We start from the raw sequence: 115343 nt of genomic DNA on the forward strand, positions 1-115343 counted from the left end.
GTCGAAGACGTCGCGCAGCAGCGCCTCGGTGACGACCTCGGCGGGGGCGCCCTCGGCGACGATGCGGCCGTCGCGCATCGCGACGAGGTGTGTCGCGAAGCGCGCCGCCATGCCGAGCTCGTGCAGCACGGCGACGACCGTGCGGCCGCCCTCGCGGAGCCGCGTCGCGAGTTCGAGCACCTCGACCTGGTGGGCGACGTCGAGGAACGTGGTCGGCTCGTCGAGCAGCAGCACGTCCGTCTCCTGCGCGAGCGCCAGCGCGATCCACGCGCGCTGCCGCTGCCCGCCCGACAACTCGTCGACGCGACGTCCACGCAACGCGCCCATGCCGGCGTTTTCGATCGCGCGCGTCACCGCCCGCTCGTCCTCGCGCGACCACTGACTGAGGACGGTCTGGTGCGCGAAGCGCCCCCGCGAGACGAGCTCGTCGACCGTGATCGCCTCGGGCGTCACCGGCGACTGCGGGAGGAGCCCCACGCGCCGTGCGAGCGCACGCGCGGAGAAGCCCCGCAGATCGTCCTCGCCGAGCAGCACACGCCCGGCGCGGGGCGACAGCAGCCGCGCGAACGAGCGCAGCAGCGTCGACTTACCGCACGCGTTCGGGCCGATCACGGCGGTGAACGAGCCCGCCGGGATCGCGATGTCGAGTCCGTCGAGCACGGGCGAACCGCCGTAGCCGACGACGAGCCCCTCGGCCGTGAGCGCCGCGGCCGTGTTCGTGATGGTCATCGTCGTGCACTCTCCCTGAACAGCAACCAGACGAGGTAACCGCCGCCGATGATCGCGGTGACGGCACCGACGGGGAGCTTCATCCCCGGAACGAGATACTGGGCGGCGAGATCGGCCGTCGCGAGCAGCACGGCGCCGACGAGCGCCGACCCCGCGAGCCCGATACCCGTCCGACCGCCCGTGAGCCGACGCGCGAGCTGCGGCGCCGCGAGCGCGATGAACCCGATCGGCCCGCTCACGGCCGTCACGATCGCCGTGAACCACACGCCGACGACCACGAGCAGCACCTTCGTCGGCTCGACCCGCAGCCCGAGCGACGATGCGGCTTCGTCGCCGAGCGCGAACTGCGGCAGCACGAGGCCCACCGTCGGCAGGGCGAGCGCGCCTACGAGCGCCGCGATCGCGACCGCGCCGAGCAGTCCCCACTGCACACCCGTGAGCGTGCCCGCACCCCAGATCGCGGCCTGCATCGCCACGTCGAGCTCGGCCTTGACGCTGAACCAGATCGTGAGCGCGGAGAGCATCGCCGAGACGGCGATCCCGATGATGATGAACCGGAACCCCTGCACGCCGCGCCGATACGCGAGCAGGTAGATGATGACGACCGCGGCGAAGCCGCCGGCGATCGAGCCGAACGCGAGCGCCGCGAACCCGCTGCCGCCGAGCATGAGCACCGCGACGACACCCGCGAACGAGCCCGCGCCGAGCCCCACCACATCGGGACTGCCGAGCGGGTTGCGCGTGAGCGTCTGGAACACGGCCCCGCCCATGCCCAGACACGCGCCGAACAGGACGGCCGCGAGCGCACGAGCCGCGCGCCACTCGAACACGAGCCGGATCGTGTCGGACGCCTCCGGGCGCATCGCGTACAGGATCGAACCGAGGGGCAGGCCGCCCCGCCCGATCGTGAGCGCCACGACGATCGTCGCGACGGCGAGGAGCGCGAGCACGATGTGCACGAGCGTCGCCCGAAGCCCGAAGCGTCTGCTGAGCGGACCGAGCCGCAGGACGAGCACGCGTTCGCTCACGACGACCTGCCCGCCGAGCCGCGCACCATCGCGATGAGCACGGGCGCGCCGACGAGAGCCGTGACGACGCCGAGCTGCAGCTCGGCCGGCCACACGACGAGCCGCCCGACGACGTCGCTCAACAGGACGAGCGCAGGGGCGAGCACGAGCGCGTACGGCAGGATCCAGCGCTGATCCGGCCCTGTCAGGTGTCGGACCGCGTGCAGCACCATGAGCCCGACGAATCCGATGGGCCCGGCGGCCGCCGTCGCCGCGCCGCACAGCAACACGATCGCGACGAGCCCCGCAGCCCGCGTGACGCCGACGCGCACCCCCACCGAGCGCGCCACGTCCTCACCGAGCGCGAGCGCATTGAGTGCGCGCCCCTGCGGGAGCGCGATGACGAGCCCCGCGACGACGAACGGCAGCACCGCCTGGATCGTCCCGGCCGGACGGTCCGTGATCGAGCCGACGCCCCAGAAGCGCATGCGGTCGAACGTCTGCGGATCGAGGAGTGTGAGCGTCATCGAGAGCCCGACGAACACCGCGCTGAGCGCCATGCCGACGAGCGTGAGGCGCACGGGCGTGAGCCCGCCGACGCCGCGCGACGCGACGAGGTACACGAGCACCGAGGCACCGATCGCGCCCGCGAAGGCCCACCAGATGTAGCCGCCGATGTCGACGAGACCGAACACGGCGACGCCGAGCGACACCGCGAACGCCGCGCCGGCGTTGACACCGAGGATGCCGGGCTCGGCGAGCGGATTGCGTGTGAGGCCCTGCATGAGGGCGCCCGCGACGCCGAGCGCGGCACCGACGAGCAGGCCGAGCACCGTCCGTGGCACGCGCACCTCGGTGACCGTGATCTGGTCGAGTGAGCCGTCGGGAGCGGTGAACGCGCGCAGCACGGTCTCGGGCGGCAGCAGCGCCGAGCCGACGGCGACGCTCAACAGGATCGACACGGCGAGGACGACGATCCCGATCGCGAGCCCCGCGGGACGTGCCGCACCCGGTGCCCGCCGCGTGCGTTCTTTCGCGTCCGTCACCGCTCGGGAGTCGGGGACGGACCGAACACGATCGCCTCGATGCCCCAGCCCAGTTCGTGCGTGGCGAGGCGGGCGAAGCCGACCTCGCGCGCGAGCTGGGCCAGGCGGTCCGCCGAGCGGGGGCCCGTGCCGGACACGGCGACGCGGGCGAGCGCGTCCTCGGCCGCCTCGGGATCGAGTTCGTCGGCGCGCGCGCGTTCGATGACGACCACGAGCGGTGCCGTCGCGACGCGGGCGAGTTCGTCGAGGGATTCGGCGTCGGTGCGGTGTTCCAGGGTGCGGGCGAGCACCACGACGTCGGCCGATGCGACGTCGGCCGGTTCGACGTCGGCTCCGAGGGCGAACACCGCCGCGCCCTCGACGTCGCCGAGGGCGTCGATCACGGGCGCCGCACCTGGGCCGCCGACCCCGACGCGGGCGCCCGTCCATAGCGGGAGCGCGACGAGCGCAGGCGTCAGGTAGGCGAGCCCGGCCGTCTCCTCCGCGAGCGCGGCCGCGACGGCGGGATCGCTCGCCGCCTGCGTCGCGAGCGTCTCGCCGTGGCGGAGCTGCCACGCCGGGACGCCCTGCCTGAATGCGCCGTCGAGCTCGGCGAGGGCGAGCGCGGCCTCCGCCTCGTGCCCCTCGAAGTGCTCGCGACCGTGCTCGTCGTCGACGAGTTCGGCGCCCGCCGATGTGAGCCCGAAGCCGTCGGGCCCGGGCGCGACGAGCCCCGCGTCGGCGAGCACGCGAAGCAGCGGCGCGATCGCGCGGGCGGGCACCCCATGGGCGCGCGCGAGTGCGTCGAGATCGGCGGCGCGCTCGTCGAGGGCGTCGAGGATCCCGAGCCGGAGCGCCGCGCGGATCGCGAACCAGCGCACCGGCGAGTCCGGGAGCGCGACGTGCGGGGCGGGCTGGGCCTGCTCGGCATCACCGCTCGCGGTGTCGTCGGCGGGGGCGGCCGTGCGGTGCCAGTAGCCCGTGAGGTCGGTGTGCGACTTCGGGACGCCGACGGTGCGAGCGAGGTGGCGCCGGATCGGCAGGAGCGCACGCGCCTCGGCGCCGCCCCACGCGAAGACGCTGCCCGCGGTCGCCTCGTCGTCGAGGGCGAGCACGGCATCGGCGAGCGCCGCGGGGTCGCCCGGTGCGGCGAGCACCCAGTCGACACGGTCGGACGCAGCCGTCGCGAGCGGCTGCCGCGCGGCGTCGTCGGCGATCGCGATGATCGCGTGCACGGGCGCGTCGGTCGGTCGTTCGTCGAAGAACCGTCCGATCGCCGGCAGCGCGGTCTCGTCGCCGACGAGGAGCACCCGGTCGACGTCGTCCGGCAGCAGCGTCGAGGACTTCGGGCCGACGACGTGCAGCACGTCGCCGGGACGTGCCGCGCGGGCCCAGCGCTCGGCCGGCCCCTCCGCCTCGCCGCCGCTCGCGTGCAGCACGAAGTCGAGATCGAGTTCCGTCGCCGTGACGCGCCGCGGCGTGTAGTCGCGCGTGATGAGTGCGGGCGAGGACACCCACTCGATGCCGGCCGCGAGCTGTGTGGGCAGCACGGCCTCGATCGGGCCCTCGCCCGCGAGGACGAGCTTCACGTGGTCGTCGAACCCCGGGCTCGTGAACGCCGCGAGCGGGTGACCGGCGCGCTCGAACGCGCCGAGCTCGGGCCCACCGAGCGTGATGCGTCGCATGCGGGGCGTCACGTCGCTCGTCCGCATGACGGTGAGCGCGCGGAGTGCGAGCGGGTGAGCGGTGAAACGGCGGTGGCCCATGCGGTTCCGTTCGATCGTCGGTGGGACGGCGTGAGCCGGTGCGGCGCCGACGGCACCGCACCGGCCGGTGCGTTCGAGGCTACTTCGCGAACTGCTGCTCGACGAGGTCGAGCACCGCCATCGACTCGTCGTAGTCACCGCGCAGTGCCCAGTACGGCAGGTCGTGCGCCTGCCCCTTCTGGAACGCGGGGAGTGCGGCGTAGACGGGGTTCGCCTCGAGCGACGCGACGTCGGCGAACGGCCCGTTGAAGCCCATCTCGAACACGGTGTCCTGCGTGATGACCTGGCCGACCTGCTCGGTCGACAGCTCGAACATGTCACCACCCGTCGTGTACGGCTCGAACTGGCCGCTCGCGAACAGCGGCGCGGGCGTGAACCCGAGGTCGGCGAACATCTGCGGGAGCCCCGGTCCTCGACGAGCACGAACGGCGATTGATCGGCCGTGAAGGTCATGAACACGGACTCGCCACCGGGTACCGTGATCTTCCCCTTGACCTCGGCGATGCGCGCCTCGTACGCGGCGAGCGCGTCGTCGAACACCTGCGGCTTCGCGAACACGTCCTTCGCGAGGAACTCGTACTGCGCCTGCCACTCGGTCTTGTCGCCCGACACGATGACGGTCGGGGCGATCGCGGTGAGCTGGTCGTAGGCCTTCGTCGCCTGCATGAGCGGGAAGCCGATGCCGCCCGCGACGATGAGGTCGGGCTGGAGCGCGAGGATCGCCTCCATGTCGAAGCCGTCGGTGCTCCACGGGAGGAACTGCGTGCCCTGCGCATCGGCGTCGGCGGCCCAGAAGTCCGAGAACACGCCCTCGGCGTCGGCGTCCTCGGGGATCATCGCGGCGACGGGGACGTCGAGGTCGTACAGGTACCCGGCGAGTGCGTAGTTGAGCAGCACGACCTTCTGCGGCTCGGCGGGGATCGTCACGTCGCCCTGCTCGGTCGTGACGACGCGGGTCGTCGCGGCGTCACCCGCGGCCTGTTCGCCGCTCGCCTCGTTGTCGGGCGCGGCACAACCGGTGAGCGCGAGGCCGCCGCACAGCGCGACGGCGAGGAGGGAGGTCGACAGGGTGGAACGGGATGGCATGGGCACCTCGGAAGAAAGGGCGGCACGAACCGCCGGGCACGAATGAGGGAAGCCTAAACTTCCTTCCGAGACCGTTCGGGCCGGATGCGCCACGACCCGGCGACGAACGCGACATGACGTCGGGCAGGAATCGGAGGTGACCTCGATGGCATCGGCGACCACACGCCTTCGGCACCTCGTGCCCGAGAACACGGTGCGGTTCCTCGGCCACGACACCCACACGCACGACGTGCCGCACCTCATCCACGTCTCGCAGGGCACGGCGCACCTCTCGATCGACGGCGACGAGGTGACGCTGCACCGCCACGAGACGGTGTGGCTCGCGGCGGGGATCCCCCATGCCGCGCGCTACGAACCCGACAGCCTCGTGCTCGGGCCCATGCTCTCGCCCGAGTCGTCGCCGCCCGTGCCCGTGCAGCGGCTCGGCGCGGTGCCGTCGATCACGGCGATCATGACGATGATCCTTGGGGGTCGCGCCGCGCACCGAGGCGCAGATCGGCGAGCTCCGGCACGCGCTCGATGCGGCGCTGCGCGAGCTCGGGACGGCGCACTTCGTGGTGCCCGTCCCCGCACATCCCGTCGTCGCGCGCGTCGTGCGGGACGCCGCCCGCTCGTCGCGGACGCCCACCGAGCTCGCGGCCCGGCACGGGACGAGTGCGCGGCACGTGCAGCGCGTCGTGCTGCAGGAGACGGGCCTGCCGTTCGGCCGCTGGCGCGCCCGGGCACGACTCAACCCCGCGATCGCGCGGCTCCGTGCGGGCGAGTCGTTCGAACAGGTCGCCCGCGCCGTCGGCTACAGCTCACGCTCGGGCCTCGCGAAGGCGCTCGCGCGCGAGGTCGACGACGCGACGCTCGCCGCGTTGCGCGGCACCGAGCGCTCGGACTGAGTCCGGCGGCAGCACCCGTCCACAGCACCCGATTGCAGCACCCGTCGCGCCCGACGGTCGACCCTGGCGGCCGACGCCGAGGCGCGGTCGCCTACCATCGGAGCATGGCACGAGTCGCGACGTCACGGGCGGGCCGCGAATGAACCGTTTCGTGCGCGCGTTCCTGCAGCTGTTCGCCGCCCCGAGGCTGAACATGCTCGAGGACTACCCGAAGGTGCGCCAGTTCCAGCGCACCCTCGCGGCTCGGCCCGCGAGCACGTTCCGCTACCTCGACCGCGAGGTGGTCTCCGCCGACGGCGACCACCCCATCGCCGTGCGGCTCTTCGAACCTCGCGAGCGCACGCGCGACGAGGTGCTGCTGTTCTTCCACGGCGGCGGCTGGGTGACGGGCGACATCGAGAGCTACACGCCCGCGTGCGCGACGATGGCCGATCTCACGGGCTGCCTCGTCGCGTCGGTCGACTACCGGCTCGCGCCCGAGCACCCGTTCCCCGCGGGCCTCGAGGACTGCGAGCGCGTCACGCGCCTGTTCCTCGACGAACCCGCCCGGCTGGGGGCCTCGGACGCCGACCGGATCGTGCTCGTGGGCGACTCGGCGGGTGGAAATCTCGCGGCCGTCGTCTCGCTGCGGCTGCACGCGGCCGGGCATCGCGGCGTGCGCCGCCAGATCCTGCTCTACCCCGTCACCCAGTGCGACCACGATCCGCGCACCTCGCCGTTCCCGTCGGTCCGGAACCTCGGCGACGACTACCGGCTCACGAACACCGAGGTGCAGGACTACGTCGAGCTGTACGTGCCCGACGGCGTCGAGCGGAGCGATCCGGACGTCGCGCCGCTGCTGGCACCGGATCTCGCGGGGCAACCCGAGACGCTCGTCATCACGGCCGAGCTCGATCTGCTGCGCGACGAGGGCGAGGCGTACGGCGAGGCGCTCGCGGCGGCCGGTGTCGATGCGCGCGTCCACCGCGTCGACGGTGCGCTGCACGGCTTCATCTCGCTGCCGCGGTTCTCGCGGTCGCTGCGCGAGGCCTACGAGGTGATCAACGCGTTCCTCGACGAGCCCGTCACCACCCGACCGTCGACGGTGGAGGCGGCGGAGTGAGTCGGGCGCGCGGACGGCGACCTCGCAGCGCCCGGACGCGCCGCGCATGGGTGCGGCTCGACAACGCGTCGAACATCTTCCTCGCCGCCCGCACCGACGCCGATCCGAAGGTGTTCCGCATCGGCGCCGAACTCGACGAGGACGTCGATCCGGCCACGCTGCAGGCGGCCGTCGACGAGACGTACGCGCGGTATCCGCTGTACCACGCCGTGCTCCGGCAGGGCATCTTCTGGTACTACCTGCAGGACAGCGATCTGCGGCCCGTCGCGCAGGCGGAGCGGCTGTCGACGTGTGCCGCGATCTATCACCCCGATCACCGCACGCTCCTGTTCCGCGTGCTCCACCACCGGCGTCGCATCTCGCTCGAGATCTTCCACGCGCTGTCCGACGGCACCGGGGCGCTGTGGTTCCTGAGTGACCTCGTGCACGCGTATGCGCGCCGTCGGGCCGCGCAGCGTCCGGCCGGGGATGCCGAGGGCGTCTCCGACGCCGACGACGTGGGGGAGCGCGAGCCGGCCGACCCGGGCGACGAGCTCGCGTCCCGCGGCGGCGTGCACATGGCGCCCGACAGCTTCGCGCACTACTTCCGCCGCCGCTCGGCGCGCACGGACGAGCAGGCGGACGACGATCCGGATGCCGCGTTCACGCAGGCCGCGACACCAGCGCTGCTGACCGTGCAGGCCGGGCCGTCCGTCCCCGCGGACGCCGAGCCCGCGCGGACCCGCGCGGTGCCGTCCCGGCGCCCACCCGTGCACCGCGTGCGCGGCACGCGCACGCCCGACAACCGACCGCGCACGATCGAGCTCACCACCGACGCGCAGGCCGTGCTCGCGCTCGCGCGCGCCGCGGACGCGTCGATGACGATGTATCTCACGGCGCTGTTCTTCGAGTCGATCCGACGATCGTCGGGCGGGCTCGGCCGGGCGCGGACGCTCGCGGCCTCGGTGCCGGTCAACCTGCGACAGTTCTTCCCCTCGGACTCCGCGCGGAACTTCTTCGCGACGATCCGCGTCGCGCACACCTACGGCGAGGGCCCCGACGACGTGGCGAGTGTCGCGCGGGAGCTCGAGCGGCGGTTCCGACCGAAGGCGACGCCGCAGGCCCTGGAACGCAAGCTGCGGCGCTTCATCGGATTCGAGCGGAATCCGGTGCTGCGGGTCGTGCCGCGCCCGCTCAAGGATCTGCTGCTCGGTGCCGTCAACCACGTGAACAACCGCGGGCTCACGGTGGCCGTCTCGAACCTCGGCCGGGTCGTGCTGCCGGAGCCGGCCGAGTCGCGCGTCGCGCGGATGATGTTCCACGTCACGGCCGTGCGTCCGCAGTTCTGTGCGCTGTCCCACGCGGGGCGGCTCACGATCAGCTTCACGTCGCCGTTCACGGAGACCGATCACGTGCGGGAGTACGTGCGCATGCTCACGGAGCAGGGCGTGGACGTTTCGGTCGCGGCGACGCGCGTCACCGAGGCGGAGCTGGTGGACGCATGACGCGCTGTGATGCCTGTCGGGCGGAGGTCGAGGGGGAGTGGCGCTCGTGTCCGCTGTGCGGGGGTGTGCTGCACGGGACGGCGGTCGCGGATCCGTTCCCCGCCGTGCCGCTCGCGTTCTCGCGGCGGCGTGTGCTGTCGGTGCTGCTGCTCGTGTCGGTCGTGGCGGTGGCCGCGTCGTTCGCTGTGCAGTGGTTGTTCGGGGGTGGGCCGGATGCGATCGGTTGGTGGCGGTTCGTGTGGCTCGGGGTCGCGTCGATGTGGATCATCGTGTTGCTCGCGGTGCGCAAGCGGCGTGATCCGGCGAAGGGCACGGCGTATCTCGTCGTCGTGGTGGGGCTCGTGTGTGCGTACTGGGATCTGTTGACGGGGTGGCACCGCTGGTCGACGACGTACGCGATCCCGATCGTGTGCGGTGCCGCGATCATCGCGTTGCTCATCGTCGTGCGGGTCATGCGCACGGAGGTTGGCGACTACATCGTCTACAGCGGGTTGACGGTGTTGCTCGGGCTCGTGCCGGCCGTGTTCCTCCTGTTCAGGTGGACGACGAATCCGTGGGCGTCGGTCGTGTGCGTGTTGTTCAGCGTGTTCGTGCTCGTGCTCATGCGCGTGTTCCGGGGGCGCGAGGTGCGGCACGAGCTCGCGAAGCGGTTCCACGTCTGAGAGGTCGCGCTGCTCGGGCGCGCTACCCGGTCGTGATCCCACGGCACATCGTCCCGGAAGCTGTCGGGGCTGGTCGCCGCGACGGCCGTGATCGAGGAGGGACGGACATCTCGACAGGTGCTGGACCGTGCAGCGAAGCGGAGCCGTTCGACACGTCCGTGCCGGTTCATGGCTCGCTGCTGCGGGGCCGTCCGGTGCCGGCGATCCATCACCGTGCCCGAGCGACCTGGACCGTGCGGCAGCGTTGCCGCTGAGCTGCAACGACGGAGTGCTCGGAGTGACTTTTGGGTGGCTTTGTGGTGGTTTCGACGTACCCTTGAATCCAGAGACGAGGGAGGTCTTCAGGACATGAGCACCATCAAGGCCACCTACCAGGCCGTCGTTCGCCTCGACGTCCGGGAGGTCACTCGGCGCCTCAACGCCGCCCTCGGCCCAACGCTCGTGGCGGCGCTGGCCGGCGCGCGCGACCCGAAGTCCCCTCACAAGTGGGCCAAGGAGGGTGGCCCTGAGCCCCGACACCAAGCAGTGAAGCGGCTCATGTTCGCATACGAGCAGTGGCAGGCCGTCGCCGACGCCGAGGGTGAGCACGTTGCCCGCGTCTGGTTCATCGGGGCGAATCCGTGGTTGGAGTACGACACTCCGGTCAATGCCATCCGACAGGGCCACTTCAAGCAGGTCGCCAATGCGGCGCAGGCGCTCGTCGACGACTCGTTCAGTGGCTGAAGTGGTCAGGGGCCGCAAACGCTGTCGTCGGACCGGTCTCGCGCTCACACCCGGCCCGAGCCGTGCGGTCAGGGTCGCGCGCCAGTCCTATGGCCCATTGGATCCGATCGAACGTCGTCCCGACTCGCCCGTCGAGGGGTGGTCGCGCTACGACACGCTCGGACGCACCGTCTACGCATGCGCCGCTCGGCAGACCGCCTACATGGAACTGCTCGCCCCGTACCGATCCGACGTCAACCGTGAGCGTCAGGCACTGCAACCCGTCGCCGACCACATGCGAATACCGCTGGAAACGCTCTGGGCCGAGATCGTCGACGACTGGGAACGGGCGGGCACTGCCAAGGCCAACTGGCTCCCGACTGTCTTCCGGGAGGGGCGTGCGCTGTACACCCTCGAGTTCCCGGAGGGCTGGTGGGTGGATATCGCAGCCACCGAGACCCTGACCGCACTCGACGACCTCTTCGCCGACTCCTGGGGCACATCGGTCGGACTCGTGACGAGTCAACTCACTCTCCAGCACATCACCTCGGATGACCGCTCGATCACGACCGCTATCGCCACGCTGCTGCGCGAGTACGTCACCCTCGAGGACGAGACAGCTCCACTCGGAATCGAATTCCCCTCCAAGCACGGTCATCCAGCTGATGGAACCGGTGCATGTTGGGCCTACTGGATGCGGGGCCGCGATGCCGGACTGACCGAGGGGGCATCCGTCGTGCGCATCGACCCCATCGAAGCAACCGACCCCGCCTACCGAGCGGTCCTCGATTTCTGCAAGATCAGGTCACGGTAGCCCGCACCTGTGTATCCCGACCGGGGCGTGGCCTCGCCACACGCTCCTGCCAACTCGCCGGCGCCAACCGTGCTGAACTGCAGCGGGAACGTCGAGCGCCACATCCGCGCCCGTGCCGCGGAACTCTTCCCCGCTCGGACTCGGCGTTCGGGCTCGGACCTCGCGGGCGGCATCGTGCTGCGGGGTCCCCGTGGCAATGCCCACCGGCTGCATGAGGCACAAGGTGATCGATCACCGGCGCCGGTGGCGCGCTGTGCGGTCGACAACGTCCTGGCCCCGGATGGACGGTGACCGGATCGGTATAACCGGATGCAGGCAGGACGGTGCATAGACGGAAACCGCGCGCTCAGATCACGCCCGTTCGATGCAGCGCGACGCCGTCGCATCCCTGGGTGGTCCAGTCGGCCGGGTCCTGCGAGTCCGGTGCGCCGTAGAGGGCCGAGTAGTAGTCGTCACCGTAGGTGAAGACGGGCGGGTCGCCGGGGTCGTCAGGGTGCAGTTCCCACCACAGCTTGAACTTGTAGTCGTGGCCGAGCGCATCCATGCATTCTGCGGTGATGAACTGCTGGTCCGTCCAGCGACGTTCGTCGTCGCCCTCGTCAGTGCCCTCGGGGTCGGGGTAGGTGACCTCCGAGCGATCCGAGTGAGCGTCCCAGTAGCGGACACCGAAGCGGTCGGTCTCGAACGGCGTGATCGTCTCGGTCGGGGTGGGCGTCGATGTCGTCGCGGCCTCCGGGACGGCGGACCCCGAGGGGATCGGCGGGGAATCGCCGCTCGCGCACGCGCTGAGCAGTGTCGCCATGAGGGCGACCGTCGCGAGTGGTATGAAGATTCGTGGCACGGCGATCTCCCGGATCGTGGAGCGAATGCCGAGTCTCGCACACGCATACGTCCGGGTGCCGCAACGTCTCGTGATCCCCACCGTCGATTCGTTCCGCGCCGGTGACCGTGGCATCGAACGCTCGCCCGGTCGGGCGCTCCCGTGAGCGTCGTCCGATGCCGCCGAGCGGCCCGAACGACGCTCCCCGGGCCCGCGTCCGGTCGTCCTACTCGGCCGGTGTGGCCGGTTCGATGTCGTAGGCCTTCTGCACGAGCGGTGCGCGTTCGCGGCCCTCGTTCTGGTGCCGCGCCCACACCTCGTCCATCTGCTTCCACGTCGCGTCGACGGTGTCGATCGGAAGGACGTGCCGGTAGGCCGTGTCCTCGCCCGTCACGACGGCGACCGTCGTCTCGAAGACCGGCTCTGGGTCGAACTGTTCGTGCGGGAAAGCGAGCTCCTCGTAGTCGAACACGCGGGTGGACGGGTCGTCGCGCCACTCCTTCCACGTCTCGAACATCGTGTCGTTGAAGCCCGTGAGGAACGGGCCGGGGTTGATGGTCGCGACCTGGATCCCGAACTCCGCGAGCTCCTGGTGCAGGGCGTCGGCGAACGCCTCGACCGCGTGCTTCGAGGCCGAGTAGGCGCCCGTGAACGGGTCGGTCGTGAGCCCCGCGACCGACGACATGAACACGATCTTGCCGCTCCCGCGCCGCACCATGCGGCGCCCGACGATCTGCGTCAGCAGCACCGGCCCGAGCACGTTCACGTCGAACTGACGCTCGAGCCGTGCCGCGGGGATGTCGAGCGTCGAGCCGCCCTCCGAGACGCCCGCGTTGTTGACGAGCACGTCGATGTCACGATCGGCGAACTGTGCGCGATCGCCCGCGTCGGTGACGTCGAGCTTCACGACCTCCAGTTCGACCCCGCGTTCCGCAGCCGCCTCGCGCAGTGCGGTGACCTGCGCGATGATCTCGACGCCGGCGACGACCTCGTGCCCCTGGGCCGCGAGTCGCAGCGCGATCTCCTTGCCGAACCCCGTGCCGGCACCCGTGATGAGGATGGTTGACATGATCTGACTCCCTTCCGCGATCGATCGGGCGGCCCTCCGCGGCACCCCGAGCCGAGCAGCCGGGGGAGTCGCGGACGGCCCGCGGCTCGGACCGCGGGCGACCGCCCGAGCCGAACACGGTAGCGCCGTCGCCTCCACGTGCCGTCAGTGCGGTGGGCCCGGATCGGGCGTGGGGGTGGGGCGCGCTAGCGTCCGAGGCATGACGGAACTCCGAGGACAGCGTTGGGCCGTGACGGGTGCGGCCGGGAACATCGGCCGCGCCCTGCGCGCACACCTCGCCGACCAGGGGGTCGCGCTCGTGTCGATCGATCTGCGGGAACCGGCGGCGGTCTCGACAGACGACCACGTACTGCAGACGGACATCGGCGATCCGGCGGCCCTCGACGTCGCCTTCGACGGCTGCGACGGTGTCGTGCATCTCGCGGGCATCGCCGACGAGGCCGACTTCCACGACCTCGCCGAGGTCAACATCGTCGGTACCTACCATGTGCTCGAGGCAGCCCGGCGCGCAGGCGTCGGTCGCGTCGTGAGTGCCGGGAGCAATCGGGTGACGGGCGCCTACGACGTCGACACGATCGTCGACGAGTCGATGCCGCCCCGGCCGGACGGCTTCTACGGCGTCTCGAAGGTCGCGGTCGAGGCCCTGAGCCGCCTCTACGCGGACAAGTTCGGACTCCGCACGGTCGTGATCCGCATCGGGAGCTACGAAGCTGCCCCCTCGACGGCGCGCGAGATGCGCACCTGGCTGAGCCCGGCCGACGCACTTCGCGCGTTCGACGCCGCGATGACCACCGAGCTCCCACACGCGGTGTTCTACGCGGTGTCCGCGAACCGTGGCCGATGGTGGAGTGCCGAGGCGGGGGAGGCCGTCGGGTTCCGGCCCGTCGACGACGCGGCCCGGCACGGTCCGGTCGACGCGATCGCACCCGGCACACCGCAGGGCGGCACCTATGCGACCGCCGCGTACTCGCTCGAGCGCATGCGCGCGCGCTGAACGAGCCCGCCACCACCCGACGTCAGACCGACGGCAGCACCTCGCGGACTCCGGCCCCGGCCCAGCGCGCCACCCACCTCGCCGGCCCGACCATCCGCGGGGAGCTGCGGGGACCTCGCGGTCGGCCGAACCACCCGACGCATGCCACTCCGCCGGAGTCCGAACCGGAACCCGTCACCCGACCGCCTGAGCGGTCTCGAGGTCAGTGATGGAAGGTCTCGCGGTGCCCGGCATCGGGCAACGGTGACTGCAGGCGGTCGAGGTAGTCGACCTCGGCCCGGATGTCGGCGAGGAGTCGGTCGGCGAGGTCCATGCTGAGCCCCTGGCGCACGACGATCCGCTGCACGGTGAGATCGGCGAGGTCGTCGGGCATCGGGTAAGCGGGAACGAGCCACCCGCGCATCCGCAGTCGGTCCTGCAGGTCGTACAGGGTCCAGTTCCGCTCGCCGGGGCGCAGCCGCCACGCGAACACGGGGATGTCGCTGCCGTCGTTCCAGAGCTCGAACGGGCCGATCGCCGCGATCTCACGGGCGAGGTACCGGGCGACCTCCCGCGATCCGCTCTGCACCGTGGTGAACCCTTCGCGCCCCAGCCGCAGGAACACGTAGTACTGCAGCAGCACCTGCGCGCCCGGACGCGAGAAATTGAGCCCGAACGTCGGCATCTCACCGCCCAGGTAGCTCACCTTGAAGATCAGATCGTCCGGAAGCAGTGAGGCATCGCGCCAGACGACCCATCCCAGGCCGGGATACACGAGACCGTACTTGTGGCCCGAGGTGTTGATCGAATGCACACGGGGCAGCCGGAAGTCCCACACGAGGTCGCGCTGCAGGAACGGAGCGATCATCGCGCCCGAGGCACCGTCGACGTGGATGGGAACATCCAGGCCCGTGGCCTCCTGGAACCGGTCGAGTGCTGCGGCGATCTGCGCGACGGGTTCGTACATGCCGGTGTAGGTCACGCCCATGATCGCGACGACACCGATCGTGTTCTCGTCGACGTACCGCTCCAGCTCATGACCGTCGAGGGTCTTGTGCGCCTCGCTGATGGGGACGAAGCGGAGCTCCACATCGAAGTAGTTGCAGAACTTCTCCCAGCACACCTGCACCGCGCTCGACATCACGAGGTTCGGGTTGCCGGCGTCACGCCCCGCGGCCTGTCGGGCCTGTCGCCATCTGCGCTTCCGCGCGAGGCCGCCGAGCATGCACGCCTCCGACGAGCCGATGGTGGAGGTGCCGATCGAACGCGCGGGATCCGGGGCGTTCCACAGATCCGCGAGCATGTGCCAGCAGATCTCCTCCACGTGCGCCGTGGCCGGATACTCGTCCTTGTCGACGAGGTTCTTGTCGGCGCCCTCCAGGTACAGCCTGGCGGCCTCGTCCTCCATCCACGTGGAGACGAACGTGGCGAGATTGAGCCGCGCATTGCCATCGAGCATCGCCTCGTCGCGAACCAGTTGATAGGCGGTGCTCGGCAACGACTCCCCGTCCGGGAGTGTGCCCGAGCGGTGCGCGATGCGGCGCTCGAGCGGTTGATCGAACGTCGGTGTGAGTGCGCTTCGAGGTGCTGACATGACGTCTTCTCCTTCGACTCGTTCGTACACGGGGACGGGCACGAACCGACCGCCTGAACCGGCACGAGGGCCTCGGCGCGTCTCACCCTACGTCGGGGCGTCCCGGTGCGGGCTCCGCGAATGCTCCGTCTTCGACGCCGGTCACGGCGCGCGCCGTCGCCTCACGCCTCGGCCCGGCGCTCCACCTCGATCGCCTGCCCGATCGTGAGCGAGTAGATGCGCGACAGCTCGGGGTCGGCCGGGTCGCCCGACACGTATGCGACCGAGTCGACGTGCTCCTCGAACGCGTTCACCTTGTCGCGCGGTGCACCAACGACGAGCTGGAAGCCGAGCCCGCGCAGCGCGGCGAGCGAGCGGCCCGTGTACTCGTTGTCGGCCTTCACGAAGCCCTCGTCGAGCACGATCGGTGCGTAGCTCGGCACCCGGTCCGTGCCGTCGCCCAGCCGGTAGCGCAGCGCCGCACCGAGCACGAACGCGATGAGCTCCTGTCCCTCACCACCCGACTTGCCCGCGACGCCCTCGTGCACGAGCTGCGTCCCGTCGGCACGCGTCTCGATCGCGCGGAACTGGAAGTGCTCGCGCGCGTCGAGCACCCGCCGCCGCCACGCATCGCCCGTCTTCGAGCGTTCCTCGAGCTTCGCGAGATCCCGCCGCAGCGAGAGGAACTCGCGCTCGATCGCCGCCGGATCCTGCTCCGCCGCGCGCACCTGCGCCGCCGTGTGCGTCCGCAGCACACGCTTGAACTCCGCGAGATCGCTGTTCGAGACGGGCTTCGGGTCGATGTCGAGCGTCGAACCCTGCCGGAACTCGATGCCCCGCAGCGCCTGCGAGATCGGGCGCACGCCGCGACGGATCGCGTGCCCGTCCTCCTCGATCTGCGTGAGCAGGGCCCGCAGGCTGTCGCCCATGCTCGTGCCCACCTTCGCGAGCCAATCGGCCTTCGCGTGCGGCAGATCGTCCTCCACGAGCGTCCGATGGATCGCGAGCACCGCCGGCAGGCTGTCGATCGTCGCGTCGATGCCAGCGTTGCGGTCGAGCTCCAGATACCGCTCGAACGTGAGCACGAGCAGCCGCTCGTGCTGCTCCCGCTGCCGGTCGTGCGCGTCGATCTGCTCCCGCAATCGCGCGGCCGCATCGCGGTACGAGCGCTCGACATCGGCGGCCTCCCGCGGCGACTGGAACGGCAGCGGCGCGAGCAGCGCGAGCTCGTCGGGCGTGAGCGGCTCCGCGTCGGCGAGCGCGTCGCCGAACGCGTCCTCGATGTCCACGAGCGCCGCGTGCGTCGCCTCGAGCTCGTCCACGCGTCGCTGGATCTCCGCGGCACGACGCACGGCCACGAGCCGCGCCTCGTCGTGCTCTGCCGCGAGACGGCGCAGCTCGTCGAGCTCCGGCCGCTCGACCGAGACCCGGTCGATGCGCTCCTGCAGCTCGGCCACGCGAGCGGCCGAGGGGCGCGTGTCGATGTCCGCCCAGTCGAGGTCCGCGGCGCGCTCGAGCGCCTCGGCCCGCTTCCGGCGCCGCGCGGCGCGCACCTCGATCTCGTCCCACTCGACGCGCGCGGCGTCCAGCTCGGCCTGCAGCTCGCGGATCTGCGTCTCCAGCTCGTCCACGCGGCCCGCGTTGTCGAGTCCGATCCACGAGGCGAGGCGCCGGTCGTCCTTCACGACCCGATCGCGCGCCCCCGTGCGCAGACCGTTGCGAGTCACCGCGCCCTTCACGCCCGCGGGCAGCGGCGCACCGAGTTCGTCCGAGGTCTCGACGCACAGCACCGAGCGGTCGGCGACGAGCTCGTCGCGCAGCCACCCGACGAACGGGCTGCGCTCGTCGAGCCGCAGCATCGACGGGACGGTGCCCGCGATCGGCGTGCGGCTCGCGGCGCGGCCGCGCGCCGCGGGCACGAGCGTGAGCCGACCGCGCAGATCGTGCTCGTCGACGTAACGGCGCACGGCCGGGAAGTCGTCGGTGTCGACGAGCAGCTGCATCGCGAGATCGCCCACGACGCGCTCGATCGCGCGCGTCCAGTCGCGGTGCTCCGGATCGACCTCGAACAGTTCGCCCGCGTACGGCAGCTCCGCGACCGGGATGCCCGTGCCCTCCGCGATGCGCCGACGTCGCTCGATCGCCTCGTCGGGCACGTTGCTGCGGCGGTGCCGGAACGAGTCGCGCTGCCGCTCCCGCTCCGCGAGCGCGAGCTTCGCGAGCTGGATGCGGCCGGCGAGCTCGCGCCGCGCCTCCTCGTCGGCGGTGGGGACGTCGGCGGTGCCCGACTCGCTTCGGCCGTCGGCCTCGGCGAGCTCCCGCAGCTCCTCCTCGGAGCCCGGCAACGGCAGACCCGCGTCGATGAACACGCGCTCGAGCCGCTGCCGCTCGCGGTCGACCTGCCCGTACTGCAGGCGCGCGAGGCGCAACTGCTCACGCAGCGATTGCGTCGGGTCGCCACCCTGGTCGGCGATCTCCGCGAGCGTGAGGTCGTGGGCCCGGCGGGCGTCGAGCTCGTCCGCGGCGGCGGCCTTCGCCTCGTCGACGAGCTCGCGCTTCGCGGCGCGCACGCGTTCCGTCTCGGCGTGCACCCAGTCACCGACACGTCCCGCGAGCCACACGCGCAATCGGCTCTCGCCCTCCCCGTCCGGGCCCGAACCCGCGAGGAGCCGACGCTTGCCCGTCGCGTCCTCGCTCGCCGCGCGGTACTGCTCGGCCTGGCCGGGCACCGACTCGAGGATCTCGAGCTTGCGCCGCGTCGTCTCGAACACGTCGTAGAGCGCCGACGCCTCGCGGTACGTGCCGAGCGTCGTCTCCCAGCGGGAGAGGGCGCGCGGCTCGGTGAGCACGAACTGCTTGAACAGCTCGTCGATCGAGAAGACGCCCTTCGACGCCTGGGCACGCCGCAGGAGGGTGAGCGCCTTGAGCTGCGACTCGTCACTGCCGCCGATGCCGAGCTCCCGGCACAGGCGTACGCGCAGCTCCGGCTGCGAGGTCGTCACGAGGTCGGTCGCCGGGTCGACGAGTCGCGAGAGGGAGCCGCGCGTGAGCGGCGACGACGCGCCCGCGTCGGCGCGCAGCTCGGACAGGCGCGACAGGTCGAACTCGCCGCGCGCGAGCAGATACACGGTGGAGCTCGTGACCTCGTCCTGCCCCGACGTCTCGGCGCCGATCCACACGAGGCGGGCCGCCGTGAGCGTCTCGCCGAGTTCGGTGCGCCACGTGATCGCCGCGCCGCTCGCGAACTCACGCCCGAGGGGCCGCAGGAACCTCGTCGTCACGCGATCCGAGTTCGCGTCCTTCACCTCGTCGGTCTTGCCGCGCGCGTAGGTGTAGACGGTGCGCTCCGCGCGCTGGCGGGCGTCATCGCGCGCGGCGCGGTTGAACTCCTGCGGGTTCGGCATGATGACCGCGGCCATCGCGTCGAGGATCGTCGACTTGCCGCGGCCCGTCGGGCCGAGGATCGCGATGCCGCCGCGCCCGACGGGCATGCGGTGCAGGCCGCCGTAGCTGCCCCAGTTGAGCAGCTGCACGAGCTCGATACGGAACTGGCCCGAGTGGAGCATGCCCGTGTCGCGCTCGAGGCCGTCCTGCTCGGCGAGGATCTCGTCGAGCAGGAACTCGTCCGGTTCGCCCGGGGCGCTCGCGTCGCTCGGCTGGCCCGGCTCGCTCGGCTCGTCGGGCTCGCTCGGCTCGCCCCGCTCGTCCGTCGACGGTGTCGCGGGGGTGGCCGTGGCCGGGGGCGCGTCGGCTGTCGGGGTGACGGTCACGGGCGCTGCTGCCTCGGCCGCCTCGCCCGTCGTCGCCTCGGCGGACTCCCGCGCCGCTGCGTGCTGCTCGTCGCTCATGCGCGTCCCTCCGTGCCGTCCTCGTCGTCGCCGGGTGCCGCACCGCCACCGGGCCCGCCGTCGAGCACTCCGCTCGTGTTCTCGTCGTCCCTCGCGCCCGCGAGATAGACCTGCTCGAACCTGGCGAGTTCGGTCGTCGTGATGACGGGCACGATCGCCGGCGAGACGACGAACAGCTCGGGGTCGTCCGGCTCCGCGTCGAGCAGCCCGAGCCGCTCGACCGCCGCGATCGCCGCCGCCACCCGCCGGTGCGAGCGGACCTCGTCGTGCGATTCGTCCGTGTCGAAGCGGCTCAGGAACTCGGCGATCTCGTCGCGCGACACGACGACCGCGTCGTCCGCCGCGTCGGCGAACGCGTGCTCGCGGCGCAAGTGGATGAGGAGGAACGTCGCGTCCCGCGAGAGCGGTTTCTCGTTGCGCAGGAGCACGGGCACGTCGTCCTCGCCGTTCTGCCGCTTGAACGCGACCTCGTGGTCGCGGTCGATCACGAGCTCGAGGAACAGCTCGTCGAGTCGGGCGCGGATGTCCGGCTCCGAGTCGAGCAGCGCCTTCCACGCGTCGGGCTGCTTGGCCCGCGTGATGAAGCGGTGCGTGAGCAGGATCACGAGTGCCTTGCGCGCCGGGCGGGGGAGCTCGTCGGTCACACGGTCGCCGAACGCGTCGGCGTCACCGAATGACTCGGTCTCGCCGAACGGGCGGGAGTCGCCGGACCGCCCGGATTCGCCCTGCGCGCCGGCGGCACCGCTCGCGCCGTCGGCCACGACCTCGTTCTCGTCCGGCGCGTGGGCCGTGTTCACATCGCGTGCGCCCGTCGTGTCGCCGGTCATGCGGGGTCCTCCTGCGTGCGCGGCCCGTGGCGCGCGTCGTCGTCGGTCGTGGGCGTGTCACTCGTGGCGCGCCCGGTCGTCGCGGTGGCGCCGTCACCGGGGGACGGCTGCCCGTCCGGCTCCGCCGGTGCGTCCGGCTCCTCGCGCGCGAACACGACGAGGGGCAGCGTCACCTCGCGACCCGTCCCGGCCGTTCCGTCGACGCGGACGCGGTCCCGTCCCTCCTCGTGGACGGCGTCGCGTTCGATCGCGAGATCGAGCACGCTGAGCACGAGGCCGAGGCGGCGGAACTCGGGGTCGGTCGCGGCGTACACATCGGCGCCCGTCACGGTCTCGCGCGTCGCGAGCAGGTGTTCGACGGTCGCCTCCGCCGCGGCCGCGCTCGTGCCGGCCGCGAGGCGCAGCGCGAGCCGGTCCTCGTTGGGCAGCGTCGTCGCGTCGGTCGCCGCGACGACGTCGACGCTCGGGCGCCCCCGGTCGCGCCACGGCTGCATCTGCGAGACGTCGCGCACATCGGCGCCGCCGAGCCCGAGTACGTCGACGGGCACGGTCACGCGGCCGGGGCGATGCGCGACCCACGCGTCGCCCGCCTCGAGCGCGCGCTCGGTGAGCGTGAGCAGGCGGTGGTGCTTCTCGGCACCCGAGCGGGTGAGGAAGCGTCGCAGCGACGACGTCCAGCGGCTGTAGCTCTCCTGCACCTCCTGCTCCTCGGCGAGCAGCGAGGAGATGAGTGATTCGAGGCGCGTGCGCTGCGACTCCGTGAGCTCGGCGGCGAACGGTCCCTCGAGGATCTGCCCGATGTCCTCCCGCATCGCGTCGATCCCGCGGGACGAGAGCATCGCCGCGAAGCCGCGGTACGCGCGTCCCTCGGGGGTCTGCTCGAGCAGATCGTTCTCCTGCAGGTAGCGGTCGACGAGCGCGCCCTTCCCGATGCGCTCGAACGACGCCTTGCGGGCGACCTCGCGGTGCCGCTGCTCGACCATGCCGCTGAGCTGGCGGAAGCTCTCGGGCAGTGACGACGTGAGCCGGACGACCTCGTCGAGCTGGCGCGCGGCCGCCTCGGGCGCGACGCGCTCGGGCCCCTGCGTCTCGATCGCGGCGCGACGCGCCCGGAGCGCCTCGATCTCCTCGTCGATTCGTGCGAGCTGCGCCTCCGCGCTCGGGTTCGCGAGATCCGCGAGGCGGCGGACGGCGTGCGTGATGCTCCCGAGTCGCGCCTCCGAGACGGCGCTCTCGTGGGCGCCCAGCTCGCGCACGATGCGCAGCGCGCGCAGCGCGTGCTGGGAGAGGCGGTAGTGCGCGCGTCCCTCGGGGCCGCCCGCGCGGGTGCGCACGAGCCAGCGCCGCTCGACCCACGCGCGGCAGTAGGCGGCGGGATCGGGGCGGGGATCGTCGCCCGCGCGACGATCGCCGTCGGCGGCCTCGTCACGCAGGCCTGGGGCCTCTGCTTCGTCGTCCGCGTCGTCGTCCGCAGCCTCGTCGTCGTGCGCAGCCCGCTCGTCGTCCGCAGCTCCGAGGTCCGTCGCGTCGTCGTCCGCCGCACGGTCGTCCGTCGGGTCGTCGGCGACATCCGCCGCGCCACCGCGCGTCGCGAGGTCTTCGCCGTCGTCCCCCTCGCGGCGCACCTCGACGGCCCGGTCGGTCGCGAGTTGTGCGAGCACCTCGGCCACGCGCTGGTGGAACCAATCGGCCGAGACGGGTGCGACGGCACGCTCGAGGCACCGCGAGAAGAGCGGGATGATCCACCGGCCGTTGTGGCTGCGCAACAGCGCCCACGTCGGGTCGCTCTCCCACACCGCCGCCACGTCCGCGTCGCGGAGGGCGCCGTCGGGCGGCGAGGCAGGATCCGGCACGCGTGCTCCAGGGATCGGGGTGGGGAGGAATGGCGGCTCCCGCGACGGAGGTCCGCGACGGCAGCGCGTACGAGGGTAGCCGAGAGCCGACACATGCCGTCCGCGGGCGACGGGTCGCGACCGCCCTACCGCGACCGGATGGCGGATCTGCACACTCGCCGGGCGCACGATTGGACGAATCCGCGCGATCGTCGCGTCGCCTCGTGTCTAGCCTGACACCACACCGGCCTGACACCGCACCGGCACGGGCCGAACGATCCGGACGAACTCCCGGCGAACAGTCCCGGCGAACGACAAAGGGGAACGCGATGACCGATACCACCGAGACCACGACGAGCGAGCTGCCCGTCGTCCCGCACTGGATCGGTGGCGCCGAGCGCGCCTCGACGAGCGGCCGTACGGCGCCCGTCCACGACCCGGCGCTCGGTGTCGTCACGAAGAACGTCGGTCTCGCGGACCGCGCCGAGATCGACGAGGCGATCGCCTCGGCGGCGGCCGCGTTCCCCGCGTGGAGCCAGCTCTCGCTCGCGCGCCGGCAGGCCGTGCTGTTCAAGTTCCGCGAACTCCTCGACGCGCGGAAGGGTGAGCTCGCCGAGATCATCACGAGCGAGCACGGCAAGGTCGTCTCGGACGCCCTCGGCGAGATCTCGCGCGGCCAGGAGGTCGTCGAGTTCGCGACCGGTCTCGCCCACCACCTCAAGGGCGAGTTCAGCGACCAGGTGTCGACGGGCGTCGACGTCTACTCGATCCGTGAGCCGCTCGGCGTCGTCGGCATCGTCTCGCCGTTCAACTTCCCCGCCATGGTGCCCGCCTGGTTCTTCCCCATCGCGATCGCGGCGGGCAACACGGTCGTCCTGAAGCCCTCCGAGAAGGACCCGAGCGCGGCGCTCTGGCTCGCGCGCCTCTGGAAGGAGGCGGGGCTCCCGGACGGCGTGTTCAACGTGCTCAACGGCGACAAGGAGGCCGTCGACGGCCTGCTGACCCACCCCGACGTCGCCGCGATCAGCTTCGTCGGCTCGACCCCCATCGCGAAGTACGTGTACGAGACGGGCACGGCGCACGGCAAGCGCGTGCAGGCGCTCGGCGGTGCCAAGAACCACATGCTCGTCCTGCCCGACGCCGACCTCGACCTCGTCGCCGACTCGGCGATCAACGCGGGCTTCGGCTCGGCGGGTGAGCGCTGCATGGCGATCTCGGTCGTCGTCGCGGTCGAACCCGTCGCCGACGAGCTCGTCGCGAAGATCGCCGAGCGCGCGAAGGGACTCCGCACGGGCGACGGCCGCCGCGAGTGCGACATGGGCCCGCTCGTCACGCGCGAGCACCGCGACCGCGTCGCGAGCTACATCGACATCGCCGAGCAGGACGGCGCCGAGGTCGTCGTCGACGGCCGCGGCATCGAGGTCGACGGCGAGGCGGGCGGTTTCTGGCTCGGCCCGACGCTCATCGACCGTGTGCCGACGTCGAGCCGCGTTTACACGGACGAGATCTTCGGGCCCGTCCTCGCGATCGTCCGCGTCCCCAGCTTCGACGAGGGCGTCGCACTCATCAACTCGGGCGCTTACGGCAACGGCACCGCGATCTTCACGAACGACGGCGGCGCGGTGCGCCGGTTCCAGCGCGAGGTGAAGGTCGGCATGATCGGCATCAACGTGCCCATTCCCGTCCCCGTCGCGACGTTCAGTTTCGGCGGCTGGCGCGAGTCGCTCTTCGGCGACACGAAGGCGCACGGCGCCGAGGGCGTGCGGTTCTACACGCAGCAGAAGGCCATCACGAGCCGCTGGCTCGACCCGAGCCACGGCGGCATCAACCTCGGCTTCCCCGAGAACGCCTGAGACCGGGGCGCGCGTGGGCCGGGGGGCCGCGCGCGTCCCCCTCGGCCGGGCAGATCGGGCCGGCCAAGAACCCGGCACCCGCCGCGCCACCCGGCGTGCGTCGCGTGCCACCCGTCGGACGGTTCGTGACGGCCGTCAGGCGGCATCCCCGTGCCGGGTCGAGCATCGTGCTCGACCTCGCCTCGTCCGCCGCCCGACCGGGCCGCCCCCACCGGTCGGGCGGCGCGCGGGATCACAGCGGTGCCGGGTCACGCGCGGACGGTCGCGCTCCCGATCGCGTCTGGTCCTCGCCGACCCTCGAGCAGTCGCAGAGCGGTCCACAGTTCCGCGCGATCCGCGAATCGGGCGAGGTCGACCTGCAGCAGCTCCTCGACCGTCCGGAGCCGGTTTCGGAGTGTGTGCCGGTGCACCTCGAGTTCGCGCGCCGCGGGGTCCCACGCGCCGTTGTGGCGGAGCCAGACCTCGAGTGAGCGCAACAGCACCGCGCGCTCCGGCCGCCCCGGCTCGAGCAGGGGTGCGAGCATCCGCCGGGCGAGCGGCGTCGCCCCCGCGGCCTCCAGGAACCCGATGATGCCTTCGTCCGCGAGGTCGGCGAACGCGACGACGGGCCGCTCCGGCGTGGCCCGCTCGAGCGCCCTTCGCGCCTCGGTGAGTGCACGATCGAGCTCGCCCCAATCGGCCTCGGTCGAGACCCCGGCGTGCAGTCCGTGCCGCTCGGCGAGCGCGACGATCCCGTCGAACGCCCCTCCTGCGGTCAGCACGACGACGTCCCCCTCGTGCTGCGCGTGGAACACCTCACCCCCGGCGCCGTCGGCCCGCACCTCCAGCTCGCTCAGCGCCGCCCGTTCGGGGCCGGGCTCGCCTCGCACGACGACCGCACGGAACGGGACGGCGGGCAGCCCGTCCCACAACCGGTCGGCCGTCTCGCGCGCCACATCGAACACTCCCGCGAGCAGGAGTTCGAAGACGCCCGCACGAACCCGCAAGCGCGCGGTCTCGAGCGTGCTGCTCTGCTCGAGCGCGATGCTCGCGAGGCCGATGACGCTCGAGATCAGGTCGTGCTCGGCGGCGTCGGGCGGTGCCGGTGAGCCGACCACGAGCACACCGCGGAGCCGACCGCGCTGGCCGAGCGTCTGGAAGGTGGCACCAGCGTCGCCCCGCTGCACCCGGCCGCCCGAGGTCGCGCCACGCTGCAGCGCGAGTCGTACCGCCTCGTCGATGTCCGCCGCGAGTGCGGGCGGGACGTCGGCGCCGCCCTCGGCGAGCATGCGCCGGCCGGCGGCGTCGAACAGCACCGCCCACGTGCGCAATTGCTGTTCGAGCGCGCGCAGGACGGCGCGCAGTCCGTCGGGCCGCATCGCGGCCCGCGCGACGACCCGCTGGGCCTGCCGCGACCACTCGAGCTGCTCGTGCCGATCGGCCGCGATCACGTCGGCGACGTGGCGGATGATCGCGATGAACGGCGTCCGCTCCGCGACCTCGACGAGCGGGAACCCCGATGCGCGGCACGCACGGACGAGACCCTCCGGGACGGCGTCGTGGGCGACGGCGGTCGCGAAACCGAGCGCGAGCACGCCGCGCGACCGGAGCCGCTCGACGTAGTCGTCGGCGGCGACCGGGGCGTCACCGAGGAACTGCATGCCGTCCGTGAGGAGGAGCTGATCCGGTTCGAGCCACGGTGTTGGGTCGGCGAGATCCGAACTGTGCACCCATGAGATCGCCCGATCCATGACGTCCTGATCATCGAACCCCGTGACCGTGCGCAGCGCGAACTCGTCGTGCGCCAGCAGGGAACGCAGCGTCGTGGGCATGTGGGCCTCGATTCCGGGGCGGAACGGGGAGGCGCACATCGGCGGATGCCGCGTGACCGCCACGCGGCGGCGTGACAATCCGTACAGTCGATGTGCGTCAGTATGGACAGAAGCGTAGGTCACTGCCGGATGATCCGGGGGAAGATGGTCGTCCGCACGATCCCAGGAGGAACCATGAGCTTCGAACCAGGCCTCACCGACGGCCCCACGAGCGACGAGGTCGTGGCCGCCGACCTCGCGCACGTCTTCCACTCCTGGTCGGCGCAGGGATCCCTCGCCCCGATCGCGATCCGCGGCGGCGAGGGCAGCCGTGTGTGGGACCACGACGGCAACCGCTACCTCGACTTCTCGAGCCAGCTCGTCAACGTCACGATCGGTTACCAGCACCCGCGCGTCGTCGAAGCCGTTCGCGAGCAGGCCGAACGGCTCGTGACGATCGGCCCCGCCGCCGCGAACGAGACCCGCGCCGAGGCCGCCCGGCTCATCGCCTCGCACGCGCCCGAAGGCTTCGAGAAGGTGTTCTTCACGAACGGCGGCGCCGACGCGAACGAGAACGCGATCCGCATGGCGCGCCTGTACACCGGGCGCGACAAGATCATCTCGCGCTACCGCTCGTACCACGGCAACACGGGCGCGGCGATCGTCGCGACCGGCGACTGGCGCCGCATCCCCAACGAGTACGCGCGCGGCCACGTCCACACGTTCGGGCCGTACCTCTACCGCTCCGAGTTCTGGGCCGACAGCCCCGAGCAGGAGACCGAGCGCGCGCTCCACCACCTCCGCCGCGTCGTGCAGGCGGAGGGGCCCGAGTCGGTCGCCGCGATCCTGCTAGAGTCGATCCCCGGCACCGCGGGCGTGCTCGTCCCGCCGCCCGGTTACCTGCGCGGCGTGCGCGAGATCGCCGACGAGTACGGCATCGTGCTCATCCTCGACGAGGTCATGGCCGGCTTCGCACGCGCCGGTCGCTGGTTCGCGTTCGAGGACCACGACGTGACCCCCGACCTCATCACCTTCGCGAAGGGCGTCAACTCGGGCTACGTGCCCGTCGGTGGCGTCATCATCTCCGACCCGATCGCGCACCACTTCGACGACCGCGTCTTCCCCGGCGGCCTCACCTACTCGGGCCACCCGCTCGCCGCGGCGAGCATCGTCGCGTCGATCCGCGCGTTCGAGGACGAGGGCATCGTCGAGCACGCCCGCATGATCGGCGACGAGCACATCGGGCCGGCACTGCGCGCGCTCGCGGAGCGTCACGACGTCATCGGCGAGGTGCGCGGCGTCGGCGTCTTCTGGGCGCTCGAACTCGTGGCCGACCGAACGACGCGCGCGCCGCTGCCCGCGGCCGACGTGGCACGCATCAAGTCGGGCCTCGTCGCTGCGGGCCTCCTGCCGTTCGTCGCCGACAACCGCATCCACGTCGTCCCGCCGGCCGTCGTGACGGCAGCCGAGGTCGCGGAGGGCGTCGGCATCATCGACGACGTGCTCTCGCGGGTCTAGGCGGTCGGCCGCCGACGGCGGGGTCGCGGGTCGGGCGGATGCTCGGCGATCGCGACCCCGGCCGTTCGGCGACGAGCGAGATCACGGGCGTCCCAGGCGTCCCAGGCGTCCTCTGTCGGCCGCCCCGAGTGTGCGGCCCACGTGGTCCACGCGGTGTACGTCGGCGAGCGGCGGCTGCTCCTGGGCGCCTGCGCTCCTGCGCTTCTGTGCGGCTGCGGGGCGTGCGGCCGCGCCTGTGGGCCCGTGTGTCTGCGGGCCGTGCGGCCGTGCGGCCGTGCGGCCGTGCGGCCGTTGAGCGTGTGCGCTACCGCGTGCTCGTCGCCTGCGCGCGCCGCCGCAGCGCCAGCTCGCGGAGGGCCAGGAAGAGCGGGAACGTGAACGCGACGGCGATCGCGAACGAGAGGACGACGAGGATCCAGGCCCACCGACTCCACCCGAGCCGGTGTCCCTCGACGAGCATGAAGATGCTGACGACGATCGCCACGACGATGATGTCGACGGCTGCCGATGAGCTCGCGGGGTTCGCGAACCACCCATCGAGATAGCCGATGTCCGGCATCGACGAGATGAACGCGATGTTGTAGGCCCAGGTGCCGATCGCACCCACGATCGCCAGGACGGCGTAGACGATCGCGAGGACCGGTGGGCGACTCGGGGTCGATGCGCGCGTCATGATCTCTCCTCCGTGGGATCGGTGACCGATGTCGGCATTGATAGTAACAGTATCGAGAGTCATACTGTCAGGATGCGTATCTCCGAACTCGCCGACGTCACGGATGTCCCGGTCGCGTCGATCAAGTACTACGTCCGCGAGGGATTGCTCTGGCCGGGCGAGCGGGTCGGGCACAACCAGACCGCCTACACCGACGCACACGCCGACCGGCTCCGCCTCGTTCGAGCGCTCCTCGAGGTGGGCCGATTGAGCATCGCGAGCGCGAAGCAGGTCATCGCCGCGATCGACGAGCCCGAGCTGGAACTGCTCGAGGTCCTCGGGATCGCGCAGCAATCTCTGCCCGCGGCTCCCTCGCGGCCGACACCCGAGTCCCTCGGCCGAGTCGAGGCCCTCGCGACCGAGCGCGGCTGGACGTCGTTCTGCACGCCGACGCCGAACCCCGGCCTCGCGCTCGCGGCGGCCGCCCTCGACGGCATGCACGCATCGGGCCTCGAGAACGTGCAGCCGCTGCTCGGAAGCTTCGCCGAGGCGGCGGAGACCGCCGCGAGAGCCGACGTCGACTTCGTCCTCTCCACCACGAACCGCGACGACCAGATCCGAACGGTCGCCGTCGGGATTCCGCTCGGTGACGCCCTGTTCGCGGGGCTCCGACGAATGGCCCAGGAGTCCGAGTCCGCGCGCAGGCTCGAAACCGCCCCGACGACCCAGGAGTCCGAGCTCGCGCGCGGGCTCGGAGCCGGCCCGACGACCCCAGGGAGCACGCCGTGACCACGACCGAATCACCCAGGACACTCGTGACGTCGACGTTGGATCCACGCTCGACGGGAGCGTGGCACAGGCCCCTGTTGTGGTTCGGTGCCGTGTGCGGCGTGCTCGCACTCGTGCTCGTCGTGGCCGCGATCGTCGACCCGCAGCAGATCCTCGGCCAGAACCGGTGGTTCAAACCGCTGAAGTTCGCGATCTCGATCGGCATCTACGTGGTGACGTTCGCGTGGCTGCTGCAGCAGTTGACCCGGTGGCGTCGGCTCGGGAACGTGCTCGGCACGCTCACCGTGATCGCGCTCGGCATCGAGATCGTCATCATCGTCTACTCGGCCGCGACCGACACCACGAGCCACTTCAACTTCCAGACCCCGCTGTCCTCGACCGTCTTCACGACGATGGGCGTCTCCATCGTCGTCGTGTGGCTCGCCTGCCTCCTCGTCGCCATCGCGATCGTGTTCAATCCGGGCCCCGATCGCGCGCGAACCCTCGCCGTGCGGGCCGGCGTGATCCTCGGCCTGATCGGCATGGCGCTCGCCTTCCTCATGCTCACGCCGACCGAGGAGCAGTTGCGTGACTTCCAGGGCATCGCGGGGGCCCACGCCGTCGGCGTGCCCGACGGCGGGCCGGGAATCCCGTTCTTCGGTTGGAGCACAGAGGGAGGTGATCTCCGCGTGCCGCACTTCATCGGCATGCACGCACTGCAGATCTTCCCTTTGGGCGTGTTGGTGCTCGAACTGCTCGCGCGACGCGTGCCCGCGCTGCGTCACCCGGGCGTGCGATGGGCGCTCGTCGTCGTCGGGACGGTCGCCTTCGCCGCGCTCCTCGCCGTCCTGACCGTGCAGGCCGTGGTCGGCGAGTCGGTCGCGCATCCCTCGGCACTCACCGCGGTGGCCACGGTCATCGTGGCGGTGGGCAGTGTGATCGCCGCCCTGATCGTCCTGATCGTCGGTCCGCGTACCGGTGCCGGCGAGGTGCGGACCGTCCGGGAGGCGACGGAGGCGGGGGAGGCCCCGTGACTGCGCAGCGGGCAGCTCGACGCCTCGGCCCGCGCCGCTCGACCGGCGCCCGGCCTGCGACGATACGCTCCTGAACGGGGCCCCGGAGCGGGGTCCGACGCCTGAGGAGGCTGTGGATGTCGAAGTACCGGGTGCAGAACCCCGCCACCGGGGAGATCCTGGAGTCGTTCGAGAACGCGACCGATGCGCAGATCGAGGAGGTGCTCGCGTCGGCCGATTCGGTCTATCGCGAGTGGCGTGAGCGGAGCGTGCGGGAGCGCGCCGCCGTCGTGAAGCGGGTCGCCGAGCTGTTCGAGGAACGCAAGGACGAACTCGCGCGACTCATCGCGCTCGAGATGGGCAAGTCGATCACCGAGTCCGTCGAGGAGGTCGAGTTCGCCGCATCGATCATCGACTACTACGCGGTCTACGGGCCCGGCCTCATCACGGACGTCGAGATCCCCTCGACCGTTCCCGGTAAGGCGTTCGTGCAGCAGCTTCCCGTCGGGGCGCTCCTCGGCGTCATGCCGTGGAACTTCCCCTACTACCAGGTGGCCCGGTTCGCGGCGCCGAACCTGCTGCTCGGCAACACGATCATCCTCAAGCACGCCGAGATCTGCGCGCGCTCCGCGCTCACGATCCAGTCGATCATGGAGGAGGCGGGCGTCCCCGTCGGCGGCTACCAGAACGTGTTCGCCTCGCACGAGCAGATCGCGACGATCATCGCCGACCCGCGTGTGCAGGGCGTCTCGCTCACGGGCTCGGAGCGTGCCGGCGCGATCATCGGCGCGCAGGCGGGCACGCACCTGAAGAAGTGCGTGCTCGAGCTCGGCGGTATCGACCCGATGGTCGTGCTCGATGCGGCCGACGTCGCCGCCGTCGCGAAGCAGGCGTGGGACTTCCGCGTCTACAACGTCGGGCAGGTGTGCAACTCGAACAAGCGGCTCATCGTCATGGACGAGCTCTACGACGAGTTCGTCGCCGAGCTCACGCGACTCGCGACGGGACTCGAGCCGGGCGACCAGCTCGAGCTGCAGGAGGGCCAGTACGTGCCGCTCTCGACGCGCCAGGCGGCCGAGACGGTCGACGCGCAGGTGCGGAAGGCCGTCGAGGCCGGGGCGACGCTCGTCGCGGGCGGCGTGCTGTCGGAGGGCCCCGGGGCGTACTACTCGCCGGCCGTCTTGACGGGCGTGCCGCGCGACTCCGAGTCGTACGGCGAGGAGATCTTCGGGCCGGTCGCGACGGTGTACCGCGTGCACAGCGACGAGGAGGCGCTCGAACTCGCGAACGACTGCGCGCTCGGTCTCGGCGGCTCGGTGTTCTCGACCGACGAGGCGCGCGCGGCGCGCGTCGCCTCACGGCTCGAGGTCGGCATGGCCCACGTGAACACGATCGCGGCCGAGGCCGCGGAACTGCCGTTCGGTGGCGTCAAGCGCTCGGGCTTCGGCCGTGAGATGGGCCCGCTCGGTATCGGCGAGTTCGCGAACAAGCGCCTCTACTTCGTGAGCGCCTGACCGCGCCGCCCGCGCCGACCGCGCCACCCGGCGCGGTCACCCCACCGGTGAATACCGGGCGGTTTTCGGGGTTCCGGGGCACCCGGAACCCCGAAAACCGCCCGGTATTCGTTCGTTGGGCACGTACGATCTCCGTGTGGGGGACGCGCACGTGGACAGTGAAGTTCGGTTCGAGGTTCAGGGGCGGCTCGGGGTGATCGTGCTCGACCGCCCGCGCGTCATCAATGCGCTCTCGCACGAGATGGTGAACCGTATCCACGCGCAGCTCGTGGCGTGGGCCGACGACGACGCGATCGAGCGCGTCGCGCTCACGGGGGCCGGCGAGCGCGGCCTCTGCGCGGGCGGCGATGTCGTCGTGCTCTACGAGGACGCGACGAGCGGCGACGGGAGCGAGACCGCCTCGTTCCTCGCCGACGAGTACCGACTCGACGCCTACATCGCGCGCTACCCGAAGCCCTACGTGTCGCTCATGGACGGCATCGTGCTCGGCGGCGGCGTCGGCCTGTCGGCACACGCCGCGCACCGCCTCGTCACCGAGCGCTCGCGCGTCGGCATGCCCGAGACGCAGATCGGCTTCGTGACCGACGTGGGCGGCACCTGGCTGCTCGGTCGTGCACCGGGCGAGCTGGGCGTCCACGCGGGACTCACCGGCACGCTGCTCGGCCCGGGCGAGGCGATCGCGCTCGGCTTCGCCGACGTCCTCGTGCCGTCCCAGCGGCTTCCCGAACTCCTCGAACGCCTGGAGACGGAGGACGTCGCGTCGGTGCTCGGGGCGCTCGCGGAAGCCGCACCCGATGCCCCGCTCCTCGACGAGCGGCCGTGGATCGACGCGGTGTACGACGCGGACGACATCGCCGTGATCCTCGAACGCCTCGACGAACTCGACTCGGACGCGGCGCGCGATGCGGCGACCGCGCTGCGCGGCCGGTCGCCGTCGGCGCTCGCGGTCACGCTGCGCGCGATCCGGATCGCACGCGGCTTCGAGCGTCTCGAGGACGCCCTCGCGCAGGAGTACCGCGTCTGTCGCCGACTGCACGCGGCGCCCGACTTCGCCGAGGGCGTCCGGGCGCAGGTCGTCGACAAGGACAAGACGCCGCGCTGGCACCCCGCGACCGTGGCCGAACTCGACCCGGCGTGGCTCGACGGGGTGTTCGAAGTGGGTGACGACGAGCTGCGGTTCGACATCGGTCCCGGCACGTCTGGCATCATCACCGGGGAGCACGACGACGGCGACGAGGGAGCCCGCGAATGACGCAGTACGAGCACGTCCTGACCGAGACGCGGGGCCGCGTCGGCATCATCACGCTGCACCGGCCGAAGGCGCTCAACGCGCTCGACGAGGCCCTCATGAACGACGTCGTCGACGCGGCACGCGCGTTCGATGTCGACGCGGGCATCGGGGCGATCGTGCTCACGGGCTCGGAGCGCGCCTTCGCCGCGGGCGCCGACATCCGCGAGATGGCGGGCAAGTCGTTCGTCGACCTCACGACGCAGGGCATCTTCGGCCGCTGGGACGAGTTCACGGCGGTGCGCACGCCGATCGTCGCCGCCGTCGCGGGCTACGCGCTCGGTGGCGGGTGCGAGCTCGCGATGATGTGCGACTTCATCATCGCGGCCGACACGGCGACGTTCGGGCAGCCCGAGATCACGCTAGGCGTCATCCCCGGCATGGGCGGTTCCCAGCGACTCACGCGCGCGATCGGGAAGTCGAAGGCGATGGACCTCGTGCTCACGGGTCGTTCGATCGATGCCGAGGAGGCCGATCGGATCGGTCTCGTCGCGCGCGTCGTGCCCGCCGACGCGCTCCTCGACGAGGCGGTCGGCGCGGCCGAACGGATCGCCTCGATGTCGCTCCCCGTCGCGATCGCGGCGAAGGACGCCGTGAACACCGCCTTCGAGACGACCCTCGACGAGGGCCTGCGCACCGAGCGCCGCCTGTTCGCGGGCTGCTTCGCGCTCGACGACCGCGCCGAGGGCATGGCCGCCTTCAGCGAGAAGCGTCGGGCGAACTTCACGCACCGCTAGGCGAGGGCGTCACAGCTGACGGGCACGGGGTCCTCGACCTCCGAGGCGGGTTACGGGCGGAAGTCGTGGCGAAGCTCGCCGAGACACGCACGAAGAGCGCTTGAGTTTTGAGAATTGTCCCCGGGGCACATCGCTCCCCATCATCTCCAAACGCCCGATACACCCTGGCCATGTCCGATAGACGGCAAAGTCGGCTAATTGGCATTAGGCTCGGCTATATCCTCGACCGAAAAGTTGACTTCGGTCGAGCGGCGCTTGGCGATCACAATCTGAAGCTGCAAGTTCTCGATTTTTCTGCTGACGGCAGAGCTGGCGGTCGAGAATTGATCGGATACCTTCGCCTGGTTCTCGCGAACCGCTTTGTCCCACTCTGCGGGGGTTGGTGCAACTTGCGAGAGTAGATCTACCACCGCTCTGCGGACGGCCAGACATGCCACACTAATCTCAACGTCACCAAACTCTGACGCGATCAACTCCGTTTCTTTTATGTCCCGCACGAGCAGACGGGAAATGTTGGCGAGTCGGGTGGAGGGGGAAAAGCTGTCTATCTGCATGTCGCCGTCCGTGCGGCCAGTCAAGTATGGGAGCACGATTGGCCAAGCGTGCTCATGGTCTATGAGTCGCTTCGTTAGGGGGTCGAAGCGCGCTGCCTTGGCCTCGGCGTCACGCCGCCGGGCGGCGACCGCCTCACGCTCAGCTGCACGTTCCTCACGGGCAGTCTGCTCGGTCAGTGTTCTCCTAGTGACCAACATGGAGATTAGCCCCCCGATGAGCGCTCCGATCACCGTGCCCATCACTGGTAGGAAAGGCTGGAAGATCCCAACGATCGCGTCGAAGACATTGACCCAAGGAGGTAGGGTGGCGGCGAATCTGTTCACAGTGAGAACAATTCCACATCCGGCGCCAGGAAGTAGGAGGAGCGCACAAATGTCCGACCTGGCCTCAAGACGTCAGTCGGCGAAGTTGGTGACGATCTGACGCACAGCGACCGACGCGGCCGAGCGGAGTGGATCGCTTTTGGTGACGGGCTGGCCCGGGCGTCGCCGCTAGGGCGCGTTGCTAAAGGTGTGGGTGAGCCAGTGGAGGGTCGCGGCGAGGCAGAGGCCGGCGTGGTAGTGGCGGGCGGTCTTGTCTGAGCGCATCGCGATCCCGGCCCACTGCTTGAGCTTGTTGAAGCACCGCTCGACGACGTTGCGGCCTCTGTGGTGGACCCGCTGCTGGTCACCGAAGTCGATCGGCCGACCGCGGCGCTTGCGTCGGTGAGCGATCTGATCGTGAGGTTCAGGGATCGTCGTGGCGATCCCGCGCTCGCGCAGCCAGGCCCGGTTCGCTCTGGACGGGTAGCCCTTGTCCGCAAGCACCCGATCCGGCCGGGTCCGTGGCCTCCCTCTCGTGCCCGGGACGCGGATCTCGCTCAGCGTCGCGGTCAGCATGCTGGTGTCCGCCGCCTGCCCGGCGTGAGAATGAACGCGAGAGCACGTCCCTTTCCGTTGCAGACGAGGTGGTTCTTCGTTGTCAGCCCGCCGCGGGAGCGGCCGATCGCGTGATCGGGCGGCTCAGCGCCGAACTTCTTGTAGTTCGATAGAGCCCCCTGTGGTGCGGGGAAGTGTCGCGCCGTGCTGGTGCACACGCACGATCGTGGAGTCGATCGACGCGACCCAGTCCAGGTCCCCGGACTGCTGCGCGAGCGACTGGACCTTCTCCAGCACCCGCGCCCACACGCCCTGCTCGGGCCACCGGTTGAAGTTCTTGTAGATCGTGTTCCAGTTCCCGAACCGCTCCGGAACGTCCCGCCACGGAGCACCGGTGCGGAACCGCCACGCCGTCGCTTCGACCACAGTGCGCCGATCCACCGGCGGCCGTCCCGTCGACTTCGCCGTCGGGAACAGCGGACCGATCACAGCCTATGCTTCATCCGAGATCACATCACGCGACACGCGTACAAGACTCGCCCACGAAGCACCCGAAGGTGTTTAGCAACACGGCCTAGGGCGCTGTCCCGTCGCGCTCGGCGACGGTGGACGGGGCCTCGGCCGCGCGGCGGCGTTCGAGTTCGTCGAGCAGCAGCTCGACGCCCCAGCCGTACTCGTCGCCGAACGCGTAACCCGGCCGGAGCGCGACGCCCGTCACGAACTCGGCGAAGTGCGGGAACTCGGCGAGCGGCACGTTCGCGTCGATGTCGGCGGCGAGCGGGTCGAGGGCTTCGCCGTCCTCGAACGGCAGGCGCAACTCCTGCGCGACGAAGCCGAAGTGGTGGGCGTCGAGCAGCGCGAACGCGTGGGCCGTGAGAGCCAGCGAGCAGCCCGCGTTCCGGAGGCAGCCGATGACGGCGTCGTGGTGGGCGAGCGTCGCACGGCCGGGTGAGCGGCGGCTGTCGACGAGTTCGAGGCCCCACCGGTGCCGGAGCAGGGTGGTACGGATCGAATCCGCTCGTGCGTGCAGCTCCACCCGCCAGTCCCCGTCCGTGGACGGCAGGTGGAACCCTTCGAACACGCGATCGGTCATCGCATCGAGGATCGCCGCCTTGTTCGGCACGTGGTGGTAGATCGACATCGCCTCGACACCGAGCTGCGCCGCGAGGCGCCGCATCGAGACCGCCCGGAGTCCCTCCTCGTCGGCGAGCGCGACCGCTGCGTCGACGATGCGTGGGCGGGTGAGCGCGCTCGCGCCGTTCCGTGGGGCCATGCGTTGCCCTCCTTGGTGGGGGATGTGCGGACGTCCAAAATACCTTACGGTGTAAGCGAGCAGCGACTTACGCGGTAAGGCAAGCGGAACGGAGCGTGCGATGAGCGAGTACGTGGGCAGGGTGGGCGACGAGGCGGGCGTGGAGCGGGCACCGGGGTCCGTGGTTCCCGTAACGATGCGAGCCGTCGTTCGTCACGAGTACGGCACAGCGGACGTGCTCGTCGTGGACGAGGTTCCCGTGCCCCGACCGGGCCGCGGAGAGGTGCTCGTGCGGGTCGACGCCGCGGGGCTCGATCGCGGCGCGTGGCACCTCATGGCGGGCGACCCGCCCGCGGTCCGGCTCGCGCTCGGGTTGCGGCGGCCGCGCGATCCCGGCGTCGGTTCCGAGCTCGCGGGCGTCGTGGTCGCGATCGGTCCGGGTGACCGCTCCGGGCTCCGGATCGGTGACGTCGTTCTCGGCGCCGGGCTGGCCACGTTCGCCGAGTACGCGATCGCGAAGACGACCGCGCTGTGCCGACGCCCGAGCGACCTCGACGCCGTGGCGGCCGCGGCGCTCCCCGTCTCGGCCGTCACCGCGCATCAGGCGGTCGTCGACATCGCGCGCGTGACGGACGGGCAGCGCGTGCTCGTGATCGGGGCCGCCGGTGGCGTCGGCGCCTACGCCGTGCAGTTCGCGGCATCGTGCGGAGCGGTGGTCACCGCTGTGAGCAGGCGGGACAAGCACGCCGCCGTGCGCGACCTCGGCGCGAGCGCCGTCGTGGATCGTGAGCGGGTCGATCCGCGGGACTGGGGTGTGCACGACGTCGTGATCGACATCGGCGGGCGGCGTCCGCTCGCGCAACTCGGTCGGCTCGTGGCCCGCGCCGGCGCGCTCGTGCTCGTCGGCGGTGAGGGTGGCCGCGGGCCGCTCGGCGGGACCTCGCGTCAGGTCGGCGCGGCGCTCCGCTCGCCGTTCCTGCCGTTCCGTGCGCGCATGTTCGTCTCGACCGTGACGACGCGTGCGCTCGCGCCGGTCGTCGAGGCGGTGGCGGACGGTCGGGTGCGTCCGGTCGTGGATCGCGTCGTCGGGCTCGGCGATGTCGCGAGCGGTGTAAGTGCGCTCGAAGCTGGTTCGCTCGTCGGGAAGGTCGTCGTCGTGCCGGACGCGCCGACGGAAACTGCATGACGCGCCGCTCACAGGAAATCGTTCGAGGTTCGTGAACTTCGCGTGAGGTCGCGGCCCGTTCGGGCGTCGCCAGCTGGCGCCGCGCGAAGAACGGGCCGATGAGCCCGAATTTCTCGACCGATCGGTCGGGATATCCCGCTGGTCTCGTTCGCTGCGCGTGCAGGAATCCCGCGCTCATCGGCACCATCGTGCGACGGGTCGCCCTTTCAGAGGCGGTCGGGACTGCACTAGTGTGACCGAGTCGAACGCCGTCGTTCGATCCGATCAGACAAGGGAGTCCTGTTCGATGTCATCCAAGCAACACACGGGCACGGTGCACAGCACCCCGCGCGAACGCCGCAAGGTCGTCGCGGCGACCGTCATCGGTACCACGGTCGAGTGGTACGACTTCTTCATCTACGCGAACGCGGCGGCGCTCGTGTTCAACGAACTCTTCTTCAAGCCGCTGGGGCCAGACTCCGCGACCCTCGTGTCGTACCTCTCGATCGGCCTCTCGTTCCTGTTCCGTCCGCTCGGCGCGTTCCTCGCCGGTCACTTCGGCGACAAGATCGGCCGCAAGCCGATGCTCGTCATCACCCTGCTGCTCATGGGCGCCGCGACGACGCTCATCGGTGTCCTGCCCACGTTCGAGTCCGCGGGCGTCCTCGCGCCGATCCTCCTCATCTGCCTTCGCGTGCTCCAGGGCATCTCGGCCGGCGGCGAGTGGGGCGGCGCCGTGCTCATGGCCGTCGAGCACGCGCCGAAGGGTCGCCGCGGCGTGTACGGCATGTACCCGCAGCTCGGCGTGCCCCTCGGCATGATCCTCGCCGCGTCGATGCTCGCGATCATGTCGGCCGTCTCGGGTGACCAGTGGCTCGTGTGGGGCTGGCGCGTGCCGTTCCTGTTCTCGATCGTGCTCGTCGTCATCGGGTTCATCGTGCGTGCGAGCGTCGACGAGTCGCCCGTGTTCAAGGAGATCGCGAAGGCCGCCGAGACCGAGTCGGCGCCCATCGTCAAGGTCTTCGCTCGCCACTGGAAGCTCGTCATCCTCTGCGCGTTCCTGTTCGCCGCGAACAACGCCGCGGGCTACATGACGACCGGTGGGTTCCTCCAGGGCTACGCGACGAAGCCGCTCGAAGACGGCGGTGCGCTCGGCATGGATCGCACGCTCGTGCTCTGGCTCGTCGTCGGATCCGCGGCGGTGTGGTTCATCACGACGCTCATCTCGGGCTACCTGTGCGACGCGATCGGACGCAAGAAGACCTTCGTCATCGGGTGGCTCATGCAGCTCGTGGCCGTGTGGGTGCTCTTCCCGCTCGTGAACATGGGCGCCGAGAACCCCGTCATGTTCCTGCTCGGGGTCTCGATCCTCGCGATCCCGCTCGGCATCTGTTACGGGCCGATCTCGGTCTGGTACGCCGAGACGTTCCCCGCGTCGGTCCGCTTCTCGGGCGTCTCGATCTCGTACGCGATCGGTGCGATCGTCGGTGGCGCGTTCGCGCCCTTCATCGCCCAGTGGCTGCTGCAGTCGTTCGGCACGTGGGTCGCGGTCGCCGTGTACCTCATGGTCGTGACGCTGCTGAGCCTCACGGCGACGCTCCTGCTGCGGGATCGGACGAACATCCCGCTCGACCACACGTTCGAGGACTCCGGCCAGTGGGCCTCGTGGGAGGCGGGCGACGACGTCAGGGAGTCGTCCGAGATCGCCGCGCCCGCGCGGTGATCGGGCGTGCGCTGACGGGCCCGCGCTGATCGGCCGGTGCTGATCCGCCCGCGCTGATCGGCCCGCACCGACGACGAGAGGCCTCGGTTCCCACCGAGGCCTCTCGTCGTCGGGTCATGCGCGCCGCCGCACGTGCACCTCAGTCGTCGCCGGCCCAGGGCATCGCGCCGTCGGGGCCCGTCGGTGCGAGCGGGATGACGACGATGGGGCGGTTCTGGCGGTGGGAGAGGCGCATCGCGACGGAGCCGTTGACGAACTCGCGCAGCGTCTCGCGGACGCCGGGCTCGCGCGTGCCGACGATGACCATCGACGCGTCGAGCCGCTCCGCGAGCGCGTCGAGCTCGATCGCGGGATCGCCCGCGAGCGCGCGCGTCGTCCACGTCACGCCGCTCGAATCGAGCACCTCGTGGCAGAGCGTGAGCTGATCGGGATCGAAGACGACCTCGTCGACGTCGACGAACGTCGTGTCGCTCACGACGCCGAGCACGGTCCCGTCGGGGCGCTCCTCGACGGTGCGCCTGTGCGGGTCGACCGATGCGATGACGAGATCCGCGTCGAAGCGGCGCGCGAAGACGATCGCGGCGGCGACCACGCGCTTGGTGCTCGCAGGTACGACGCCGACGACGATGTGGTGACGATCGGTGGACATCTCGACTCCTTCGGGGTGTGTCGAATCCCTCGTTCTCATCCTGGCCCTGTGCGCTGTGAAACGCGACGGGCCGCGCGTGTCGGCCGGAGGGGCGTCCGCTCGGCTCGCTCAGCGCCGCACGGTGTGGAGCAGGATGCGCGCCCACGCCCAGGCGACGAACGCCGCTCCGACCCCGCGGACGATGCTGCCGAACACCACGAGACCGAGCGTCGGCGCGCCGATGTGCGGGATGTCGCCGTTCGCCGCGGACGGCATCGGTTCCCCCGGAGTGGCCTCGGGTCCGGTCCAGGTCCATCCGAAGGCTCCGGGGACGCCCCACGAGAACTCGAAGCCGCTCGACGCTGCCGTGCCGACGAGGACCGTGGCCGTCCCCAGCGCGAGGAGGATCGCATCGGTCGTCGAGCGCGTGATGACGCCGGCGGTCGCGGCGCGGATGATCGTCGCGTCGTCGGTCTCGGTCCCGTGTGCGCCGAGTGCACGTCGCAGCGCGATCAGCATCGCGAGGAAGACGACGAGTGCGCCGCCGAGCGTGGCAGCGCTCACGACGGCGACGTGCGAGACGACCGGTGTCGTCACGCTGACGCAGGGCCCGTCCGTCCGGCACGGCCCGCCGAGGGTGATCGCGACGACGACGAGCGAGACGACCCACAGCACGAACGTGAGCACGACCGCCCAGAACGTCGGGGTGATCTGTCCCGAGGCCGCGGCCGCCCGCCACGAGGCGCGATCGGCGGCGGGCGTGGTGGGCAGTGCGGTGGTCTGTGTCGCGAGCGCCCCGAGCTGCAGGACGAGCGGTGCGAGCGGGACGGCGAGGAGCAGGGCGTCGATACCGCGCACGGCGAGTTCCGTGGTCCGCACATCGGGCGAGGTGAGCACGATGCCCGTGCCGATCAGGCGCGCGGCGAGGCACACGAACCAGACGAGGACGAGGAGCACGACGACGAAGCGCTGGCGCCGGAGGACACGACTGTACGACGTCGCGCGATCGGGGGCCGGGCCGACGCCGATGCGTCGTCGTCGGCGGACGACGAGCCACGTGCCGATGAGGAGTCCGACGAGCGTTGCGACGAGGAGATCCAGTCGATCGATCCAGGTCGGCCACACGCTGATGCTCAACATGCCCCACGAGGCGCCATGGCCGCTCCTTCCCCGCCCACATCGTAGTGGCCGCGCGGAACGTCGCCGGGGTGTCGCGATCGCCACTCCGGCGCGTCGGCGGGCGCCGACCGGCGAGCACGAACCGTGTGCGTGACCTGCGGACGATCGGTGGGATCGGGTGGCGTCCGTCGGCACGCGCGGCGGCCGGGCGCGGCGTTCAGGCGTCGGTGTTCGACGCCCGATCCACCGCGAGTCCGCGTACGAACGTGTCCACGAGCCACGCCCGGTGGTCGGGCAGGATCGTCGTGATGTGCTCGGGGAGCGGGCGGCTGAGTGATGCGATCGCGACGACGAGCGACGCGGCATCCACGTCGGGGGAGAGGAGGTCGGCCGCCCGCGCTCGCTCGAGCACGGGGGCGAGCCGCGTCTCACGCCCGAGTTGCCTGAGCGTCGCGGCGGCAGTGACCGTCTCCGAGGCCGCGAACGGGGCGATCTGTTCCGCGAGGGCACCGATCTCGAGGGCGGCGACCTCCTGGATCGTCGAACGCCAGGCGCTCGCGGGGTCGTCCGCCCATTCCGCCTCGTGGCGGTCGACGACCTCGTCGATGCGCGCCCACGCCTCGTCGACGACGCCGAGCACGAGGTCGTCGCGCGTGGGGAAGTGGCGGTACAGCGTGGCGATCCCGACGCCCGCGTCCTGCGCGACCGTCCGGAGCGAGAACGCGGTCCCGCGTTCGGCGATGGCTCGGCGCCCCGCCTCGATCAGCTCCTGCCTGTTCGCTCGAGCGTCCGCGCGCATGTCCGCCGTCCCTCCGTGGCCTCGTCCGTGTCGTGTGTTCTTGCACCAGTGTAACCGGAGCAGTATGCTCCCTTTGGTTTCGGCGCACTTCGCTCCGTTTGTATCGGATCGGGAGTCCCCATGACCGCCACGCCGTCCGGCGCGAACAGTTCGCGCCGCCGCATCGTCCTCCTGCTGATCGGCATCCCGATCGGCCTCGCGCTCCTCGTGCCCGCGATGGTCTTCGCATTCATCGCGCCGGCCATCGGATCCGGCCCGTCGAACCTGCCGATCGCCGTCAGCGGCCCCGCGCCCGTCGTCGAACAGCTCACCGCGACGCTCGACACCGCCCAGCCCGACGCGTTCGAGTTCCGCACCCTCGACTCCGCCGACGCCGTTCGGGAATCCGTGTTCGACCGCGAGACGGTCGGCGGCATCAGCTTCGGCGCCGACGGTGCGGTCACCGTGACCGTCGCGAGCGCCGCCGGCACCCCGTACGCGACCCTGCTCAACGGGGTGGCCGCCTCGCTTCGACAGACGGGCGCGACCGTGACGGTCGACGACGTCGCACCCCTCGGGGTCGACGACCCGGCCGGCGCCGGGCTCGCGGCGCTCGGCCTGCCGCTCGCGTTCGGCGGCATCATCTCGGCCGTGCTCCTCGCGACGCAATTGCGCGGCCGCCCGTGGCTCAAGCTGCTCGGTTCCCTCGCCGCCTCGCTCACGGTCGGCTTCGCCGTCACCGCGGTGCTGCAGTTCGGGTTCGGCACGCTCGACGGGAACTACGGGCTCACCGCGCTCTCGCTCTCGCTCGGTGTCGCCGCGATCTCGCTGTTCGTACTCGGCCTCGAATCGGTGCTCGGGTTCGCGGGGCTCGGCATCGGTGCCGTCACGATGATGTTCCTCGGCAACCCGCTCGCGGGCATGGCGACGGGGTGGCAGTGGCTCCCGGCGCCGTGGGGTGCCATCGGTCAGGCGCTGCCCATCGGCGCGTCAGGCACACTCGTGCGATCGACGGCGTTCTTCGACGGGCACGGAGCAGGGACGCCCGTCCTCGTCCTGCTCGCGTGGGTCGCGGCGGGCATCGTGCTCGTCGGCGTCGCGGCACTCCGCGACCGTCGACGCCGCGACGCCCTGCGCGCACCGACGACCCGGGACGTTCCCGTCACCGCTTGAGGTCGGGGAAGTCCTCCTCGCGCCACTCCGTCGCGATCCGCTCGCCCGCGCCCGCCGCGTCGACCTCGCGCTGCCGGAGTTCGACGCGGCGGATCTTGCCCGAGGCCGTCTTCGGCAGCTCGAAGAACTCGATGCGCCGCACGCGCATGTACGGCGGGAGCGCGGTGCGTGCGTGCCGGAGCACGGCCTCGGCCGTCGCCGCGTCGGCCTCGACGCCGGCCGCGAGTGCGACGTACGCCTTCGTGATGTTGAGTCGCGTCTCGTCGGGCGCGCCCACCACGGCGGCCTCCGCGACGAACGCGTGCTCGACGAGTGCGCTCTCGACCTCGAACGGCGACACCTTGAAGTCGGACGACTTGAAGATGTCGTCGGTGCGGCCGACGAACGTGAGGCACCCGTCCTCGTCGACCGTCGCGACATCGCCCGTGTGGAAGTAGCCGTCGCGGAACGCACGTGCCGTCGAGGCGGGGTTCTTCACGTAGCCGGTCATGAGGTTGAGCGGCCACGACGTGCGCAGGTCGAGGCAGATCTCGCCCTCGGCCGCCGGCTCGCCCGTGAGCGGGTCGACGATCACGACGTCCACGCCCGGCAGCGGGCGGCCCATCGCGCCGGGCGTGACGGCGTCCCCGGGCGCGTTCGCGATGAGTGCGGTCGTCTCGGTCTGCCCGTAGCCGTCGCGGATCTCGAGGCCCCACCACTCGCGGATGCGCGCGATGACCTCGGGGTTGAGCGGCTCGCCTGCCGAGATCACCTCGCGCAGCGCCGAGGGGCGCTCGGTCAGGTGGTGCTGGATGAGCATGCGCCACACGGTCGGCGGTGCGCAGAACGACGCGACCTGCGCACGTTCGAGCTCGTGCACGAGGCGGTCCGCGTCGAACTTCGCGTAGTTCAGCACGAACACGGTCGCGCCGACGTGCCACGGTGCGAAGAACGCGCTCCACGCGTGCTTGCCCCAGCCGGGGGAGGAGATGACGAGGTGCGTGTCGCCCGGCCGTACCCCGATCCAGTACATCGTCGTGAGGTGCCCGACGGGGTACGAGGCGTTGCTGTGTTCGACGATCTTGGGCTTCGACGTCGTGCCGGACGTGAAGTAGATGAGCGCCGGGTCGCTCGTTCGCACGTCCGCCTCGACGGGCGTGTCGGGCTCCACCTCGGCGTCGACGACGGAGGTCCAGCCCGCGGGCGACTCGGTGATCGCGGCGTTCGTCGTCGCGGGAACCGTGAGGCCGATATAGCGGCCCGTCACGTCGGCGAACTTCGCGGCGTCGACGGGCTCGGCGATGACGCAGCGCACGTCCGCGCGGTCCACGCGGTCCTGCAGCTCGCCGTCACCGAGCACGACCGAGGTCGGGAGGACGACGGCCCCGAGCTTCATGACCGCGAGCATCGCGACCCACAGCTCGACGCGGTTCGGCAGCATGAGCATGACGACGTCGCCGCGCGTGACGCCGAGGGCGCGCAGGCGGTGGGCGAGCCGGTTCGAGCGTCGGCGCAGGTCGTCGAAGGTGTACTTCGCCTCGGACCCGTCGTCCTCGACGATCCAGAGCGCGACCTCGTGATTGCCGTCGGCGATGCCGTCGAACCAGTCGCGCGCCCACACGAAGTGGTCGCCGACGTCGGGCCACTCGAAGTCGGATCGGGCGGCCGCCGAGTCGGCGCCGTTCTCGAGCAGGAAGTCGCGTGCCCGTCGGAAGGCTTCGGCGCCGTGCGTCAACGTCATGGAGGCATTCTGCCCTGTTCGGCCCGATGAGCCGAACGGCGCGCGCTCATCGGCCCGGCCGATCGGGTGTCCGGAGACACCTGATGGAGCACGCCGCCTGCGCGACCGAGACTGACAGGACAACGCCGCCCGACGACATGGAGGTCTCATGGCAAAGATCGTTCTCGTCCTCTACCCGGACCCGAAGACGGGCTACCCGCCCGTCGCGGCCCGCGACTCGCTTCCCGTGATCGAGCAGTATCCCAACGGGCAGAGCCTGCCGACGCCCGAGGCGATCGATTTCAAGCCGGGCGAACTGCTCGGCTCGGTCTCGGACGAGCTCGGCCTCCGCGCGTTCCTCGAGGCGGCAGGGCACGAACTCGTCGTGACGAGCGACAAGGACGGCCCCGACTCGGCGTTCGAGCGCGAGCTCGCCGATGCGGACGTCGTCATCTCGCAGCCCTTCTGGCCGGCGTACCTGACATGCGAGCGCATCGCGAAGGCACCGAACCTCAAGCTCGCCGTGACGGCCGGGATCGGCAGCGACCACGTCGACCTCGACGCAGCGATCGAGCGGGACATCACGGTCGCCGAGGTGACCTACAGCAACAGCATCGGCGTCGCGGAGCACACCGTGCTGCAGGTGCTCGCGCTCGTCCGCGACTTCGTCCCCCAGCACCGCATCGTGCTCGAGGGCGGCTGGGACATCGCCGACGCGGTCTCGCGCTCCTACGATCTCGAGGGCATGGACGTGGGCGTCTTCGCGGCCGGACGCATCGGTCGCGCGGTCATCGAACGTCTCGCACCCTTCGGCGTGCACCTGCACTACACCGATCGCCATCGTCTGCCCGCCGAGTACGAGGAGAAGTACGGGCTGACCTTCCACGAGGACATCCGCTCGCTCGTGACGGAGATCGACGTCCTGACGGTGCACGCACCGCTCACGGCCGAGACGACGGGGCTCATCGACGACGAGCTGTTGGCGACGATGCGACGCGGCGCGTACATCGTCAACCCGGCCCGGGCGGCGATCGCCGACCGCGACGCGATCGTCCGCGCGCTCGAGAGCGGCCAGCTCGCCGGGTACGCGGGTGACGTCTGGTTCCCGCAGCCCGCCCCCGCGGACCACCCCTGGCGCACGATGCCCCACCACGCCATGACGCCGCACACGTCTGGCACCTCGCTCCCCTCGCAGGCCCGATACGCGGCGGGGACGCGCGAGATCCTTGAGGACTTCTTCGCGGGGCGCCCGATCCGTCCGGAGTACCTCATCGTCCTCGAGCTCGGGGTGCCGCTCGTCCGGCGCGGCCGGAGCTTCGAGGGGCTGACGCCCGAGGGGGAGGCCGTGCTCGCGCGGGCCCGCCGCATGCTCGACGAGCACCGGTCGCTGCGGGACGAGGTCGATCGCGCTCGCGACCGGCTCGCGACGACCGTCCGCATCGGTGTCATCCCCGCCGGACTCGTCCCGGCGGCGGATCTCGTCTCCAGGCTCGCGCTGCGTCATCCGCTCGTGCGGGTCGGCCTCCGCACGGGCATGACGAGCGAGGAGATCGTCGTCCGGCTCCACCGGTACGAACTCGACGCGGGGCTCATCCACCCCTCGGCGGCCGATCACGATGATCTGCACGTGGTGCCCGTCCACGAGGACCGCATCGTCGCCGTCGCGGGAGCCCACTCGACGAGCGAGGTCCCGCTCGACGGCGGGAGCGTGACGCCGTCGCAGCTTCGCGAGCTGGGCCTCGCGATGCTCGACCCCGGCATGCGTGCTCGTCAGGTGATCGACGACGCACTCCGCGCCGCGGGGGAATCGCTCACCCCGCGGTTCGAGGCCGATTCCATCGAGGGGCTGCTCGCCCTCGTCCGACAGGGCCCGTGGGTGGCGCTCGTGCCGGAATCGACGGCGCGGTCGTCGGCGGGGTTGCGCACCGCGGCCCTCATCGAGCCCGACGTCGCGATCCCGGTCGTGCTCGCCCGGCTCGCGGACGAACCGCGTTCCCCGGTCGCCTCGGCCATCGACGAGGCGGCCGCCCACGACGACCCCGGCCGCGCACGCCGCCGGGAGTGAAAGGAGGGGGCATGGTCCCCGTCGACCTGCTCCGCAGGACGCAGCCACCGCTGCCCTGGTCCACGATCGTCGCCGCCGGCATCGGTGCCGCGGTCACGATCGCCGTCCTCGGTGCCCTCACCGATCTGACGAGCGTGCCGCTGCTCGCGGCGGCCTTCGGCTCGTCGTGCGTCCTCGTGTTCGCGTTCCCCGACGCACCCTTCTCGCGGCCGCTCAACGTCGTCGGCGGTCACGTCGTCTCGGCGGCGAGCGGACTCGCGGTCGGATCGTTCCTCCCGCCGGGCTGGTGGAGCATGGGACTCGCCGTCGGGCTCGCGGTCGTCGCGATGACCGCGCTCCGCGTCACCCACCCACCGGCCGGTGGGGTGCCGATCGTGATCCTCACGGCGCACGCCACGTGGTCGTACCTCGTGACGCCGGTGCTCGCCGGTGCGGTGCTCGTCGTCGCGCTCGGGCTCGTCCACGCGGCCGTGATGCGTCGCGTGCGCCGCGCCGGGCGAGGCGCGGACGCGGGCGACACGGCGGCGTCGAGCCGGTCCGCGAGGCCGACCCGGGGCGTGCGCGAGCGTTCGTGACCGTGACCGTGACCAGGGTCGCTCGCGAGGCGCCGGTCGGACCGGTTTCGACGTCCGTCGTGCGCCGCGCCGTCGCCGCTCAGGACGCGGCGGCGTCGAGGCGCTCGCCGAGGACGACCCCGAATCTGCCCGAGAGATCGTGCCCGATGCCGACGGGGAAGCTCGTGCCCGTCGGGAACCCCGCGCCCGTGTACCAGACACTGCCGGCCTCGGCCTCGACGAGGCCGCTGTACGGGTCGCCGTCCGGGGAGCCGAGATCGTCCTGACCGGCGTACCAGAACATGGGGAACTCGGCGCGCATCGGCTCGGGGAAGTCGACGGTGTCGTCCGTGGGCGGCCCGCCGCCGCCGAAGAGCACCGCGCCGCCGCCGCCGATGTCGTCCGCGACCTCGGGGAGGAGGTTCTGCGTGACGAACTGCGCGCCACCCGAGTAGCCGACGAGCCAGATGTCGTCCGTGTCGATCGGGTAGCTCGCCTCGAGCTCGCCGAGGAACTCGTGGACGAACAGCGCGTTCTCTGCGCCTCGATCACCCCACCACACGTCGGAGTCGTGATCGGGCGTGCTGACGGCCACCACGAGGTAGCCGCGCGCGGTGCCCTGCGCGACGATCCCGGTCCCGCCGGCCAGGAAGCCCGGGTCGTCGTCGGGGTCGAGCTCGCTCGCGCCGTCGCCGTGGAAGACGAGCACGACACCCGTGGGGTGCTCGGGACTCGCTCCGGGCGGCTCGGCGACGAGGTAGCCCGCGGTGTCGCCGTCGCTCGCGGTGAAGTCCGCTCGCGTGATCGGTGCGCGCGCCGCGATGCCTGGGACGTCCTCGGCCGTTCCGTCGTCGACGGTCACCGAGGACGGCTCCACCCCGTGGAGGGAGCAGGCCGTGAGCCCGAGCGTCGTCGCGAGCACGCAGCTCGCGAGGGCGAGAGCGAGGGTACCACGCGACGGCGCCCGACCGGGACGGCGGCGCTCAGGCACTCGTGCCGCCCATCGATCCCGGACGCTCGCGAAGGCGGACCATGACCGAGTCGACCGTCGCGACGACCCGTCCGGCCGGAGCGTCGTCGCCGGTCCCGGCGTCTTCCCGCACCTCGTCCGCCGCGCCGCGCGCGCGGACGACCGTCTCGAACACGCGCCGTCGCGCGCTCGGTGCCTCCACGAGCGTGCAGCTCGCCTCGAGGACGTCGTCGATGTGTGCCGGGCCGCGGAAGTGGATCTCGCTCGTGACCGTCACCCAGGCCGACTCCTCGTCGAGCGTGTTCGCGCCGATACCGGTGGCACTGTCGGCGAGCGTGAACGTCACGCCGCCGTGGCAGATGCCGAGCCCGTTGACGTCGTCGGGCCCGACGCGCTGCTCGACGACGATGCGCTCCTCGTCGAGCGTCGTGACCGACATGCCGAGCGAGACGGTGCGGTGGTCCTCCGTGAGGATGCGTTCGAGGCGCTGACGTCGGAACGCGGCCGGACGGCGTGCCGCGTGGACGGCCGCGGTGTGGACGGGATGCTCCTGGGCGACGGGATCGGTCACGCCGGGCCTCGTGTTCGGCATCGCGTCGTTCCTCTCGTTCGCGCCGCCGGGGTGCGCGTGCAGCGGGTCGCCCCCGGGGTCCGTCGCTCGCGGGGCGATCGACGCACTCGCCGATTGTAGGCTCGTGTCGCGCCCGGCCGGGCGCCGGTGTCGGCGAGGAAGGTGACCATGCCACGTCCCCAGCGTCCGAGACGGACCGTCCTCGCCGTGCCGGGGTCGAGTCGTCGCATGCTCGAGAAGGCTCCCGGGCTCGACGTCGACGCCGTCTTCCTCGACCTCGAGGACGCGGTCGCACCCGACGCGAAGGCCGGTGCACGTGACCTCGTCGTCGCGGCGCTGCACGAGGGCGACTGGTCGGGGAAGGCCGTCACGGTGCGCGTCAACGACGCGACACGGCCGGGTGCGCACCGCGACGTCGTGGAGATCGTGTCGCGGGCGGGGGACCGCATCGACGCGATCATGCTGCCGAAGGTCGAGCACATCGCCCACGTGCACTGGATCGACGTGCTGCTCGGGCAGCTCGAACGCGAACACGATCTCGAGCCCGGTCGGATCGGCCTCGAACTCATCATCGAGGGGCCTCGGGGGCTCGCCGACGTGCAGCGCATCGCGGCGGCGTCCCCGCGGCTCGACACGCTCGTGTACGGTCCGGGCGATTTCACGTCGGCCATGCGCATCCCGACCCTCACGGTCGGCGACACGTCGATCGGTGGCCACGACCCGATCGACCCCGTGTTCTCGCAGCTCGCCGTCGCGGCGCGGGCGAACGACGCGCAGGTGATCGACGGACCGTACGCGGGGATCCACGACTTCGACGGCCTGCGTCGCGCGGCCGAGCACACGCGGGCGTTCGGCTTCGACGGCAAGTGGGTGTTGCACCCCGCCCAGATCGAGGTCGTGAACGAGGTGTTCACGCCCGACCCGGCGGCGGTCGAGCGGGCCGAGCGCATCCTGGCGGCGTACGCCCACCACACGTCCGCCGCCGGTGGCACGCGGGGCGCGGTGCTGTTCGAGGGCGAGATGATCGACGAGGCGACGCATCGGATGGCGCGCACGATCGCGGCGGCGGGGCACCGCGCCGGTCTCGGCCGCGGTCGTGACGACGACGGTGACGGCGCGGGAGCCTGACTCGCGCGTCAGGCGGCGGGCGATGCCGCCTCGTCGTCCGCGAGGTCGGTGCGGCGACCGTGCGCCTGGGCGGCGAATCGGCCCGGGGTCGTACCGAAGCGCTCGGCGAAGGCGGCCACGAAGCTCGACGTCCGCAGGTAGCCGACGCGCTGCGCGACGAGCGCGACGCGTTCACCCCGGACGAGGAGGTCGGCGGCCGCGTGCAGGCGAGCGCGCGCCCGCCAGCGTCGGAACGTCGTCCCCGTCTCGCGCGCGAAGAGCCGTTCGAGGGTCTTCGTGCTCACGGACTGCAGCGCCGCCCAATCGCCGAGTTCGCGCGTGTCGGCCGGGTCGTCGAGGAGCGCCCGCGCGATCACGGCGATGCGCGGGTCGTTCGGGACGGCCGACACGAACGGACGATCGACCGCGCCGTCGAGCAGGTGCACGAGCAGGCCGTGACCGAGCCGGATGCGTTCGAGCTCGCGCGGCCCCTCCGCGAGGTGGCTCATGATCGCCGTGAGCAGGGGCTCCGTCTCGACGGCGCGCGGGGCGCCCCAGCGTCGGGCCGCGGGACGCAGGGCGGTCGGCAGGTAGACGGAGACGAGCACCGAACGCGTCGGGAAGGTCATGTCGTGGAGGGTTCCCGCGGGGATCCACACGATGCAGTCACGATCGAGCAGCCATGTCTCGTCGCGCACCCCGAGCCGACCCGAACCGCTCGACACCCACGCGAGCTGATCGTGTTCGTGGAAGTGGGTCGCGAAGAACGAGCCGGCGGGCATGGACGACAGGTCGCTGAGCACATCGTCGAATGTCTGTTCGTCGACAGTGCGAGGGTCCACATCGACCGAGTCGAGCAGGCGACCCTGTTCAACCGACATCGCGGTGTCTTTCCCTCAACATCCGTGTCGCCTCACGATGATAGCGAACGAGGTAAGGCGAGGCTAAGTTCATGGTCCCACGATGACTCGGGCCACGTCGAGTCGCGCGCGCGGTTCCGTGCGCACGACCGGCCCGTCACCGAACCACGGAGAACCTCGCATGCCCTTCGCCATCACGCACGGACCGTCGGGGGTGCTCGTTCGACTCGCGGCCGCCGGCGCGGCCATCGCGCTCGCGGTCGCCGGCCTGACCGCCTGCAGCACCGACGCCGCCGTCCAGGACAACCCGAACGACACGACCGAGCCGAGCGACGCGTTCCCGATCACGATCGACAACGCCTTCGGGCAGGCCGTCATCGAGTCGGAGCCGCAGCGCATCGTCGTCGTCGGGCTCACGGAACAGGACGTGCTGCTCGAGCTCGGCGTCGTGCCGATCGCGACGACGGAGTGGTACGGCGAGCAGCCGTACGCCGTGTGGCCGTGGGCCACCGAGCTGCTGCGCGGTGCCGAACCCGTCGTGCTCGATCAGACCGAGGGCCCGCAGTTCGAGAAGATCGCCTCGCTCGAGCCCGACCTCACCGTCGGCACGAACGCCGGCCTCGACCAGGAGACGTACGACAAGCTGAGCGAGATCGCGCCCACCGTCTCGACGGTCGACGGGGAGGAACGCTACTTCTCCGACTGGCGTGCGCGGACGCGCCAGATCGCGAAGGCCGTCGGCCGCAGCGCCGAGGGTGAGCAGCTCATCGCCGGTGTCGACGAGGCGTATGCCGCGGCCGCCGCCGCACACCCCGAGTTCGCGGGAAAGACCGCGAGCTTCTCCCAGGGCTCGCCGTGGGAGGGGGCCCTCTACGTCTACCCGGACGGCGTCAACACCGACTTCCTCACCGACCTCGGGTTCACGATGACGCAGGGGCTCGAGTCCTACGCCGACATGCCCGGTGAACAGGCCGATCTGTCGGCCGAGAACGTCGGGCTCATCGACGCCGACGTCATCGTCTTCGCGACCGAGAAAGAGGAGGACATCCAGTCCCTCATGGACTTCGGGACCCTCTCGCAGCTCGACGCCGTGACGAACGGCCGCGCCGTCTACACGGACGGTACGCTCGCGGGTGCCGTCTACTTCATGACGCCGCTCAGCCAGAAGTACGTGCTCGAGCACCTCGTGCCCCGGCTCGTCGACGCGGTCGACGGGAAGGCGCCGCAGACGACCGAGGTCTGAGCCTCGGCGAGCACCACGGCGGCCACCCGACGTGGGCGCACGAGGAGACGGGTGCGCGCCCGGGAAAGGAACCGGGCACCATGACGCTGGAGGACACGGCGCGTGGGCCCGCGTTCCTGCACGCGCCCGGGACACCGATCGAGCTGCGATCGCTGCGCGTCGAGCCGGGCACGACCCCGCGACGATTCGCGCTGCGGGCCATGTTCGCGGCCCGTCGGTACACGATCCCGGCCGCGGTGCTCGTCATCTGTCACCAGCTGGGCGAGGCGCTCGTGCCCGTCATCATGGGGCTCGCGATCGACCGGGCGATCGCGACGGGCGATCCGGTGCAGCTCGTGCTCTGGATCGCCCTGCTCGCACTCGACTTCGCCGTGCTCTCGTACAGCTATCGACTCGGCTCACGACTCGAGACGATCGGTGCGGAGGCCGTCGGGCACGGGCTCCGCTCGCTGCTCAGCGCCCGGCTGCTCGACCGTGGCGGCGTCCAGGGCGCGGCCGCGCGGCCGGGTGTCGGGCTCTCGCTCGCGACGTCCGATGCCTCACGGCTCGCGAGCGTCGTCATCGTCGGCGTCTACCCACTCGGCGACCTCGCGGCGATCGCGTTCGGCGGGATCGTGCTGCTCACGCTCTCCTGGCCGCTCGGACTCGCAGTGCTCGTCGGCGCGCCCGTCGTGCTGTGGCTCGCCGACCGGGTCGGCGAGCGCTTGCGCGCGCGAAGCGTGACCGAGCAGGCCGCCGGTGCCGACGCCGCGGCGCAGGCCGCCGACGTGCTCGCGGGCTATCGCGTCGTGCGCGGGCTCGGCGCCGAGCGGGAGGCCGTCCGGCGCTACCGCCGCGCGAGTCGAACCGCACTCGCGGGCACGCTCGATGCGCGACGCGCGGAGGGGGCGTTCGTCGGCGTCATGGGCTTCGCGACGGGCCTGCTCATCGTCGCCGTCGCGATCGGGGCGGGGCTCGTGGCACTCCGCGGCGGCCTGCAACTCGGTGAGTTCATCACGGTCATCGGCCTCACGCAGTTCCTCCTGTCGCCGATGCGCCAGGTGGCGACCTTCACGGGGCCCATCTGGGCGGCGGGACGTGCCTCGGCCGCGCGCCTGCTCGACGTGCTCGACCCCGGGACGGACGCGGCCGTCCGGGAGGAGGACGACACCTCGTCCGGAGCCGCACACGCCCACGACGCCGCCGCAGCGGCAGTGCTCGCCGTTGCCACGCCGGGCATGATCGTCGCGGCCGAACTCGACGGTGCGGATGCGCGGGCGCTCGTGCACGCGCTCACGCGCCGTGCGGCGGCGAACGCCGCCGGGGACGGTGCGCGCTCCCCGTTGCTCGTCGCACCGCACCGCGCACATCTGTTCTCGGGCACGGTGCGCGAGAACGTCGCACTCGACGGCACCGATGCGGCGGCCGTCGAGCGGGCCCTCGCGGACGCGGGCTGCGGCGATCTGCGCGATGTGCTCGCCGACGGCTACGACTCGCAGGTCGGGGAGGGCGGCGGTGCGCTGTCGGGCGGGCAGTGGCAGCGCGTCGCGCTCGCCCGGGCGCTCGCGGTCGCGCCCGACGTGCTCGTGCTCCACGACCCGACGACGGCCGTCGACGCGGTCACCGAGGCGGGGATCGCGACCCCGCTCCGAGCCGCCCGGAGCGAGGGGGCGACGATCGTCGTGACGCGATCGCCCGCCCTGCTCGCGGTCGCCGACCGCGTGGTGGATGCCGCCGCGATCGGTCTCGCGGGCGCCGACACCGAGGCGCGGTCCGACACGGAGGACGACACGCACACCCACGAGGACGGGACGGGGATCGGGGCATGAGCGCAACACACGAACGGCTACCGGTCGCCGACGGGCGGACGGTGTGGCGTGAGGTGCGCCGTTCGCTCGGCGGCCGCACCTGGATGCTCGTCGGTCTCGTCGGTCTCGTCGCCGTCGTCCTCGTCGCGGCCGGTGCCGGCGTCGTCGTCCCGCTCGCACTCGGCTCGATGGTCGACGTGATCGCCGCGGGCGGCGACGACGCGACACCGATCCTCGTGCTCGCCGCGTTCATGGCGGGCGCGGGGCTCCTGGGTGCCACGGCCGACGGGCTCGCGGTGGTCCTCGGCGCACGCATGTTCGAGACGGTGCTCGCCGATCTGCGCGAGCGCGTCGTGGCAGGCGTGTTCGCACTCCCGCAATCGCGCGTCGAGCGCGCCGGGCAGGGCGATGTCGTCTCGCGTGCGACCGACGACGTCTCGCAGATCGGCGATGCCGTCCCCGAGGTCGTGCCCGCGCTCACGGGGTCCCTCTTCAGCATCGTCGTCACGGCCGTCGGCATGGCGGTCGTCGACCCGCGGTACCTGCTCGTCCTCGTGCTCATCGTCCCCGTGCACGTGCTCGCGGTGCGCTGGTACGGCCGCACCGCCCCGCCCGTGTACCTCGCCGAGCGAGCGGCGTTCGCCGACCGCGCCGCCGCGCTGCTCGACGCCCTGCACGGCGTCGAGACGGTGCACGCGTTCGGGCTCGGCGGTCGTCACCTGCGACGCATCGCGGCGGCGTCGTGGGTCGTCGCCCGCTGGGGCGTCCGCGCGCAGATCGTCCGCAACACGTTCTTCGCCCGACTCAACGTCGCCGAGTTCCTCGGGATGGGGGGCCTGCTCGTGATCGGGTTCTGGCTCGTCACGACGGGACAGGGCACGATCGGTGGCGTCACGGCCACGATGCTCCTCTTCCTGCGCCTGTTCGGGCCCATCAACCTCCTGCTCTTCGTGCTCGACCAGGTGCAGTCGGCGCTCGCCTCGCTCGCGAGGATCGTCGGCGTGATCGACGCCGCCCCGGACACGAATGCATCTACGTCAGGGCCCGCCGAATCGACCGCGCCCGTCGAGCCGTCCCCGACCGTCGAGCGCGCAGCGCAGCCCTCCCCGCTCGGCTTCGATGCCGTCCGGTACGCGTACGTGCCCGGCCGGTACGCCGTCGACGGGATCGATCTGCACGTGCACGAGGGCGAGACCGTCGCCGTCGTCGGGGCCTCCGGTGCGGGCAAGAGCACCCTCGCCGCGCTCGCGGCGGGTGTGCACGAGAGCGACGAGGGAACGGTCGTGCGGCCGGCGCGGGGCGGCGACCTCGTCCTCGTGACGCAGGAGGTGCACGTCTTCGACGGGACGCTCCGCGACAACCTGCGGTTCGGGAGCCCGGACGCGAGCGACGACGAGATCCGCGCCGCCCTCGCCCGCATCGGCGGGACCGGCGCGGAGGAGGCGTTCGACGACGGCCTCGACGCGCGGCTCGGCGCCGCAGGACGGACGCCCGGGGCCGCGCTCGCGCAACTCATCGCGCTCGCGCGGGTCGAGCTCGCGGATCCGCGCATCGTCGTGCTCGACGAGGCGACGGCCGAGGCGGGCTCCGACGACGCGATCCGGCTCGACGAGGCCGCGCGGCTGCTCGTCCGCGAGCGGACGGCGCTCGTCGTCGCCCACAGGCTCAGCCAGGCGGCGAGCGCCGACCGCGTCGCCGTGCTCGAGCACGGCCGGATCGTCGAGCTCGGGAGCCACGACGAGCTGCTCGGCCGCGGCGGGGTGTACGCCACGCTCTGGGCGGCCTGGCGCGAGGGCCGCGAGCACTGATCGCACCCGCGCGGGTGGCGGTGGGACACGATCGGACGGCGCAGGAGTAGCTTCGTCGTCGGACGGTGAACGGGCACCGCGCAGCGGCACGACGTCGAGGAGCGGCGCAGGATGACGACGACACGATTCGCACTCAGGACGATGCGTCCGCGGGACCCGGCCCAGCCGCACCGCGCGTCCAGCCCGCTCGAGGCGTTCTTCGACCTCGTGTTCGTCGTCGCGGTGTCGCTCGCCTCGGGGCAGCTCCACCACCACGAGACGTCGGGCGACCTCCTCGGCGGCGTCATCGCCTATCTCATGGTGTTCTTCGCCATCTGGTGGGCCTGGATGAACTTCACGTGGTTCGCGACCTCGTTCGACGTCGACGACTGGCTCTATCGGCTCATGACGATCGTGCAGATGGGCGGGGCGCTCGTCATGGCGGCGGGTGCACCGGCGGCCATGAACGAGGGCGATTTCCGTCTGCTCGTCGTCGGCTACCTCATCATGCGGCTCGCGCTCGTGCCGCAGTGGCTCCGCGCCGCGGCGCAATCGGCGGACTATCGACGGACCGCGCTCAGCTATGCCGTCGGCATCGTCGTCGTGCAGGCGCTGTGGGTCGCGTGGCTCTGGCTGCCGGGCGAGCTGCGTCCCTGGGTGTTCCTGCCGCTCGTCGTACTGGAGCTGCTCGTGCCCGTGGTCGCGGAGCGGCGGCAGCGTCGCACGCCGTGGCACCCGGAGCACATCGCGGAGCGCTCCGGCCTGTTCACCCTCATCGTGCTCGGCGAGTCGGTGCTCGCGTCGACCAACGCGGTCGTCGACGCGGTCGATCACGTCGAGCACCTCGGCACGCTCGTGGGAATCGCCGCGTGCGGGCTCGTCCTCGCCGCCTGGCTGCAGGCCACCCTCCCGACGGCCGCCGTGCTCATGGTCGCGGTCGTCGTGACGCTCGAGATCTCGCGCCGATCGGATCGCGCCGTCGAGGGTTGAGCGCCGCGGGGGCGTCCAGCCGGATCCGGCAGACTGTCTGAATGCGCAGTGCTGAGCCGGCGATCACGCTCGACGACCCACCGACGCTCCGCTGGGGCATCCTCCCCGCCGTCCTCGTGTCCGGCTCGGCCGTGCTCCTGTTCGCGATGGAATCGTCGTGGGGCTACGTGCCGCTCGTCGTCGGCGTCGTGCTCGCGTTCGTCGTCGATCGCCCGATCGCGAGGGACCTGCTGCTGATCGCGGTCGGCATGGGCATCGTCAGCATCCACTCGATGCGCGCCGACCTCGGCTGGATCAACATGCTCGTCATCGGCACCGTGCTGTCGGCGGCCGTGTTCGCGCCGTACGCGATCAGCAGGTGGGGCTATCGGGAGCGCGCGATCCGCTTCGAGCTGCGCGGCGGACGGTCGTGGTCGACGCTCGAACGCGGCTGGTTGCTCGCCGTGCTCGTGCTGGGCTGGCTGTTGCTGCCCTGGTACTTCATCACCTCGGGTGCCTACCTCAACTGGCCCGCGGTCGAGACGCCGAGCGAGATCGCGCGGTTGTTCGTCGGGGTCGGGTTCGTGGGGATCTGGGACGAGCTGTTCTTCGTCTGCACGGTGTTCGTGCTCTACCGGCGGCACTTCCCGATGTGGATCGCGAACCTCCTTCAGGCGACCGTGTTCGTGTCGTTCCTGTGGGAGCTCGGGTACCGCGAGTGGGGACCGCTGCTGACGATCCCGTTCGCGCTCGTGCAGGCGTGGTTGTTCACGAAGACCGGGTCACTCCTCTACGTGATCTGCGTGCACCTGCTGTTCGACGTCGTCGTCTTCCTCACGCTGTTGCACGCCCATCACCCGGGCTGGTTGCCGATCTTCCTCGTCTGACCGTCCGTGCGTCCGGCGCTTCCGGACGGACCGGCCTCCCGCCCGCGCGGCACGGGAACGCGGCGTTCAGGCGTGTGTCGTGACGAGCCGTTCGATCTCGTCCTCGGTCAGGTCGAGCGCCCGGATGGGCGTCAGATCGAACGGGGCGAGGATGCGGGTGAGGCCCGCGAGCATGGCCTGGTCGGTGGGCGTGAGCGGCCAGCGCAGCCGGCGCGCGTGCTGCTTCGCCGCGTCGACGTAGAGCGGCACCATCTCGCGCTCGCGCGCGACGTCTCGCCACACGAGGTCGTTGAGGACGTCGAGGAGCGCGACGAGGTGCTCGGGGTTGCGGTCCTCGAACGCCGTCGCGACGACGCCCGTGAAGTCGGTGGGGCGGTAGACGCGACGCAGCAGCCGGATCGCTTCGAGTCGCGTGCCGTCGTTGCGGTGTCGCGCGTACCCTTCGAGGCGGCGGGCGAGTGACGCGCTCGAGTCCTTGAGCGCGAACTCCGCGGCGACGACCGCTCGCGTCCCCTCGGCGGCCGTCTCGAAGCGCGACCCCATGAGCTGCTCGACGATGAGGTCCGCGAACTCGTCGATGTAGCTCGCGGGGCACCCGGACAGCGCCGAGCACACGGCCGTGAGGTCGACGAGCAGCCAGTCCAGCAGGAGGGGGGCCGCGCGGCGCTTGTCGTGCTGCACGAGGGTCGCGAGGAGCGACGGTGCCTGCTCCTCGTGCGTGTGCAACGAGCGGGCGAGCGTCGCGAGGGTCGTGGGCGAGAGCTCGTCGAGGTCGCGCAGTGCGAGCAGGTGGGCCTCGGCCTGGCGTGCGTCGGGGGCGTCGAGGAACCCGGCGAGCAGTTCCTCCTCGCTGCCGCGGGGCCGGAACCACGCGGTGCTGCGCAGGTGCTCACCGCCGAGGCGCGCGTAGTCCCCGTCGAGGATCTCGTCGAGCCAGCGCTCGTACTGGTCGAGGAACGTCGCCTCCCACAGGAACACCGGCTGACGAAGACCACCCGGGTGGCAGGCGGCGAGCCGGCCCCGGTACGGGCCGTTGAGCACGAGCCCGATGAAGTTGCCGCCCGACCAGCGGAACCCGTTCGCGGCGATCGGGAGGATGCCGTCGTTCGTCGCGTCGGCATCGCCCGTGCCGTACTCGTCGTCGTCCGGCGTCGCGGTGCACTCGGCCTTCAGGTGGCCGATGAGCGCGTCGTCGACGGGGAGCGGCGGATCGAGGTCGAGCTCGGCGTCCCCTGCGCGCACGTCGGGCAGTACGGCGAGCCTGCCGGTCGGGAACGCACCGCCGTCGCCGATCTCCGTCACGAAGCGTCGGTAGTCGGCGGGGAGCGAGACGCCGAGACACTTCTCGAGTGCCGCGACCTTGGGTTCGGTCGCGACGGGGCCGAGGGCGAACTCGTGCTCGTCGGCACCGTCGATCCGGGAGCGTCGCGGATACTCCCGCGCAAGCTCGAGCTTGGCGCGGATCCGTTCCAGCTGCGCGTCCTCCGACATACGATCACCGTACGTTCCCCGGGTTGCCGACGTCGATGGGGAGCGGTGCGCATGGGACCGGCGGTGCGGATGTGCGCGATGTGGCAGAATCCACGTCCCGCGGGGTCATGCGCGCGGCGCCCTCAGTGGATGGTGATGCCGAAGTCGCTCGCGGCCTTCAGGAGTTCGGGGGTGTTGCGCTCGATCGAATGTGATCGTTGGTGACGGACCTCGGTTCCGCCGAAGATCGCCCAACATTCGCCGCTCTCGAACTTCGAGCAGAAGCGAATGCCCGAGTACCGTGGCGCACCGGTTTCGTCGGTTGCGGCGTCCGCCCACGCGGCGATCGATCGCGTCAGGAGTCGATTGCCGCTGCGAAACGCGGAGGCGTCGAGGTTCGGGAGGTCGTGTCGAGCGAGGTCGTCGGCGAGTTCGCCGCGAGGACCGTCAGCGTCGCATCGCGCTCCACATCGAGGAACGGCAGTGCGTCCACGGTGCGAAACTCGACCAGGACGCGAGCATCGCGCCAGGATGCCGGAATGCTCCCGACGTTCAGGTAGCCCTCCTCCGCGAACCGTCGAGCCCCGGGTGCCGGGCGCAGGCGTTGGATGACCTCCTTGTACGCGCACGTCGCTTCCGATGCCGCGTAGAGGACGCCCGCCCCGACCACGTCGAAACGACTCCCCGCCCGCGGACGGGCGGCCTCGAGCGGATCGATCGCCGCGAATCGGAGTGGGTACTCTTTCCTTCCGACGTGGAAGAGGCGCTCGGGAGGTGCTGCGACCCGAACGTCAGGCGTGCTCTGCATACGCTCTCGCAGCGGAGAGCACATCGCGTTCGTGTCCGGCGCGGAACTCGTCGACGGGCGTTTCATCGTCCAGGTTCGGATTCATGCCGATGAACCAGGCCCTGGCGACGTGCCCGTCGTCGACCCCCGCGATGGTGGAGTAGCAGAGGAACAGGCTTCGGAGTGCCCGCTCGGGCCCGTCGGCGAGACGGAATTCGGCCTTCTCGATCCACCGTCGGATGGTGCGCTCGTCGACATTGAGTGCATGAGCGACGACCTTGCGTCCGAGGTTCTGCGTCAGCGTCAGGAGGATGTCGCCCGCCGGGTGGCGGACCGATGCGTCGTGGGCGGTGCGAGCAGGCGGGGTGGTCGCGTTGCGCTGAAGGCTCTCCATTGGTTCGTGTCCTTGGTGTGTTCGTGAGGAGTCAACCGGTGTGTGTGACGTTGACCGAATTGTGTCACGAATATGTCCGGACGGCGTATGGGTTCCCCGGTTCACGGGGCGCGTTCACGGTTGTCTCGGGCACGTGCGACGCCGGTACTCGTCCGGAACCGGGCACCGACGACGGTGCGGAACGTTCGGTCACGCGCGTGGCGGCCTCACGCCGCTCGGTCGAGCGCGACGAGGAACTCGATCGAGCCGGTCGGTTCGACCTGCACGAAACCGAGGTTCGGTGCCTCGACGCCGTAGTCCGCGAACGTGATCGGCACCGAGCCCGCGATCTGCACCTGCTCGCCGTTCAGGGCGGCCTCGACCTCGGCCGTGACGGGCACGGTCTGCCCGTGCAGCGTGAGCTCGCCGGTCACCGTCGCCGTCACCGTCCCGCCGTCCGCGAGCGACTCGATGCCCGTGATCGGTTCGGTCAGCGTGAACGTCGCCTCGGGGTAGGTGTCGGTCTGCAGCGCGGTCTCGCGGAAGTAGTCGTCGCGATTGCCGTTGTCGGTCGCGACGGTCGTGAGATCGACGACGATCGTGGCGGCCGTGATCGTCGTCCCGTCGGACGAGACGGTGCCCGTCACGTCCTCCGTGCGGCCCGTGACGGTCACGTCGCCGCCATTGAGCACCTCGTCGACGCGATAGCCCGCATAGCTCCCGCTCGCGACCGTCCACTCGCCGGCGAGATCGACATCGCTCGCGTCGGTCGCGGTCGCAGCGGCGACGGTCGGTGCCGGGCTCTCGGCATCCGCCGCGGAGCTCCGGTACACGTTCACGCCGATGAGGACACCGACCGCGCCGAGCACGAGGACGGCCGCGGCGATGATGCCGATGATGACGAGGGGCTTCTTCCGCATGGGACTCCTGACGACGGTGCGTGCAGCACTTCGAGTTTCACTTGCGGGTACAAGTGTTCCGGATGGTCCTATGCGTGGGCTATGTCGCGTGCCAGGAGTGCCCGTGACGTCCGTGATGTCCCGGGCTGTCGCCGGGCCGGTTCGGTGACATGGCCTGTGCGGTCGCCGGGTCCGGCGCCGGTGCCTCGACGCTCGAATGGTGCCGTCAGCCGCCCATGCCGACGAACACGAAGCCGACGAGGACGAGCGCACCGACGAGGAGCGCGCCGACGACGAGCAGGACGATGAGGGCGATGGGGTTGGTGCGCATGATTCTCCGTGATCGTCGATGGGCGCCGGAAGGCGCGCGTCGCGGGCCGCCGACGGATGCGGTGGTGGACCCACCGGCCACGCGCATCGACCGGTTCGTCGCGTGACCGACGCGACGCCCGTTCTCCCGCGTGGCGTCAGTAGCTTGCCCGCGCCGGCCCGTCGTCCGCGTCGGTCGCCGGGATGAAGCGTGTCGCGAGCGCCTCACCGGCGCGCGCGACGACGGCGACGTCGGCGCCCACGAGCGCGAAATCGGCGCCCGCGAGGAGGTAGCGGTCGGCGACCTCGGGGTTGAACGCATTGACGCCGACGGGGACTCCGAGCGTGTTCGCGGCCCGGATCGTCCGTTCGACCGATGCGACGACGTCGGGGTGCTCCTGCTGACCGAGCAGACCCATCGAGGCGGCGAGGTCGCTCGGGCCGATGAAGATCCCGGCGAGTCCCTCGGTGCGGGCGATGTCCTCGGCGTTCGCGACGGCCTCGGCGGTCTCGATCTGCACGGTCACGGACACGAGGTCGTGGGCGCGCGCGAGATAGTCCTCGACGCGGTTCCAGCGGGCACCGCGCGCGAGTGCCGAGCCGACACCGCGCACGCCGCGCGGTGGGTAGCGCGACGCGGCGACGGCCGCGGCGGCCTCCTCGGCCGTGTTCACCATCGGGACGAGCAGGTTCTGTGCGCCGAGGTCGAGGTACTGCTTGATGAGGACGGCGTCACCGACGGGTACGCGCACGACGGGCGTGATCGGGTAGGCGGCGACGGCCTGCAGCTGCAACTGGATCGACTCGAGCCCGAGCGGTGCGTGCTCTGCGTCGATGAGCAACCAGTCGAGGCCCGATCCGGCGCAGATCTCGGCGACGAGCGGGCTGCCCGAGCACACCCACATGCCGATGAGCGGTCGGTCGGCGTCGTCCAGCCGATCGGCGAACGTGGGCGGCAGGTCTACACGAAACGGCACGAGATCGTCCCCATCCGTCCGTAGTCGCACACGACGCTGTCGCCCTTCGAGACCCACATGGGCCGCGTGAAGGAACCCGCGAGGATGATCTCGCCCGCTTCGAGTCGGGCGCCGTGCTGGTGGAACTTGTTCGCGAGCCACGCGACGCCGGTCGCGGGGTGGTTGAGGACGCCCGCAGCGACACCCGTCTCCTCGATCGTCTCGTTGCGGTAGAGGAGGGCCGAGACCCAGCGCAGGTCGATCTCGTCGGGTCGCATCGGGTTGCCGCCGAGCACCATGCCGCCGTAGGCCGCGTTGTCCGAGATCGTGTCGACGATCGTGCGGCCCTCGAGCTCGATGTGCGAGTTGAGGACCTCGAGTGCCGGCGTGACGTACTCCGTCGCGCGCAGCACGTCGAAGAGTGAGCAGGCCGGCCCCTCGAGCGGGGTCTTGAGCACGAACGCGAGCTCGACCTCGATGCGGACGTTCGAGAAGTCGTCGTGGGGGATGACCGAACCGTTCTGGTAGACGGTGTCGTCGAACATGACGCCGTAGTCGGGCTCGGAGATGCCCGTCGCCTGCTGCATCGCCTTCGAGGTGAGCCCGATCTTGCGGCCCACGAGCGTCCGCCCGGAGGCGAGCATCTGATCGCGCCAGAGGCCCTGGATCGCGTACGAGTCCTCGACGGTCGCGTCCGGGTAGCGCGCGGTGATGCGGGGGATGACGGTCTTCGTGCGATCGGCCTCGGCGAGCTCGCTCGCGATGGCTTCGATGACGTGCGGTTCGAGCATGTGGGCATTGTCCCGCATCGTCCGTGCCGCTCGCATTGCACGAGCGGCCGGATGTGCATCGGTGTCTCGCCGGTCGGGTCGTTTCGTTCCGGCCGGGTCAGGCCGTGCCGGGCCGGGCGCGGCCGAGCAGTCCGGCGCGCACGAGCAGCAGGTACAGCTCACAGCCGAGGCAGAAGCCGATCGAGGCGTTGAGGAAGGCAGCGGCGAACGCGGCACCGGCGGCGATCGGGAGGGCGAGCGGGACGCCGAGGAGGTGCAGCAGGAGGCCGACACCGACGACGAGCAGCCCCACGAGCTGCGCGAAGCGCGGCGGACGTGGGTCCTCCAACTCGGTCGGCGGTGCGAGTCGTGGTGCGACCGCGGTTCGGAACAGGGCGCTCCACGGCTGGGTCCGCGGGGACACGAGCGACCAGGCGAACAGGAGCGCGACGACGAGGAGCACCAGGAATCCCGGATCGAGCGCGCGTTCGAGCAGCGGGGTCGACGGGAGCGCGAAGCGGCCGGCGTCGGTCCGCGTGGCGACCCCGGTGAGTGCGAGCACGATGCCGACGACGAGGAGCGCGGAGGTGATCCAGGCGGCGAAGCGTGGGCCGCGCGGGTCGATTCCGCGGGGTGTGGACGTCGGTGCGGTGGAGCTCATGTCGTGTTCCGTTCTGGCGCGTGGTGCGGGTCAGTGACGAGGTGTGGGCGGGCCCGACGAGGAGAGGGGTTGGGCTTCGAGTGCCGGAGCGGGTCAGGCGTCGAGGAGCGACAGCTCGCGTTCGACGTCGGCCGGTTGCGGCGGTCCGTCGAACCGGCTGCGGGGTGTGCCGTCCGCGTCGAGCACGAGCACGGTCGGCGAGGCGCGCAGCGTGAAGCGGCGCGCCAGGTCGGGACGGTGGGTGACGTCGACGTCGAGGACGGTGACGCCGTCACGGGTGTCCGCGACGCGGTGCAGCAGACGTCGCGTGCCCGGGCAGCGGCTGCACACCTCGGTGCTGAACTGCACGAGTGTCGCTCGCGTGCCCCAGGCGTCGGCGTCGAGGTCGCCGGGGGCGATTCGTTCCGTGATGCCCTCGCCGTCTCCCGCGGTGCGCGCGCGTGCGACGACGCGACAGGACGAGTGCGACGACGAGCACGAGCGCGACGAAGATCCCGGTCACGAGGAGGGCGATGGTGGGGGACACGCCGTCAGGATAGGTCGCGCACCGTCCGCCGTCGTGCGTCGTGTCGTCACATGACGCGCCGCGCGGATCCCTGCGTCATGGCGCCGCTCGGTCCGGGCGCGCGGGCTGCGTCAGCGGTCCCAGGCCACGCCGAGTCGGTCGCCGGCGGGCGTGTACGTCACGGTCATCGCCTCGTCCCCCTCGTCGGGGTCGATCATGTACTCGATCACGGCGGTCGCGTCCGGGCCGGGGCGGAGGTCGATGCCCGTCGGTTCCATGGCGGCGACGAACGTGTCGACGTCGATCTCTCGCGCATCCGGGTCGAGGGTCGCGGGCCGTGGGTCGACGCCCTGGACGTGGTGGTCGAGGTAGGCGGCATCGGCCGTGAGTGCATCGCGAAGGGCCTCACGGGATCGCTCGTCGATCGTGCCGAGGTCGTCCAGGAGGCGAGTGAACGCGTCGAGCGTGGGGGTGTCGGCCGCGACGCCGGGTCGCGACCAGAGTGCCACCGCGAGGTTCTCGCCGTTCAGTTCGAGGTAGCGCTCCCAGACGACCTCGACGCGATCGGACGGCTCGGCGTCGACGCCGACGAAGTAGGGGTGTTCGAGTGATGTCACGGGAACTCCTTCGTGGAAGCGATGCGCGCGTCCCATGCGGACGCGCGGTCCAAGTGAACACCACGGACGGCGGCGTGGACACCCCGGCCGCGTGCCGGGGTGTCCACGAGCGGTCCGCACGCAGGCGTGTGTCGGCGCCGGCGTGTGTGCGGGATCAGCGGGTGCGGGCCTCGCCCGAGCGCACCTTGCGGCCGTCGAACGGGCCACCGACGAGGACGGCGAGCGGACACACGTTCGCCGTGCCGACGACGGCGAGGACCGCGCCGACGGCGATGAGCGCGATCGGGGCGAGGACGGGAGCCTTCGCCAGGGCGAGGACGACGCCGAAGGTCACGAGCGCGAGTCCGAGGACGATGCGCAGGCCGCGGCCGAAGGGTGTTGCCATGAATCGTGCGAGTGCCATGAGTGGTTCCGTTCGTGCGGTGTGGTGACGGGCGACCGCGACGCGTATCACGGTCGGGTCAGTCGGGTCACTCAAAGCATAGGGTGAAGAATTAACAATCGCGAATAATTCACGAATCTTTCGGAGGGTACTCGGCTGCCGGCGTAGCGGGGGACGTCGCGGCCGTGCGGCAGACGGCGCACGTGCCGCGAACGACGAGTCCGTCGCTCGCGAGGTGGGTTCCGAGCTGTGCCTGGATCGCGTCGAGCGCCGATGGGGGGATCGTGATGTCGACGATGCCGCCGCATTTCGTGCACACGAAGTGGTCGTGTGGCTCGGGTCTCGTGTCGAGGATCGCGCCGCGACCGTCGCTCGGGACCGAGCCGATCTGGCCCCGCTCGAGCAGGCGCGCGGTGATGCGGTGCACCGACTGGAGGGAGAGGTCGGGGAGTTGGTCGACGAGTGCGTCGTGGAGTTCGAGATTGCTCGCGTGCCCGAGCCGTGCGAGGGTCGCGAGCACCGTTCGCGTCTGCAGTGTGGGCATGCGTCGATTCTGGAACCGTTGTGGGCCGAACTCAAGTCGGTCGTGCCCACGAGTCGGCGTGAGTCGCATGGAAGCGGGGGAGGATGGGGGATCGCTGACCGTCCGGGGAAGCGACCTGACGTGGGGGAGGCGGCATGAAACTCACCATCAGTCTGCAGATCACGCTCGACGGTGTCGCGCAGGCGAACGGCGCGAACAACGAGGAGATGGATGCGGGGTTCACACGCGGCGGGTGGGCGCGGGGGCGCGGTGACGCGGAGGCGGCCCGGTACATCCTCGACACGTGGCGGCGGCCGGACGCGTTCCTGCTCGGCAGGCGCACGTTCCGCGTGTTCGAGTCCTACTGGGGGTCGCGTCGTGACGACGGAGGCTTCGGGACGGCGATCAGCTCGAAACCGAAGTACCTCGTCTCGACGACCGTGAGCGATCCGGCATGGGAGCGTACGACGGTCATCGCCGGCGACGTCGCCGAGCGAGTGCGTGACCTCGAGGCCCGGCCGGGCGGGAAGCTGCTCGTGGTGGGGTCGGTCTCGCTCGTGCAGTGGTTGCTGGTGCACGAACTCGTCGACGAGCTGAACCTGGTCCAGTTCCCCGTCGTCGTCGTCGGGGAAGGGCGGCGCGTGTTCCCCGAGCGAGGTCCGGACTTCGGGCTCGAGCTCCTCGAGGCCCAGGAGTTCCCGACCGGTGTCCTGGGCCTCACCTACGGCGTTCGGGGGCGTCCGGCGCACGCCTGAATGGCGTCGGTGCCGAGCCGGTGTGGTGCGGTGCCGGCGTGGCGCGGCGTGGCCCGGCGCATTGTGGCACGGGCATGCCGAAGCATCGGATCGGCACGGGCTCGGTTCGGCGCGGGTTGGGTTCGGCGCGTGTGCTGCGTGTCGATGTCGCCCGCGGAGCGAGACGGGCGTGACAGCGGGGCGGCCCTCGCCGGGGCCGCCCCGCGGGTCACTCGTCGATGACGAAGCGGATGTACTCCTGGCCGTCCTCGATGATCGGTTCGTTGCGGGCGCGCTTCCCGACGAGGGCCGCGGCTTTGCGGACGCCGTCGAGGTCGCCACCGAACTCGATCACGAAGCGCTTCCCGGCATCGCTCTCGGTCGGGAAGTCCGTGACGTCCTCGGTGACGTGGATGAGGTACTCGTCAAGGAGGTCTTCGAGGGGGTACTGCCCTTCCCCCTCTTCGGAGGTGAAGGACAGGGCGACCCGGTGCTCCTGGCCCGGCAGGGCGCGGTAGACGCCGTCGCCGAGCGATTCGAAGCGTGTCGTGTCCGCGTGCTTGGCCAGTTGCTCGATCGCGAAGTCCTTCATGGTCCCTCCCCGGGGATCGGTGCGTGCGATTGTGTCGATGCTAACCGAGCCGAGTACGGCCTTTCCGAGGAGTGCTCGGTCGGATCGTGGGCTCGTCGGTCCGCTCATTCCTGTCCGCCGCCGCGCGTCGCGCGAGACCGTCGAGCAGCAGGTCCAGTCCGAACGTGAATTCGAACTCCTCGTCGCAGTCCGAGTCGAGCCGGGTGTCGTCGCCGGAGGTCGCGGCCCCCGCGATCGCGGCGATGCCGGGGTACGAGGCCGTGAGCCGCGCGACCTCGGCGGTACGTTCGTCGAGATCGGTGGGGAGTGGGAGCGCGTCGGGGCCGTCGAAGGCCTCGGGGTTGAAGCCCCAGATGCGGTGACCGAGCGCGTGCATGCCGTGGTGTGCGAGCTCGGGGGAGAGACCCCCCGCGAGCATCGCGGACACGAGCGACTCCATGTGTCGGAGGACGGCTTCGGTGCGGGTTGTGCGCGTCTCGATCACGCGCCGGAGCCACGGATGACGGAGGATGAGCGCCCTCGCATCGAGGATGCGCGCGCGGACGTCGTGTCGCCAGCCCGCCCGATCCATCCCCTGCTGCGTCGGGAGGTTTGTGCCCGATGTGGCGTGTGAAGGGTCGGCCAGAGCACCGGGTGCGGACGCGGATGCGGACGCGGATGCGGATGCGGATGCGGATGACGGTTCTGGTTCGGGTCCGGATTCGAGCTCTGAGTCGGCGTCAGAAGGGGATGTGAATCCGGATCCGGATTCCGCTTCGAGGCCCGAGCGCGAACCGAGCTCGTCGAGCAGGCTGTCGACCATGCCCGAGAGGAGGTCCTCCTTATTGGCCACGTGTTTGTAGAGCGCCATCGGTACGACACCGAGTTCGGTGGCGAGTGAGCGCATGCTCACGGCCTCGATGCCCGCGGCATCGGCGAGGCGGATCGCCGTGCGGAGGGCGAGCGCACGAGTGACGCGTTGGCGATGCCGGCCGTCGGAGTTCGTCATGTCGCTCCCATGATGCCCGGAATGCGTCGCGCCGAATCGGTCCCACACGGGGCAAACGTGAGTGTACGATGTACACGTGCTTGAGTGTACGGTGTACACCTTTGATGTCTGGAGGACTCGATGTCCAGAACACCGACGGCTCCTCGACGGCGGTTCGCCGCTCTCGCGGGAGCGTTGTACCTGTTGACCTTCGCCACCTCGATCCCTGCGCTCCTGCTGAAGCAGCCGCTGCTCGACGACCCCGGGCGCGTGGTGTCGACGGACGGTGCGATCGCACTCGCGGTCGCGTGCGTGCTCGAACTCGTCCTCGCGGCAGCGTGTGTCGGCACTGCGGTCGCCCTGTTCCCGATCGTCGGTCGCGTCAGTCCGATGGCAGCGGTTGCGTTCGTGGCCGCGAGGACCGTCGAAGCGACACTCATCGTGGTCGGCGTCGCGGCGCTGCGTGTGCTTGCGGTGGACGGGACGGCACCGATCGTGGTCGCGCTCCACGACGAGCTGTTCCTGCTGGGGCCCGGGCTCGTGCCGGCGATCAATGCGCTCTGCCTCGCGCCGGTGTTGCTCCGTGGGCGGCTCGTGCCGCGCGGAATCCCCGTGATCGGATTGGTCGGGGCGCCGCTCCTCATGGCCTCCGTGACGCTTACGCTCGTCGGCGTGATCGACCAGGTCGGGGCGCTCGCGGGTCTCCTCGCGCTCCCCATCGCGGTGTGGGAGTTCTCGCTCGGCGCATGGCTCCTCGTGCGAGGAGTCCGGGACGGTGACGGGGGCAGAGAGACGTTCCGACACGGCGGGTAGGTCATCGGGAAGGACCGGTGCGGCGTGTAGGTGTTCGGGATGGACCGGTGCGCAGGGTGGGAGATCACGATGTTTCGGCGCTCGGGGCAGGTACTGGAGATGGTTCGGCGCGCAGTGCCTCCGGGCGTGGTGGGTGGGCCCCGGCGCGGTTCGGCGCGGTGGGTGGAAGCCGGGCGCTGCTCGGCACGGTGGGCGGGCCGCGGCGGGGTTCGGTGCGGCCGGTAGGTGCTGGATGTGGTGCGGCAGACCGTCGGTGCGCCGGGAACCTCTCCCGCTACGCGTCGGGTCACGCGCTACGTTGGACGCATGACGGGGCGGATGAGCGAACGTGCGGCACAACTTGCGCGCGTGGCCCACGAAGGGCAGGTCGACAAGGTCGGGCAGGCCTACATCGAGCACCCTGCACGGGTCGCGGCTCGAGTGCGTGGCGACGACGTCCTCGAGACGGTCGCGTGGTTGCACGATGTCGTGGAGGACACCGGGGTCGGGCTCGATGAGTTGCGCGAAGCGTTCCCTGCGGTCGTGGTCGACGCGGTGGATGCGCTCACGAAGCGCCCGGACGAGTCGCGCGACGCGTACTATGCCCGCGCGCGGCGCGACCCGATCGCGCTGCGTGTGAAACTCGCGGACATCGACGACAACAGCGATCCGGAACGTGTCGCTCAGCTCGACGAGGCGACCCGTGTCCGCCTGGCCGCGAAGTATGCGGCGGCGAGAGCGGCACTCGGCACGTAGCGCGTGACTCGACGACGGTGTGCCTCCCGTGCCGCGCATGTGGCAGCCGACACCCCGATGAGGTGTGGCCGGCCGAGCACCTGGTCCGGGCGGGAAGCCGAGAATCCATCCGATGCATATCAAGCCAGGGCGCGGGTGACGGAACGCTGAGGAGCTGGGGCAGCCTCGATCCAGGCTGTGTTTGCTCCGGAGGGCTTCGGAACCAGGCTCCGGAAGGCTTCGGAACCAGAATGCCTCGGAACCGGGGCACCTGGCACCGGGACGCCGCTGGGCCACAACGCCCGGAGTCACAATGCCCGGAGTCACGACGCCCGGAGTCACGACGCCCGAAGCCACGACGCCACGACGCCACGACTCACGCGAGTCGCCGGAGCACCCCGCGCTGTTCATCTCGGAGCTAATCGTTTCAGAACGGTGGTGGCTCGTTCCAGGCGTCGGCTTCGGCCCACGCGTCGCCGTCATCATCAGCCTCGGTCCCGGTCTGGCCTGGCCGGATTCCTCGGTGTTGGGCGCTCCATGGCCTGGGTGGGAGCGTCGCGGTGAACGTACGCGAGTTGGGATCGACGTCGAACTCGTCCTCCACGCCCGTCGGCGGAGGATCGTTCGCGGGTCGGATGGTCGGTGAGACCGCGTATTCGGAGGTATCGAGCGCACGGACCAGCCCCGCCGGGACGGGTTGGGTGTCGCCTGTTCCGGGTGGACTGTCGTGCTCGTCATCGTCGTGGTAGGCCCAGGAGGGGCGGAACCGTGGCCCGATGGGAACGGGTCGGTCGCTGTACCGGTCGCCGTTCGGCGCGAACCAGATCAACCGTCCCGGCTCCCACTGTTCCACTCGCCAGCGGGTGGCGTGTTTGAAGGTGTGGTGTCGGCGGCACAGGTGCGCCATGTTCCCGAGCGAGGACGATCCGCCGTCGGTGACCGCGATGGTGTGGTCGATATCGCACCGCCTGGCGGGGCGGGTGCAGCCAGGGAAGCGGCAGTGCCCGTCGCGCACGCGCAGGAACTCGCGCTGCGCCGCCGTCGGGAAGCGCGTGTCGCTCTCGCGAGCGACGCCCGTGATCGGATCGGTCAGCACCCGCAGGAACGACGGTGCACGCGAGGCGAGTTCCCGCGCCTGTTCCACCGGCACCGGCACGACCCCGTCGAGCAGCGCGGGATCGTCGCCACCATCGAGGAGCGACAGCACGGGCACCGTGATCGCGACGCGCGCGTTGATGCCGCCGGCCGCGCCGTGCGGTGACCCGCACCCGTCGGCGGGGTCGCTGGTGAGGACGAGTTCGCACAGCAGGTCCGCGCGGATCTGATCGTGCGTGCGAGGTTCGTCCGGCCCGGTGAGGGCTTTGGCCTGTTCGGTGAGGCGGTCGAGCATTGCCGCGCCGAGGAGGGTGGGGACGTGTGCTTCGAGTCGGCTCATGCCGTCGTCCTCGTGCACGACCCGCACGCCGCGCTGCTCGCGAGCGATCTTGTGGCGCTCGTCGAGACTCTCCCGCATGAGCGTCTGCGCGGCTCGCCGCGCGCGAGCCCGCAGCCGGGCGGGCGTCTCCCGCGAGGCCCCGTCCACCACCGCTCGTTCGTACGCTTTGCGCGCCTCGTCGTCGGGCAGTCGCCTGCCTTCGGCGAGGATCACGCGAACGTGCGCGAGGGAGAGGTGCCCATCGCGGAGCATTCCTTCCGTGGTGGGGAACGCGTCGCGAAGCATGAGGCTCTCGCCGAGTTCACGCGACACGACCGGCTCGGACCGGCTGGTCGCGAGCGCGAGCTGGGCGGTGCGTTCACGCATCGCCGTCACCACAGCGTCATCACTCCCGGGATGCTCTTCCCGAGCACTGGCGAGGGTCGCTTCGTGGATGAATGCGAGCAGCTCGGCGCGGCGGGCTTCGGCTTTCGCGATGAGCTTGTCCTCGGCGCGGATCGCGTCGAGCGCCAGGTCGAAGGCTTCGTCGTGGGCACCGATGCCGTCGAGGTGTTGCAGGTGCATCATGAACGCAACGTGCGGCGAGAGCGTCGCCTGGCCACGCGGCCGAGAGCGCGAGTGACCACCAGCCGACGGGCGCGCGTCACCGCCGGCCGTCGGATGCGAGGTCGCGTCCGGGGCCGGTGCGGCGGCGGTGCCGTCGGGCTCGTGTTCGTTCATACCCACACTCCATCACCACCCTCGGACAATCCGACCCGGCCACGGAGCGGCATAGGGATTGGGAACGTGAGCGCGAACGGAATCGGGACCGGGGATATCGAACGGCGACTCCCTCGACGACGAACCGCGCGAAGGCACGCTTCGCGACCGGCCGATGGACGCGCGGCGGCGTCCGGGGCCGGTGCGGCAGCGATGCCGTCGGGCTCGTGATCGTTCACACCCACACCCCATCGCAACCCTCGGACAATCCGATTGGCCGCACGGACCGAGCGGGTGATGCCGTCGGGACGTGGCATGCACGACCACGAGCGCGATCGACGGCGCGCGTCACCGCCGGCCGCGGGAAGCGGGGCTGCGTCCGGGGCCGGTGCCGCGGCGGCGCCGTCGAGCTCGTAGTCGTTCATACCCACACCCCACCACCACCCTCGGACGATGCGATCGGCGGACTGGACCGAGCGGGTGATGCCGTCGAGACCCGGCAGGCACGAGCACCTGCGGGCATCACCGTGGGCTGCTGGCCTCTGGCTCTTGTCCGGGGACCGGATCAGCGATGGAATCGGGCTCGTCGTCGTTCAACCCACGCGGTTCAACCCACGCTCGCTCGCCCACGGACAATCCGCTCGGGCACCGTCATCGAGCTGGAATGAGCCTGCGCCCGATTCCCGTGGCGAGCATCTGTTCCCACACCTGTTAGGTGAACCGCAGGCCGGTGAGGGCGGCCCGCACGTCGAAGGCACGCTCGATTCCATCGAGGATCGACCCGACCGGGGTGGCTACCTCGGGGACGAGCTCGGCGAGGTCCGAACCGATCGTTTCCTCCGGTCCGAATCCGCCGAGGTGGACGCCGTCGCGGGCCACCGGGAACAGGGTGACGAGGTTGACGCTCCAGAACACCGAGCTCGCGACTGTGCCTCGAGATGCGTCCGCGAGCACGGATTCGAAGGTGGCGACGAAGCCGTTCGGCTCGGCGACGACCACGGAGCGACCGAACTGTGCCGCGATCGCGACGTGGATCATGTCTGTCGAGTCGCCCACGGGATCGTCGGTGAGCCAGAGCCAGTCGACCGGCCACAGCGTTGTGGGGTCGTACTCGTCCGATGTCGCGCCGAACGCGGCGAGTACTCGATCGAGGTCGGCATCCGCGACGATCGTGATGCACGCGGCATCGTCGAGGACACGCTTCGTCGGTTCCATCGGTCGGAAGCATGCCAAAGGCATGTGGGTCGTGCGAGCGCATGACAGGCGATGCCGCGCGTCAGCCGTTCGTGCGTGACCGGACGAGCGGGGGAATCTCGTGGCGACTCCGGTGCTCCCGGCGGATCGCGCGGGCCGTCGCGACTGTGGTGACTTCGGGTGGCTGAGGAGTACAGCGCTCTTGTTCTTCTCACCTCCGCAGGAGTGCGACACATCGTCGGCACCGACCGTGGCTGCCATCTCGAATGGCCGGCACGGACCACCAGGGCATGCGGCTCGCCGTCCCGGGCCCGGGGCGTGCCGCTCCGCGGCTGGGCCGTGTAGCCGGTGCGTGTCGCTCGAGGCCTCGGCCGGGCCGAGTATCGAATGCCCCGTCGTCGGCCGCGTCTACGCGACCTCGGTCGGTAAGGCTGTTCGTTTGATGTTCTGGAGTGTTGACACGATGCCGTCGACCTCGATGTCCGCGAAGTAGAAATCGGGGCCTCGCGTGGCGCGGTCGGTGTAGGGCGACTCGTAGAGTCGTCCGGGCTCGACGACTCCTCGTTCGGTGAGTTCGGTGATGATGAGCTTCACGAAGTCGATCTGTTCGGCCGAATAGGTGTGCTCGTCGAGCAACGCCGTGAACGCTTCCATCGCGGCGGCTCGATCGAGGCCGACGAGCGAGCGGATGAACAGGCCGAGCCCGCCCGCTTCGGTGTTCGCGCGTTCGATCGCGTGTTCATCTGCGCCGGCCTCGATGAGCATGGACTCGAGTTCGCTGAGGTCGTCGGGCGTGAGCTGGCGGTTGCGGCGCAGTCGTTGCAGGACCATCTCGTCCTCGCGGGCGCGCAGGTACGCGGTGGCTTTGGCGCGGAAGCGGGCGAAGTCCATGCCGGGGGTGATGGCCGGAAGGTCGATCTCGGTGGATTCGTGGATATCGTCCTCGAAGTCGGTGAAGACGGGCTTCCGAGAGGTCTTCTCGATGAGCCGCACGAGGCCGCGTAGGCGTCGCCGCATCGTCTCGAGCATGGCGAGCGTCACGTCCTGCCACCACTCGTCGCCGGCGAGCCGTTCGAGGAGCTCCGCCTGCTCACGAACGGACGGGATGGTGGTTTTCGTGAGTAGCGCCTCGGCGATCTCCTGCACCTGTGCGCGGATGCGCTCGGCCGTCTTGGCGTCGCCTTCGAGTTGTGCAAGCTGTCGGCGGAGGACGACGAGGTCGAAGCGCTTCGCGTCGACGTCGGGGTCGGTGACGGCCGTCGGCAGACCGGCCACGTGCTCACTCAGCTCGCTCGCCTGCTGGGTGGTGAGTTCGTTCCACGCCTCGCGGTCGGTGTACCGGTCCACCCACGGCAGGTGCGGTCGGACGAGCACGTTGTCGGTGTTCATGCCTGCGACGGCGGCGTGGAGTTGCGTGATCGTGTCCGTGCGGAGCTCCGCGTCGTGTTCGTCGAGGGCCGTGACGAGGCGCAGGCGCGCGTCGAAGAGTCGCTGCGTGATCGACTTCTGCGTCGATCCCTCGGCACCGGGAAGGTCCTGGCTGAAGTACTCGAGGTTGCCGCAGAAGTCGAAGACGAAGAAGTCCTTCTTGTCTTCGCCGGGCCCGTAGAGCTCGGGACGCAGGCGTGTGCCGCGGCCGATCATCTGCCAGAACTTCGACTTCGAGTGCACGGCCTTGAAGAACACGAGGTTCACGATCTCGGGCACGTCGATGCCGGTGTCGAGCATGTCGACCGAGATCGCGATGTGCGGTGACGCGTCGGGGCGGCTGAAGGCGTCGATGAGGTGTTGCGCGTCGTAGGAGGCGTGCGTGATGACGCGCGCGAACTCGCCCGCGTACTCGGGCCAGCCGTGGTTGAAGCGGTCTTGGATGAAGTCGGCGTGCGCCTGGTTGCGGGCGAAGACGATGGTCTTGCCGAGGCGGTCGCCCGCGGCGACCTTGTGCCCGTCGCTCATGAGCTTCGCGAGCACGGCGTCGACGGTGGCGGCGTTGAAGAGGCGCTGGTTGATCTCGGCGGGGGAGACCTCGTCGGGTGTTTCGTCGCCCCAGTCGAGCTCGTCCCACTGCTCGCGTTCGTCGTCGTTGAGTTCGTCGTAGCGAACGCCGCGACGGAGGAGCGAGGTGCCGGTCGAGACGCCGCGTGGCGGGACGAGGTAGCCGTCGGCGATGGCTTCGTCGAGGCTGTACGCGTCGGTGGGGACGCCGTCCTCGAGGTGGAAGAGGCGATACGTGTTGTGGTCGACCTCGTCCTTCGGTGTCGCGGTGAGGCCGAGCAGCAGGCCGTCGAACCATTCGAAGATCGCGCCGTACTTGGCGTACACCGAGCGGTGCGCCTCGTCGACGACGATGAGGTCGAAGAAGCCGGGACCGAAGCGTCGCCCGCGTTCGCCGTCGACGTCGTTGATGAGGTTGAGCATCGTCGGGTAGGTCGAGACGTAGACTCGGCCGTCGCCCGAGCGTTCGCTCACGAGGTTGACGGTTGGCGCCGAGGGGAGGTGCGCCTTGAACGCGTTCGCCGCCTGGGTGACGAGTGCGGTGCGGTCGGCGAGGAAGAGCACGCGCTTGACCCAGCCCGCCTGCATGAGCTGGTCGACGAGTGCGACGACGGTGCGTGTCTTGCCTGCGCCGGTCGCCATGACGAGTAGGGCCTGCCGCTGTTTCGACGTGAACGCGGCATCGACGGCGCGGATCGCACGCTGTTGATAGGGGCGGCCGGCGACGGCGGTGTTGATGGGGACGTCGGCGAGCGGTTTCGCCGTGCGGCGACGTTGGATGAGCAGTTCGAGTTCGTCGCTCGTGTGCAGGCCGAGCACGGTGCGCGGCGGGTAACCGCCCGCGTCGTCCCACAGGCGCAGTTCGTGGCCGTTCGTGAAGTAGATGACGGGGCGGCGACCGGTGAGCTGTTCGAGTCGGTCGGCGTAGAGCTGTGCCTGTTGCTGGCCGACGTCGACGCTCGACGCCGACCGCTTCGCCTCGATGACCGCGAGCGGGAGCCCGTCGGCGCCCCACAGCACATAGTCGATGTAGCCCTTGCCGCTCGAGGTCGGCATGCCGGTGACCTTGTGCTCGACGGAGTAGGCGTCGGCGGGGTGGGCGGCGTCGCTGCGCGCCCAGTCCGCCTCGGGAAGCAGCGCTTGGTCGATGTAGTTGCGCCGGGTGTCGGCCTCGCCGTAGTCGTGGGTGTCGCGGATACCGGCCGCGGTGTTCGCCGCCTGGGCGGCGGCGATCTGAGCCGTGAGCTCGGCGACCTCGGCGGCGTGCTGCGCCTCGCGTTCGGCGAGGGCCCGGGCGTGGGCCTCGTCCTGCTGTTTGAACTTGGCGGCGAGCTTGGCGACCTCGGCTCGTGAGAGCGGGGCTGCCTTTGCGGCGAGCGCGGGGTCGAATTGGCTGGCGGTCGGTGCGGCAGAGGGGTTGGGGGAATGGTGGAATGCGGCCCACACCATGACGTGGAAGAGCTCGCTGAGCACCGATCGCGCGTCGCTCGGCGGAACGGGTTTCGAGCTGTCGTCATGGACGGCACGGTTGCCGACGAGGCGGATGAGGTTCAGCTTGGTGGAGATCCCGGTGCCCGTGATTCGTTTGAATCCGGCGTCATTGGTCATCGCCGCGAGGTCACGCTTGTAGGGGTAGGGGACGCGGCGTACCTCGTAGAGGTGGCCCACGAGCACTTCGATCGCTCGCCGCGAGTAGACGCACGCCGAGCGGGGGTCGGAGAGGAGGTACGACTCCGCGCGAGCGCAGTCCTCGTGCACGCTCGGGATCGTGGTCTTCACGAAGTCGAAGTTGCCCATGCGGTCGGCTCCTATTCGAAGAAGTCCTCGTCGATCTCGACGACGTCGTAGCGGCGTTGCACTTGCACGCCCACCCGGTATTTGATCATGAGTTCGGCGAGGCGTGTGCCGTCGATCAACACGACGCGCGTTGCGACGTTCGTGGCGTACTCGATCGCGCCGCGCGTGAAGGTGCTCGAGGTGATGAAAACGCCCCGTGAGGCACCGAAGCCGTGCAGCGCGCCGATGAACGCCTGGATCGCCTCACGGCCGACGGTGTTGCCGTCGGCGTAGCGTTTGGCCTGCACGTAGATCTGGTCGAGTCCGAGGGCGTCCTGGTCGATGACACCGTCGACGCCACCGTCGGCCGACCCGCCGATGTGCTTCCCCCGGCCCTCTGCGCCGCCGTAGCCCATGGCGATGAGCACGTCGATGACGGCCTGTTCGAAGAATGCGGGCGCGCTCGTGCGGAGCCGTTCGAGGAGCTCGGCGGCGATGTCGGCCTTGATGCGCGCGACGCCGTCCTCGATCTGTTCGAGGGGGTCGACGCCGGTCTCGGTCTCAGTCTCGGTCGCCACTCCGACGGGGGCGATCGGTGCGGCCGGCTGCTGCGTCGACGTCTTCGTGGGCCAGAACGGATGGAACACGCGGTGCGCGGTGCTGAAGTCGCGGATGCCCTCCGGATTGGTGTCGAGCCAGGCCCGTCCGGTTGCCGTGATCGCGTAGTGGGCGCGCGAGACGCGGTCGATCCATCCCGCTTTGGTCAGGTGCGACAGTGTCCAACCGATTCGGTGCGCGGCTCGGGGCGTACCCGATTCGAGCGCCTCGGCTCGATCCGCTTCGCTGAGGCCCACCTCGTCGAGGACGAGTTCGATGAGATCGCGCCGACTGCGGGTGGCGCCGTCGGACAGCACGACGAGAACGGGCCGAACGAACAGCGGCCAGATCGGCACGGCCGAGTCGGTACTGGCCTCGCTCACGTCACAGCTCCCCGCGGAATGCGCGTGACTGGAGCGCTTGGAAGAGTGAGTCGGCTGTTGACTCCGACTTCAATAGGAGGTTCCGCTTCGCCTCAAGCTTAGTGACAACGCTCTCCCACTGATCCTGCAAGTCACGCGGTGGAACGGCTATTCGTATGGATTGCAATTCTTTAGCGTTGATATTGGCTTGGCCGATGATCGATTTGCACATGCCCCGCAATGTGCTCTTTCCGTGGGGGCTGTTCAGGTATCCAGATATGAACTCTGGATTTGCTCGCGTGTTGGTGCGGAGGCGAATAAGGTAACCTGCGTAGGCAAACCGCTCATTGGTGCGTACGACTGCAGTTTTTCCAACAAGGTCCGGGCTGTTGGTTCGGTTGAAAAGTATGTCACCAGGGCGAACGGAGAACCTTTCTACCTCATTCGAGGGAAGGTCAAGATACTTGAGGTCCGCGGTGGATATCCGGCCTGAGGGGGAAATGTTTCCCATCCGGAGGATGGGCCATTTGCCCTCCTGGCCAGCCTTGCTCGATGTCCCGTAATTGACGGACTCGGCTAGGCTTCCAATTTGGTCAATTGTCCATCGGTTGGGCCAAGTGGCGGGATCGCCGAACATGTCGTGGAAGATCGATTGGGTGAGGGTGTCGAGGTGGGCGAGGGCCTGGTGACGCCTGGTGCGCAAGCCGTCGGCGTGGTCGAGGATCGCGGCGATCCGCCGTTGTTCGTCGAGAGCTGGAAGCTGAATTGGAAATGAAAGGAAACGATCCTCACTGATGCGTTGCCTGTTCGTTGCCCCGAGGCTCTGTGACTGAATGTGTTTTTGAAGTTGTCCAGACTTGAAGAAGTGCATCAAGTAGCTGGAGTTGATTCGGCCTAGATCCAGGTCGAAGACGGGGAAGTCTTTACTGACGACCGCATCTCCCAAGTCTTGCGGAACGAGGGCGAATGCACCATTCCTTGCATCGATGCGCGAGTAGATGAACTGGCCGGGCTTGACTCGATATCCTGTGAAACTTACCGGCGTTTTGCCGGCACCGATTGTTCGTTTAACAGCTCCCCCGCAGTTGAGTCGGACTGTGACGAATGTCTCGTCTTGGGGGGAGATGATTCGCTCGGGTCGGCCACTGAACTCAAGGACGTCGCCGAGAGTCGTCACGACAGCATCGCCTTCAGCTCGTCGAGGCCCTTCGCGATCTCGGCTTCGAGGGCTTGGATGTCGGCGATGATGTCGAGCGGGGGGCGGTGCTCGATCTCGTCGTACACGACCTCCTTGTAGCGGTTGAGGGAGAGGTCGTAGCCCTGTGCCACGATCTCGTCCTTCGACACTGTGAACGACTGCTCGGTGCGTGCCCGCTCGCGTTCGCTCGTCTCGCGGGATGGCCATCGGGCGAGCACGTCGGGCAGATCGTTCGCCTCGATCGGGGTGCGCTTGTCGTCGAGTGAGTAGCCATCGGCCCGCACGTCGTAGAACCACACCTCGCCGGTGCCGCCCATGTTGGTCTTCGTGAAGAACAGGATCGCGGTCGAGACGCCCGCGTACGGCTTGAACACGCCGCTCGGCAGCTTCACGACGGCGTCGAGCTTGTGGTCCTCGACGATCAGGCGACGCAGCTCCTTGTGCGCTTTCGAGGAGCCGAACAGCACCCCGTCGGGCACGATCACGGCCGCCCGCCCGCCGTTCTCGAGCAACTCGAGGAACAGGGCCAGGAACAGCAGTTCAGTCTTTTTCGTCTTGACGACTTGCTGCAGGGTCGTGCTCGTCGATTCGTAGTCGAGCGAGCCCGCGAACGGTGGGTTCGCGAGGATCAGCGAGTACCTGTTCGCGTCCTCGCTCGCGCCCTCCGAGAGCGAGTCGCGGTACCGGATGTCCGGGGCGTCGACGCCGTGCATCAGCATGTTCATGCTGCCGATGCGCAGCATCGTCGAATCGAAGTCGTAGCCGTGGAACATCGAGTGATGGAAGTGCTCGCGCTGTTCGCGGTCGAGCAGCGCAGACGAATTCGTCGAACGCACGTACTCGCTCGCCGCCACGAGGAAGCCGGCCGTGCCGCACGCCGGGTCGCAGATCTTGTCTGTCGGCTTCGGCGCCATCATCTCGACCATCAGCTCGATGATGTGCCGCGGCGTGCGGAACTGGCCGTTCACACCAGAGACCGCGATCTTCGACAGCAGGTACTCGTAGAGGTCGCCGTTCATGTCGCGGTCGTCCATCGGCACCTCGTCGAGTAGGTCGACGACTTTCGACAGCAGTGCGGCGTTCGGGATCGTGAAGCGAGCGTCACGCAGGTGCGCCGAGACCGCCGAGCCGTCGTCGACCGAGCGGCGCAGGAACGGGAACACCGCCGAACTCATCGTCTCGAACATGAGGTCGGGCCCCAGGTTCTTGAGCTCCGACCAGCGCAGCGGCGCCTCCTCCGGCGTGAACACCGCGCCCTCCAACCGGCCCGTCACGCGTGCCTTGCGCTCGGCGAGGGTCTGCAGATCGTCGAGGCGGCGGAGGAACAGCAGGTAGGTGATCTGCTCGATCACCTCGAGCGGATTGCTGATACCGCCCGACCAGAACGCGTCCCAGACGCGGTCGATCTTGTTCTTGACGTCACCGGTGATCACACGCGCAACTCTAGTGATGTCGGTCGGTGTCGTCCGTCCCACCCGGTGGGCCCGCGTGCCGTCAGTTCTCCACAGATGTTGGCGGTTCGTTGTCGTCACCCTGAATCGAGCCCATGCTGGAGGCATGACCGCTGACGTGCACGCCGTGTCCCGCCGCCTCGCCGAGCTCGGCGTGCCCGATGGTGCTCCCCGGCACGCCATGCTCACGCTCGTGCAGCTGTGGGTGCTCACGTGGACGGTGGCGCCGGCATTCGATGCGCCGATCGTCGCCGACGGCGCGGGTCCGCGCGTTCCGACGATCGACGACAACGGCTCGGAACCCACACATGATGCCGAGGCGGCGCAGCTCGAACCGGAACTCGAGGCAATGGTCGTGTCCGTGGTGATGTTTTATCGAGACGCCCAACGTGTAGCTGACGAGGTGCAGGGGTCCGCGAGTCCCTGGCGCGCGGTGCGCGCGGCAGGGGAGCGAATGGCAGGTCTCGGCCCACCGGAGATTTCGATGGAGCGTCTGCGTTCGTACGGTGTCCAGCGGGCGAGCGACTCCGAGGGGGCCGTACCGGCCCGTCCCGCATTGGCCATCAGCCCGCGACCGGGCGCGGCAGCACGAGAAGCGCTGATCGCTCGCCTGGCGGACGAGTGGCGCGAGACGCTCGACGATCTGGCCGATCGATGACGGACTTCCTCACGTTCGACGACGTCCTCGAGATTCGACGTGGCATCGCGGCACCAGGGCCGACCCTCGTGAGGCGGCCGACCGGGTCGTGAGCGTTGCGACCGACCATCCGCCGATCGAAGAGATCGAGCGTTGGCTGGCGACGCGCTCCGTCGCCATTGCGTTGCCCGACGACACCTCGCGCACGACCCCGGAGCCGGCACCGGGGCGAGTGATCGAGCGAGCGGCCCCGCCCGCACGATTCCGGGGAAGGCCGTCTCCATCACGGCGGAACAGCCTCGAGCGCTGAGCGACCTCACACGCGCTCGCGACCGCAGCCGGCCGTGCCCGGTGCGTCCCCGAGTGACGGCTGACCGAGCCCGCCGCGACCGCCCTCGTCCGAGGCGCAGCGCCGTTCGGCCCGAGCAGGTCACTCGTCGTTCCCGGTGCGGGCACGCGGACGGCGCGCTTCAGGGAGGTCAACTTCGAGCCCGAGGCGGGATGCCCCGTCGCGCGCGAGAACCTCCTCCCGGCAAGGCCCCCTCGAACGAGTTCGTGGGCTCGGGGGTCCCCGAGACCCGCCTCGTTTCACTCGAACCGCTCGCTTGCCTCCTTCGTCAGCCCGGTCGTGCTTTACAGCTGGTTCCCGATCTTGAACCCCTTGTCCCCGTCGTCCTCGCGCGTGTACGAGAAGCCGTCGGCGCCGATCGTGGCGGCCATCTCGGATGTGTCGGTGCGGGCGATGACGGGTTGCGGGTTGCCGTCGAGGTCGAGCACGAGTGAGGCCTCGGTGTACCAGGACGGCACGACGGGGTTGCCCCACCAGTCGCGGCGCTGGTTGTCGTGCACGTCCCACGTGACGACGGGGTTGTCGGGGTCGCCCGTGTAGTAGTCCTGCGTGTAGATCTCGACGCGGTGTCCGTCGGGGTCGAGGATGTAGAGGTAGAACGCGTTCGAGACGCCGTGGCGGCCGGGGCCGCGCTCGATGCGGTCCGAGATGCGCAGGGCGCCCATCTTGTCGCAGATCGCGAGGATGTTGTGCTTCTCGTGCGTCGCGAACGCGACGTGATGCATGCGCGGCCCGTCGCCGCCCGTCGCCGCCGTGTCGTGCACCGTCGGCTTGCGGCGCATCCACGCGGCGTACACCGTGCCCTCGTCGTCCTGGATGTCCTCCGTCACGCGGAACCCGAGATCCTGGTAGTGGCGCACCGCGCGCGGCACGTCGGGCGTCACCTGGTTGAAGTGGTCGAGGCGCACGAGCGCGCCCGGCGTGTAGAGGTCGTAGCGCCACGCGAGCCGCTCGACGTGCTCGACGTCGTGGAAGAACTCGTACGGGAACCCGAGCGGGTCCTCCACGCGCACCGAGTCACCGATGCCCTTCACGAAACCGTTCGGGTTGCGCTCCACGCGGCACCCGAGCTCGGTGTAGAACGCGACGGCGCGGTCGAGGTCCTCGGGGCTGCGCACGCGGTACGAGAACGCGGCGACCGCCGCGACCGGACCCTTTCGCAGCACGAGGTTGTGGTGGATGAACTCCTCCAGCGAGCGGAGGTAGATGACCTCGTCGTCCTCCTCGGTCACCGTCAGGCCGAGCACGTCGACGTAGAAGGCGCGCGACGCGGCGAGGTCGGTGACGACGAGCTCCATGTAGGCGCAGCGGAGGATGTCCGGCGGCGCGGCGGCCGGCGTGGGGACCGGGTTGTCGCTCTGGATGGGGGCTTCCTTCGTGACGTAGAAGCCGGAGGAGGTGCGGGTGCGGTCGTTGAGTTCGGACATGCCGAGTTCCTGTCTTCGTTGGCGGGTGGGGCGGCAGCGGTGCCGCGGGAGCGGGTGGCGGCAGCGGGGCCGCGAGAGCGGGGGTGGCACCGGTGCCGCGCGATGCGGGTGGGGCGGCTCGACTCCCCACCCGCCGTGCGTCAGTTCGCGCCGAAGCGCGCCGTGTGGACGTCGCCGAGCGTGATGTGCACGGCCTGCTGGTCGGTGTAGAAGTCGATCGAGCGGTAGCCGCCCTCGTGCCCGAGCCCGGAGGCCTTCACGCCACCGAACGGCGAACGCAGATCACGCACGTTGTGCGAGTTGAGCCACACCATGCCGGCCTCGATCGACTGGGCGAAGTTCAGACCGTCTTTGAGGTTGCTGGTCCACACGTAGGCCGCGAGGCCGTAGCGCGTGTCATTCGCGAGCTCGAGCGCCTCGTCGTACGTGTCGAACGGCGTGATCGCGACGACGGGCCCGAAGATCTCCTCCTGGAAGATGCGCGCGTCGGGCTTCACATCGGCGAACACGGTCGGGGCGACCCAGTTGCCCTCTGCGGGCGCACCCTCGGGACGCCCGCCGCCCGCGAGGAGGCGGCCCTCGCCCTTGCCGATCTCGACGTAGCTCATGACCTTGTCGTAGTGCTCGGGGTGGACGAGCGCGCCCACCTCGGTCTTCGGGTCGTGCACGTCACCCACGACGATGTTGCGGGCCCGCTCGGCGTAGCGCTCGAGGAACTCGTCGTAGACGCCGCGCTGCACGAGGATGCGGCTGCCCGCGGTGCAGCGCTCGCCGTTGAGCGAGAAGACGCCGAACAGCGTCGAGTCGATCGCGGCGTCGAGGTCGGCGTCGTCGAACACGACGGCGGGCGACTTGCCGCCGAGCTCCATCGACATGCCCTTGAGGTTCGGCGCGCAGTTGCCGAAGATGATCTGTCCCGTGCGGCTCTCGCCCGTGAACGAGATGAGCGGCACGTCCGGGTGCTTCACGAGGGCGTCGCCGGCGGACTCGCCGAAGCCGTTCACGAGGTTGAAGACGCCCTTCGGCAGCCCCGCCTCCTCGAAGATCCCGGCCCACAGTTGCGCCGACGCGGGCGTGAACTCGGCGGGCTTGAGCACGACCGTGCAGCCCGACGCGATCGCGGGCGCGAGCTTCCACGACTCGAGCATGAAGGGCGTGTTCCACGGCGTGATGAGCCCCGCGACGCCGATGGGCTTGCGGTTCACGTAGTTCGCCTGCCGCCCGGGCACCTTGAACGCGTTGTCGTGCTGGGCGACGATGAGGTCGGCGAAGAAGCGGAAGTTCTCGGCCGCGCGCTGCGCCTGTCCGAGCGCCTGCGTGATGGGCAGGCCCGTGTCCCACGACTCGATCTCGGCGAGGTGCGCGTCCTGCTTCTCGACCTCGTCGGCGATGCGGTTCAGCACCCGTGCGCGGGCCCGGGGGACCATGCGTGGCCACGGGCCGTTCTCGAACGCCTCGGTCGCCGCGGCGACCGCGCGGTCGATGTCGGCCTGCTCACCCGACGCGGCCGTCGCGTAGTTCTCGTTCGTCGACGGGTTGAGCACGTCGAACGTCTCGCCCGAGACCGAGTCGACGAACTCGCCGTCGATGTAGTGCCTGATGGTCGTGGGGACGCCTGCGGGAGGTGCCTGGGTCATGTGGAGATCCCTTCACGGTGGGTGGGCGACGTCGTGGTCGCCCGTGGGGTCGGATGGTGTGTGTCGGTCGAGGCCTGGACGGCCCGGAGTGTGTTGAGTCGGTGTTCGCGGGCCGCCCGCTCGATCTCCGCGGCGGGTGCGCCGTCCTCGATGAGCCGGAGGATCCCCTCGTGCTCGGCCACCGACTCCCGGGCGCGGCCGGGCACGAAGCCGAAGGTCGAGGCGCGCATGCGCGCCATTCGCGCCCAACCCCGCTCGACGAGGTCGAGCACGTGCGGGTTGGGGCAGTCCTCGTAGAGGTGGGCGTGGAACTCGGTGTTGAGCTCGGTGAAACGCGTCGGGTCGAAGTCCTCGAGGGCCGCCGCCATCCGCGCGTTGATGGCGCGCGCCTCGGCGATCCGGTCGGGCGTGAGGAGCGGCGCCGTGAGCGCGGTCGCATACCCCTCGACGAGCCCGAGCGTCTCCATCGTGTGGGCGTAGAGCTCGGGGTCGAGCATCGCGACCTGCGCGCCGACGTTGCGCTCGTACGTGACGAGCCCCTCCGCCTCGAGCATGCGCACGGCCTCGCGCACCGGCACGGGGCTGATGCCGAGTTCGCGCGCGATCTGCCCGAGAACGAGCCGGTAGCCGGGGGCGTACGTGCCGTCCTCGATGCGCTCGCGGAGGTGGGCGAGCGCGATCTGCGCCTTCGAGCGGGGCTCCGCTACTGCTGCGATTCGCGCCATGCGGCGTACCGTGCCTTCCATTCGGCGTTCGGCGGGAACAGGCCGTCGACGGGCTCACCGGCCGCGACCTGGTCGAAGACCCACGCGTCCTGCTGTTCCTGGGCGTAGGCCTCCTCGACGACCTCGGCGAACAGGGGCGGCGGGATGACGATGACGCCGTCGTCGTCGCCGACGATCACGTCACCGGGCTGCACCGCGGTGCCGCCGCACGCGATCGTGCCGCCGACCTCCCACGGCACGTGCCGACGTCCGAGCACCGCGGGGTGCGAGCCGGACGAGTAGACGGGCAGGTCGAGCTCGGCGACGGCGGCCGAGTCGCGCACGCCGCCGTCGGTGACGATGCCGGCCGCACCGCGCACTTGGGCGCGCAGCGCGAGCACGTCGCCGACGGTGCCGGTGCCCTTCTCGCCGCGCGCCTCCATGACGACGACGTCGCCCGCCGCGACCGTGTCGATCGCGCGCTTCTGGGCGTTGAACCCGCCGCCGTGGCTCGCGAACAGGTCTTCGCGGTTCGGGATGAAGCGCAGCGTGTGCGCCGTGCCGAGGATGCGCTCGCCGGGCTTGTTCGTACGGACGCCGTCGATCGAGCTGTTGTTGATGCCCCGCTTGCGGAGGGCCGCGCTGAGGGTCGCGACCGCGGTGGCGGCGACCTTCTCGCGCAGCTCGGGCGTGATGACGGGCCCGGCCTCGGCGATCCCCGCGGCCTCCGCCGAGCCCCACGCCTCGATGCGCTGTGCATCGTCGACCTGCGGGGGCGCGCTGTGGGCGGGGATCGGCTCGGAGCCCTCGACGACGGTCGTGACGAGCCGCCCGGTCGACGGGGCGCCGGGGGCGTCGGGTGCGTCGACCTCGACCTCGACGACGTCGCCGGGGCGCGCGACCGACGAGCCGGCCGGCGTGCCCGTGAGGATCACGTCGCCCGCTTCGAGCGTCATGAGCGCCGAGAGGTCGGCGACGAGCCGGCCGAAGGGGAAGACGAGATCGGCTGTCGTGTCGTCCTGTTCGAGGACGCCGTTGACCCACGTGCGGACGCGGAGCCCCGTGGGCTCGACGGCCGTCGCGGGGATGACCTCGGGGCCGAGCGGGGTGAAGCCGTCGCCCGACTTGTTCTTGACGTTCGAGCCCTTGTCGGCGTACCGGAGGTCGTAGAGCCCCCAGTCGTTCGCGGCGGTCACGCCCGAGACCTTCGACCAGCCCTCCTCGGGCGTGACGCGGCGGCACGTCTCGCCGATGACGAGGGCGATCTCGCCCTCGTAGGCGAGCAGCTCGGTGCCCGCGGGACGCTCGATCGTGCCGCCGGTGCCGGCGACCGAGGTGCCCGCCTTGAGGAAGTAGCCGGGGAACTTCGGGCTGCGACCACGCTGCGCGATGCGCGACGGATAGTTGAGGTGCAGGGCGATGATCTTGCCCGGCCGATGTGCTCCAGCGAAGTCGATCGCCATGGTTCCTCCCGCATCGTCGCAACAGTGGATATCTGAAATCATATACGATCTGTGTCGGCGCGCAAGGGGGCAATGCGCAACGGTCGAGTGAGGCATGGAACCGGGCCACTGCGGCGGTCGGCGGTCCGGGTCGTGTGGCGGCGTGCTGACGACAGGGCGATCCGACGCTCGCCTCCGTTCCGCGGTGTGACGCCACATGGTGGGCGCCGAGCGCGTGACGGGTAGCGTCGGTTCTCGAACCTCCGCCCGCGTGTTCGCGCGACGAGCGGTGTTCGATGCGAATCGGTGCCGACGTCGATCGGCCCGCCAACGACCGACGAGGAGGCCCCGTGTCGACGCTCGAGCTGACCACCGCGCTGCAACGGCCCGATCTGCTCGCCCCACCCGTCGCCGACGCGATCGCGGCGCTCCCGCCCGAGCACCTCGAGCGTGTGCTCGTCGCTCCCATCGATCCGGACCTCGCCGACACCGCTGCGTTCTGTGCGGCGTACGACGTGGCGCCCGAGGCCTCGGCCAACTGCCTCGTCGTGATGGGGAAGCGTGGGGACGTCGTCACGACGGCCGCCGTGCTCGTGCTCGCGACGACCCGCGCCGATGTCAACGGCGTCGTCCGGCACCTGCTCGACGCGCGCAAGGCGAGCTTCGCGTCGACGGACGACGCCACCGAACGCACCGGCATGGAATACGGCGGCATCACGCCCATCGGCGTGCCGAGCGACTGGCGGGTGTTCGTCGACTCGCGCATCGTCGACCTTCCCGAGGTGATCGTCGGTGCGGGGATCAGAGGTGCGAAGATCGCACTGCCGGGCGCGGTCCTCGCGGCACTGCCAGGCGTCGAGGTGATCGACGGGCTCGCGCGCCCCGTCGCATGAACGTCGCCTGCGGTCGCTAGCGTGGGGGGATGACGAAGCGCCCGTTCTCGCAGGTCGATGTGTTCTCCGCCGAGCCCGGTCTCGGCAACCCGGTTGCGGTCGTGCACGAGGCCGACGGCCTGGACGACGAGACGATGGCCTCGTTCGCGCGCTGGACGAACCTCAGCGAGACCACGTTCCTCCTCGAGCCGACCGACCCCGCGGCCGACTACCGCCTGCGCATCTTCACGCCGGGCGGCGAACTGCCGTTCGCCGGGCACCCCACGCTCGGGAGCGCCCAAGCGTGGCTCACCGCGGGAGGGGCGCCCGCGACGTCCGGACGACTCATGCAGGAGTGCGGCATCGGCCTCGTCGAGTTGCGGCGCGACCCGAGCGGACTGCTCGCCTTCGCGGCGCCGCCCCTCATCCGCTCGGGCGCGCCCGATGACGCGACCCGATCGGCCGCGCTCGCCAGCCTCGGCATCACGGACGACGATGTCGTCGACGTCTCCTGGGTCGTGAACGGCCCCGAGTTCCTCGGCGTGCTGCTGCGCGATGCGGATGCCGTGCTCGCGCTCGAGCCCGACTTCAGCGCGATGGCCGATGCCGGGCTCGCGATAGGGGCCGTGGCGCCGCATGCTCCTGGTTCGACGGTGGGCGCCGACCTCGAGGTGCGTGGGTTCGTTCCCGGCATCGGTGTCGACGAGGACCCCGTGACCGGGTCGCTCAATGCTGGGCTCGCAAGATGGCTCGTCGGGGCGGGGCACCTGAGCGCCCCGTACGTCGCCGCACAGGGCACGGCGCTCGGGAGGCGCGGGCGCGTCCACATCTCGCCCGATGCCGAGCGTCCGGACGAGTTCTGGGTCGCGGGCGAGACGACGACCGTCATCGAGGGCACCGTCGAGCTCGGCTGACGGCTCGGTCGCCCGGCAGGTCGGCGCCCGGGCGCCCGGGCGCCCGAGCCGTCGTTGCCTTCGCTATCTGTTAGGATACGGCACGTGTTGTTTCCCAATGGTGAATCCGTCGCCCGGCGTCCCGGCCGGCCTCGTGACGATGCGCGCGAGCGCGAGATCCTCGCCGTCGTGCTCGAGGTCCTGCGCGAGGGCGATGCCGACGGTGTCACGTTCGAGGAGGTCGCGCGGCGTGCCCACGCCTCCAAGCGGACGCTCTACCGTCGGTGGTCCACCACACGCGAGATGATCGTCGCGGCGATCAAGTCCGGGCCCGCGGCCGCGAACTCCCCCGAGCCCATCGACACGGGCTCGCTGCGGGGCGACCTCCTCGCGCTGCTCGAACGCCTCGAGGCCACGATGGCCGAGGGGGGTCCGCTCAGCCTGACGATCATGCAGGCCGGGCTCCGGGATCCGGAGCTGTGCGAGCACATCGAGTCCACCGCCGGACCGACCGGCGCGCGGCTGCCGGCCGACGTGATCCGCAACGCGATCGATCGCGCCGAGCTCCCCGAGACCGTCGACCCCTTCGCCTACGAGGAGGTCGCGGCCGCCGTGCTCATCATCCGGCGCCTCAACGGGCTCACGAGCGACGCGGCCTACCGGCGAGCACTGACCGACAGCGTCCTGCTGCCCGCCCTCCGCAGCGGCGTCGCGGCCGGGCAGGCGGGCATCTTCTCGGGGCACCCGACCCCGGCGACACCGACCGACGAGCGAACCAGGAGCCGACCATGACGGACCTCACCATCCCCGACTTCGACACGGCACGGCTCCCCGGCGCGGACGGGGTGATGCTCAACGTCGCGAGCGCGGGGGACGGGCCCGCGGTCGTCCTCCTCCACGGATTCCCCCAGACGCACCTCATGTGGCGTGCCGTCGCCGTTCAGCTGCGGCGCGAGCACACCGTGATCGCCGTCGACCTGCGCGGCTACGGCGCGAGCGACAAGCCCGACGCCGACACGCCCGACGTCTATTCCAAGCGCACCATGGCGGCCGACGTCGTGGCGGTCGCCGCGCACCTCGGACACGAGCGCTTCGCCGTCGTCGGGCACGACCGCGGCGCGCTCGTCGCCGTCCGGGCCGGTCTCGATCACCCCGAGACGATCAGCCACGTCGGCATCCTCGACGTGCTCCCGACGCTCGACACGTGGGACGTCCTGCACGGGGTCGACGCGAAGGTCGCCTGGCACCTCTACCTCATGGCCCAACCCGCGGGCCTGCCCGAACGCATGATCGAGGCCGTCGCCGACGACTTCTTCGCGTCGTTCCTCGACGCGTGGGACCCGACGGGAACGACGTTCGCACCGGAGCTCCGCGAGCACTACGTCCGGGCCTCGAGCGCTGCGGTGCCGTCGATCGTCGCCGACTACCGCGCGACAGCGGGCATCGACCTCGAGACGGACCGGGCGGATCGCGCCGCCGGCCGACGGCTCGCGATGCCGGTCGGCGTCATCTCGCAGGACTGGGGAACCCGATTGGGCTTCGACCCCGCCGAGATCTGGGCCGCGTGGTCGGACGACGTCACCTACGAGCCGATCCAGGCGGGCCACTTCATGGCCGAGGAACGACCGGAACCGATCGCGCGGTTCGTGCGGGACCTCCTCGCCCGGTAGCTCCCCGCCCTGGGCGGGAGCACGTGCTCAGGGCCACGGGTTCGGGACGTCGTCCGGCGGGACGTCGCCCGTCGCCGGTGGGGTGTTCCATCCCGTCGGGGGAGCGTCGCCCGTCGCCGGATGCGCATCCCACATCGTCGAGGGAACGTCCGTCGCCCGCGATGGTGCGTCCCCCGGTGCGTTCCCGTCCTCGGGCGCGGCGGCACGGCCGGCGGCCGCGATGAGTGCGCCCAGCGTCTCGCCGAGCATCGTCGAGCGGTCGGCATCGAGTCGCTCGCCGGCCGAGAGCAGCCCGATCAGATAGAGGCCCGTGATCGCCTCGCCCCGCACGCGAGCGTCGGAGACGAGCGGTACGGCGCGCACCGCGTCGCTCGCCGTGTTGAGCACGAGGGTCGGGCCGCGGGGCGGCTCGGGCGTCGTGCCGAGCAGCTCGGCCCAGGGATCCGACGCGTCGTCGTTCTCGTCGTCCTCGTCCGGTTCCCCGTGCGCCATGCCCGTGAGGAGCACCGAAACGGTGTCGGGTGCGAATGCGCGCACGTCGAGCCCGACACCGAGCCGATCGAGCACGGGCCGCGCGATGCGCTCCAGCTCGGCGGCGAGCGGGTCGCCCGGCCCAGGCACCGGCAGTGCCGTCAGGAACTCGTCCGGCCGGAAGGGCAGCAATCGGCCGCGCTGGCCCGGGCGCCGCGACACGAGCCGCAGGATCTCGCGACCGTACACGTACGAACCGTTGATGAGGACATCCCCTCGTGCACGCACGAGCGGCGCGAACGCGATGTAGTCGTGCGCCGTCGAGGCGTAGAACACTCGCGTCCCCCGCCGACGTGCGACCTCGTAGCTCAGCTCGCCCGCACTCGTCTCCCACGGCACGTGGGCCATGACGAGCTCGAGCATCTCCCTATCGCTCACGGCCATCGCGAGGAGCCCCCTGGCGTGCACCTCCAGGAACCTCGCGAACGCGGACGGCTCGTGCAGCGCGAGCCGCTCCATCCCGTCGCGGAGCTGTCGGCCGATGTGCTCGCGCACGTCCTCGAGCAGCCCGGAGCGCTGGAGCGACTCCCTCGTCGCCGTGAGCGGCAGATCGCCCGTCTCGACGACGAGCCGCACGAAGTACGCCCACTCCGGGACGAGTTGCACGTTGTCGTCGCTCACGAACATGCCGCGCGAATAGACGCGGTCACCGCGCCGGTTGCCGACGCGGCCCGGCGCATCGGCGAGGTACGCGACGCCGACCACGCCCACCGCGGGCAGCGCCACGGGGAACTGGGCGATCGGGTGGAATCCGAGGTTCGCGTGGCACCAGCGCGCCGACTCCTCCGCATCGGCGCGCCACGGTGGTGTGCGGTCGGTGATCGTCACCGGATCCGTCCCGGGCCTGCCGGCGAGGCGCACGGGCGTGTCGAGGAACTCCGCGAAATCCGATGCGAGCGACGCGACGCGGCGTCGACGCACCCAGTCACGATCGTCGGGCCGCGCCCGGACGCGCACCTCCGTGCCCGGCTCGTGCATCGGCTCGGCATCCCGGTCGATCGTGAACGTGCCGTCGCTGTTGCCGACCCAGCGCAGCGTCTCGGCCGCGGGGGTACGGGCACTGCGCGAGCGCACCTCGATCCGGTCGGCGATGAGGAAGCACGCGAGCAGGCCGATGCCGAACTGGCCGAGGTACTTGCGCCGCGTCAGGGCGAAGTCGTCGCGCTTGCTCGACGCGCCGATCGTCGCGAGCACGGTGCGCATCTCGTCCTCGGTGAGGCCGATGCCGTGGTCGCGCACGACGATCGCACCGGCCGCTTCGTCGACCTCGATCTCGATGCCGTCCGGCGTGCCCGGACGTACCTCCCGCCCGGCGACGATCGCGTCGCGCGCGTTCTGCACGAGCTCGCGCAGGTAGACGCGCGGGCTCGAGTAGAGATGGTGCGAGAGGAGATCGACGACGCCGCGCAGGTCGACGAGGAAGCGTTCCTCGCTCACGCCGCCGGACCGGACGTCGTTCCGCCGCCGAACCATCGCTCGATGAGGAGCGAGCTCGTGCGGGTCATCCCGTCGCGTGCGTCGATCGCGCGGGCGATGCCGAGGGCCCGGTCGCGCAGTTGCGGTCCACGCGGATCGTCGGGGTACCGGTGCAGCAACAGATTGGCGCTCGCCGCGAACAGCTCGATGTCGAGCGGCCCCTCGGTCGCCGCCTTCGCCAGCAGGGTGTCCATGAGCGGGCGCGGATCGTCGTCGCCGAGCGCGAGGCCCGCGAGGAGCAACCAGTTGGGAATGCCGGTGATCTCGTCGGCGTCGCCGTCGACGGAGTCGAGGATCTCGCGAACCCGTGCACCGCTCCTGCGGGGATTCGTTGGGGCGTCGAACCACGCGAGCCAGACCTCGGCACCGCGCGCCTGTTCGGCGTCGCCGTCGTCGGCAATGCGCCTCGCGAGGTGGGCGGCCGTCGACGGGTCGCGCCGGGCGAGCAGTTCCACGACGGACGCGTCGAACGGAACGCGGTCGGTCCGGTCACCCTCCGCGACGAGCCGCTCGTCGAGCTCGGCGAGCAGACGCTGCAGCTCCGGCTCGTCGCCCAGGTGGGCGGCGACCTCGGCGTGTGCCAGGAGGAGCGGTGCGACGGAGCCGCCGGTCCGGGCGCGAACGTCGGCCTCGGTGCGCAGGAGGTCGTCGATCTGGGCCAACGAGATGTCCGGGTGGCCGACGAGCACGGCGGTACCGAGACTGATCGCGAGATCGCCGCTCGTCCGGAGGACGGAGGAGACCGACGGGCCGCGCGCGAGCAGTTCTTCCTGCGCGAGTTCGTAGCAGCGGAGGAACGTGATCCCGTCCCCGCGCTGGAGCGCCCGCGTGCCGTGGAACAGCGGCACGGCGAACCGGGTCGTCGCGCACCGGAGGCGCACGGCGCGCTGCTCGAGTCGGTCCGCGAGCGTGTCGGCCGCGTCGTCCGACTCGGCCTCGAGGAGCTCCGTGGTCGACATAAGGAGCGCCCGGTACTGGGGGTACAGCGCAGCCGGCGGGTCGTGCGGCACGACGTCCACGGGCAGCTCGTCGCGGTCCTGCGGCGACAACCACGTGCCGTCGACGACGTCGATGCGATCGAACCAGCCGGCCTGCAGGATCAGTTCGGCGCGTTCGTCGACGTCGCCCCAGTCCTCCTCGTCGGCAGCGGCGGGGCGCGGGGTGGCGGGGAGTCCCGCCCACCACGTGTTCGCGAGTTCCCGTCGGTGCACATCGGTCTCGCCGCGCCGGTCGAACGCGAGCGCGGCCTCGTCGGCGAGTGCCCGCAGGAGCGCACCCTCGTCGCCCTCGGGGTCGGCGAGGATCCGGTTGCGGCCGACGGCGGCGATGAGACGCCAGTCCGCGAACTCGAAGGGGTGCACCTGCAGGATCCGATCGCTCGGGACGAGCGCGAGTTCGGGACGGTGCTCGAGGGCGGGGACGAGGTCGTAGAAGTCGCTCGCGTCCATGAGTCCGGCGAGACCGACCGCCGCGAGGAGCCGGTCGACGAGCGCGGCGGCCTCGGCGGCGCGCCCCGTGAACCGGTACAGGCGGGCGAGGAGGACGAGCAGGCCGACGGCGCCGCTGTCCTCGTCGAGCAGATCCGGATCGATGCGACGCGGGTCCACACCGAGGCCGGCCAGTCGTCGCTCGAGCGTCGCGGCGGCACGGACGGGGTCGAGGCCCGCGATCAGGGGGATCTCGAGCTCGATGTTCGCGACGTCGTCCGCCCGCCACTCGGGGCTGCCCGTCGACTGGCTGCGTTCGAGCCACCCGAAGGCCCCGGGGGCGTCGCCGGATGCGGCGGCGACGAGCGCCCGCGAATACGCGGCCGAGGCATTCTCGACACCCCAACGCTGCATCTCGGCCTCGGTGAGTTCGATCACGCGCGTGATGTGCGCGATCGACGCGGTCGGTTCGCCGAGCAGCGCCTCGACCGACTCGTACACGGTCCCGAGCATCGACTCGATCTTCTCGGGCTTCACGAACTCGCCGTGGTGGTGGATGACCTGCATCATGCGCACGAACGCGTCCATCGCCTCGTCGATCATCCCGAACACGCGGTAGCGGCGGAACAGTTCGAACTGCCCGCTCACGATGTACTCGGGGAAGCCGATGCGCTCGCAGTCCGCGATGAACGCCTTCCACGCCTCGATGCCGTGCTCGTCGTCAGGGAGGTCGTTGAGCGACTGGCGGTCCTCGATGAGTGCCTGCAGTCGCTCCCCCTCGTCGCCCTCGAGGTGACCGACGTCGCGGTAGCTGATCATGGTGGTGCTCCTCGCTCGGCGCTCGCGGGCGTGCGCGTCGCGCACGGACGGTCGCGTGACCGCGTTCGGGTGTGGGGGCCTCGGATCTCTTTTCTACTGCCGCCACGCCCGGGCCGCGTCAACCGAGAGATCGATCACGAAATCGCGTGGTCGTGAGCGATCGGTGCGCGCTTCGCTGCGCGACCGCTCGTCGTGTCGTCGGTGAGCCGAGGTTCGTCGTCGTCGGATTCGAGCACCCGGACGACCACGGGGAGCATCGCGGTCGCCGTCCGGCGGTAGCCGAGCGGGCTCGGGTGGAAGCGATCGAGGCTGAACATCTCGGCCGGTTCGTCGAAGAAGAGGGGCCCGACGGTGCGTCGCAGGTCGACGGTCGCCGCCCCCGCACGTTCCGCCGCGACGGCCTGCGCCGCGGCGAGGCGGCGGGACATACGTGACACGAGCGTGCGCAGGGGCTGTGGGACAGGGCGGAGCGCGCCGAGCTCCGGGCACGTCCCCACGACGACGCGAGCGCCACGGTCACGGAGACGCGTGATCGCCGCGGTGAGGTCCGTGACCGACTCGGGCACGGGAATGCGGTGCGTCACGTCGTTCCCGCCGACGATGATGACGGCCACGTCCGGCGTGTAGGTCTCGTCGAGCCGGTCGAGCTGGGCGGCGAGATCCCTCGACTCCGCACCCACGACGGCCACCGAGCGGAGGCGGACGGGGCGGTCCGCGTGCTTGCCGAGCGCCTTCGCGAGCCGTGCGCCGATCGTCTCCTTCGGTCGTGAGGCGCCCAGCCCGGCCGCGACCGAGTCACCGACGAGCAGCAGCTCGATGGGCTCGCCAGGACGCCCTCGACGCCACACGCGTTCGGCGTCGAGCGCCTGCTCCCCGAGGGGCTTGCCGATGCGGCGTCGCGCGATCGCGGCCTGCCGCCGCAGGGTCAGGCCGGCTCCGAGGAAGGCGGCCACGAGCGCGGAGCCGGTGACGAGAGCGGTGCGGAGACGAGCCACGCGACCCAGTGCATACGTCCGTCGTGTCGGCGCCTTGAACGGGTCCCGTCGCACCGTCGAACAGCGGGGGACGTGTCACGGAACGCGGCGCCGTGGTCGGTGCCCGACGTCGGGCACCGACCACGGTCCTCGCTCAGGCGTTCGCGGCCCGCGGCGCGGGCACGCCCTGCGTGACCTGGTGCGGGCCCGAGGCGGACGGACGCACGTCGAACTCGAACATCGCCGTCGGCAGGTACACCGTCGCGCACGAGTTCGGGATGTCGACGACACCCGACAGGCGCCCCTCGATCGGTGCGGCGCCGAGCAGCAGGTAGGCCTGCTCGGGCGTGTAGCCGAACTTCACGAGGTAGTCGATCGCGTGCAGGCACGCGCGCTGGTACGACAGGTGTGAGTCGAGGTAGCGCTGTTCGCCGTCGAGCGTGACCGAGGTGCCCGAGAACGCGAGCCACTCGCTGAACCGCGGCTCGACCCGGCCGGGCATGAAGATCGCGTTCTCGGAGACGCCGTACGTCTCCATGCCGCCCGCGAGCACCTCGACGCGCAGGTCGATGAAGCCGCCCATCTCGATCGCCCCGCAGAACGTGATCTCGCCGTCACCCTGGGAGAAGTGGAGGTCGCCGACCGAGAGGTTCGCCCCGTCGACGAACACGGGGTAGAAGATCCGCGTGCCCTTCGAGAGGTTCTTGATGTCCTGGTTGCCGCCGTTCTCGCGCGGGGGTGCCGTGCGGGCCGCCTCGCCCGCGACGCGGTCGAACTCGCTCGCGGCGAGCCCGCCGAGCACGGCCTCGCGCGGCTCGGGTGGCAGCGCGAGCGGCGGCACGCGGTGCGGATCGGTCGCGATGAGCGCCCCCTCGCGGGCGTTCCAGGTCGCGAGCAGCTCGGCCGATGGCGCGGTGCCCATGAGGCCGGGGTGGATGAGCCCCTCGAACGCGACCTCGGGGATGTGCCGGCTCGTCGCGACCTGCCCCGTGAAGTCCCAGATCGCCTTGTAGGCGTCGGGAAACTCGTCGGTGAGGAACCCGCCGCCGTTGTTCTTCGCGAAGATGCCCGTGTACCCCCACCCCTGGCCGGCGAGCGGCCCCGAGTCCTCCTGCGGGATGGGCCCGACGTCGAGGATGTCGACGATCAGGAGGTCGCCGGGTTTCGCTCCCTCGACGGCGATGGGGCCCGAGAGTTTGTGCACCGTGAGGAGTGGTGCGTTCAGGATGTCGTCGGCGCTGTCGTCGTTCACGATCGCGCCGTCGAACCACTCGCGACAGTCGACGCGGAACGAGTCGCCGGGCTTCACGGTCGCGATGGGCGGGATCTCGGGGTGCCAGCGATTGTGGCCGAGTTTCTGCTGGTCGTCGAACGGCTTCGACGAGTCGAGCGGGAAGATGTTCTCGGGCATGGCGGTGCCTCCCTGTGCGGTGCGGATCTGGTCGGTGGCGGACGGTGGTTGCGGGTTGCGGGTTGCAGGTTGCGGGTTGCGGGCTGCGGCGCGATGGCAGCGGTGCGTGATTCGGCGACGCGTGGTTCCGTGACTCGTGGGTCGGGGACGCGCGGTCGGTGGTGCCTGGTCAGGGGTGCGGCAGCCGGGCGTGCCTCGGGTCGCGGGACACCGGCGCGGGCGTGCGGGTGCCGGGGGCGGTGCTCCGGACGACCTCGGGCTCGTGCGCCGAGCGCGACGTCGCGTCGAGGACGCGCATCGCGCTCGACGCACCGCGTCCGAGATGCGGCGCGACCATGCGTCGGCGGGCGCGCACGCTGCACTCGGGGCAGTCGATCGCCGACGGCACGTCGCGCAGCGAGAAGTTCGTCTCGGTCGCGTGGCCGCTGGGGCAGGCGAACTCGTAGAGGGGCATGTGACCTCCGGCTCCCGCGGCGTCGTCGCCGCGGTGCCTCACACCATATGGAGCGTCACGCGACGACACCAGGGGGCGTTCTCCCACCTTGATCCGGCAGAGTGGCGTGCTGCGCCGGGCGCCGATTCCGGGGCGCCGATTCCGGGGCGCCGACCCGGGCGCCGATCGAGGACGTCGGTTCTGCGGACTCCGTCCGCGCCATCCGCGCCGCGGACGGATCATCACGCCCCCGGGCCGCCTCAGTCCTCGACGGTGCGGGCCGCCTGTTGGCCGAGCATGCGCCGACGCACCTGCGTCGGCGACTCCCCGTAGGCCGACTTGAAGACGCGGCTGAAGTGGGCCGCGTCGCCGAACCCCCACCGCACCCCGACCGTGGCGATCGGGGTGTCGACGAACAGTGGGTTCGTGAGGTTCAGGTAGCACTGCTCGAGGCGGCGCGATCGGACGTAGCCGGCGACCGTGGAACCCTGCTCGTGGAAGAGGGCGTGCAGGTGACGCGTCGAGATGAAGTGTGCGGCCGCGATCGACGAGGGGGTGAGCTCTGGGTCGCCGAGGTGCTCGTCGATGTGGTCCCGGATGCGCTGCATGAGTGCGCGCCGGGGGTCCGCGGCCGCGCGCGCGACGTCGAGCTCGTTGGCGAACAGCATCTCGAGCAGGTCGACGGCGTTCTGGGCGAGACGCGCACCGGCGGGGCCCGACAGCTCGTCCATGTTCGTCCCGAGCGTCGCGAGGAAGGGCGACACGACGCGGCCGAGCCCGTGCGACCCGGCGAGCAGCACGCCGGTCATGTCGCGCATGATCTCGCTCGGGATGTCGAGCCGGTCGTGCGGGAGCTGGATCACCATGACGCGGAACGGTGTGTCGAACGAGAGCAGGTAGGGGGTCGAGGTGTCGTAGATCGCCATGTCACCCGGTTCGAGCACGACCGTGCGGCCGTTCTGCTCGAGGGACGAGGCGCCCTCCATCTGCAGACTCAGCTTGAAGTACTTGCGCGGCGAGGATCGGATGAGTTCGGGGGTGCGCTCGACCTCGTGGGCGGCCGCGCGCACGTCGGAGACGCTCACGTCGCCGACCGTCGCCTGCGTGAGACTCGCGCGGAACCGCTCCGGATCCGCCGTCGTGAGCTTCAGCGGGACGAACGAACTCGAGACGGCCGCCTGGAAACCCGTGAAGGAGAGCGGCATCGGCGGCTCGATGGGCCCGGTGGGGGCATCGAGCGCCTCGCGCGGAATGGGATGACTCATGTTCCGTCCTGCTGCACGACGCACCGAGCGGCCATCGCTCTACGTGCGGTTCCAGAGTTCGAGTCTACGCGCGCCGCCCGGACCGACGCCGAGCGGGCGGCGGGCACGGGGAGCCCGTGGAGCGTCCTCGAATCGACTCCCGCCGCCCACGCCGACGCCGATAGCCTGGAGGTCGGAGCGGGACCGGCGCGAGAGACGGCGGCCCGCCCGACCGAGAGGACCGGCATGACGCACGTCGAAGACGACCCCGCCGACGAGCTCGGTGCCGCGCTCGAACGACTGGGACAGCGAGGCGTCACCGTGGACGCCGACTTCGAGCGGCGCGTGCACGAGCACGGCCCCGTCCTGCTCGATCTGCACCGCTCGCTCTACGGGCCGCGCGACGGCGCCGGATCGTTCGCGTCGCTCATCGAACTCGCGGCGGAATCCTGGCGCGATCGCCCGGGCGATCTGCGTGCCCTCGACTCGCGCCGGGCCATCGATCCCGATTGGTTCACGTCGAACCGCATGCTCGGTGGGGTCTGCTACGTCGACCGCTACGCCGGGTCGCTCGAGGCCGTGCGCGAGCGCATCCCGTACTTCCAGGAGCTCGGGCTCACCTACCTACACCTCATGCCGCTCTTCGAGTCACCCGAGGGCGACAACGACGGCGGCTACGCGGTGTCCAGCTACCGCCGCGTCGACCCCGCGATCGGCACGTTCGAGGACCTCGCGGCGCTCGCGGCGGAGCTGCGCGCCGTGGGCATCTCGCTCGTCGTGGACTTCATCTTCAACCACACGAGCGACGAGCACGAGTGGGCGCGTCGCGCCGTCGCGGGGGACCCCGAGTTCGAGAACTTCTACCTCATCTACCCCGACCGCACGATGCCCGACCGGTACGAGCGGACGGTGCGCGAGATCTTCCCCGACGACCACCCGGGGTCGTTCGTGCAACTCCCGGACGGGCGCTGGATCTGGGCCACGTTCTACCACTTCCAGTGGGACCTCGACTACTCCAACCCCGCGGTGTTCCGCGCCATGGCGGGGGAGATGCTCTTCCTCGCGAACCTCGGCGTCGAGATCCTGCGCATGGACGCCGTCGCGTTCGTGTGGAAGCGGCTCGGCACGCCGTGCGAGTCGCTCCCCGAGGTGCACCTGCTGCTGCGCGCGTTCAACGCGCTCTTGCGCATCGCGGCGCCGTCCGTCCTGTTCAAGTCGGAGGCGATCGTGCACCCCGACGAGGTCGCCGAGTACATCTCGCCGGACGAGTGCCAGCTGTCGTACAACCCGCTGCAGATGGCGCTCACGTGGGAGGCGCTCGCGACGCGCGATGCCCGCCTCCTACAGCAGGCGCTCGACACCCGCCACGCGCTCCCGCCCGGGACGGCGTGGATCGACTACGTCCGCAGTCACGACGACATCGGCTGGACCTTCGCCGACGAGGACGCGGCCGCGCTCGGCATCGACGGCTACTGGCACCGGCGGTTCCTCAACGACTTCTACGTCGGGCGTTTCACGGGCTCGTTCGCGCGCGGCATCCCGTTCCAGGAGCACCCCATCACGCTCGACGCGCGCATCGCCGGAACGGCCGCGTCGCTGAGCGGGATCGAGGCGGACGACCCGGGTGGCGAGGACCGCCTGCTGCTCGCGTACGCGATCGCGTTCTCGACGGGTGGCATCCCGCTCGTCTACCTCGGCGACGAGGTCGCCCAGCTCAACGACCTCGACTACGCCGACGACCCGGCCCACGCGCACGACGCGCGCTGGGCGCACCGGCCCGTGTACCCCGCCGAGCGCTACGCGGAGCGCCTCGACCCGACGACCGTGCCCGGCCGCGTGTTCGCGCGGTTCACGCGCATGCTGCAGGTGCGTCGCGAGACGCCGGAGTTCGCGGGCAACGAGCTCGTGCCGTTCCACGTGCCGGCCTCGGGCGCGTCGAATCCCGTGCTCGGCTACCAGCGACCGGGGCCGGACGGTGTGCGCGTCATCGTGCTCGCGAACGTCGGTGACCACAGCACCTCGGTGGACGCCTCGACGTTCCAGGCGTTCGACGCCGACGCGGTCGAGCTCCTGAGCGAGCGTCCCGTGCACCTCGATGCGGGCGTCGAGATCGCACCGCACGGGGTGCTGTGGATCCGCGCCCACCTGCGGTGAACGCCGGAACGCCATGACGGCGGTGGCCGGTCCCGAGAACGTGACCGGCCACCGCCGTCATGGGGGTGCCCGCTAGGCGGACTCGGGGCGTCCGACCTCGATCTCCTGCCCCCGCGTGGGGCGCACGATGAGCACGTCGCACTCCGCGCGCACGATGAGCTCGCTCGCGACCGTGCCGAGCAGCCGCTCCGCGAGGCTCGGCTGCCCCGCCGCCCCGATGATGATGAGGTCGGCGCCGCGTTCCGCCGCGGTCTCGAGGAGCGCCGCCGCCGGCTCGGCGCGCACCATGAGTGCCGCCGCGACCGTCGCGCCGTGCTCCGTCGCGAGTGCGACGGCGGACGCGAGCGCCGCGTTCGCCGCGGCCCGACCGATGACGGTCGAGGCGCGCGTGTCGCCGCTGCTCGCGACGCTCTTCGCCTGCTCTCGCCGACCGAGCTGCGACCAGGCCGACACGAGCACGAGATCGGCGTCGGTGCGCTGGGCGACCCGCGCGGCCCGCAACACGGTGGGGATCGCGAGGTCCGAGCCGTCGGTCCCGACGACGACGGTCGAGTAGTCCGGTGGGATCCTGCTGTCGGTCGTCATGCGCTCGCCTTTCCGTCGGATCGCGTGGCCGGCTCGACCTGCAGTTCATCCACCTCGACGGCGACCGGCGGCTCCTTGATCCAGAGCATCGCGACCGCCGCACAGGCGAGGAGCACGCCCGCGAAGATGATCGCGTGCCCCGGGACGCTGCCGAGCAGCCGGTAGACCGCACCGAAGGTGAGGTTCTGGATGAGCATCGGCACGACGATCATCATGTTGATGATGCCGAGGTAGACGCCGTACTTCCCGGCCGGGATCATGCGCGTCGCCATGATGTACGGCACGCCCATCATCGACGCCCAGCCGATGCCGAGTCCGATGATCGGGATGAACATGAGTGCCGGGATCGTGACGAACGGGAAGACGATGAGGCCGATGCTCGACAGCGCGAGACAGACCACGTGCACGAACTTGGCGCCGCGACGGCGCGCGAGCCCGACCAGGATGAACGCGACGCTGAACGTGACGATGTTGTAGAAGCCGTTCACGAGGCCGGTCCAGGCGACCGCCTCGCCGTAGTTCGGGCCGTCGGCGCCGCCGAACGCCGCGTCGGCGACGGAGAGCGAGACGTACTGCCAGTAGCACTGCATGGCGTACCACTGGAAGAGGTACACGAGTGCGAGCTTGCGCAGCTGCACGGGCATGTGCCAGATCGCACTGCCGATCTCGCGCAGCGGGTTCGCCGAGCCCTTGCGGTGGTTCTCGAGCTCCTCCGCCGTGGGTGGCAGCTCCTTCGTGGAGATGACCGACACGAGGACGGTTGCGATCGAACACACGGCGCCGAGCATGAACGAGGCGAACACCCAGTAGGGGATCCCCGCGGCGGTCTCGCCCGAGAAGAGATGCTCGAAGACGAACAGCGAGACGTTCGCGAGCGTGATACCGAGCCCCGTGAAGAAGCTCTGTGCGAGGAAGCCGCGCGCGAGCTGCGACGAGGGCAGGCGGTCCGCGATGAACGCGCGGTAGGGCTCCATCGCCGCGTTGTTGCTCACGTCGAGCAGCCAGAGCAGGAGCACGGCCATCCAGAGTGCCGACACCATCGGGAAGAGGAACAGGCCGATGCTGCAGCCGATCGCACCGAGGATCAGGAACGGGCGGCGGCGGCCCCAGCGCGGGTGCCAGGTGCGGTCCGAGATCGCGCCGATGAGCGGCTGCACGATGAGACCCGTGATGGGGCCTGCGAGGTTGAGCAGCGGGAGGTCGTCGGGGTTGGCCCCGAGGAAGTTGTAGATCGGGTTGATCGCGGTCTGCTGCATGCCGAAGCTGTACTGGATCCCGAAGAACCCGAGGTTCATGAGCAGGATCCGCGGCATGGTCATGAGCGGCTTCTGGACGACCGCGGCGCCGGGGTCGCTCATGCGCTGCGCCCCCTGTGTCGGGTGACCGGTCGTCGCGTCGCGGCGAGCGGAACGGTTGCCGAGTGCATCGAATCCTCCTTGATTCACGCTGTGTGCACCACACGATTCCGGATCATGTGGAACCGATTCCATGTGGAACCGATTTCACTCTGCCACGACTCCGGCATTCGCAACAGATCAAAAACGAAATCGGTTCCAGATTCGCGTCGGCGCATCGCGAGGTGTGGAACGCCTCTAGGCTGTGGAGTATGACCGGGATCGCCGATGTCGCGGCCCTCGCCGGGGTCTCGAAGGCCACGGCGAGCAGAGCCCTGTCCGGCTCCGGCTACGTCTCGTCGGCCGCCCGGGAGCGCGTGCTCGACGCGGTCGACCGGCTCGGCTACGTCCCGGCGTCGAACGCGGTCGGCCTCGCGACGGGGAGAACGCGGGCCGTCGGCGTCATCATCCCGTACGTCCATCGCTGGTTCTTCGCTGCGGTGCTCGAGGGCATCCAGCAGGTGTTCCTCGATTCCGGCGACGACCTGCTGCTGTACAACGCGATGCCCGGCAGCGTGGGGCGCGCGCTGATCTTCGACGATTTCCTCGCGCGTAAGCGTTTCGACGGGCTCGTCGCCGTCGGCCTCGAGCCGGACGATGCCGAGCTCGCGCGGCTCGGCGCGCTCGAACGGCCGGTCGTGAGCGTCGTCGGTGAGGCGGGGCCGGACGTCATCGCGATCGACGACGTGGCAGCCGTGACGATCGCGTTCGAGCACCTCCGCGCGCTCGGGCATGAGCGGATCGCCTTCCTCGGCGGTGGCGACCCGTCGCGGCACTGGGCGCGGGTCGATCGGCGTCGTCTCGAAGCGTTCCAGGCGCTCATGCGCGACGCCGGGCTCGAATCCGCCGCCCGTCATGTGCCGTCGGCCGTCGACGTGGCGGGCGGGTTCGCGGCGGCCACGCGACTGCTCACGGCACCCGGGCCACGACCCACGGCGATCATCGGGACGTGCGACGAGGTCGCGATCGGCGCAGCGCTCGCCGCGCGGGGGCTCGGACTGTCGGTGCCCGGCGACGTGAGCCTCGTCGGGATCGACGATCACGAACTCGCCGTGACGTTCGGGCTCACGACCGTCAAGCAATCGCCGTTCGAGCAGGGCGCCCGCGCCGCGCGGGTCATGCTGGAACGCATCGCCGGCCGGGAGTCGCTCATCGAGGGGCCGGCCGAGTGCGGCCTCGTGTTGCGGACGTCGACGGGGCCTGCCTGAGGGTTCTCTGCGCGGCGGCCCGCCGAGGTCGGCGAGCCGGGCGGACACGATCGCGTGCCCGTGCGGTGGATTTCGATCCCGTGCTCGGTCGGGGGATTCGGCGGGTACCGTGTCGACGTGCACGTCGACCGCCGTCCCAGGTGTCGACCGTGCGGACCCGGAAGGCGGACACGATGACGGGTGAGCTCGATGGGGGCCCGTTCTACCACGGCACGGTCGCGGTGCTCGGCCCGGGGGACCTGCTCGTCGCCGGGCGGCGGTCCAATTACCGGCCCGATGTCGTCATGAACCACATCTACTTCACCGCGCTCGTCGATGGTGCCGGGCTCGCCGCCGAGCTCGCGGCCGAACTCGTCGGCGGGACCGCGGCACCGCACGTGTACCTCGTCGAACCGACCGGTCCGTTCGAGAACGACCCCAACGTCACCGACAAGAAGTTCCCCGGCAACCCCACCAGGTCGTACCGCAGCACAGCGCCGCTCCGCATCGTGCGCGAGATCACCGCGTGGACTCGTCTCACACCGGAGGCCCTGCGGATGTGGCGCGACCGGGTGATCGCCGTGCCGCCCGAGGAGCGGGGCGAGATCGTCAACTGACGTCGCCGGGCATCGTTGCGGTCGGGACGGGCGTGCGAAGTGCGTTCGCGTTCGCCGGGACGAGGATGCTCTCGCGCACGGCGCGGATGACCCCGGCCGCCCAGGGCCATCCGCGGCGCGGTCGGACGGGTCCATGCCTGGCATCGCCGCGTGCGTGGCTATGGCGCTCACGAAGCGGCCGCCAACATCTCGGATCGGCCGGGGGCGGCTCCGGCAGGGCGGGCAGGTTCGCGCGGGTTCTGCCGCGTTCTCGGCCGTCGCGCGCACGGAGCGTTCCGGCCGGTCGCGGCTGCGTGCGGCCAGCCCCGGCCGGGTTACAGGCCGATCCGGCTCGGTCGACGCCTCGTCCGCTGGACTCGCGTGCGTCACCGCCTCGAGCCCGTTCGCTCCGGTCCGATCCGGCCGGCGGCAGGTCGATGTTCACTGGCGCGGCGACGTGTGTGGGCCCGCCCGCGGGGACGCAGTCCGGGCCCGTCACGGCGTCCTCAGAGGTAGGGGCGCGTGAGCAGTTCCAGATAGTGGCCGGACGGATCGAGGAGGTACACGCCCCGCCCGCCGTGCTCGGTGTTGATCTCGCCCGGTCGGGTGCGCTGCGGGTCGGCCCAGTGGTCCTGCTCGCGCGCCCTGATGGTCGCGACGGCGCGGTCGAAGTGTGCGTCGTCGACGAGGTACGCGTAGTGCTGCGGCGGGAACTCGATGGGCGGCTCGGCGAACTGCAGCATGACGCCGTCGCCGATGCCGATGTTGATGAACGGGCCCCACGAGGGGAGCTCGGTCCCCTCCAGCAATTCGAGGGTGAACGCGGCCGTCGCGGCGGCGTCGAGTGAGGCGATGATGGTGTGGTTGAATCGCGCGGTCATGATGCTCCTGATGGTCTGCGGTGGGTGTCGGTGCTCGCAGAGCAGGGGCGGGGCGCGGATCAGACCACGACCGGATCGCCCGTCCGGGAACGGCGCGAGAACGCCTGGCTGGTCATCATGGGGTGCAGCCTAACGGGCGTGCCGTTGCGGCCGGGTGACAGGGCGGCGGGCCGGTGGTGGCGTCCGCGTCGCCGATCCGACCCGCGGCCGCCCGGACACGATCGACGGGGTGCCCGGTTCACGGGGCAGCGAGGAATCCTCGATCAACCGTACGATGCGTCGTGAGTGGCCGGTGTCGCCCCGGCCCGCGGCCGAACGCATCGAGGCGCCGGAGGACTGAGGCAATGCACGATCGCTCACCCGACCAGCTCATCCACGTGCAGTCCGCCGCGGGGGAGTGGCAGGACAAGACGAGCCAGATCGCGAGAATCGTGCGAGGCGAAAACGTCTATCGCATCCGGTTCGTGACGAAGGACGGCTCGCCGGGTAAGGAGTACGTCTACGGGGCCGCGCGAGTCCGGATCCTGCGATCGCGACCTGAGCGGCGAGTGCCGCGTGCGGCACCGGCGACGAAGGCGGGTGCCACGCCGCGGCGTCCGGACGCCACCGGGCCGGCGACCACGGCACCCGCCTCGCACGCCGTCGGTCGGACACCACCGGTGTCACCACCCGACGTCGACGCGCGTGCCACCGAGATCATGCGGTACTGGTCCCGCATCGTCGAAGCGCTCCCCGACGGCGACGACAACGGGGCCGACCCGCTGCAGCGGCCCTTCGCCGGGCTGCGGGCGCGTCAGGCGGACAGCGCGCTCGATGTGTTCCTGCACCGCTCGCCCCTGGCCCGCGATGACGCGCGATCGCTCGTCACGCCGTTTCCCAGCAGCCTGTCCCAGCGTGAGGCGGTGGAACAGGCGCTGCGACACCGCATCAGCGTGGTCGAGGGCCCACCCGGAACCGGCAAGACCCAGACCATCCTCAACCTCATCGCGACGCTCATCGCCGTGCCGGGCACGACGGTCGGCGTCGTCTCCACCAACAACGCCGCCGTCGACAACGTGCGCGAGAAACTCGACGGCCTCGGCTACGGGTTCGTCGTCGCTGCCCTCGGACGTCGCGAACTCAGGGACGCGTTCTTCGCCGAGCAAGCCACCCGTGACGCCGCGGTCAGGGCCTTTCTCTCGCAACCGGCGCCGGCCGACGTCGACGCTCGAACACACGCCGCCCGTGACGCGCGCATCCGAACGCTGCTCGCCCACCAACGCGACCTGCACGTGGCCCGCCTCGAACGCGACGCGCTCGAGCTGGAACGCGACCACTTCACCCGTCACCTCGCGGCCCACGACGTCGATCCCTTCTCGGAGCACCCGACGCATCGCGGGGGCGCCGATCGGATCCTCGACTACCTCATCGAAGCGACCGACGCGGAGTCGTCCGATCCCGGCCTCATCGAGGGGTGGATCCGGCGGTTCCGCTGGCGCTGGCGGTACGGCGAACTGCGACGACACGACGTGCACGACTCGGCAACGATCCTCCGACTCCATGACGCCTACTACTCCCGGCGCATCACCGAACTCACGGCCGAGATCGCTCGACTCGATGCGCTCACGAGCGGAGGCGGTCTCGACGAACTCGTGGAGAACCACATGGATGCTTCCCGCGCGATGTTCACGCAGGCCCTCCGGGCACGGTACTCGGGCACCGCGCGAACGCGGTTCGACGCCGCGAACTACCGGAAGCGCATCCCGGCACTGTTGGACGAGTACCCCGTCGTCCTCAGCACGTGCCATTCGATCCGCGCGAGCCTGGGAGGCGGAGCGCTTCTCGACTACGTGATCATCGACGAGTCGTCGCAGGTGAATCTGCCGACTGCCGCGCTCGCGCTCGCGAGTGCGCGCAACGCGGTCATCGTCGGCGACCGGCGTCAGCTCAGGCCGATCTTCCCGAAGATCGATGCGGCTGCGATTCCGGCGCCGTCGGCCGACGTGGACGCACTGCAGCACAGCGTTCTGACGGCCGTGACCGAGCGTTTCGGGGACGACGTCCCCGTCACCCTCCTGCGTGAACACTTTCGGTGCGACCCACGAATCATCGGGTTCTGCAATACGTCGTTCTACGACGGACAGCTCATTCCGTTCACGATCGGGGATCCGGATCGGCCGGCGATGCACGTTCGGACGACGACCGCGGGACACCACATGCGGTCTCCGCGGAGCGGCGGACGCATCAACGACCGCGAGGCGAGCATCATCGCGAGCGAACTGTTCCCGGAACTGGCGACGGAGTTCGCGCCGGGCGATGTCGGGATCGTCACGCCGTACCGGGCGCAGGTGGACGTGGCGGCCGGAGCGATCGCCGGAACCGAGCTCGCGGCGGCCCAGGCCGATACCGTCCACAGCTATCAGGGGAGGGAGAAGCAGACGATCGTCATGTCGGCCGTGCTCGACGATTCGTGGCGGGCAGGCGCGCAGGCGAAGTTCGCGGACGATCCGCAACTCATCAACGTGGCGGTTTCGCGAGCCGTGCGGCGTTTCATCCTCGTGACGCACGAGACGCCACCGCGCTCGGCCGTGAACCTCACCAATCTCGTCGGTTTCATCAACTACCAGTACCCCGACGGTGGGGTGCAGCAGACCCGACTCGTGTCGATCTTCGACCTGCTCTACGAGCGCCACTCGGCGCGCTTGGATCATCTGGCGGGTCGTCTCCGGGGCGAGATGAAGCTCCGGTCGGAGGACATCGCGTGGACGGTGGTCCTCGACATCCTGAACGAGCCCGCCTATGGGACGCTGCACGTCACGAGTCAGGTGCTCCTGCGCGAGTTGATTCCGTCGCTCGATGGTCTCTCGGATCGAGAGCGGTCATTCGTGAAACACCGCTCGTCGGTCGATATGGTCCTGTTCAACCGCATCACGCATCGTCCGGTCCTCGCGATCGAGGTGGACGGGTGGAAGTTCCACGCCGACGATCCCGAACAGCTGAAGCGGGACGAGATCAAGGACGGGCTGTTGCGTCGCGTCGGTCTGCCACTTCTCCGTCTCCGGACGACGGGGGATTCAGAACCGGCGCGCATTCGCGATGGCATCGATGCGGCGCTGCTCACCGTGACGCCGTAGCTCGCCCCCGCGGGCCGGTGCGCCCGCCGATGCCGACGGGGCGTCGAAACGATGCTCTGCTCCGGTTCCCCTGCGTGGGTGCGTGGGTGCGCGCGAATCGGGTCGTCGATGGCGCGACTGCGTGAGGGGCGAAGGACTACGGACCAGGCTGTGGCGTCGCAGTCACCGCGATGTGATCGGGCGTACGCAGCCCGGGGCGGTCGAGCCTGTCGCCGTTCGGGAGCCATTCCGTCCCGGACCTCGATCCCGTTCCGGCGCCGCTCCTGCGCCTGGTCGGATCGTCCGAGGGTGGTGTTGGGCTGTGGGGACGAACGCTCTCGAGCCCGCTGGCATCATTGCCACCTTTGCCCTGTTCGTCGCCCCGCGTCTCGCCGCCCGAGTGGAGGGAGGCGCGCCATGATGCACCTTCGCGGTCGAGTTTGCTGGCCTCGACGCCGTCAGCGTTCCGGTTTCAGTCCTCGAATCCGGCTCCGTTCCCGACTCCGGTCGGTTCGTCCGTGGGTGGTGATGGGGTGTGGGTTTGAACGATCAGGAGCCCGACGGCACTACCGTCGGCCGGCCGCGGGCGGTCCTGCGCGTCCGGCGGTTGACAGTGGCGCGCGCTGTCGCTCGCGCTCGTGCGTGCCCGGGTCGACGGTGTCTCCGTTCTCCGTTCCCGATTCCGGCCCCGTTTCTGAGTCGGGTCGGATTGTCCGAGGGTGGTGATGGGGTGTGGGTATGAGCGATCACGAGCCCGACGGCACTGCCGCCCCGGCCCCGGGCGCGGCCTCGCGTCCGTCGGCCGGCGGTGACGTGAGCATTCGTGCCGTTCGTGGTCGAGCGCTCCACTATTTGGGGGCTTTCCCGAACCCCGTTCCCGATTTCGTTCCGGTGTCCGTTTCGTGGCCGGGTCGGGTTGTCCGAGGGTGGTGATGGGGTGTGGGTATGAACGAATACGAGCCCGGCGGCGCCGCTGCCGCACCGGCCCCGGACGCGGCCTCGCGTCCGTCGGCTGGCGGTGACGTGAGCCTTCGTGCAGTTCGTGGTCGAGCGCGCCACCATTCGAGGGGTTCCCGAACCCCGTTCCCGCTCTCGTCGCGGTGTCCGCTCCGTGGCCGGGTCGGGTTGTCCGAGGGTGGTGATGGGGTGTGGGTATGAACGATCACGAGCACGACGGCACTGCCGCACCGGCCCCGGACGCCAGCGCGTGTCCCGCGGCCGGTGGTGACGCGCGCCCGTCGGCTGGTGGTGACGCGCGCTCTCGGCCGCGTGGTCAGGCGCGTCTCGCGCCGCACGTTGCGTTCATGATGCGCCTGCAGCACCTCGATGGCATCGGTGCCCACGACGAAGCCTTCGATTTGGCGCTCGACGCGATCCGCGCGGAGGACAAGCTCATCGCGAAAGCCGAAGCCCGCCGTGCAGAGCTGCTCGCGTTCATCCACGAAGCGACCCTCGCCAGTGCTCGGGAGGAGTTTCCCGGGAGTGATGATGCGGTGGTGACGGTGATGCGTGAACGCACCGCCCAGCTCGCGCTCGCGACCTCGCGGTCCGAGCCGGTCGTGTCGCGTGAGCTCGGTGAGAGCCTCATGCTTCGCGACGCGTTCCCCGCCACGGAGGGAATGTTCCGCGATGGGTACCTCTCGCTCGCGCACGTTCGCGTGATCCTCGCGGAAGGACGACGCCTCCCCGACGACGAGGCCCGCAAGGCGTACGAGCGGGCCGTGGTGGACGGGGCCTCGCGGGAGACGCCCGCCAGGTTGCGGGCTCGCGCTCGGCGCGCCGCGCAGACGCTCATGCGGGAGAGCCTCGACGAGCGCCACAAGATCGCACGGGAACAGCGCGGGGTGCGGGTCGTGCACGAGGACGATGGCATGAGCCGGCTCGAAGCACTCGTCCCGACCCTGCTCGGGGCGGCGATGCTCGACCGGCTCACCGAACAGGCCAAAGCGCTCGCGGGGCCGGACGAACCTCGCACGCATGATCAGATCCGCGCGGACCTGCTGTGCGAACTCGTCCTCACCAGCGACCCCGCAGAGGGGTGTGGGTCGCCGCACGGCGCGGCGGGCGGGATCAACGCCCGGGTCGCGATCACCGTGCCCGTGCTGTCGCTCCTCGATGGTGGCGATGACCCCGCGCTGCTCGATGGGGTGGTGCCGGTGCCGGTTGAGCAGGCGCGGGAGCTCGCCTCGCGTGCGCCGTCGTTCTTGCGGGTGCTGACCGATCCGATCACGGGCGTCGCTCGCGAGAGCGACACGCGCTTCCCGACGGCGGCGCAGCGCGAGTTCCTCCGCGTGCGGGACGGGCACTGCCGCTTCCCGGGCTGCACCCGCCCCGCACGGCGTTGCGATATCGACCACACCATCGCGGTCACCGACGGTGGCACGTCCTCGCTCGGGAACATGGCCCACCTGTGCCGCCGACACCACACCTTCAAACACGCCACCCGCTGGCGAGTGGAACAGCACGAACCGGGGCGGTTGGTGTGGTTCGCGCCGGGCGGCGACCGGTACAGCGACCGACCCATCCCTGTCGGGCCCAGGTTCAGACCCTCATGGGCCTATCATGACGATGATCTCGACAGTCCACCCGGAACAGGCGCCACCCAAGCCGCCCCGCCGGGGCTGGTTCGCGCGCTCGACACCTCCGAACACGCGGTCTCACCGACCATCCGACCCGCTAACGATCCTCCACATACGGACATGGAGGACGAATTCGACGTCGATCCCATTCAGCGGACACCCACCGGCACGGTCCGGGGCGGGCCACGATGCCCGGAACCTCGCGGCACCCGACAACGCCGGACGGTGCCCGACGTTGATGACGGCACCGACGCGGGGAGTGACCCGCCACCCTTCTGAGTCGAACTACCTCGAGTTCGGTCGGCCGGGCTGTCTCCGTGGTGCTGTTGCCGTGCACGTAGCACCGTTGCCATGCCAGTGGTGGCTGGCATGCCGTGGTCGGCAGGTGGCGGAAGGCAGGCGGTGGTCGGCAAGCGGTGGCCGACAGGCGATGAGCGGCAGACCGTGGGCGGCAAATGACTGACGGCAATCGATGGTTGGCAGGCCGTGGCCGGCAGACGGCGGTCGATATCCGGCGCACGGCGGACCATGGTCGGCAGGCGGTGGACTGCAAGCGGAAGGCAGCAAACGGCGAGCGGCGGACAGCGAGCGGCGGACAGCGAGCGGCGGACGGCGAGCGGCATACGGCGAGCGCAGACGGCGAGCGGCAGACGGCGAGCGGCGGACGGCGAGCGGCGGACAGCGAGCGGCAGACGGCGAGCGGCAGACGGCGAGCGGCAGACGGCGAGCGCGGACGGTGTGGGTCGGACGGCGGCCGTTGATGCCGAGCTCGAACAGCGGACCGCGAATGTCGTGGACGTTCGCCGAGAGAGGGCGCACGAGCGAATGAATCGAGTCCCCGAGCGTCCCCGCCCGTTCACGATGTGCCGAGTCTCGCCCTCGCCCGGTATTCGTGGCCGCGCAGGGCGCCGATCGCGGCGGCGAGCAGCGCGTGCCCGATGAAGCCCGCCACACCGGTCATGTCGGCCCACAGCCCAAGGACCGCGAACGACACCGCGGCGGCCACGGTGAACCCCGCCGCCACCCAGAAGCGCGCGTGCCGACGCACGCGGCGCCACGCCGATCCGAAGAGGTCCGGCGAGCGGAAGAGCCACGCCACGACCAGCAGCAGCGTGACGCACAGGCCCGTGCGCACGCCCGACACGATCCGCCCGCCGAGCTCGTCCGGGATCGCCGGGACGAACTCGATCACGCCGACGAGGAGCGAGAACGCGAACACCACGCCGACAGCGAGCGCCAGGACTCTCGCGACGGCGATGTCCAGGAGCTCCGCGGCCTGCGGCTGCGCCGGATTCAGTCGCAGCCCACGGAGCACGAACACCGCCGCCCGAGGATCGGAGCCGTGGAAGAGCGCGATCCGAGCTCGCTGCATCCAGATCCACGCATCCCCCGGACCGAGCTGTACGGCGCGCCTCGCGAGCGTCGCGGCCCGCTCGCGGAACTCGCGCCGTCGGCGCCGGTGCTTCGTCGCGCACCAGCCGTACAGGGTCGCGACGTTCATGAGCGCCTTCGCCGCGTCCTGGGGCGCATCCGGCAGGACGGTCAGAGCCTGCTCCGCCGCATCGGCGAACTCCGTGAAGCGTTGCTGCATCGCGAACGAATGCACGCGCAGCACGTACGGCCCCCACTGGCGCGGGTCCGCCGCGATCGACGCCGAGAGCAGCCGCTCCACCTCCTCGGCCCGCCGCAGGTCCTTCCGGTCGAGGATGATCTGCGCGTGCAGCGCTAGTCCGACCGCGTGCGTCTGCGGCGCAGCCGCCGCGACGGCCGCCGACCGTTCCGCTTCGTCGAGGCGTCCCGCGAGCCGCTCCGTCTTCGCCCGCAGGAAATGCAGGACCGCGTCATCGGGGCGAACCGTCAAGAGATCGCCCACGATGCGCGAGGCCTGATCCGTGCGTCCCGTCTGCAGGAGACTCCATGCCGTCGCTCGCGAGCGCAGGAAATGCTGCTCGTCCATCAGATGCGATGCGTGCGCAGGTACTTCCGCAACGTCTTGAACGTGCCGTCGTCCACACCGAAGTCCAGCGTGGGCTTCATCTCCTCGAACCACGACCGCGTCGACGGCACCGCCTGCGAGGCCGCGAGGACCAGATCCTCCTGCCGCACATCACGGCGGACGCCCGTCCGCAGCGACTCACTGAACGCCTGCTCCGTCGCGGCGCGCACCACGTGCACGAGATCCGCCCCCGAAAGCCCCTCGGTCCGCGCCGCGAGCGCGCGGACGTCGACGTCACCCGTCGGCACGCGCGCGAGCCCCTGACGCAGGATCGCCTCACGCGCGGGGGAATCCGGAGGCAGGACGAGCACCGTCCGATCGATGCGCCCGGGGCGGCGGAGCGCGTGATCGATGTCCCACGGACGGTTCGTCGCCGCGAGGAAGTACAGTCCGTCGTTCGAGTCGTGCACACCGTCCAGCTCGGCGAGCAATTGGGACACGACGGCACGAAGCACCTGCGCGCCGGACGATCCCGAACCGCGCCGCCCACCGAGCGAATCGAACTCGTCGAGGAACACGACACTCGGACGGTTCGCGCGCGCGGTCCGGAACAGATCCTGGATCGCGCGCTCGGACTCGCCGATGTACGGACCGAACAGATCGGCGGCACTCGCGCTCAGGAAGTTGAGCCCCAGCTCACCGGCGACGGCCCGCGCGAGGAATGTCTTGCCGCACCCGGGCGGCCCGTACATGAGCAGCCCGCCCGTCGCCGCGCGGCCGAACTGCCGCGCGAGTTCGGGATTGCGGAGCGGACCCGTGAACGAGAGCTCGAGCTGGCGCTTCACCTCCTCGAGTCCCACCACGTCCGCGAGCGAGATCGCGGGACGCTCCACCTCCCACAGCCGCCCCTCGGACCCCGCCGTCGTCGAGACGGGAACCGCGTCGTCCTGAGCCTGGCCGTCCGTCGCCCGCTCGCGCCCCACCGTGCGCGAGTCGTGTCGTTCCTCGGCACCCTCGTCGGCAGCGAGTGTGTCCCCGGCCCCGTCGGACGCCTCCGAGCCGGCCCCTCCGGGGGTGCGTGTGTCGATCCCGATCCGTGACGCGCGAGCGCCCCGACCGCGTCCGTACGGAGACGGGCGACGAGGGCCGGATCGGCACCCCGGTCGGCGAGCGCATCGATCTCCGCGAACGCCTCGATCGCTGCGTGCTCGCACAGCAGCCGGACCAGTTCGACCCGGAGCGAGAGCTGATCCGGCGCGACACGCACCGCGTCACGGACGACCTCGACGAACGCATCGGGCGTGTGCCCCGTCGCGGGCGTGGGCGGACCGTCGGCATCGGCACCCGATGACGGGGCGGGTGCCGCGTCCGGCGACGGTCGCGTCGCAGACGGCGTGTCACCCGACATCGAGAGGCGGACGGTTCGGCGGCCCGAGGCGGCGTCCCTCGCCGTCTCGGCCCGCGCGAGGCGTTCGGCGAACCAGGGTGGTCGGTGCTCGGGGGAGCGGGGGAACCGCGCCTGCTCGGCGAGCACGTCCGCATCGCTCACGGCGAGTGGCGGTTCGGCAATGTCGTCGAGGTCGAACGAGGCCTCCCCGAAGGGTTCGAGCCGGGCCGTTGCGACGAACCACGTGCCGCGATCGACGACGGCCGCCGCCGACCGGAACCGCACGACGAGGTCGCGCAACTCGTCGAACGCATCGAGTGGTGACCGTGCGATCTCCACGCCCTCGGCAGACAGCACGACCTCGCCGGCGACCCGGTCCGCGATGCCCGCGATCGAGAACGAAACGCGCCTCGCGCCGCGGAGGACGGCGACCCCCCTGCAGGGCCTCCGCGAGTTCGCCGATGATCGTATCGATGGAGTCGGACATGCATCCCCCGTTCCCGGCGCGACGTCCCCCGCCGTCCGGTGGGACCCTAGCAGCGCGGTCACCGTCCCGGCTGCCCCGTGACGGTGCAGTTCGTGACGGTGCAGTCCGTGACGGGGGAGCCGCGGCGGCGACGCTCGGGACGGGTCGGGTCGGGACCGTGGGGCCCAGGAGGGCGCGGCCCGGGACGGTTCAGGCCCGGGACGGTTCAGGCCCGGGATCGTGAGCCCCCGGGCCCGTGAGCCCGACACCGTGCCGCCCGGCGGTCAGTCCTTCCCGTACACCGGCAGGCCCGTCGCCCCGTGGCCCTCGTGGCTGCAGCACGAGCCGCCCTCGGCCGGCGCCGACCAGTCGGGCACGTCGAGTGCCGGGTTGCGGTCGAAGAAGCCGTACGGCTTCAGGTGGAAGCGGTACACGTCGACCGGCATGATCGGGAAGTCCTCCGGCCGCGGCAGGTGCGTCGGCCCGAAGGTGTGCCACACGACGATGTCGCCGCCGTCGACGTCGTCGCCGTCCGCCGTGTAGGCCGGAAGCCCCGCGCCGCCCGCGTGCTGATTCGGGTAGTCGCCCGCGGGCCAGTACTCGCCGGGCTCGAACTTCGACACCCACGTGTGCTTCGTCGCGAAGCCCGCCCGCTGGTACACGCTCGACCCCGGGTCGGCCATGAGCACGGGCAGGTCCTGGCCGATGAGCTGGAACTCGGTGGGCTTGCCGACCGCGTTCGTGCGCGTCTTCGAGCCGATGTGCCACGTGCGCCCCGCCGCCCCGTTGCCGTCGCGGCCGCCCTCGTGCTCGAGCCGCGTACGCGACCACGTGAACGCGTTGCCGTAGGGATTCTCTTCGCCCATCGGGATGCGCACGACATCGACCTCGTCGACGTAGTTGTCGGGCCCGTCGACCTCGACGTCGAGGCGCGCACAGAACAGGTGCTGGTGCACGGGCGCGAACAGGCCCGGCGCGATCTCGAGCCGGTGCCGCTCCTCGGCCCCGGGCACGCCCGACCCGTTGAACACGATGCCCGTCGCCTTCGCCTCGACCTCGATCGACCCGTCGAGGTAGAAGTACCAGTAGAAGCCGTAGTCGTAGTTGCCGACGGTCGCGAAGTACGACACGACGAGTCGCCGCTGCCGGCGCACGTCCGGGCGATAGCCGAGCTCCGTGTGCTTCCAGAGCACGCCGAAGTCCTCCTCGTGCATGCACACGACCTGCGGGATCGGCATCGGGTTGCCGAAATCGTCCGCGACGACGCCGTCGA

General features: G+C 70.7%; 98 protein-coding genes (2 of these 98 cut by a window edge). 40 read left to right on the top strand and 58 right to left on the bottom strand.

Translation table 11 applies throughout. From position 1 onward, the window contains the following. The 4 genes in view from HNR16_RS00250 to HNR16_RS17940 are tightly spaced (each overlapping or abutting the next) and all read right to left on the bottom strand, a layout consistent with a single transcriptional unit that may run on beyond the window. Window positions 1–729: the 5' portion of an ABC transporter ATP-binding protein gene (locus tag HNR16_RS00250; RefSeq protein WP_158041558.1), read on the bottom strand. Its footprint begins 75 nt before the window's first position; only the first 729 of its 804 coding nucleotides appear in the window; it begins with the start codon at window positions 727–729; its stop codon lies beyond the left edge, outside the window. After that, window positions 726–1757, bottom strand: coding sequence for a FecCD family ABC transporter permease (locus HNR16_RS00255; protein ID WP_225737944.1), 1032 nt, complete (start codon window positions 1755–1757; stop codon window positions 726–728). Before HNR16_RS00255 ends, HNR16_RS00250 begins: the two co-directional genes overlap by 4 nt. Then, window positions 1754–2782, bottom strand: a complete 1029-nt coding sequence (locus HNR16_RS00260) for a FecCD family ABC transporter permease (protein WP_192498253.1) — start codon at window positions 2780–2782, stop codon at window positions 1754–1756. The genes HNR16_RS00255 and HNR16_RS00260 overlap by 4 nt, the downstream gene beginning before the upstream one ends. Then, a complete protein-coding gene (locus tag HNR16_RS17940) occupies window positions 2779–5613 on the bottom strand; it encodes a siderophore-interacting protein (protein ID WP_225737943.1) in 2835 nt (944 codons plus the stop codon). Before HNR16_RS17940 ends, HNR16_RS00260 begins: the two co-directional genes overlap by 4 nt. Window positions 5614–6077: 464 nt before the next feature. Between HNR16_RS17940 and HNR16_RS17735 the strand changes: the two genes are divergently transcribed. The 6 genes from HNR16_RS17735 to HNR16_RS00295 all read left to right on the top strand — a co-directional run bounded on the left by HNR16_RS17735 (window position 6078) and on the right by HNR16_RS00295 (window position 11264). Continuing rightward, complete coding sequence (locus tag HNR16_RS17735) at window positions 6078–6500, top strand: helix-turn-helix domain-containing protein (RefSeq protein WP_218868343.1); 423 nt, start codon at window positions 6078–6080, stop codon at window positions 6498–6500. A 139-nt stretch (window positions 6501–6639) separates the two neighbouring features. Continuing rightward, a complete protein-coding gene (locus tag HNR16_RS00275; protein ID WP_158041555.1) occupies window positions 6640–7602 on the top strand; it encodes an alpha/beta hydrolase in 963 nt (320 codons plus the stop codon). After that, a complete protein-coding gene (locus HNR16_RS00280; protein WP_158041554.1) occupies window positions 7599–9086 on the top strand; it encodes an alcohol acetyltransferase in 1488 nt (495 codons plus the stop codon). Before HNR16_RS00275 ends, HNR16_RS00280 begins: the two co-directional genes overlap by 4 nt. Continuing rightward, entirely contained in the window at window positions 9083–9748 is a 666-nt protein-coding gene (locus tag HNR16_RS00285; RefSeq protein ID WP_158041553.1) for a DUF6320 domain-containing protein, read from the top strand. Before HNR16_RS00280 ends, HNR16_RS00285 begins: the two co-directional genes overlap by 4 nt. A 348-nt stretch (window positions 9749–10096) precedes the next feature. Next, window positions 10097–10471, top strand: a complete 375-nt coding sequence (locus tag HNR16_RS00290; protein WP_158041552.1) for a hypothetical protein — start codon at window positions 10097–10099, stop codon at window positions 10469–10471. Between the two features lie 97 nt (window positions 10472–10568). After that, entirely contained in the window at window positions 10569–11264 is a 696-nt protein-coding gene (locus HNR16_RS00295) for a hypothetical protein (RefSeq protein ID WP_158041551.1), read from the top strand. A 346-nt stretch (window positions 11265–11610) separates the two neighbouring features. On the opposite strand, the gene HNR16_RS00300 is transcribed toward HNR16_RS00295, so the two are convergent. Continuing rightward, a complete protein-coding gene (locus HNR16_RS00300) occupies window positions 11611–12105 on the bottom strand; it encodes a hypothetical protein (RefSeq protein ID WP_158041550.1) in 495 nt (164 codons plus the stop codon). Between the two features lie 205 nt (window positions 12106–12310). Next, window positions 12311–13153, bottom strand: coding sequence for an SDR family oxidoreductase (locus HNR16_RS00305; RefSeq protein ID WP_218868344.1), 843 nt, complete (start codon window positions 13151–13153; stop codon window positions 12311–12313). 199 nt (window positions 13154–13352) lie between these two features. Here HNR16_RS00305 and HNR16_RS00310 point away from each other — a divergent pair, with 199 nt between their 5' ends. Then, window positions 13353–14147: an NAD-dependent epimerase/dehydratase family protein gene (locus HNR16_RS00310; protein WP_158041549.1), complete on the top strand. Its 795-nt coding sequence runs from the start codon at window positions 13353–13355 to the stop codon at window positions 14145–14147. A 202-nt stretch (window positions 14148–14349) separates the two neighbouring features. Here HNR16_RS00310 and gad read toward each other — a convergent pair whose 3' ends face one another. From gad to HNR16_RS00330, 4 genes are all read right to left on the bottom strand, one after another. Further along, window positions 14350–15720, bottom strand: a complete 1371-nt coding sequence (gene gad, locus HNR16_RS00315) for a glutamate decarboxylase (protein ID WP_158041548.1) — start codon at window positions 15718–15720, stop codon at window positions 14350–14352. A gap of 161 nt (window positions 15721–15881) precedes the next feature. After that, complete coding sequence (locus tag HNR16_RS00320; RefSeq protein WP_158041547.1) at window positions 15882–19547, bottom strand: ATP-binding protein; 3666 nt, start codon at window positions 19545–19547, stop codon at window positions 15882–15884. Continuing rightward, window positions 19544–20374, bottom strand: coding sequence for a DUF4194 domain-containing protein (locus HNR16_RS00325; protein WP_158041546.1), 831 nt, complete (start codon window positions 20372–20374; stop codon window positions 19544–19546). Before HNR16_RS00325 ends, HNR16_RS00320 begins: the two co-directional genes overlap by 4 nt. Then, a complete protein-coding gene (locus HNR16_RS00330) occupies window positions 20371–22227 on the bottom strand; it encodes a DUF3375 family protein (protein ID WP_179558023.1) in 1857 nt (618 codons plus the stop codon). Before HNR16_RS00330 ends, HNR16_RS00325 begins: the two co-directional genes overlap by 4 nt. A 308-nt stretch (window positions 22228–22535) precedes the next feature. Between HNR16_RS00330 and HNR16_RS00335 the strand changes: the two genes are divergently transcribed. Further along, a complete protein-coding gene (locus HNR16_RS00335) occupies window positions 22536–24059 on the top strand; it encodes a CoA-acylating methylmalonate-semialdehyde dehydrogenase (RefSeq protein WP_158041544.1) in 1524 nt (507 codons plus the stop codon). Window positions 24060–24307: 248 nt separating this feature from the next. On the opposite strand, the gene HNR16_RS00340 is transcribed toward HNR16_RS00335, so the two are convergent. Then, window positions 24308–25870 carry a PucR family transcriptional regulator gene (locus tag HNR16_RS00340; protein ID WP_179558024.1) on the bottom strand — a complete coding sequence of 521 codons (1563 nt, stop codon included), beginning with the start codon at window positions 25868–25870 and terminating at the stop codon, window positions 24308–24310. Window positions 25871–26044: 174 nt separating this feature from the next. On the opposite strand from HNR16_RS00340, the gene HNR16_RS00345 reads away from it, so the two are divergent. Next, entirely contained in the window at window positions 26045–27367 is a 1323-nt protein-coding gene (locus HNR16_RS00345; protein WP_158041542.1) for an aspartate aminotransferase family protein, read from the top strand. A gap of 304 nt (window positions 27368–27671) precedes the next feature. Here the strand turns inward: HNR16_RS00345 and HNR16_RS00350 are convergent, their stop codons facing one another. Then, on the bottom strand, window positions 27672–28040 hold the full coding sequence (locus HNR16_RS00350; RefSeq protein WP_158041541.1) for a DUF2834 domain-containing protein: 369 nt from the start codon (window positions 28038–28040) through the stop codon (window positions 27672–27674). A 72-nt stretch (window positions 28041–28112) separates the two neighbouring features. On the opposite strand from HNR16_RS00350, the gene HNR16_RS00355 reads away from it, so the two are divergent. From HNR16_RS00355 to HNR16_RS00375, 5 genes are all read left to right on the top strand, one after another. Further along, window positions 28113–28808: a MerR family transcriptional regulator gene (locus HNR16_RS00355; RefSeq protein ID WP_158041540.1), complete on the top strand. Its 696-nt coding sequence runs from the start codon at window positions 28113–28115 to the stop codon at window positions 28806–28808. Further along, complete coding sequence (locus HNR16_RS00360) at window positions 28805–29821, top strand: hypothetical protein (RefSeq protein ID WP_158041539.1); 1017 nt, start codon at window positions 28805–28807, stop codon at window positions 29819–29821. The genes HNR16_RS00355 and HNR16_RS00360 overlap by 4 nt, the downstream gene beginning before the upstream one ends. Before the next feature lie 116 nt (window positions 29822–29937). Then, entirely contained in the window at window positions 29938–31314 is a 1377-nt protein-coding gene (locus HNR16_RS00365) for an NAD-dependent succinate-semialdehyde dehydrogenase (protein WP_158041538.1), read from the top strand. Between the two features lie 151 nt (window positions 31315–31465). Then, window positions 31466–32566, top strand: a complete 1101-nt coding sequence (locus tag HNR16_RS00370) for an enoyl-CoA hydratase/isomerase family protein (protein ID WP_225737942.1) — start codon at window positions 31466–31468, stop codon at window positions 32564–32566. Further along, the gene (locus HNR16_RS00375) at window positions 32563–33339 is read left to right on the top strand and encodes an enoyl-CoA hydratase (protein WP_158041536.1); all 777 of its coding nucleotides are present in this window, start codon (window positions 32563–32565) and stop codon (window positions 33337–33339) included. The genes HNR16_RS00370 and HNR16_RS00375 overlap by 4 nt, the downstream gene beginning before the upstream one ends. 194 nt (window positions 33340–33533) lie before the next feature. Here HNR16_RS00375 and HNR16_RS00380 read toward each other — a convergent pair whose 3' ends face one another. The 4 genes from HNR16_RS00380 to HNR16_RS00390 all read right to left on the bottom strand — a co-directional run bounded on the left by HNR16_RS00380 (window position 33534) and on the right by HNR16_RS00390 (window position 36024). Further along, the gene (locus HNR16_RS00380; protein WP_158041535.1) at window positions 33534–34217 is read right to left on the bottom strand and encodes a hypothetical protein; all 684 of its coding nucleotides are present in this window, start codon (window positions 34215–34217) and stop codon (window positions 33534–33536) included. 168 nt (window positions 34218–34385) lie between these two features. Next, complete coding sequence (locus tag HNR16_RS18515; protein WP_263971463.1) at window positions 34386–34835, bottom strand: transposase; 450 nt, start codon at window positions 34833–34835, stop codon at window positions 34386–34388. Between the two features lie 60 nt (window positions 34836–34895). Continuing rightward, window positions 34896–35240 carry a transposase gene (locus tag HNR16_RS18520; RefSeq protein WP_263971462.1) on the bottom strand — a complete coding sequence of 115 codons (345 nt, stop codon included), beginning with the start codon at window positions 35238–35240 and terminating at the stop codon, window positions 34896–34898. An 85-nt stretch (window positions 35241–35325) separates the two neighbouring features. Further along, the gene (locus tag HNR16_RS00390) at window positions 35326–36024 is read right to left on the bottom strand and encodes a TetR/AcrR family transcriptional regulator C-terminal domain-containing protein (protein ID WP_158041534.1); all 699 of its coding nucleotides are present in this window, start codon (window positions 36022–36024) and stop codon (window positions 35326–35328) included. Window positions 36025–36124: 100 nt separating this feature from the next. On the opposite strand from HNR16_RS00390, the gene HNR16_RS00395 reads away from it, so the two are divergent. Together HNR16_RS00395 and HNR16_RS00400 are read left to right on the top strand one after the other, a co-directional pair. Then, window positions 36125–37189, top strand: coding sequence for a zinc-binding dehydrogenase (locus HNR16_RS00395; protein ID WP_218868346.1), 1065 nt, complete (start codon window positions 36125–36127; stop codon window positions 37187–37189). A 286-nt stretch (window positions 37190–37475) separates the two neighbouring features. Then, window positions 37476–38891, top strand: a complete 1416-nt coding sequence (locus tag HNR16_RS00400) for an MFS transporter (RefSeq protein WP_158041533.1) — start codon at window positions 37476–37478, stop codon at window positions 38889–38891. 139 nt (window positions 38892–39030) lie between these two features. Here HNR16_RS00400 and HNR16_RS00405 read toward each other — a convergent pair whose 3' ends face one another. From HNR16_RS00405 to HNR16_RS00415, 3 genes are all read right to left on the bottom strand, one after another. Then, window positions 39031–39540, bottom strand: a complete 510-nt coding sequence (locus HNR16_RS00405; RefSeq protein ID WP_179558025.1) for a universal stress protein — start codon at window positions 39538–39540, stop codon at window positions 39031–39033. A 108-nt stretch (window positions 39541–39648) separates the two neighbouring features. After that, window positions 39649–40659, bottom strand: a complete 1011-nt coding sequence (locus HNR16_RS00410; protein ID WP_158041531.1) for a hypothetical protein — start codon at window positions 40657–40659, stop codon at window positions 39649–39651. A gap of 196 nt (window positions 40660–40855) precedes the next feature. Continuing rightward, window positions 40856–41437, bottom strand: a complete 582-nt coding sequence (locus tag HNR16_RS00415) for a TetR/AcrR family transcriptional regulator (RefSeq protein ID WP_158041530.1) — start codon at window positions 41435–41437, stop codon at window positions 40856–40858. Window positions 41438–41557: 120 nt separating this feature from the next. Here HNR16_RS00415 and HNR16_RS00420 point away from each other — a divergent pair, with 120 nt between their 5' ends. Beyond that, a complete protein-coding gene (locus HNR16_RS00420) occupies window positions 41558–42589 on the top strand; it encodes an ABC transporter permease (protein WP_158041529.1) in 1032 nt (343 codons plus the stop codon). On the opposite strand, the gene HNR16_RS00425 is transcribed toward HNR16_RS00420, so the two are convergent. After that, window positions 42579–44309, bottom strand: a complete 1731-nt coding sequence (locus HNR16_RS00425; RefSeq protein ID WP_158041528.1) for an AMP-binding protein — start codon at window positions 44307–44309, stop codon at window positions 42579–42581. The genes HNR16_RS00420 and HNR16_RS00425 overlap by 11 nt on opposite strands. A 148-nt stretch (window positions 44310–44457) precedes the next feature. Between HNR16_RS00425 and HNR16_RS00430 the strand changes: the two genes are divergently transcribed. Then, on the top strand, window positions 44458–46353 hold the full coding sequence (locus tag HNR16_RS00430; RefSeq protein ID WP_158041527.1) for an NAD-dependent formate dehydrogenase: 1896 nt from the start codon (window positions 44458–44460) through the stop codon (window positions 46351–46353). Between the two features lie 11 nt (window positions 46354–46364). Next, a complete protein-coding gene (locus HNR16_RS00435) occupies window positions 46365–46928 on the top strand; it encodes an HPP family protein (protein ID WP_158041526.1) in 564 nt (187 codons plus the stop codon). A gap of 79 nt (window positions 46929–47007) precedes the next feature. Here the strand turns inward: HNR16_RS00435 and HNR16_RS00440 are convergent, their stop codons facing one another. Both HNR16_RS00440 and HNR16_RS00445 read right to left on the bottom strand, forming a co-directional pair. Next, window positions 47008–47769, bottom strand: coding sequence for an alpha/beta hydrolase (locus HNR16_RS00440; RefSeq protein WP_158041525.1), 762 nt, complete (start codon window positions 47767–47769; stop codon window positions 47008–47010). A gap of 121 nt (window positions 47770–47890) precedes the next feature. Then, complete coding sequence (locus HNR16_RS00445; protein ID WP_158041524.1) at window positions 47891–48469, bottom strand: PaaI family thioesterase; 579 nt, start codon at window positions 48467–48469, stop codon at window positions 47891–47893. 147 nt (window positions 48470–48616) lie between these two features. Between HNR16_RS00445 and HNR16_RS00450 the strand changes: the two genes are divergently transcribed. After that, window positions 48617–49576: an HpcH/HpaI aldolase/citrate lyase family protein gene (locus HNR16_RS00450; RefSeq protein ID WP_158041523.1), complete on the top strand. Its 960-nt coding sequence runs from the start codon at window positions 48617–48619 to the stop codon at window positions 49574–49576. 8 nt (window positions 49577–49584) lie between these two features. Here HNR16_RS00450 and HNR16_RS00455 read toward each other — a convergent pair whose 3' ends face one another. Beyond that, entirely contained in the window at window positions 49585–50436 is an 852-nt protein-coding gene (locus HNR16_RS00455; protein WP_158041522.1) for an AraC family transcriptional regulator, read from the bottom strand. A gap of 160 nt (window positions 50437–50596) precedes the next feature. Between HNR16_RS00455 and HNR16_RS00460 the strand changes: the two genes are divergently transcribed. The 5 genes from HNR16_RS00460 (at window position 50597) to HNR16_RS00480 (ending at window position 57088) form a co-directional block, all read left to right on the top strand. Continuing rightward, window positions 50597–51658 carry an ABC transporter substrate-binding protein gene (locus HNR16_RS00460; protein WP_158041521.1) on the top strand — a complete coding sequence of 354 codons (1062 nt, stop codon included), beginning with the start codon at window positions 50597–50599 and terminating at the stop codon, window positions 51656–51658. An 80-nt stretch (window positions 51659–51738) separates the two neighbouring features. Beyond that, a complete protein-coding gene (locus HNR16_RS00465) occupies window positions 51739–53466 on the top strand; it encodes an ABC transporter transmembrane domain-containing protein (RefSeq protein WP_158041520.1) in 1728 nt (575 codons plus the stop codon). Continuing rightward, a complete protein-coding gene (locus HNR16_RS00470; protein ID WP_158041519.1) occupies window positions 53463–55253 on the top strand; it encodes an ABC transporter ATP-binding protein in 1791 nt (596 codons plus the stop codon). The genes HNR16_RS00465 and HNR16_RS00470 overlap by 4 nt, the downstream gene beginning before the upstream one ends. Before the next feature lie 111 nt (window positions 55254–55364). Further along, a complete protein-coding gene (locus HNR16_RS00475; RefSeq protein ID WP_218868348.1) occupies window positions 55365–56222 on the top strand; it encodes a low temperature requirement protein A in 858 nt (285 codons plus the stop codon). A 41-nt stretch (window positions 56223–56263) separates the two neighbouring features. Continuing rightward, entirely contained in the window at window positions 56264–57088 is an 825-nt protein-coding gene (locus tag HNR16_RS00480; protein WP_158041518.1) for a CPBP family intramembrane glutamic endopeptidase, read from the top strand. A 66-nt stretch (window positions 57089–57154) separates the two neighbouring features. On the opposite strand, the gene HNR16_RS00485 is transcribed toward HNR16_RS00480, so the two are convergent. The 11 genes from HNR16_RS00485 to HNR16_RS00535 all read right to left on the bottom strand — a co-directional run bounded on the left by HNR16_RS00485 (window position 57155) and on the right by HNR16_RS00535 (window position 65361). Continuing rightward, entirely contained in the window at window positions 57155–58579 is a 1425-nt protein-coding gene (locus tag HNR16_RS00485) for an SMI1/KNR4 family protein (RefSeq protein ID WP_158041517.1), read from the bottom strand. A gap of 334 nt (window positions 58580–58913) precedes the next feature. Then, complete coding sequence (locus tag HNR16_RS00490; RefSeq protein WP_158041516.1) at window positions 58914–59432, bottom strand: RES domain-containing protein; 519 nt, start codon at window positions 59430–59432, stop codon at window positions 58914–58916. Further along, window positions 59350–59739 carry a hypothetical protein gene (locus tag HNR16_RS00495; RefSeq protein ID WP_158041515.1) on the bottom strand — a complete coding sequence of 130 codons (390 nt, stop codon included), beginning with the start codon at window positions 59737–59739 and terminating at the stop codon, window positions 59350–59352. The genes HNR16_RS00490 and HNR16_RS00495 overlap by 83 nt, the downstream gene beginning before the upstream one ends. Window positions 59740–59945: 206 nt before the next feature. Then, window positions 59946–60638, bottom strand: a complete 693-nt coding sequence (locus HNR16_RS00500) for a YceI family protein (protein ID WP_158041514.1) — start codon at window positions 60636–60638, stop codon at window positions 59946–59948. Window positions 60639–61084: 446 nt separating this feature from the next. Then, window positions 61085–61903 (bottom strand): HpcH/HpaI aldolase family protein, encoded by an 819-nt coding sequence (locus HNR16_RS00505; RefSeq protein ID WP_158041513.1) that lies wholly within the window; start codon window positions 61901–61903, stop codon window positions 61085–61087. After that, window positions 61888–62673, bottom strand: coding sequence for a 2-oxo-hept-4-ene-1,7-dioate hydratase (gene hpaH, locus HNR16_RS00510; protein ID WP_158041512.1), 786 nt, complete (start codon window positions 62671–62673; stop codon window positions 61888–61890). Before hpaH ends, HNR16_RS00505 begins: the two co-directional genes overlap by 16 nt. A gap of 97 nt (window positions 62674–62770) precedes the next feature. Continuing rightward, complete coding sequence (locus HNR16_RS00515) at window positions 62771–63313, bottom strand: DUF4395 domain-containing protein (protein ID WP_158041511.1); 543 nt, start codon at window positions 63311–63313, stop codon at window positions 62771–62773. Window positions 63314–63406: 93 nt separating this feature from the next. Further along, entirely contained in the window at window positions 63407–63661 is a 255-nt protein-coding gene (locus tag HNR16_RS00520) for a thioredoxin family protein (RefSeq protein ID WP_179558027.1), read from the bottom strand. Between the two features lie 288 nt (window positions 63662–63949). After that, the gene (locus HNR16_RS00525; protein WP_179558028.1) at window positions 63950–64435 is read right to left on the bottom strand and encodes a DUF2004 domain-containing protein; all 486 of its coding nucleotides are present in this window, start codon (window positions 64433–64435) and stop codon (window positions 63950–63952) included. A gap of 154 nt (window positions 64436–64589) precedes the next feature. Then, on the bottom strand, window positions 64590–64838 hold the full coding sequence (locus tag HNR16_RS00530) for a YgaP-like transmembrane domain (RefSeq protein WP_158041508.1): 249 nt from the start codon (window positions 64836–64838) through the stop codon (window positions 64590–64592). Between the two features lie 109 nt (window positions 64839–64947). Then, window positions 64948–65361, bottom strand: a complete 414-nt coding sequence (locus tag HNR16_RS00535; RefSeq protein WP_179558029.1) for a Fur family transcriptional regulator — start codon at window positions 65359–65361, stop codon at window positions 64948–64950. Window positions 65362–65495: 134 nt separating this feature from the next. On the opposite strand from HNR16_RS00535, the gene HNR16_RS00540 reads away from it, so the two are divergent. Next, window positions 65496–66095, top strand: a complete 600-nt coding sequence (locus tag HNR16_RS00540) for a dihydrofolate reductase family protein (RefSeq protein ID WP_158041506.1) — start codon at window positions 65496–65498, stop codon at window positions 66093–66095. A 208-nt stretch (window positions 66096–66303) separates the two neighbouring features. Here HNR16_RS00540 and HNR16_RS00545 read toward each other — a convergent pair whose 3' ends face one another. Further along, window positions 66304–66666, bottom strand: coding sequence for a hypothetical protein (locus tag HNR16_RS00545; protein ID WP_158041505.1), 363 nt, complete (start codon window positions 66664–66666; stop codon window positions 66304–66306). A gap of 40 nt (window positions 66667–66706) precedes the next feature. After that, window positions 66707–67654 carry a TetR/AcrR family transcriptional regulator gene (locus HNR16_RS00550; protein ID WP_179558030.1) on the bottom strand — a complete coding sequence of 316 codons (948 nt, stop codon included), beginning with the start codon at window positions 67652–67654 and terminating at the stop codon, window positions 66707–66709. A 120-nt stretch (window positions 67655–67774) separates the two neighbouring features. Between HNR16_RS00550 and HNR16_RS00555 the strand changes: the two genes are divergently transcribed. Next, window positions 67775–68446, top strand: a complete 672-nt coding sequence (locus HNR16_RS00555) for a DUF4386 domain-containing protein (protein WP_158041504.1) — start codon at window positions 67775–67777, stop codon at window positions 68444–68446. A 306-nt stretch (window positions 68447–68752) separates the two neighbouring features. Further along, window positions 68753–69181, top strand: a complete 429-nt coding sequence (locus HNR16_RS00560) for an HD domain-containing protein (RefSeq protein ID WP_158041503.1) — start codon at window positions 68753–68755, stop codon at window positions 69179–69181. Window positions 69182–69587: 406 nt separating this feature from the next. On the opposite strand, the gene HNR16_RS00565 is transcribed toward HNR16_RS00560, so the two are convergent. The 6 genes from HNR16_RS00565 to HNR16_RS00590 form a co-directional block, all read right to left on the bottom strand. Continuing rightward, entirely contained in the window at window positions 69588–71315 is a 1728-nt protein-coding gene (locus tag HNR16_RS00565) for an HNH endonuclease signature motif containing protein (RefSeq protein WP_179558031.1), read from the bottom strand. A gap of 690 nt (window positions 71316–72005) precedes the next feature. Beyond that, window positions 72006–72509, bottom strand: coding sequence for a DUF6461 domain-containing protein (locus HNR16_RS00570; protein WP_158039072.1), 504 nt, complete (start codon window positions 72507–72509; stop codon window positions 72006–72008). Between the two features lie 387 nt (window positions 72510–72896). Further along, entirely contained in the window at window positions 72897–76280 is a 3384-nt protein-coding gene (locus HNR16_RS00575; RefSeq protein ID WP_158039073.1) for a DEAD/DEAH box helicase family protein, read from the bottom strand. An 11-nt stretch (window positions 76281–76291) separates the two neighbouring features. Further along, a complete protein-coding gene (locus HNR16_RS00580) occupies window positions 76292–77239 on the bottom strand; it encodes a restriction endonuclease (protein ID WP_225737723.1) in 948 nt (315 codons plus the stop codon). 1 nt (window position 77240) lies between these two features. After that, window positions 77241–78395, bottom strand: a complete 1155-nt coding sequence (locus HNR16_RS00585) for a restriction endonuclease subunit S (RefSeq protein WP_158039074.1) — start codon at window positions 78393–78395, stop codon at window positions 77241–77243. Further along, complete coding sequence (locus HNR16_RS00590; RefSeq protein WP_158039075.1) at window positions 78392–79849, bottom strand: class I SAM-dependent DNA methyltransferase; 1458 nt, start codon at window positions 79847–79849, stop codon at window positions 78392–78394. The genes HNR16_RS00585 and HNR16_RS00590 overlap by 4 nt, the downstream gene beginning before the upstream one ends. A 199-nt stretch (window positions 79850–80048) precedes the next feature. Between HNR16_RS00590 and HNR16_RS00595 the strand changes: the two genes are divergently transcribed. Next, the gene (locus tag HNR16_RS00595; protein ID WP_158039076.1) at window positions 80049–80525 is read left to right on the top strand and encodes a hypothetical protein; all 477 of its coding nucleotides are present in this window, start codon (window positions 80049–80051) and stop codon (window positions 80523–80525) included. Between the two features lie 612 nt (window positions 80526–81137). Here HNR16_RS00595 and hpaD read toward each other — a convergent pair. The 4 genes from hpaD to HNR16_RS00615 all read right to left on the bottom strand — a co-directional run bounded on the left by hpaD (window position 81138) and on the right by HNR16_RS00615 (window position 86084). Next, window positions 81138–82280, bottom strand: coding sequence for a 3,4-dihydroxyphenylacetate 2,3-dioxygenase (hpaD, locus tag HNR16_RS00600; RefSeq protein ID WP_158039077.1), 1143 nt, complete (start codon window positions 82278–82280; stop codon window positions 81138–81140). A gap of 140 nt (window positions 82281–82420) precedes the next feature. Then, the gene (hpaE, locus tag HNR16_RS00605) at window positions 82421–83917 is read right to left on the bottom strand and encodes a 5-carboxymethyl-2-hydroxymuconate semialdehyde dehydrogenase (RefSeq protein ID WP_158039078.1); all 1497 of its coding nucleotides are present in this window, start codon (window positions 83915–83917) and stop codon (window positions 82421–82423) included. Then, window positions 83914–84642, bottom strand: a complete 729-nt coding sequence (locus HNR16_RS00610; protein WP_218868350.1) for a GntR family transcriptional regulator — start codon at window positions 84640–84642, stop codon at window positions 83914–83916. Before HNR16_RS00610 ends, hpaE begins: the two co-directional genes overlap by 4 nt. After that, window positions 84621–86084, bottom strand: coding sequence for a fumarylacetoacetate hydrolase family protein (locus HNR16_RS00615; protein ID WP_158039080.1), 1464 nt, complete (start codon window positions 86082–86084; stop codon window positions 84621–84623). The genes HNR16_RS00610 and HNR16_RS00615 overlap by 22 nt, the downstream gene beginning before the upstream one ends. A gap of 329 nt (window positions 86085–86413) precedes the next feature. On the opposite strand from HNR16_RS00615, the gene HNR16_RS00620 reads away from it, so the two are divergent. The 4 genes from HNR16_RS00620 to HNR16_RS00635 all read left to right on the top strand — a co-directional run bounded on the left by HNR16_RS00620 (window position 86414) and on the right by HNR16_RS00635 (window position 89498). After that, entirely contained in the window at window positions 86414–86956 is a 543-nt protein-coding gene (locus tag HNR16_RS00620; RefSeq protein WP_225737724.1) for a YbaK/EbsC family protein, read from the top strand. 29 nt (window positions 86957–86985) lie between these two features. Beyond that, window positions 86986–87849, top strand: a complete 864-nt coding sequence (locus HNR16_RS00625; RefSeq protein ID WP_158039082.1) for a PhzF family phenazine biosynthesis protein — start codon at window positions 86986–86988, stop codon at window positions 87847–87849. 84 nt (window positions 87850–87933) lie between these two features. Then, window positions 87934–88620: a TetR/AcrR family transcriptional regulator gene (locus tag HNR16_RS00630; RefSeq protein ID WP_225737725.1), complete on the top strand. Its 687-nt coding sequence runs from the start codon at window positions 87934–87936 to the stop codon at window positions 88618–88620. Continuing rightward, on the top strand, window positions 88617–89498 hold the full coding sequence (locus HNR16_RS00635; protein ID WP_158039083.1) for an alpha/beta fold hydrolase: 882 nt from the start codon (window positions 88617–88619) through the stop codon (window positions 89496–89498). Before HNR16_RS00630 ends, HNR16_RS00635 begins: the two co-directional genes overlap by 4 nt. Window positions 89499–89525: 27 nt before the next feature. Here HNR16_RS00635 and HNR16_RS00640 read toward each other — a convergent pair whose 3' ends face one another. The 6 genes from HNR16_RS00640 to HNR16_RS00665 form a co-directional block, all read right to left on the bottom strand. Beyond that, window positions 89526–91466, bottom strand: a complete 1941-nt coding sequence (locus tag HNR16_RS00640) for an HSP90 family protein (protein WP_179558032.1) — start codon at window positions 91464–91466, stop codon at window positions 89526–89528. Then, a complete protein-coding gene (locus HNR16_RS00645) occupies window positions 91463–93751 on the bottom strand; it encodes a hypothetical protein (RefSeq protein WP_158039085.1) in 2289 nt (762 codons plus the stop codon). Before HNR16_RS00645 ends, HNR16_RS00640 begins: the two co-directional genes overlap by 4 nt. Before the next feature lie 134 nt (window positions 93752–93885). Then, window positions 93886–94746, bottom strand: a complete 861-nt coding sequence (locus HNR16_RS00650; RefSeq protein WP_158039086.1) for an SGNH/GDSL hydrolase family protein — start codon at window positions 94744–94746, stop codon at window positions 93886–93888. A 133-nt stretch (window positions 94747–94879) separates the two neighbouring features. Beyond that, the gene (gene fmdA, locus HNR16_RS00655) at window positions 94880–96136 is read right to left on the bottom strand and encodes a formamidase (RefSeq protein WP_158039087.1); all 1257 of its coding nucleotides are present in this window, start codon (window positions 96134–96136) and stop codon (window positions 94880–94882) included. Between the two features lie 169 nt (window positions 96137–96305). After that, complete coding sequence (locus HNR16_RS00660; protein WP_158039088.1) at window positions 96306–96590, bottom strand: FmdB family zinc ribbon protein; 285 nt, start codon at window positions 96588–96590, stop codon at window positions 96306–96308. A 239-nt stretch (window positions 96591–96829) separates the two neighbouring features. Beyond that, window positions 96830–97834, bottom strand: coding sequence for an AraC-like ligand-binding domain-containing protein (locus tag HNR16_RS00665; protein ID WP_225737726.1), 1005 nt, complete (start codon window positions 97832–97834; stop codon window positions 96830–96832). 225 nt (window positions 97835–98059) lie between these two features. Between HNR16_RS00665 and HNR16_RS00670 the strand changes: the two genes are divergently transcribed. Further along, window positions 98060–99967: an alpha-amylase family protein gene (locus HNR16_RS00670; protein WP_158039089.1), complete on the top strand. Its 1908-nt coding sequence runs from the start codon at window positions 98060–98062 to the stop codon at window positions 99965–99967. 72 nt (window positions 99968–100039) lie between these two features. On the opposite strand, the gene HNR16_RS00675 is transcribed toward HNR16_RS00670, so the two are convergent. Together HNR16_RS00675 and HNR16_RS00680 are read right to left on the bottom strand one after the other, a co-directional pair. Next, window positions 100040–100552, bottom strand: coding sequence for a universal stress protein (locus tag HNR16_RS00675; protein WP_158039090.1), 513 nt, complete (start codon window positions 100550–100552; stop codon window positions 100040–100042). Next, window positions 100549–101997 carry an MFS transporter gene (locus HNR16_RS00680; RefSeq protein WP_225737727.1) on the bottom strand — a complete coding sequence of 483 codons (1449 nt, stop codon included), beginning with the start codon at window positions 101995–101997 and terminating at the stop codon, window positions 100549–100551. Before HNR16_RS00680 ends, HNR16_RS00675 begins: the two co-directional genes overlap by 4 nt. Window positions 101998–102158: 161 nt before the next feature. On the opposite strand from HNR16_RS00680, the gene HNR16_RS00685 reads away from it, so the two are divergent. Together HNR16_RS00685 and arr are read left to right on the top strand one after the other, a co-directional pair. Next, on the top strand, window positions 102159–103154 hold the full coding sequence (locus tag HNR16_RS00685; RefSeq protein WP_158039092.1) for a LacI family DNA-binding transcriptional regulator: 996 nt from the start codon (window positions 102159–102161) through the stop codon (window positions 103152–103154). A 173-nt stretch (window positions 103155–103327) separates the two neighbouring features. Continuing rightward, window positions 103328–103750, top strand: a complete 423-nt coding sequence (arr, locus tag HNR16_RS00690; protein ID WP_158039093.1) for an NAD(+)--rifampin ADP-ribosyltransferase — start codon at window positions 103328–103330, stop codon at window positions 103748–103750. Window positions 103751–104235: 485 nt separating this feature from the next. Here the strand turns inward: arr and HNR16_RS00695 are convergent, their stop codons facing one another. Further along, on the bottom strand, window positions 104236–104610 hold the full coding sequence (locus tag HNR16_RS00695) for a VOC family protein (protein WP_158039094.1): 375 nt from the start codon (window positions 104608–104610) through the stop codon (window positions 104236–104238). A 344-nt stretch (window positions 104611–104954) separates the two neighbouring features. Between HNR16_RS00695 and HNR16_RS00700 the strand changes: the two genes are divergently transcribed. Together HNR16_RS00700 and HNR16_RS00705 are read left to right on the top strand one after the other, a co-directional pair. Beyond that, window positions 104955–107723 (top strand): AAA domain-containing protein, encoded by a 2769-nt coding sequence (locus HNR16_RS00700; protein ID WP_158039096.1) that lies wholly within the window; start codon window positions 104955–104957, stop codon window positions 107721–107723. Window positions 107724–109006: 1283 nt separating this feature from the next. Continuing rightward, on the top strand, window positions 109007–110560 hold the full coding sequence (locus tag HNR16_RS00705; RefSeq protein WP_192498230.1) for an HNH endonuclease signature motif containing protein: 1554 nt from the start codon (window positions 109007–109009) through the stop codon (window positions 110558–110560). A gap of 577 nt (window positions 110561–111137) precedes the next feature. Here the strand turns inward: HNR16_RS00705 and HNR16_RS00710 are convergent. Both HNR16_RS00710 and HNR16_RS00715 read right to left on the bottom strand, forming a co-directional pair. Further along, on the bottom strand, window positions 111138–112238 hold the full coding sequence (locus HNR16_RS00710) for a tetratricopeptide repeat protein (protein WP_158039099.1): 1101 nt from the start codon (window positions 112236–112238) through the stop codon (window positions 111138–111140). Further along, window positions 112238–113200, bottom strand: coding sequence for an ATP-binding protein (locus HNR16_RS00715; protein WP_218868351.1), 963 nt, complete (start codon window positions 113198–113200; stop codon window positions 112238–112240). Before HNR16_RS00715 ends, HNR16_RS00710 begins: the two co-directional genes overlap by 1 nt. Window positions 113201–113313: 113 nt before the next feature. Here HNR16_RS00715 and HNR16_RS00720 point away from each other — a divergent pair, with 113 nt between their 5' ends. Then, a complete protein-coding gene (locus HNR16_RS00720) occupies window positions 113314–113568 on the top strand; it encodes a hypothetical protein (protein WP_179558005.1) in 255 nt (84 codons plus the stop codon). A gap of 141 nt (window positions 113569–113709) precedes the next feature. After that, window positions 113710–113928, top strand: coding sequence for a hypothetical protein (locus tag HNR16_RS00725; protein WP_158039101.1), 219 nt, complete (start codon window positions 113710–113712; stop codon window positions 113926–113928). 426 nt (window positions 113929–114354) lie between these two features. On the opposite strand, the gene HNR16_RS00730 is transcribed toward HNR16_RS00725, so the two are convergent. Further along, on the bottom strand, window positions 114355–115343 hold the 3' end of the coding sequence (locus HNR16_RS00730) for a primary-amine oxidase (RefSeq protein ID WP_179558346.1). Its footprint extends 994 nt past the window's final position; the window shows 989 of its 1983 coding nt (coding positions 995–1983); its start codon lies off the right edge, out of view — the gene reads right to left on this strand; it ends in the stop codon at window positions 114355–114357.

This window comes from Pseudoclavibacter chungangensis, assembly GCF_013410545.1.
Taxonomy (GTDB): Bacteria; Actinomycetota; Actinomycetes; order Actinomycetales; family Microbacteriaceae; genus Pseudoclavibacter; species Pseudoclavibacter chungangensis.

Excerpts from the sequence above, each read along its gene's own strand:
- HNR16_RS00625 (WP_158039082.1), top strand. The coding sequence starts at position 86,986 with ATGACGAAGCGCCCGTTCTCGCAGGTCGATGTGTTCTCCGCCGAGCCC.
- HNR16_RS00305 (WP_218868344.1), bottom strand. The coding sequence starts at position 13,153 with ATGTCAACCATCCTCATCACGGGTGCCGGCACGGGGTTCGGCAAGGAG.
- HNR16_RS00395 (WP_218868346.1), top strand. The coding sequence starts at position 36,125 with ATGAGCGAGTACGTGGGCAGGGTGGGCGACGAGGCGGGCGTGGAGCGG.
- HNR16_RS00320 (WP_158041547.1), bottom strand. The coding sequence starts at position 19,547 with ATGAGCGACGAGCAGCACGCAGCGGCGCGGGAGTCCGCCGAGGCGACG.
- HNR16_RS00420 (WP_158041529.1), top strand. The coding sequence starts at position 41,558 with ATGACCGCCACGCCGTCCGGCGCGAACAGTTCGCGCCGCCGCATCGTC.
- HNR16_RS00350 (WP_158041541.1), bottom strand. The coding sequence starts at position 28,040 with ATGACGCGCGCATCGACCCCGAGTCGCCCACCGGTCCTCGCGATCGTC.
- HNR16_RS00475 (WP_218868348.1), top strand. The coding sequence starts at position 55,365 with ATGACGACGACACGATTCGCACTCAGGACGATGCGTCCGCGGGACCCG.
- HNR16_RS00285 (WP_158041553.1), top strand. The coding sequence starts at position 9,083 with ATGACGCGCTGTGATGCCTGTCGGGCGGAGGTCGAGGGGGAGTGGCGC.
- HNR16_RS00325 (WP_158041546.1), bottom strand. The coding sequence starts at position 20,374 with ATGACCGGCGACACGACGGGCGCACGCGATGTGAACACGGCCCACGCG.
- HNR16_RS00485 (WP_158041517.1), bottom strand. The coding sequence starts at position 58,579 with ATGTCGGAGGACGCGCAGCTGGAACGGATCCGCGCCAAGCTCGAGCTT.
- HNR16_RS00405 (WP_179558025.1), bottom strand. The coding sequence starts at position 39,540 with ATGTCCACCGATCGTCACCACATCGTCGTCGGCGTCGTACCTGCGAGC.
- HNR16_RS00290 (WP_158041552.1), top strand. The coding sequence starts at position 10,097 with ATGAGCACCATCAAGGCCACCTACCAGGCCGTCGTTCGCCTCGACGTC.
- HNR16_RS00575 (WP_158039073.1), bottom strand. The coding sequence starts at position 76,280 with ATGGGCAACTTCGACTTCGTGAAGACCACGATCCCGAGCGTGCACGAG.
- HNR16_RS00545 (WP_158041505.1), bottom strand. The coding sequence starts at position 66,666 with ATGAAGGACTTCGCGATCGAGCAACTGGCCAAGCACGCGGACACGACA.
- HNR16_RS00415 (WP_158041530.1), bottom strand. The coding sequence starts at position 41,437 with ATGCGCGCGGACGCTCGAGCGAACAGGCAGGAGCTGATCGAGGCGGGG.
- HNR16_RS00410 (WP_158041531.1), bottom strand. The coding sequence starts at position 40,659 with ATGTTGAGCATCAGCGTGTGGCCGACCTGGATCGATCGACTGGATCTC.
- HNR16_RS00425 (WP_158041528.1), bottom strand. The coding sequence starts at position 44,309 with ATGACGTTGACGCACGGCGCCGAAGCCTTCCGACGGGCACGCGACTTC.
- HNR16_RS00710 (WP_158039099.1), bottom strand. The coding sequence starts at position 112,238 with ATGGACGAGCAGCATTTCCTGCGCTCGCGAGCGACGGCATGGAGTCTC.
- HNR16_RS00345 (WP_158041542.1), top strand. The coding sequence starts at position 26,045 with ATGAGCTTCGAACCAGGCCTCACCGACGGCCCCACGAGCGACGAGGTC.
- HNR16_RS00695 (WP_158039094.1), bottom strand. The coding sequence starts at position 104,610 with ATGACCGCGCGATTCAACCACACCATCATCGCCTCACTCGACGCCGCC.
- HNR16_RS17940 (WP_225737943.1), bottom strand. The coding sequence starts at position 5,613 with ATGCCATCCCGTTCCACCCTGTCGACCTCCCTCCTCGCCGTCGCGCTG.
- HNR16_RS00490 (WP_158041516.1), bottom strand. The coding sequence starts at position 59,432 with ATGAAACGCCCGTCGACGAGTTCCGCGCCGGACACGAACGCGATGTGC.
- HNR16_RS00375 (WP_158041536.1), top strand. The coding sequence starts at position 32,563 with ATGACGCAGTACGAGCACGTCCTGACCGAGACGCGGGGCCGCGTCGGC.
- fmdA (WP_158039087.1), bottom strand. The coding sequence starts at position 96,136 with ATGCCCGAGAACATCTTCCCGCTCGACTCGTCGAAGCCGTTCGACGAC.
- HNR16_RS00560 (WP_158041503.1), top strand. The coding sequence starts at position 68,753 with ATGACGGGGCGGATGAGCGAACGTGCGGCACAACTTGCGCGCGTGGCC.
- HNR16_RS00700 (WP_158039096.1), top strand. The coding sequence starts at position 104,955 with ATGCACGATCGCTCACCCGACCAGCTCATCCACGTGCAGTCCGCCGCG.
- HNR16_RS00635 (WP_158039083.1), top strand. The coding sequence starts at position 88,617 with ATGACGGACCTCACCATCCCCGACTTCGACACGGCACGGCTCCCCGGC.
- HNR16_RS00430 (WP_158041527.1), top strand. The coding sequence starts at position 44,458 with ATGGCAAAGATCGTTCTCGTCCTCTACCCGGACCCGAAGACGGGCTAC.
- hpaE (WP_158039078.1), bottom strand. The coding sequence starts at position 83,917 with ATGACCCAGGCACCTCCCGCAGGCGTCCCCACGACCATCAGGCACTAC.
- HNR16_RS00615 (WP_158039080.1), bottom strand. The coding sequence starts at position 86,084 with ATGGCGATCGACTTCGCTGGAGCACATCGGCCGGGCAAGATCATCGCC.
- HNR16_RS00610 (WP_218868350.1), bottom strand. The coding sequence starts at position 84,642 with ATGGCGCGAATCGCAGCAGTAGCGGAGCCCCGCTCGAAGGCGCAGATC.
- HNR16_RS00500 (WP_158041514.1), bottom strand. The coding sequence starts at position 60,638 with ATGCGGAAGAAGCCCCTCGTCATCATCGGCATCATCGCCGCGGCCGTC.
- arr (WP_158039093.1), top strand. The coding sequence starts at position 103,328 with ATGACGGGTGAGCTCGATGGGGGCCCGTTCTACCACGGCACGGTCGCG.
- HNR16_RS00675 (WP_158039090.1), bottom strand. The coding sequence starts at position 100,552 with ATGACGACCGACAGCAGGATCCCACCGGACTACTCGACCGTCGTCGTC.
- HNR16_RS00705 (WP_192498230.1), top strand. The coding sequence starts at position 109,007 with ATGATGCGCCTGCAGCACCTCGATGGCATCGGTGCCCACGACGAAGCC.
- HNR16_RS00465 (WP_158041520.1), top strand. The coding sequence starts at position 51,739 with ATGACGCTGGAGGACACGGCGCGTGGGCCCGCGTTCCTGCACGCGCCC.
- gad (WP_158041548.1), bottom strand. The coding sequence starts at position 15,720 with ATGTCAGCACCTCGAAGCGCACTCACACCGACGTTCGATCAACCGCTC.
- HNR16_RS00445 (WP_158041524.1), bottom strand. The coding sequence starts at position 48,469 with ATGCCGAACACGAGGCCCGGCGTGACCGATCCCGTCGCCCAGGAGCAT.
- HNR16_RS00660 (WP_158039088.1), bottom strand. The coding sequence starts at position 96,590 with ATGCCCCTCTACGAGTTCGCCTGCCCCAGCGGCCACGCGACCGAGACG.
- HNR16_RS00530 (WP_158041508.1), bottom strand. The coding sequence starts at position 64,838 with ATGGCACTCGCACGATTCATGGCAACACCCTTCGGCCGCGGCCTGCGC.
- HNR16_RS00390 (WP_158041534.1), bottom strand. The coding sequence starts at position 36,024 with ATGGCCCCACGGAACGGCGCGAGCGCGCTCACCCGCCCACGCATCGTC.
- HNR16_RS00365 (WP_158041538.1), top strand. The coding sequence starts at position 29,938 with ATGTCGAAGTACCGGGTGCAGAACCCCGCCACCGGGGAGATCCTGGAG.
- HNR16_RS00685 (WP_158039092.1), top strand. The coding sequence starts at position 102,159 with ATGACCGGGATCGCCGATGTCGCGGCCCTCGCCGGGGTCTCGAAGGCC.
- HNR16_RS00470 (WP_158041519.1), top strand. The coding sequence starts at position 53,463 with ATGAGCGCAACACACGAACGGCTACCGGTCGCCGACGGGCGGACGGTG.
- HNR16_RS00400 (WP_158041533.1), top strand. The coding sequence starts at position 37,476 with ATGTCATCCAAGCAACACACGGGCACGGTGCACAGCACCCCGCGCGAA.
- HNR16_RS00670 (WP_158039089.1), top strand. The coding sequence starts at position 98,060 with ATGACGCACGTCGAAGACGACCCCGCCGACGAGCTCGGTGCCGCGCTC.
- HNR16_RS00555 (WP_158041504.1), top strand. The coding sequence starts at position 67,775 with ATGTCCAGAACACCGACGGCTCCTCGACGGCGGTTCGCCGCTCTCGCG.
- HNR16_RS00480 (WP_158041518.1), top strand. The coding sequence starts at position 56,264 with ATGCGCAGTGCTGAGCCGGCGATCACGCTCGACGACCCACCGACGCTC.
- HNR16_RS00665 (WP_225737726.1), bottom strand. The coding sequence starts at position 97,834 with ATGAGTCATCCCATTCCGCGCGAGGCGCTCGATGCCCCCACCGGGCCC.
- HNR16_RS00570 (WP_158039072.1), bottom strand. The coding sequence starts at position 72,509 with ATGGAACCGACGAAGCGTGTCCTCGACGATGCCGCGTGCATCACGATC.
- HNR16_RS00450 (WP_158041523.1), top strand. The coding sequence starts at position 48,617 with ATGCCACGTCCCCAGCGTCCGAGACGGACCGTCCTCGCCGTGCCGGGG.
- HNR16_RS00595 (WP_158039076.1), top strand. The coding sequence starts at position 80,049 with ATGCTCACGCTCGTGCAGCTGTGGGTGCTCACGTGGACGGTGGCGCCG.
- HNR16_RS00340 (WP_179558024.1), bottom strand. The coding sequence starts at position 25,870 with ATGCCCACGACGCTGCGTTCCCTGCTGGCGCACGACGAGTTCGCGCTG.
- HNR16_RS00535 (WP_179558029.1), bottom strand. The coding sequence starts at position 65,361 with ATGCCCACACTGCAGACGCGAACGGTGCTCGCGACCCTCGCACGGCTC.
- HNR16_RS00455 (WP_158041522.1), bottom strand. The coding sequence starts at position 50,436 with ATGTCGGTTGAACAGGGTCGCCTGCTCGACTCGGTCGATGTGGACCCT.
- HNR16_RS00275 (WP_158041555.1), top strand. The coding sequence starts at position 6,640 with ATGAACCGTTTCGTGCGCGCGTTCCTGCAGCTGTTCGCCGCCCCGAGG.
- HNR16_RS00645 (WP_158039085.1), bottom strand. The coding sequence starts at position 93,751 with ATGATCAGCTACCGCGACGTCGGTCACCTCGAGGGCGACGAGGGGGAG.
- HNR16_RS00335 (WP_158041544.1), top strand. The coding sequence starts at position 22,536 with ATGACCGATACCACCGAGACCACGACGAGCGAGCTGCCCGTCGTCCCG.
- HNR16_RS00550 (WP_179558030.1), bottom strand. The coding sequence starts at position 67,654 with ATGACGAACTCCGACGGCCGGCATCGCCAACGCGTCACTCGTGCGCTC.
- HNR16_RS00355 (WP_158041540.1), top strand. The coding sequence starts at position 28,113 with ATGCGTATCTCCGAACTCGCCGACGTCACGGATGTCCCGGTCGCGTCG.
- HNR16_RS00565 (WP_179558031.1), bottom strand. The coding sequence starts at position 71,315 with ATGAACGAACACGAGCCCGACGGCACCGCCGCCGCACCGGCCCCGGAC.
- HNR16_RS00435 (WP_158041526.1), top strand. The coding sequence starts at position 46,365 with ATGGTCCCCGTCGACCTGCTCCGCAGGACGCAGCCACCGCTGCCCTGG.
- HNR16_RS00515 (WP_158041511.1), bottom strand. The coding sequence starts at position 63,313 with ATGAGCTCCACCGCACCGACGTCCACACCCCGCGGAATCGACCCGCGC.
- hpaH (WP_158041512.1), bottom strand. The coding sequence starts at position 62,673 with ATGCTCGAACCGCACGTCATCGAAGCCATCGCGAGCGAGCTCGCCGAG.
- HNR16_RS00310 (WP_158041549.1), top strand. The coding sequence starts at position 13,353 with ATGACGGAACTCCGAGGACAGCGTTGGGCCGTGACGGGTGCGGCCGGG.
- HNR16_RS00495 (WP_158041515.1), bottom strand. The coding sequence starts at position 59,739 with ATGGAGAGCCTTCAGCGCAACGCGACCACCCCGCCTGCTCGCACCGCC.
- HNR16_RS00460 (WP_158041521.1), top strand. The coding sequence starts at position 50,597 with ATGCCCTTCGCCATCACGCACGGACCGTCGGGGGTGCTCGTTCGACTC.
- HNR16_RS00540 (WP_158041506.1), top strand. The coding sequence starts at position 65,496 with ATGAAACTCACCATCAGTCTGCAGATCACGCTCGACGGTGTCGCGCAG.
- hpaD (WP_158039077.1), bottom strand. The coding sequence starts at position 82,280 with ATGTCCGAACTCAACGACCGCACCCGCACCTCCTCCGGCTTCTACGTC.